Origin of the sequence: Actinocatenispora thailandica, from assembly GCF_016865425.1 — a bacterium.
GTDB lineage: Bacteria > Actinomycetota > Actinomycetes > Mycobacteriales > Micromonosporaceae > Actinocatenispora > Actinocatenispora thailandica.
Genome location: NZ_AP023355.1, coordinates 4,247,805 through 4,363,147, shown reverse-complemented (window position 1 = coordinate 4,363,147; position 115,343 = coordinate 4,247,805). Strand labels below are relative to the sequence as shown.

The following is a 115,343-nucleotide window of genomic DNA, read 5'->3' as shown; positions in this document are numbered from 1 at the left end:
GGCCGGCCAGCGCCTGACCGTGGGCTGGCGGTGGCGGCGGGGGCGCGCCGGCTGCGGGTGGCCCCCCTCGCCGCCCGGGACCGCTGACCCGCGGCGGCCGACCGATGACCCGCCGCGACGGTGTGCCGGGTCGGCGGTTCGGGTGAGCTACGACGCTTGAGTGTCGTAGGCATTGTTACTACACTCCCTGTCGTAGTCGGGAGCGTGGCTGGCCACGCGATGGAACGACGCCTCCGACCGGTAGCCCGGGAACCGGGCACCGGTCGGCCGACGCGCGCCACGCGGCACCAGCTCGGCGGGCCCGCGGCTGCCGACCAACCCCTCGAACCAGCGCGTGCGACCGCGCAACCCCGGCCGCGCGGAAAGGCGTGCCCCCGATGAGCCACGTCGCGATCATCTCGGCCAGCATCGGTGCCGGGCACGACGGCGCCGCCGCCGAACTGGCCCGGCGGCTCGGCGCTGCCGGGTACAAGACCGACCGGTACGACCTGCTCGAACTGCTGCCACGCTCGCTCGCCCTGCTGCTCACCACCGGCTACTACCGTCAGCTGGCCGCCGCGCCGTGGAGCTATCAGGCGACCGTACGGGTCTTCGACCGCGCCGCGCCGACCGGTTTCGCGGCCTGGGCGGTGCACGGCGCCGACCGTCGGATCCTGCGGCTGGTACGCCCCGACACCGTCGCCGTGGTCTCGACCTATCCGCTGGCAAGCCAGGTGTTGGGACGGTTGCGCCGCACCGGATTCCTCCGGGTGCCGGTGATCAGTTACCTGACCGATCCGTCCGTGCACCGTACCTGGATCGCCGCCGGCGTGGACCGCTGCCTGGCCACCTACGACGTGACCGCGATCGAGGCACGGCGGCTCGGGGCGGCGGGCGTGCGGCGGGTCGCCCCGGCCGTGTCGCCGGACTTCCGGCCGGCCGGTACCGACGCCGAGGTCGCGGCGGCTCGCCGGGCGTTCCGGCTGCCGCCGACCGGGAAGCTCGCGCTGGTGGTTGCCGGCTCGCTCGGCCTCGGCCGGCCGGAACGCACCGCCTGCGAGGTCGCCGGCACCGGCCTCGCCACCCCGGTCGTCGTCTGCGGCCGTTACCGGACCCTGTACCAGCGGCTCACCGCGGTACCCGGCCTGGTGCCGCTCAGCTGGGTGGACGACATGCCGACGCTGCTGCGCGCGGTCGACCTGGTGGTGCACAACGGTGGCGGGTTGACCAGCCTGGAGGCGCTCGCGACCGGCCTGCCGGTGCTCACCTACCGGCCGCTGCCCGGGCACGGCCAAGCGAACGCGAGCGTTCTGGACCGGGCCGGCATCATCCCGTGGATCCGGTACCCGGAGCAGCTCTCCACCGTGTTGCGCCGGACCCTCGATCGGTCCGCCTCCGTCCCGGCCGACGTGGCGCCGGACCCTGCCGGGGCGATCATCGACTGCGCGCTGTCGCGCTGAGCCGGTCGGTCCGGGCCGGTCGGCCCGGCGCGGAGATGCGGGGCGCGCCGTCGAAGCCGGCTGGTGGGCACCCGGGCCGGTCGAGCGGCGGCGCCACGGGCTGCCGACCGGGAACCGAGGAAGGACAACCGGCCGGCAGCGACCGTGCGCGTCCCGGGGGACGGGACGCATTCCGTGCAACGCACGACACGCCGCGCCGTCACGCCTTCGGGCGCTGGTGTGACGCAGTACGCAGGGTGGGTGCGGTCAGCGGCGGCGGGCGACGAGCACCGCGTCCCGGGTGTGCGCGGTGCCGGGTGGCGCGGCGCGGACCCGCGGCCGGACCTCGTCGATCAGCACCGTCCAGCCATCGTCCAGGATCGCCGCGATCTCGTCGGGTCGGTAGAAGTCGGCGGGATCGGGGCCGCCGTGGGCGTGTGCCGGCAGCTCCGCGACATCGTGCCCGGCGACCAGCAGCGTGCCCCCGGGCCCGACCGCGGCCAGCAGCCGGCGCAGCGCGGCATGATCCGGCTGCCGGGGCAGCGGGAAGTACTGCGCGGACACCAGCTGGTAGCTGCCCCGCGGCGGTGCCGTGGTGGCGAGATCGAGCTGGGTGAACGTGACGGCAGCATCGTCGGTACTGGCGGCGGCCCGCTCCAGCGCGACCGCCGAGATGTCGATCGCGGTGACCTGCCAGCCGCGCCCGGCGAGCCATCGCGCGTCGGCGCCCTCGCCACAGCCGACGTCCAGCGCCCGGCCGGGCGGCAGCGCCGACGCCTCGTCGACGAGCACGCCGTTCGGCCGACCGCTCCACAGCTGCCCGCGCTCGCGGTACCGCTCGTCCCAGTAATCGCCGTCCATGGTCACTCCCGTTCGGTCCGGCTCGGTCCTGCCCGCAGCGTGCCGGCAGCCGGGCTCGCCGGCGACTTTCCTTGCCGGAATGGCAAACTCAGCTCGCGCCGCCGTGGTACTGCCGGTGCCAGCGGTCGATGAGGGCGGGCAGCTCGGTAGCCATGTAGCGGTAGAAGTCGTGCATCTCGTCGAGCCGCCGGCCGGTGACGCTGTCGGCCCCCGCGATGTCGATGCCGTCCCGGGCGGCGTGCTGCATGACGTGGAACATCGCGTTCTGGCCGCCCATCAGGGTGGCCCAGGCGCCGCTACGGACGCGGAAGTGGTCGCGGCGGCTGCCGGGTGCCGGTACCCGTTCGATCAGGCCGATCGGGGTCAGCTGCTTGATCGCGCCGGACACCGAGCCGGAGCTGAGCTGCAACTGCTCGCCCAGCTCGCCGGCGGTCATGGTCTCGTCGCTGCTGAACAGCAGCGCGGCCAGCACCCGCGCGGTGGCCTTCTGCATCCCGCTCTGCGCCATGGTCAGCGCGAACGACTCGGCCAGTTCGGCCAGTCGTCGGTCGGTCGGCTCGGTCATCGCCGTCTCCTCTTCGTCATCCGTGGTCAGCGTATCGAGAACTCTGTGTGCTTCAAAGTTTCAGAGATCTCTGAAACTTATGCTACGCTGTACCCACACCGGACCGCACGCCGCTCGGCCGAGCAGCAGGTCGGTCCGGTCGGACCCGGCCCGGGCGTACCGGGTGGGCGCAGACGAACGAGGCGGATCATGAGCAAGAAGGCAGTGATCATCGGTGCCGGCATCGCCGGCCTGGCCACCGCACTCCGGTTGCGGCAGGCCGGATGGAGCCCGCTGGTGGTGGAGCGGGCGCCGGTGCGGCGCACCGGCGGCTACACCGTCACGTTCTCCGGCATCGGGTACGACGCGGCCGAACGGATGGGCATCCTCGGCGAGCTGGCCGACCAGCACCTCACCCCGGACCGGATGAACTACCTCAAGCCGTCCGGCGAGCGCCGGTTCACCGTCCCCGGCCCGACGGTACGGGCGATGCTCGGCCGCCGCGCCCTCAACCTGATGCGCGGCGACATCGAGGACGTGCTCTACCGGGCGGTCGCCGCGGACGTGGAGATCCGGTTCGGTACCACCCTCACCGCGGTACAGCAGGACCGCTCGGCGGCGACCGTGCAGCTCAGCGACGGCACCTCGGTCCGGGCCGACCTGGTGGTCGGTGCGGACGGACTGCACTCGGCGACCCGCGCCGACACGTTCGGCCCGGAACGCGACTTCCGGCTCGACCTGGACCACATGGTCGGGGTGTTCACCCTGGACCGGCTCCCCGCCGGCGTCACGCCGGGTGCGACCGAGACGCTGACCGAGGCCGGCCGTACCCTGGCGATCATCGCGACCGGCGATCGCCGCCCCACCGCCTTCTTCGGGTACCGCACCAGCGACGCCGCCGCCGAGCTCGCCGCCGGTCCGCAGCTCGCACTACCGGCCGCGTACGACCGGATGGGCTGGGCGGCACCGGAGGTGCTGGAGCAGCTCGCCGGCACCGACGAGGTGTACTTCGACTCGATCAGCCAGATCGTGCTGCCGTCCTGGCGCCGTGGCCGGGTCGCGCTGATCGGCGACGCGGCCTGGTGCGTCACGCTGTTCGCCGGGTTCGGCGCCTCGCTCGCGGTGGCCGGCGCCGACGCGCTGGGTACCGCGCTGGAACGGCACGGCGCCGACGTCGACGCCGCGCTGGCCGAGTGGGAGACCGGCCTGCGCCCGTACGCCGAGCAGAAGCAGCGGCTCGGCCGGCAGGTCCGGGGCCTGTACGCGCCGGCCGACCGGACCCGGCTGTTCCTGCGCGACCTGCCCCTGCGGCTCGCCGCGCTGCCGCCGGTCGGCCGGCTGCTGCAGCGCCGGTTGCAGCTGACCGAGTAGCAGCGCCGCCGGCCGGTTCCCGCCGGCCGGCGGCGCGCTCGGCACGAGCCGCCAGTGGCTCGGCGGAGCCGGTGGTGCTCGGCCGGCGGGAGCCGGTGGTGGCTCGGCCGGCGCGCGTCGCGGCGGGGGCGCTGGTCGCGGTCGGCTGCGCCGGCCGCCGGCTGCTCAGGCGACAGCGCGCTTGATCAGGGCCACGATGCGCTTCTCGTCCGCGGGCGTCAGCGCGGTCAGCGCGAACGAGGTCGGCCACATCGCCCCGTCGTCCAGCATCGCCTTGTCGTTGAAGCCGAGCGTGGCGTAGCGGGCCTTGAACTTCTGCGCCGGCTGGAAGAAGCAGAGCACGCTGCCGTCCTGGGCGTAGGCGGGCATCCCGTACCAGGTCTTGGGTTCCAGCTCCGGGGCGGTGGCGGTGATCAGGGCGTGCAGCCGTTCGGCGATCTCCCGGTCCGAGCCGGTCATCTCGGCGATCTTGGCCAGCAGGTCGCTCTCCCCGTCCGCCCGGGACTTGCTCTTCTTCAACTCCCGGCTGCGTTCCCGCATCGCGGCGCGCTCCTCCGCGGTGAACTTGGGCGCCGACCTGGCGGCGGCCTTCCGGGCAGCGGGCTTCGCGGGCTTGTTGTCCGCCATGGTGACGTACCTCCGGATGTCGGCGCCTTTCCCGGGTACGCCGGGGCGGCGAGCGGTGCGCGTTCCGGGCTCCGGTGGTGACCACTGCCGGCGCCACCGGATACCCACGATCACGCTAACCAGGGCCCGCCGTCGCCGCTTCTCGATTCCTGATCGTGCCGGGGCCGATCCGTACCCGCCGGGAACCGACCTCGCCGGGCCCGGGCCGGGCCGCTCAGCCGTCCCAGGCGGCGCCGAGAGCGAGCAGCCGCTCGCGGTACTCGATGGCCGCAGTCCACTCGGCCGGCCAGCCGCCGGCACCGTGGTACGCACCGGCGAAGGCGCCGGCGAGCGCGGCGATGGAGTCGGAGTCGCCGGACGAGTACGCCGCCCGGCGAACCACTGCGGGTGGGTCGTCGGTGAACTGGAGAAAGCAGTACAGACCCGTCGCGAGCGCCTCCTCCGCGATCCAACCGGCACCGGTGGCCAGACAGGGGTCGGTGTCCGGATCGGCGACCGCGAGCGCGTCGTCGAGCCGGTCGAGGGCGTCCCGGCACTCGTCCCAGCCGCGGGCGATGAACGACACCGGATCCGGGTCGTGGCCGTGCTCGGCGAGATCACCGAGCCAGTCGGCGCGGTAGTTCGACCGGTGCTGCTCGGCATGACGGCGCAGCAGACCCACCAGTTCGGCGGGTTCGGCGCCATCCACCAGCAGCCGGATGGCGTGCGCGGTCAGGTCACTGGCGGCGAGCGCTGTCGGGTGCCCGTGGGTGAGCGCCGACTGCAACTGCGCCGCACCGGACCGCGTCGCCGGATCGAGCCCGGGTACCAGCGCGACCGGCGCCACCCGCATGTTGGCGCCGCATCCCTTCGACCCGAGCTGGCTCGCGGCCTGCCACCGGCCACCCTGGCCGAGTTCCTGGCAGGCCCGCAGGCACGTGGCACCCGGGGCGCGGTTGTTGTCGGGCGATGCCCACCAGTCCACGAAGTGCGCACGGGTCGGGGGCTCCATCCGCTGCGGTGTCAGCGGCCCGGTTCCGGTCACCTCGCGCAGCGCTTCGCCCAGCGCGAGCGTCAGCTGCGTGTCGTCGCTGACGTACGCGATACCGCCGGACACCGGCAGCGCCAGCTCGCGCCAGGGGCCGCACGTCGCCGCGATCCGCGCGACGTCCTGGAATTCGGTGGGGAAGCCCATCGCGTCGCCGATCGCCAGCCCGAGCAGTACCCCCGTCGCCACCTGCTTCACCATCGGCCCTCGCTCTCCATGCCCAGGGCGACCGGATGCTCCGCGCCCGGCGGGAGCCTAGCCGGTACCCGGGTGGGCCGGAGTGCCGTCACCACGTGGCGGTGAGCAGCGCGATGCCGAAGGTCGCGGTGATCCAGCTCCAGAGCAGGGCGAACCCGACGTGACCCGCGGTACGGACCGGCGAGCCGCGCCAGATCGACGGGCTGAAGGCGGCGAACTGGCAGGCCCAGCGGGCACCCCAGAAGACGCATTCACCCGCGAGGATCGCGGTCGCGAGCCGCCCGCCGGCCAGCAGGTCGCCGGTGAGCAGCAGCGGCGGCAGGCCGCCCAGTACGCAGGCCAGGCCGATGAACCCGGTGTGCAGGTGCATGATCCGGCGGGTCAGCGCGGTCAGCGCGGTGAACTCGCGCAACCAACCCATCCCGTACGGCAGAGCCAGGTGCGCGAGGCCCAGCAGCACGAGGACCGCGCCGACGGCGCGCAGTGCGGGCACCATCACCGCTGGAACGCCCAACCGCGCACGAACGGCGTCATCGACAGCTCGCCGACCAACCGCAGGCGGGCCGGCCCGGCGGGCCGCAGCCAGGCACGGCGCGGGTGGAAGTGCCAGGCGCCCGGGCCGAACGCGGCGATCGTCGCCGCGTTGCGCGGGTGCTCGACCACGACCAGCCGGCCGCCCGGCCGCAGCACCCGGGCCGCCTCGGCGTAGAGGGCGGCGCGTTGGGCCGGCCGGCGCAGCTCGTGTGCGGCCAGCGCGGTGACGACGGCGTCCAGGCTGCCGGTGCCGAGCGGCAGGGCGTCGGGCCGGCAGGGCCAACCGGCGTGGCCCGGCGCTTGACCGCGGTGAGCTCGGCGGATCGAACCGGACACGGTGTCGCGGTAGCAGTCCAGCAGCACGCCGCGCGCGGCCGGGTGCTGCCGGCGCAGCGCCCCGCTCACCTCGTCCAGCCCGGTGGTGACCACGGCGTGCCGGTGCAGCCGCGCGGGCAGCAGCGGTCGTATCCAGCCCCACTCGTACAGCGCGGAACGGTCGTAGACCCACCAGCTGGCGGCCAGGCTCGCCGCGGTACCGGCGGCGGTGAGCGCGGCGCCGGTACGCAGTGCGCGGCGGACCGGCGTGGGCAGCCGGCCGGGGAGCGCGGTGCCGCCCGCGGCGAGCAGGGCGGCGGCGGCGTACTTCGGCCAGTTGAACGCGACGACCCGGCGCACCCCGGTGGTGCTCATCGCGGGCTCCCGTCCGGTGCGTACGCCCGCCCGCGGTGCCAGCCGTAGTCGAGGTCGGCGACGTGAAAGGCGTTGGCCAGCACCGGTCTGGTGCCGGCGAACGGTCCGCGAACCAGAAATCCCGGTCGCGGCACGGTCACCGCCACCGGTCGCGGTCGCCAGGCGGACCGGAACGCCTTCACCACGACGATCGAGCCGGTGCTCGGCTCGTGATCGAAGGTGTACGGCAGCGGGCCGGCGAACCGGCGGGCGTCGCCCATCGTGGCGAACGGTGACCCTTCCGGCAGGCCCGACTCGGCCGAGATGTCGGCCCGCAGCGCCAGCTCCGCGCGGCCATCCACGGTGCTCACGTCGATCCGGACACAGGTGTCGGTGCTGGTGTCGCGGATCCGGGCCTGGTGATAGTGGTACCGGGTGAGGGCGTTGGCGCCGAGCCGCAGCAGCCGGCGGTCGGTGTCGCTGCGCAGCACGTACAAGCCACGCATGGTGCGCCCGGTCGGGGTGCCGAACGCCGTCATGATCCGGTAGCCGACCAGCACCGCATCCAGGCCGATCCGGGACGGCAGGTACGCGGGCCGCAGCCGCCGGGTCGACACCACGCCGATGGCGACGAAGCCGAACCCGCTGTAGGTGTCGAGGCGCAGCCCGGCCGGCAGTAACGGCGCCAGCACGGCGGCCGGCAACGCGTAGCTGAGGACGACGGAATGGCCGAACCGGGTGGCCATCGGCACCGGATGTCGCCGCAGTCGCTCGATCATCGCACCGCCCCCACCGACACGGTGCCCCACAACGGGCAGCGGTCCCGATCGGTCCGGTCCTGCCAGCCGAGGTCGGCGTCGAGCGGCGCCGTGCTGCCGAAACCGCGCAGCACGATCGGTCCACCGGGGCGAAGCCCGTGCCGCAGCACGGTGACGAGCGTCCGTCGGAAGTGGACGGTCGTGCCGTCGGTGACGTTGGACAGCGTGACCGCGTCGTAGCGGCCGGGGTGGCCGGTACCGAGGTGCTCCACCACGTCGGCCAGCACGAACCGCACACTGCCCCGGGCCGGCGTCGGCCCGGCGTCGCTCCGGGCCGGCCGCGGGCCGGCGGGATCCGCCCGGCCCGGACGGGCCGAACCGCCTGGCGCTGCGGTACGGCGGCAGCCGGGTGCGCCGGGACCGACCGATCCGGCGCCGAGCACCAGCCGGCGCAGGAACGGATTCGTCGCGTTCGGGTGCCGGGACAACCCGTCCCGCAACCGATCCCGGAGCACCCTGTCGAACCGGTTCGGCACCGCCGCGGCCAGCTCGGGCCGCACCGCTAGGCCGGCGTACCGCAGCGGGCGCAGCAGCGTCCGCAGCGCGCCCCGGTCCAGCCGTTCGTCCCACCAGGCCATCTGGTCGGCGGGGTCGGTCAGGCGCAGGAACGGTGCCAGCCGGCCCGGCCGCCAGTCCGGTGCCACCGCACGCAGCGCCGCTCGCCCGGCGGCGAGCATCCGCTCGGCCTGACCCGGCCGGATCGGTGCACCGGCGAGCCGGCTCGCCGCGTACCGGAGCTGCACCGGATTGAGATCGAGGGCAGTCACCCGGTGCCCGGCCGCGGCCAGCGCCGCCGCGGTGTCGCCGGCCGACGCGATCGCGAGCACCCGGCTCCCGGGCGGGAACTCCGCCAGCTCCACCTGCGGATCCTCGTACATCTGGCCGAACACCAGCCGGGCACCCCGGCCCGGGGTGAGCCGCCCCGCCCGCCATCCGGTGCCGCCGGTCACGGTCGCCGCCCGGATCGCCCGGCGGACAACGCCACCAGCCAGCAGAGGGCGAGGAACGTCACGTTGCGGGCGAGCATCGCCGCCGGCTGGGTCAGGTACCGGTGGCCGAACGCCAGGCCGCCGGCGTTGAACGCGACCAGCGCGGTGGTCTGCGCGAGGGCGGCGAGCCGGGGCCGCACGCCGGTCAGTACCCACAGGCCGAGCCCGATCTCGGCGATGCCGATCGCCAGGACCGCATCGGACACCAGGCTGGCCGGCAGCCACGGCACCGATGCCACGATCGCCCGCTGGTCGGCGCTGCCGGCCAGGATCTTCTCCCAGCTGCCCTCGTACCACCAGACCAGCGTCACCGTCACCGCGGCCACCCGGTGCACCGTGCCGTGCCACCGCCCGCCGGTCGCGTCGAGCCGCGAACGGGTGCGGCTCATGCCGGCGCACCGGCGCGACGCAGCCGGGAGCGCAGCGCGCGCCGGGCGACCGGGCCGAGATCGTCGACCACCTCGGCGAGCACCGCGAGCCGCTCCAGCGCGGCGAACGCGTCGCCGGCGGCCGGCGCGTCGACTCCCTCGTACAGCTCCAGGCCGATGAACGCGGCGGCGACCGCGCGCGCGATGCCGGTGCTGTCGGCGATGCCGGCGAGCGGGCTGTCGGCGAGCAGCCGGGCCAGCACCGAGTCGAGTTCGGCCACCCAGCGGTCGAGCGCCTCGGCCACCGCCGGCCGCAGCGCCGGGTCGCCCTGCGCGCCGGCGAGCGCCTGGCCGAGCACCGCGACGTTGCCGAGCTGCCGTTCCTGCTCGTGCAGCGACCTGCCGACGGCGAGCAGTTCGGGCAGCGAGCCGACCGTGGCGAACCGTTCCCGGTAGGCGGCCACGCGCGCCTCGCTGCCGTACCGGCAGGCCGCCGCGAGCAGGTCGGTGACGGTGCCGAAATGGTAGAAGACCAGCGCCTGGTTGACCCCGGCCTCGGTGCCGATGACCCGCGCCGAGGCGGCGGCGACACCCCGATCGCGCAGCACCCGCAGCGCCGCGTCCATCAGCTTGGTACGGGTATCCGCCATCGCGCCGCCTCCGCTTCCGCCGGTGGTCGACAGGCACCGTAGCAGGATTTGAGCGATCGCTCAAACCGCGCGCGGATGGCGTGCGGGCGAGCCGCCGGGGCGGGTCGGACGCCGCCGTCGGGGCGGCGGGCCGGCCGGCCCGCCGGCGGCCGGCCCGGTACGGTCAGATGCGCAGGTTGCCGGCGGTCTGGACGCGCTCGCCGTCGGCCGGGAGGTCGCGCTCGACGCCGGACTCGACGTTGCCGGTGTGCAGCAGGTACGAGTCGCCGCCGAACGCCTTGCCCGCCAACGACAGCGTGCCGCCGGTGAACCGCGCGCCGGTCGCGTGGTACTGGTTGGTGCCCGACTTCAGCGCGAGGTGCGCGGTGCCGGCGTTCGCCGCGGTGCTGGAGTAGCTGCCGAGCTCCCACCGGACGGTCGCGGCACCGTCGCCGCGGGACAGCAACGCCTTGGCATGGTTGGTACCGGAGAGCACGGCGCCGCCGCCGATGCGCAGCAGCTGGCCCTTGGCCGCGGTGAGCTGCAGCCCGACGTCGGTCAGCGTACCGCCGTCGATGGTCACCGCCGCGGCGGCGAGCGTGACCGGCAGCGAGTCGTCCGCGCCGGTGAACACGCAGTCGGTGAAGTGCAGCTCGCCGGTGCCGTTGAACGCGTTTCCGTTGACGCCGCGGAACGTGCACCGGTCGAAGTACAGCGGGTTGGTGACGTTGGCCTGCACCACCTCGTTGCCCTGCTGACCCGGGTAGATGACCCCGGCGGTCGGCGTGGCCGGGATGTCGCAGCCGGAGATGATGTTCGCCCGGCCGGACCGGTTCGACGACTGGGAGACGATGAACGTGTCGCTGGCCTGGCAGCCGCGCAGCTGCACGCCGTCGGCGTTCACCCAGATCATCCCGGAGCCGTCCAGCCCCTTCTTGCCGATGACCCGGACGTCCTCCAGCGTCAGGTCGGTGACCTTCACCCGGGCCACGAACCAGGAACAGACGTGCCGGCGTACCGTGATCCGCTTGGCCGAGGAGCCCCACGGCGCGCCACTGTTGGCGAACGTCATCAGCCCGGAGCAGCCGGTGTAGACCAGGTCGTGCTCGTACTGCCCGTGCGTGACGAACGGCCCCTGGTCGTCCCCGTCACCGTGGCAGTTGGTCACGTAGCAGTACGCGGAGGCGGTCCAGTCGTTGAGGTGCCGGGCGTTGGAGGTGTGGCAGTCCTCGACGTGCCCGTACAGGCAGTAGATCTGCTGGGTCAGGTAGCCGGCGCCGCCGTAGTCCACGTCCGGCGGGTTGACCAGCGAGCACTGCGCGGTGTGGAAGAACGTGCACCAGCGCCGCATGATCACCGGCCAGAACGTCGCGGTACCGTGGATGCCGGAGACATCGCAGCGCACCGTGTACTCGTAGGCGAGCGGATGCGAGCCGGACAGCTCGTCGCCGCCCACCCCGACGAACACCATGTTGCGTACCGTCACGTTCACCACCGGCTCGACCCTGGTCCAGGTGAAGGTGCGGCCGGCGGCGAACGGCCAGCCGTTCTGGTAGTTCACCCGCACGTGCGTCTCGTCGACGATCTCGGTGACCTGCACGAGCTTCTGCAGCTCCCGCTCCCAGGTCGTGTTGAGCAGGTTGACCTGCAGCGCGTACCAGTCGCCGACGGTGAACTTCGCGGCGTCGGCGACCTGGAACACGTCGGACAGCTCCGCGATCGCCTCGGTGCTGGTGAACGTGATCGAGTCCTTCGCCACCGTGCCGCGGAAGTAGAGCACCGCGCCGAACGGGTTGTCGTGCGTGTTGGCCTCGATGCCCTTGCTGCCGACGGTGTGGCCGCCGAAGTCGAGCTCGATGTTGCTGCGCGCCAGGGTGTGCCGCCGGACGAAGTTGAGGTCGGTGTGCGCCTCGATCCGCCAGATGCTCGGGTCGCCGACCATCGCCTCCAGTGCCGCGTCCGCGTTGGTCTTCGGTCCGGTGATGCCGAAGCGCCGGAAGTCGAACACGCCGTCGTGCAGGGCGAGCCAGCGGCCCTTCTTCGCCTTGCCGCCGGAGGGATCCAGCACGGTCCCGCCGTCGTGCGCGCGGGCCGAGCCGGCGTCCCAACGGTACTCGCCGCCGCCACCGTCACCGGCGGTGTGGTAGCCGGCGACCAGCGCGACCGCACCGTCGTCGAGCTTCCCGGTGCTCAGGGCGAGCAGGTCGGCGATCCGGGTGAGGCCGTACACCGGGTCCTGGTGGGCGGGGGCGGCCTGCGCCGGGGAGGCGGCGGCGCCGGCGAGCAGCAGGCCGCCGGCCCCGGCGACGGTGGCCAGCAGCGCGCGGCGGCCGCGGGTGGGCGCGCCGGCAGATTCCGATTCCATGAGTTCTCCTGAAGAGTCAGGGAGGGTGACGGCGCTCGCGACGCCGCCGGGACGAGGGCTCAGACGCTCAGGTTGTTGCCGGTGTGCACCCGGTCGCCGGCCGGCGGGTACGCCGTCCGGTTCACGCCGGACTCGACGCAGCCGGTCTGCAGCAGGAAGGAGCCACGGCCGAACGCCTGCGGTGACAGCGACAGCGTCCCGCCGGTGAACCGGGCACCGACCGCGGTGTACCGGTTGGTGCCTGCGGCGAGCGCGACGTGCGCGGTGCCGTCGTCCGCGGAGCTGTCGTAGTCGGCCAGTTCCCAGCTGACGGTCTTGTCGCCGCTGCCCCGGGACAGCAACGCCTTCGCCGCGTTCGTACCGGCGAGGCGGGCGCCGCCGCCCAGATGCAGGCGCTGGTCGCGGGCGGCGGTCAGAACGAACCCGGTGTCGGTGTAGCGGCCGCCGGAGACGACCACGTCGGTGCCCGCGAACGAGATCGGCTTGCCGCCGGGTTTCCCGGTGACGGTGCAGTCGGTCAGGTACACCGGGCCGCTGCCGTGGCACTCGAAACCGCTGGCGTCGGTGAAGGTGCAGCGGTCGAAGTGCACCGGCACGTCGACCGGGGTCTGCACCAGCACGCCGGCGGACGCGACCTCGAACGTGCAGCCGCTGATCACGTTCGGCCGGGACGAGCGGGACGACACCTTCGCCACCGCGAACGTCTTCCCGGAGCAGCCGCGCATCTGCAGCCCGTCGGCGTTGACCAGGAACTTGCCGTCCGGGTCGAACGTGGCGCGCGGGACGACCTCGACGTCCTCCAACGTCAGGTCGCTGATCCTGGTACTGGCCACGAACCAGGACATCACGTGCCGGCGGATGGTGAACCGCTTCGCCGCGGTACCCCAGGCGGAGCCGCTGTTGGCGATGTCCATCAGCCCCGAGCAGCCGGTGAACACGATGTCGTGCTCGTACTGGCCGTGCGTGGTGAACGGGTTACCGCCAGCGTCGTCCCCGTCGCCGTGGCAGTTCGTCACGTAGCAGTACGCGGCGTTGACGAAGTCGGTGAGGTGCCGGGCGTTGCTGCTGTGGCAGTCCTCGACGTGCCCGTACAGGCAGTAGATGTTCTGCGTCAGGTAACCGGCGCCGCCGTAGAAGACGGTCGGCGGGTTGGCGATCGAACAGCGCTCGGTGCGGAAGAACGTGCCCCAGCGGCGCATCACCACCGGCCAGAAGGTGCCGACCGCGTGCACGTCGGCGACGTCGCAGCGCACCGCGTACTCGAACGCGAACGGGTGCGAGCCGTTCCACTCGTCCGGGTCCGGCTTCGGCCAGTCGGACTCCGCGTACGGGGTGCCGCCGGAGCCGACGAACCGCAGGTTGCCGATCCGTACGTCGGTGACCGGCTCGACCTTCGTCCAGCGAAACGTCCGCCCGGCCGCGAACGGCCAGCCGTTCTGGTAGTTCACCCGCACGTGCGTGCCGTCCACGATCTCGGTGACCTGCAGCAGCTTCTGCAGCTCCCGCTCGTACTTGCCGGACAGCGGGTTGACCTCGACCGCGTACCAGCTGCCCACGCCGAACTTCGCGGCGTCGGCGACCTGGAACACGTCGGACAGCTCGGCGATCGCCTCGGTCGTGGTGCACGAGATCGACGAGTCGGACGGCGTGCCGCGGAAGTAGAGCACCGCCTGGAACGGGCTGACGTCCGGGTCGTGGCTGGCCTGCTCGATGCCCTTCGTGGTCACCGTGTGCCCGCCGAAGTCGATCTCGATCCGGCTCCGGGAGAAGGTGTGCCGGCGGACGAAGTTCAGGTCGGTGTGCGCCTCGATCCGGGCGATCGCCGGGTCGGCGACCATCGCCGACAGCGCCGCGTCGGCGGGCGCCTGGGGGCCGGACACGCCGAACCGGCGGAAGTCGAACGTGCCGGCGTGCAGCGCCAGCCACCGGCCGCGCTTCGCCTTGCCGCGAGAGGGATCCAGCACGGTACCGCCGTTGCCGGCGCGGGTCGCCGCGGCATCCCACCGGTAGCCACCGCCACCGCCGTCGCCGGGGAGTGGTAGCCGGCCACGAGCGCCACCGCACCGTCGGCCGGGTGCTTCGCGGCGAGCAACTCGCCGACGGAGCCGAACCGGTACGCCGGCGGCGCCGGGTGCGGCGCTGCCTGCGCCGGGCTGCTGGCCGTGGCGGCGAGCAGCAGGCCGCCGGCGCCGGCGGCACCGGCCAGCAGCGCGCGTCTGCCGCGGCCGTGGGATTCGGGAGCTGGAGCTGCATCGTTCATCAGACGTCTCGCCCTTCGGAGGGGTCGGCAAGCGACCGATCCGTTCGGCAGGGCCGGGACAGTGCGCGACGAAGGCGGAGCGGGCCGAGGGGAGATCCGCGGTCGGGGCTGCGACGCGTGGATGTCGGCCAACCCCCGTGACGGCCTACCGCCGCGAGGTTGCGCCAGCTTAGGTCGGCCGGCCCCGGCCGTCAAGGCAGTCGCCCACCATCCGGCCGGCTGCCCGCGGCTGCCCGCGGCTGTCCGGTCGCCTGCTCGGCGACCCTGGCACTTTGGTCGCCTGCTCGGCGACGCTGGCACTCTGGTCGCCTGCCGGTGACTCTGGCTGTCAGCCGTCGTCGTCGCGGTGGCCGAGGTCGGTGGAGATGTGCCGGGCGGCGTCGCGCACCGCGTGGCCGAACTCCTGCAGCCGCCAGGCGGGGATGTCCAGCTTCATCCCGGTGACGCTGACCGCGCCGACGCACCGGCCCTCGTGGTCGTGCACGGCGCTGCCGATGCAGAAGATGCCCTCGGCGTCCTCCTCGTCGTCCACCGCGTAGCCGAGCTGCCGCACGTCGGCCAGGTGCGCGAGCAGCCGGTCCAGCTCGACGATCGTCTTGCCGGTCCGGCGGGGCATCCCGACCCGCCCGATCAGCTCGGCCACCTGCGCGTCGGTCATCTCGGCGAGCAGCGCCTTGCCCAGGCCGGTGCAGTGCGGCAGCTCGCGCACCCCCATCCGCAGGTCGAACTGGATGCGCTGACCGTTGCTGATCTGGTCGACGACGACCGCGTGGTCGCTCTCGCCGACGGCGAGCCGGGAGCTGAGCCCGGTGCGTTCGGTCAGCCCGGTCAGCACCGGCCGGGCCACGTCGCGCAGCGAGACCTGCGACTGCGCCCGCCAGCCGAGCCGGGCCAGGCTCATGCCCAGCCGGTACCGGCGGCTCATCCCGTCACCGTCGTCGGCGACCAGGCCGAACTGGCACAGCGTGTACAGCGTGCTGAAGGCGGCGCTCTTGGACAGCTGGCAGGCGGCGGCGAGTTCGGTGACGCTCATGCCGCGGCCGGGCTGGGCCGCCGCGAGCGTCTCCAGCACCTCGGCCGCCCGCGCCACGCTGTGCACCCAGTACCGGGATTCCTCGCCGGCCGGCCGCCTACTGTTCGCCATAGCCGAACAGCATACGGATTTTCTGCCCGATCGCCAACCGGACTCTTGACTCGCAGGTCACGGCGGTTCTAGGTTTGCCGCACAGCGTTCGGCATTACCGAACAGCGTGCGGTGGAACAGACGGAGCAGGATCACGCGAGCGCGGTCGGGCTGGACCGCGCCGCGGCGAGAACGAGGAGCACCGACGTGCAGGTCACCCAGGAGGCCCGGGCCGCCCGGGAAGCCCCGGCAACCCGGAAGTCCCAGGCAACCCGGAAGTCCCAGGTAGCCCAGGAAGGCCGGGCCACGCGGTGACGGCGGCACACCCCCACGACACCGAACTGGCCGACCGCGCCCGGCGCGTCATCCCGGGCGGGGTGAACTCCGGCCAGCGCAGCATTCCCGGCCTCGCCGACCTGGTGATCACCGCCGCCGACGGCGCCCGGTTCACCGACAGCACCGGCCGCGAGTACGTCGACTACCACGCGGCCTTCGGGCCGCCGCTGCTCGGCCACAACGACCCGGACGTGACCGCCGCGGTCGCCGCGGCCGGTCGCACCCTCGACCTGTGCGGCGTCGGCGTCACTCCCGGCGAGATCGACCTCGCCGAGCAGCTCTGCGAGCTGGTACCCAGCCTGGAACAGGTGCTGCTCACCTCCACCGGCAGCGAGGCGACGTTCCACGCGCTGCGGGTCGCACGCGCGGCCACCGGCCGCCGGCTGGTCGTCAAGTTCCAGGGCTGCTACCACGGCTGGCACGACTCGGTGAGCCTCAACGTGATCTCCGCGCCGGACCGGGTCGGCCGGCACGACCCGATCTCCACCGGCATCCTGCCCGAGGTGCTGGACGCCACGCTGGTGCTGCCGTTCAACGACATCGAGGCGGTCCGCGCCGCCTTCACCGAGCACGGCGCCGACATCGCCGCGGTCATCGTCGAACCGGTGCCGCACAACGTCGGCTGCCTGCTGCCCGACACCGGGTTCCTGCAGGCGCTGCGGGACGAGACCAGCCGGCACGGCAGCGTCCTGGTCTTCGACGAGGTGATCACCGGATTCCGGCACGCACTCGGCGGCTGGCAGCAGCTGTCCGGCATCACCCCCGACCTGACCACCCTCGGCAAGGCCATCGCCAACGGGTACCCGGTGGGCGCGCTCGGCGGCCGGGCCGACCTGATGCAGCTGTTCAGCACCACCCCCGGCGCCCCGGCGTTCTTCGCCGGTACCTACAACGGGCATCCGGCGGTCGTCGCGGCGGCGCTGGCCACGCTGCGCAAGCTGCGCACCGAACCGGTGCACGAGCACGTCTTCGCGCTCGGTGACCGGATCCGGGCCGGCCTCACCGACGTGTTCGCCGAGCTGAACCTGCCGGCCGTGGTCACCGGGTACGGCTCGGTGTTCGTCAGCTACCTGATGTCCGGCCCGGTTCCGCGCACCTACGCCGACCTGCTGCGCAACGATGTGGGCATGTTCATCGGCTACCGGCGGCGGCTCGCCGAGCACGGCGTGTTCGAGCTGCCGCTCAACCTCAAGCGCAGCCACGTCTCGTACGCGCACACCGCCGACGACGCCGACCGGCTCGTCGAGGCCACCCGCACCGCGGTGCGCGACACCCTGGCCGCCGGCGGCATCGACCAGCTCGCCGGTACCTCCACCATGGGTGGTGCCGATGCTCACCGTTGACACCGAGCGGCCGACCACTACGGCCGGCCGGATCAGCCGGGTCGAGACGCTGATGCTCGGCACCGCCTGGCGCGACTTCGGCTACGTCCGGATCCACACCGACGCCGGGCTGCACGGCGTCGGCGAGATCACCCACCCGTACCGGGGGAGCGAGACCTGCGCGCTGGCCGAGGCGATGGCGCACCGGCACCTGATCGGCGCCGACCCGTTCGACATCGAGGAGCTCTGGCTGCGGCTCTACCAGGGCGACTTCCTGCGCGGCGGCGACATCGGCGGGGTCGTGCTCAGCGGGGTCGACCAGGCGCTGCACGACATCATGGGCAAGGCGCTGGGCGTACCGGCCTACCGGCTGACCGGCGGCGCCTGCCGCGCGGCGGTCCCGGTGTACGCGAACGGCTGGTACACCGGCGAGCGCGAGCCCGGCGCGTTCGCCGCGAAGGCCGTCGAGACGGTGGCGAAGGGGTACGCGGCGCTCAAGTTCGACCCGTTCGGTGCCGGGCTGGGCGAGCTGTCCCGCGCCGAGCTGCGGCGTTCGGTCGAGATCGTCGCCGCGGTACGGGACGCGGTCGGCCCGGACGTGGAGCTGTTCGTCGAGGGGCACGCCCGGTTCGCGATGCCGACCGCGGCGCGACTGGTGGCCGAGCTGGCACCGTTCGACCTCGGCTGGTTCGAGGAACCGCTGCCGTGGACGCACATCGAGCGCTACGCCGAGCTGCGGGCCCGCGCCAGCATGCCGATCTCCGGCGGCGAGCACTTCCACAACCGGTACGAGTACAAGCAGCTGTTCGCCACCAACGCGGTGGACATCATCCAGCCGGACCTGTCGATGGCCGGTGGTTTCACCGAACTGCGCAAGCTGGCGGCGCTGGCCGACATGCACGCGATGCTGGTCGCGCCGCACAACTCGAACTCGCCGCTGTGCACCACGGCGTCGGTGCACGCCGCGCTCGGCATCACCAACCTGAAGATCCTGGAGACGTTCGACTCGCTGCTGGAGGACTACGTCTTCGACGCCGTCACCGGGACGCTGCCCATCGTGGACGGCCGGATCGGGCTGCCGGAGCGACCCGGACTGGGGGTCGAGCTGGTGGACGAGGTGTTCGCCGAACACCCGCCGACGCAACGGTTCTGGAACATGTTCGCCCCCGGCTGGGAGCGGCGGGAGCGCACGTGATCGTCGACGTGCACGCGCACCTGTTCGGCTGCGCGGACGACATCACCGACCCGTTCCGGTCCGAGGCCGCGCGGGCGCACGGCGGCGAGGTCGACCTCGCCGTCTGCTGGGCCGACTACGCGGCGAGCTGCCCGCCCGGTACCCGGACGATCGTGGTCGGCGGCAAGGCGCGGCGCAGCGGCCTGTGGGTCGACGACGCCGACGTCGCTCGCTACGTCGCGGCCCACCCGGAGGCGCTGATCGGCTACCTCGCGATCGACCCGACCCAGCCCGGCTGGGCCGACGAGCTGCGCCACGGGCACCAGCAACTCGGTCTGCGCGGCATCAAGCTGATGCCGATGTACGCCGGTTTCGACCCGGCGGACCCGGCATACGACGAGCTCTACACCTACGCCGAACGGCACGGGCTGCCGCTGCTGGTGCACACCGGTACCACCTTCGTCTCGGCCGCGCCGTTGAAGTACGCGCTGCCGGTGCACCTGGACGAGGTGGCGATCCGGCACCCGCAGCTGCGGATGGTGCTCGCGCACCTGGGCCACCCGTACGAGGGCGAGTGCATCGCGGTGATCCGCAAGCACCGGCACGTGTACGCCGACGTGTCCGCGCTGCACTACCGGCCGTTCCAGCTGTGGCACTCGCTGCGGCTGGTGCAGGACTACGGGGTCTGGGACAAGCTGCTGTTCGGCAGCGACTACCCGTTCACCACGGTGAACGACTCGATCGACGGGTTGCGCGCGGTCGGCGCGGTAGCCGGCATCCCCGGCCTGCCGCCACTGGACACCGACCAGATCGAGAAGCTGATCCACCGTCCCTCGCTGGACCTGCTGGGGCTGTCGTGACCGGCCGGCCCGAACCGCCTGACCGCTCCGGCCGGCCCGACGCGGCGGGCCGGTTCGACCTGACCGGCCGGCGGGCGGTCGTCACCGGCGCCGCGCAGGGGCTCGGTGAGACGCTGGCGCTGGGGCTGGCCGAGGCCGGTGCGGCGATCGTCGCGGTGGACCGGCCCGGCGCACCCGGCCTGGACGCGCTGACCGCCCGGATCGAAGCGGCCGGCGGCAGCTGCCGCCCGGTCGGGTACGACCTGGCCGACACCGAGGGGCTGGCCGGCCTCGCCGACACCATCCGGGCGCAGGCCGGACCGGTCGACGTCCTCGTCAACAACGCCGGTACCGCCCGGCTGGAACACTTCAACCAGATCACCGTGGCCGGCTGGCGCGAGCTGATGCGCATCAACGTCGACGCGGTCTTCTTCCTGTCCCAGCGGATCGCCGAGCACATGATCGCGGACCGCATCGCCGGCCGGATCATCACCATCTCGTCCAAGAACGGGCTGATGGCCGAGGCGGGCCTGGCGCACTACAACGCGTCCAAGGGCGCGGTCGAGCTGCTCACCCAGTCGCTCGCGGCCGAACTCGGCCCGCACTCGATCACCGCGAACACGATCGCGCCGGGGATGCTCGCCACGCCCATCGCGGACGACTTCCCGCTGGACCGGGAGGCGTTCGACGCCGCCTGGCGGGACCGGATCCCGCTCGCCGGCGGGCCCGGCTCGCCCGCGGACTGCGTCGGCGCGATGCTGCTGCTCGCCTCCGACGCCGGCCGCTACATCACCGGTACCCACCTGGTCGTGGATGGCGGGGTGCTCGCCGACCAGCTGCCGCGGTTGCGTTTCATGCCCCCGTACCGCAACACGATCCGGCCCTGACGACCGGCCGGCGCCGCCCCGGGGCCCGCCGGAACGGGATCTCGTCAGCCGTCCCGTAGCTGCAGGACGAGCGCGCCGGCGAGCAGCGCGGCCCCGGTCCAGCCCAGCATTACGTCCAGCCCGCAGCCCCGTGCCGGCGCCGGCCAGCACCACCACCGCGACCTGCCCGAGTTGCCCGCCGGCCAGGCTGGCGGGGCGTCGAGCGGTCCGAACCGGCCCCGCTGGCCGACGTCGCGGCGCGGGTGGCCGGGGACCGCGCCGGCGCAGGGATGCGGTCCGGCTGCGTGCTCCGGACGCCCGCCGTGCCCGGGTGCCGCGGGCGCGGGTGTTTCTCGATCCTGCCGCAGTCGGTCGTCGTGCTGCGGGCCTCCCCGGTCGATGCCGGCGACGGCGGGTGGCGCGGGAACCTCGGAATCGGTCGGGCTTCGTCGCCGCCGGAGGTAGTTTGGCCCCGTTGCCCGGACTACGGCGGGGTGGGGAACCGGCACCCGGTCGGACATGGTGCGCCCGGATCCGGGCGGCGGTCCACGGTGGCGGCGCCGCCCGGCGTACGGCGGCGACGCCGGTACGGGGGAGGGGTTTCCAGTGACGCTCGACGACAATGACATGACCACCACGGCAGGCGGCGGCGCCGAAGGCCCGGCGGATTCGGGTGCGGGCGGTAGGCCGGGGGTGCACGACGGTGGTGCGGACGGCGGTGCCGATTCGGGGGCCGAAGGCCCGGCGGACTCCGGTGCCGGCGGTACCCCGGGCATGCACGACGGTGGTGCGGACGGCGGTGCCGATTCGGGGGCCGAAGGCCCGGCGGACTCCGGTGCCGGCGGTACCCCGGGCATGCACGACGGTGGTGCCGATGGTGGGGCCGACTCCGGTGCCGGCTGATCCGGCCGCCTCGATCGGCAGTGTCGGGCGGCCCACCGTGGACCGTCCGACCGGGCCGGCCGGTCCGACCGACCCGGCCAGTCCGACCGGGCCGCCCGGTCCGACCCGGCCGGCCGGGCCGCTGGCCCGACTGGTCGGCGCCGACGTCGACGGGTTCGCCCGCTCGTACTGGTCGCGTCGGCCGCTGCTGGTCCGCGGCGCGGACCCGGACGCCTTCCGCGACCTGCTCGATCTCGACGGCGTCGACGAACTGCTGTCGTACCGCGGGCTGCGCACCCCGTTCCTGCGGCTGGCGCGGGACGGTGCGGTGCTCGACTCGGCGTCGTTCACCGGCCCCGGCGGGGTCGGCGCGGAGATCGCCGACCAGGTACGCGACGACCGGGTCGCCGCGCTGTTCGCCGACGGCTGCACCGTGGTGCTTCAGGCGCTGCACCGCAACTGGCCGCCGATCGTCGAGTTCGGCACCGCGCTCGCCGCCGAACTCGGACATCCGGTGCAGGTCAACGCCTACGTGACACCGCCGTCCGCGCAGGGGTTCGCCGCGCACTACGACGTGCACGACGTGTTCGTCCTGCAACTCGCCGGTGGCAAGCACTGGCGGGTGCACCCGCCGGTGCATCCCGACCCGCTGCGCGACCAGCCCTGGACCGACCATGCGGCGGCGGTGGCCGACCGGGCCGAGCGCGAGCCACCGGAACTCGACACCGTGCTCGGCCCCGGCGATGCGATGTACCTGCCCCGCGGCTGGCTGCACGCCGCGACCGCGCTCGGCGACGTGTCCGCGCACCTGACCGTCGGCGTGCCCGTACTCACCCGGTTCGCGGTGCTGGAGGCGCTGGTCGCAAGCCTCGCGGCGGAACCGGAGCTGCGCCGCTCGCTGCCGCTGGGCATCGACCCGACCGACCCGGCGCAGCTCGCCCCGCAGCTGGCCGCGGTCCGCGCCGCGCTGGCGAGGGCGGTACCGCAGGCGGCCGACGAGACGGTGGCCCGCCGGCTGCGGTCCCGGGTCTGGTCGGGTGGCCGGCCGGAGCCGGTGCGGCCGGTCGCCGCGGCCCGGTTCGCCGCGAACCTGTCACCCGGCGACACGGTACGCCGACGCGCCGGGCTGCCGCACCGGCTCGTCGAACGCGACGACCACGTCGTGCTGGAGCTGGCGGATCGGCGGATCCGGCTGCCGGCCACGACGACCGCGGCGCTGCGCTGCCTGCTCGCCGGCGGTACCGCACAGGTCGGTGAGCTGCCGGAGCTGCCTGTGGCCGACCAGCTGGTGCTGGTGCGGCGGCTGCTGCGGGAGGGCGTACTGGTCCCGTCGACCGGGCCGTGACGTGCGTGCCTGGCCGCGCTGCTCGTTCCTCGCCGAGGCGGCGGGCGACCCGCGGGAAGGTACCGCGCCACCGGCGGAGGGCTGGCTGCTGATCGAGCATCCCGGCCCGTGGGGCCGCGACGCGCTGGCAACGTCCGGCCTGGGCCCGACCACCGTCGCCGCGCTGTCGCAGTGGGCCGGCGCGCACGGCGCGCGGCTGGGGCTGATCCGCCGACCCGGCCGGCGGGGCCGGTCGGCGCGGGTCCGCCGCTGGTTCCGGGTGGACTCGCGGCAGGGCCACGAGGCGATCCGTACCGGTACGTTCGAGACCGGGCCGGGGCTGGTCGCGGCGCTGGGTGCCGCTGGCGACGGCGTCGCCGGGCCGCTCCAGCTGGTCTGCGCGCACGGCCGGCACGACCCGTGCTGCGCGGTACGCGGCCGGGCCCTGGCGGCGACGCTCGCCGCCGACGATCCCGCCGGTACCTGGGAGTGCAGCCACGTCGGCGGCTGCCGCTTCGCCCCGGTACTGGTGCTGCTGCCGCACGGCTTCACCCTCGGCGGCGTGCCCACCACCGAGGCGGTGCGGATCGTCCGGGCCTACCGGGCCGGCACGATCGATCCGCGCTGGCTGCGCGGCCGCAGCTCGCTGCCGCCCGCGGCGCAGGCCGCCCAGTACCACGCCCGGATCGCGACCGGCGCCACCGGTGTGGCCGCGCTGCGGGTGGTCGCGGTCCACCGGGTCGGTGCGGCGGGCTGGCGGGTGGCGCTCGCCGATCCGGACTGCACGGTGTCGCTGCGCGAGCGGCACCTCCCGGCCGGCCGGCCACTGACCTGCGCCGCGACGTCCGACGGTTGGCTGCGGCAGTTCGATCTGCTCGACCTGCGGTCCGGCTGAACCGCCCGGCCGGCGGCCCGGTGACGGCGTGCCGGGCAGCTCCGGGCCGACCGGTACCGGTCCGCCCGCCGGCTCGTCGGGCTGGATTGGTCCCTGGTACCGGAGTTGGACGTTCGGGGCCGAACGCGCACTAGGCTCGACGCAGACGGCGCCGCCGGCCGCGCCGCGGTGCCGCCGGCCGGCGCGGCGATCGAGCTGTGCGGGGAGAGCGATGAGTGACCAGTCCGAACCGATCGGCGACCGCGAACGCCAGGCCGTCCAGCGCGAGCTGGCCGACCTGCACACCCAGCGGGCGGAGCTGGCCGCCACCCTGCAGGATCCGGAGGGCGACGGCGATGCCGTCGACCACGCCGACCGGGAACGCCGGGCGATGAACCTCGGACCGATCGAGGAACGCATCGCGCTGCTCACCGACCGGCTGCGTACCGCGGACACCGGCGGGCCGTCGGTGGAGGTGATCGGGGTGGGGAGCACCGCCACCGTGCGGTTCGCCGACGGCTCGGTCGCCACGGTGGAGGTCGCCCTGATCGACGACCAGTCCGATCCCGGCCTCGTCACCGCGGACAGCCCGCTGGGCCGTGCCCTCGCCGGCCACCGCGCCGGTGACACGGTCCGCTACGACGCGCCGGCCGGGGCGCAGACCGCGGTGGTGCTGTCGGTGGGCGGCGACTCGGCGGCCGGTTGACCGCGGCGACGGCCGGCGATGCGGCGACAGGGAGGTGCCCGGATGGCCGCCGACGTGGCTACCACGCAGCGGGTGGCGCAGGCGATGCTCACCGCGCCCACCACACACGGCAGCACCACCAGCGTGGCGCAGCTTCGCCGGTACTTCACCGACGACCACGTGCACCTCGCCCTGATCGTCGGGGCGGATGGACGACTGGTCACCGCGATCGAACGCGCCGATCTGACCGCGGTGCCCGATGCCACGCCGGCCCGCGCGCTCGGTACGCTCGCCGGCCGCACCGTCGGCCCCGACGACACGGTGCAGCGGGCGGCCGCCGTTCTCGCGCGGCAACGGCGCCGCCGGCTCGCGGTCGTGGACGGCGCGGGCCGGCTGCTCGGGTTGCTGTGCCTCAAGCGCGATCGCAGCGGCTTCTGCTCGGACGACGACGTCCGAGCCCGCGCCGGGGCCGGCCGCACGCCGCCCGGTCGCGGCTGAGCGCCGCACCCGGATTCCTGGTACCGCTGCCCGGCGCGGGCAAGCCGGGCATGCCGCCCGATGTCCGGGAATCGCGGTCTGTTCGGAGTATTGACGGCCGGATCGGCCGATGCCAGGGTGAGCACGAACCGAACCGGGCCAGCGCAGATCCGGCCGGCAGCACGCCGCGGCCGCGGCCCGCTCCGAGTGATCCGGCACGACGCGAGGAGGACGGCATGGCGATCGGTGGCGGCTCGGGCGACACGGCGCCCGACCAGGGCGCGCTGCCCGGTAGCGACCGGCGGGGGAGCAGCGGCATCGGCAGCCGGGCGGTGAGCCGGCGCGGCGCGCTGGCCGGCGGCGCCGCCCTGGTCGCCGGCGCCGGGTTGCTCGGCGCGACCCGCGCATCCGCCGCCGACCAGGCCGGCGCCTCGCGCTCCGGCCCGCACCACCTGTCACCCCGGCAGCAGGCCGGCCAGCGGGTCATCTGGTCGTACCCGGGGCTGACCCCGCCGCAGGCGCTGTTCGACGCGATCCGGGCCGGGCTGGTCGGCGGCGTCATCTTCTTCGGCGAGAACATCGACCGCAACGACCGCAGCCAGATCCAGGGCGTGACCAGCGCGCTGGCCCAGGCGCAGGCGGACAGCGGCATCCGGTACCCGATGCTGATCATGACCGACCAGGAGGGCGGCATCGTGCAGCGGCTGCCCGGTGCGCCGGGGATCTCGGAGAAGCAGATCGGCGCCTCGGCGGATCCGGTGGCCACCGCGACGTCCGCGGGCACCGGCGCGGCGCAGAACCTGCTCGACGCCGGGATCAACTGCAACCTCGCCCCGGTGCTGGACGTCTACCGCGAGGCCGGGAACTTCGACGACCGGTTCGGCCGCTCGTACAGCATGGATCCGGCCGTCTGCGGTGCCTGCGGTGCCGCGTCGGTCGTCGCCCAGCAGCGGCTCGGCGTCGTCACCACCGCCAAGCACTTCCCCGGCCTCGGCGCCGCGACCCGGGACGAGAACACCGACCTCGGCCCGGTCACGCTCGACGTGTCCCGGTCGGACCTGCGCGGCATCGACGAGCTGCCCTTCCGGTACGCCATCGGTGCCCGGGTGGACATGGTCATGACCTCCTGGGCCACCTACCCGGCGCTGGATCCGCAGCTGCCTGCCGGCCTGTCCGCGCGGATCGTGCAGGGCGAGCTCCGGCACCGGCTGAAGTTCCGCGGCGTGACCATCACCGACGCGATCGAGGCGGGCGCGCTGGACGAGTTCGGCGGTACCGGGGAGCGCGCGGTGCGCGCCGCCGCGGCCGGCATGGACATCGTGCTCTGTTCCGCCCGGGACGTCAGCCAGGGCCAGGACGCGGTGGACGCGCTGCATGCCGCGATCGCCGACCGGCGGCTCGACCGCGGGCACGCCGACCAGGCGCTGCGGCGCGTCATCGGGCTACGCCGGCGCCTGCACTGATCTCAGGCCCCGAACCGGCGGGTGGCCGGGCCTAGTCCGAGCCCGGCCGCCACGGCGAGATCCTCGCTGGTGTCCACGTCGCAGCGCAGTGACGGCAGGCCGGCGCCGACGGGTACCGCGCCGGTGGCCGCGTGCGCCGCGGCCGAACCGACCCCGAACCGGGGTTCCAGCGGCTGCCCGGGCGCGGCCAGCAGCAGCGTGGTACCGGTGCCCGGCCGGTCGGCGCAGAACGCCCGGCGCCCGGCCGCCTCGGCGATCGCGGCGGCCAGCTCGGCGGGGCGCAGTGCCGGCAGGTCCGCCTGCAGCGCGCCGACCGTACCGTTCGGGGTGCGCAGCCGGTCGGCGCCGAACGCCAGCGCCGCGTTGAGCCCGGGCAGGCCGCGCTCGTCGACGCACTCCACCCCGGTACCGGAAAGCGCGTCGGGGACCCGCTTGTCCTCACAGACGACCAGGATCCGACCGACCCCGTCGGCCCGCGCGGCGGCGGTCACCGTGTCCAGCAGCAGCGCGAGTACCAGCCGGGCGTGGTCGTCATCGGCCACCACGCCACGCAGCCGGGTCTTCGCCGCGCCCAGCCGCTTGATCGGGACGACCAGATCCACGCCACGCCTGGTAGGGCTCATCGATCGACGACCTCGCGGGTTCGGTTGTGCAGGCTGCCTGGATCTCGCCGCGGCCGGGGCGCGCTACGGCGCGACGAGTGCGCGCGCCTCGTGCAGCCGGCGCAGGTGCTCGTGGTCGCCCGGGGCGTCGCAGTCGTCGTACGGATCGTAGTGGACCGCCCTGATGCCGGCCGCCTGCGCGCCCCGCACGTCGGCCGGCACCGTGTCCCCGACGTGTACGGCGTGGGCGGCGTCCACGCGGACCCGATCCAGCGCGGCACGAAACAGCCTCGGGTCCGGCTTGTCGAAGCCGACGATGGCGCTGTCGAGCACGGCGTCGACGGGCACCCCGGGGCCGTCGCCCTCCTGGCACATCCGCGCGTCGCGGAGCATCTGCGCGATCCGGCCGTCGGCCTGCGACACGACGGCGACGGGCACGCCGGCGCCGGTGATCTCGGCGAGGGCCTGCTTCGACGCCGGATCCGGGGCGTGCCACATGTTGCGGCTGCGGGAGATCTCCAGGTAGTCGGCGGCGCACGCGAGCCACCGGCCCTCCGGCACCCCGGCGTACCGGGGGAGCAGGTCGTAGTAGTCGCCGCGCGGCTGGCCACGGCTGGGGAACGCCGCGTTGTGCGCCGCGAAGTGCGCTCGGATGAACCCCTCGGGGGTGTCGACGCCGCCGTGGCGGGCGACGACCGGCGTCAACAGCGCGGCGTTCGGGAGCAGCAGCACCCCGCCGACGTCCACGAGCAGGGCCGTGCGGTGGCGGGCCGGCGCTGGGGGTGGTGGCGATTCATGGGTTGGGTTCCGATCTGATTGAAAAATGTGCCAGTAGACTAGCTCAGATTGAAACTATTGACGACGGTCGCCGGGCCATGCAACGATCAGCCGCATGACGCAGGATGGCTCGACGCCGGGAGCCGAGACACCGACCGTGCTGGAGCGGATCGCGGCGGCACGACCGACGTTCTCGGCCGGCCTCGTCCGGGTCGCCGACGCGATCTCGCGCAATCCTGAACTGACCGCGAACATCGGGATCGTCGAACTCGCGCAGACGGCGGGTACCTCGGTCGGTACCGTGACCCGGTTCTGCCGCGTGATCGGCCTCGACGGGTACACCTCGCTGCGGCTGGCGCTCGCCACCGAGCTGGGGCAAGCGGCGGCCGATCTGGACGCCGACCCGACCGGTGAGATCGAACCGTCCGCGAGCGCCCGGGACACCGTCAAGCTGATCGCCGCGTCCAGCGTCAACGCGATCCGACGCACCGCCACGCTGCTGGACACCGAGGCGTTGAGCAGGCTCGCCGTCGCCGTCGACGAGGCCCGCCAGGTGCAGATCTTCGCCTTCGGCGGCAGTGCGCAGATCGCCCGGTACCTGGCCGACCAGCTGGTCGGCATCGGCGTGGTGACTCTCACCTCGCCCGACGTGACGACCGCGACCGCCCACGCGGTGACGCTCGGCGCTGGCGACGTGGCCATCGCGATCAGCCACTCGGGAACCGCGCAGCATGCTCTCGACCTGCTGTCGGTGGCTCGCGAGCGTGGCGCGTTCACCGCCGGGATCACCAGCAGTGCGCAGGCGCCGTTGGTCGCCGAGGCCGACCTGACCCTGGTGACCACGGCACGGAGCGCGACCGCGCGATACCGCGGCACGGCGGGGCGGCACGCTCAGCTGTTCGTCACCGACGCTCTCTACGTGCGGGTGTCGCAGCGCCGCGCGAGTCAGGCGACCCGGCTGCTGGACCTCGCCGGTGCGGCTACCGCGCCGTACCAGACCAGGACGGCCGAGCACCGCGCGCCGCGACCCGGTGGGGCGCGTCGCGCCGTGACGGCGACCCCGGTGGTGGTCACCGAGCAGGCGAGCGGACGGATCCTGGTGCTGGACCCGGAGGCGGACTGGGCGGCGGACTCGGCCGTCCGGTGGTCGTGGCGGCCGGACGCGGATGCCGCCGCCGGCTCGTGGCGGTGGCCGACCGACGCCCGGCTGCGCCGCGACGCGTCGGGCCAGCGGTACCTGCTCGTCGCGGACTCGTACGGGCTGCTGGCCAAGGTGCGCTACCCGCAGGGTGGCGCCCCGCTCTGGTCGGTGCACGCTGGCGCGGCGGCGAACCCGCACGGGGTGGAGCTGCTGCCGGCCGGCAACGTGGCGGCTGCCGCGAGCACCGGCGGCTGGGTCCGGGTGTACACCACCCGGCCCGGCTCGGACGACCACGTCGAGGACCTGCTGCCCGGTGCACACGAGGTGTTGTGGCATCCCGGCGCCGGTGGGTTGTGGGCGCTGGGCGATGACCTGCTCGTGCGGTACGAGGTAAGCGGTTCGGCCGACGCTCCGGCGCTGCGCCGCCGGGACGGGTACGAGCTGCCGACCGAGGGTGGGCACGACCTGCAGCCGGTCGCCGACGATCCGCGGCGCATGTGGGTGACCACCATCCACGGGGTGTACCAGTTCGACGCCCTCGCGGGTGAGTTCGTCCCCGGGGCGCCCCGGGGACCGGTGCTGGACCGAACCGACGTCAAGAGCATCGGCACCGACCGGAGGTCGGGTGCCGTGCTGCAGACCACGCCGAAGCCCGACGACGAGTGCGACTGGTGTACCGACCAGGTCGACCTGTTCGTCGGCGGTGAGCGTCGGGTGTCGAAGACGCTGCCCGGCGCGCGGATCTACCGCGCTCGCTGGTTCGCCACCGACAGCAACTGACCGGTGGCGGGGCCGTTCGCTGAACGGCCGGACAACGCCGAGGGAAACATTGCACGCGATCATGCTCCACATTGAAATAATTTCGGACCAGCGGTAGGAAGGTGCCATGTCCGAGGAAGCAGTTCTCCCCGCCAGCCGGCGGATGGGACGGCGGGCCGCCGCACCGATGACGGTCTCGCAGCGGCGCGAAGGTAGCGCGGGCTACCTGCTCATCGCACCGACCACGGTCCTGCTCGTGCTGTTTTACCTGTACCCGCTCGCGCAGACCGTGTACTACAGCTTCACCAACTGGAACCCGGCCACCGGCCGCTCCGACGCGCTCGTCGGGCTGTCGAACTACACGCATCTCGTGCGCGACCCGGAGTTCCTGCGAGCCTCGGCCAACACCGCGATCTACGTCGCCGTGGTGGTGCCGTGCACCCTGGCCGTGGGGCTGTTCTTCGCCGCGCTGCTGGCCACCCCGTTCCGCGGCCGGGCGGTCTACCGGGCGCTGATCTTCGTCCCGCACATCGCACCCACGGTCGGCACCGCGCTGGTCTTCAGCTACCTGCTGTCACCGCTCGGCGGAGTCGTCAACTACGCGTTGAGCGCCGTCGGAGTGGCCCCGATCGGCTTTCTCACCACCCAGCCGTGGGCGCTGGTCTCGGTCATCGTCTTCTCCATCTGGCAGGGCGTCGGGTACTCGATGATCATCTACTCCGCGGCGCTGGCGAACATCCCGCCGAGCTACCACGAGGCGGCACGTCTCGACGGCGCCGGCCCGGTCCGGCGGTTCTTCTCGATCTCGTTCCCGCTCGTGGCCCCGACCACCGGCTTCCTCGCGATCACCGGGGTCATCTCCTCCCTGCAGGTGTTCACCCAGGTGTACGTGCTGACCGGCGGCGGCCCGCTGCACTCCACACAGACCCTGCTGTACTACGTGTACGAGCAGGGCTTCGTGTACTTCCGCGGCGGTTCGGCCAGCGCCGCCGCGGTCCTCCTGCTGCTGTGCGGGATCGTGGTCTCGGTCCTGCAACTGCGTGTCCTCGCCCGGCGCAACACCGCCGAGCTGGGCTGAGGCGGCGCAGATGAGTCGACCGCTGCGGCTCCGCCGCCTCGCGCCGCACGCGGCGCGGCACGCCATCCTGCTCGTCGGCGTCGTGATCTTCTTCGGGCCGTTCCTCTGGATGCTGCTGACCAGCTTCAAGTCGTCCAGCGAGGCGCTGTCCTTCCCGCCGACGTTCCTGCCGCACGCGTGGCGGTTCGACAGCTACCGGCGCATCTTCACGGTGGCGCCGTTCGGCCTCTACTACCTCAACAGCACGATCGTCACCGTGCTCGCGACGTTCGGTCAGATCGTGACCAGCCTGGCCGCCGGCTACGCGTTCGCCAGGATGCGGTTCCGCGGCCGTACGGTGATCTTCGTCGTGCTGCTCGCCGCCCTGATGGTGCCGTTCGAGGTGGTCTTCACGCCGCTGGTCACCCTGCTGTCCCAACTCGGCTGGTTGAACAGCTACCAGGGTCTGATCATCCCCAACGTTCCGTCGATCCTCGGCGCTTTCCTGTTCCGGCAGTTCTTCCTGTCGTTCCCGACCGAGATCGAGGACGCCAGCCGGATCGACGGTGCCGGTGTCTGGCGCCGGCTGTGGTCGGTGATGGCACCGATGGCCCGGCCGATGATCGGATCGTTCGCCATCCTGTCGTTCGTCTACAACTGGAACAACTTCTTCTTCCAGTTCCTCGTCACCACCAAGTCGAGGTACTACACCGTGCAGGTCGGTCTCGCTCAGTTGCAGGGCGAGAACAACACCACCGACTTCGGCCTGCTGATGGCCGGCTCCACCCTCGCGATCATCCCGGTCATGATCGTCTTCCTCGTCTTCCAACGGCAGCTCGTCTCCGCCATGTCCGGCGGACTCCGGTGACGCTGCCCTCCCGCGACAGATCCCCGTCGACCTTCCAGGAGCAGACATGACCCGACCCCTCCGTACCCGGCGCGCCCGCACCGGGATCGCCGGTGCCACCGCGATCGTCGCCATCCTCGCGATGACCGCCTGCGGCGGCTCGGTGACCGGCAACGACGGCGACTCCGCCGGCCGGACCACCATCACCGTGTGGGCCGGCAGTACCGGCAGCACCGAGCCGCTCAAGCGGCAGCTGATCGACCAGTTCAACTCCTCGCAGCACAAGTACAAGGTCGAGCTGGAGGTGCAGCCGGCCAGTACCGAGGCGCACGCGAAGCTGATCAACGCGGTCAAGAACAAGCAGGGCCCCAACCTGGTACTCGACGACGGCGCACCGCAGGAGCTCGGCCAGGTCATCGCCACCGGCTCGGTCGTGCCGCTCGACCGCTACCTGGACAGCGCAGCCGCCACGCTCAAGAAGAGCGACTTCACGAAGGGCATGGCAGACACCGGTACCTTCGACGGGAAGGTCTACTCGCTGCCGACGCAGGGCGGCGACTACGCCCTGATCTACAACAAGAAGATGTTCAAGGCTGCCGGGATCACCAAGCCGCCGGCCACCTGGGCCGAGCTGGAGCGCGACGCCGCCAAACTGACCCACGGCACCAGGCAGTACGGGATGTACCTGCCCATCGGCACCGGCGGGACCGCGCCGTTCTACTGGCAGTCCATGCTGTGGAGCGCCGGCGGCGAGTTCATGAACGCCGACAACACCAAGGTCGAGTTCAACAGCCCGGCCGGGGTACGGGCGCTGACCGCGTGGACCGAGATGGTCAAGAACGGCACCGCGTACCCGACGAGCCTGCAGACACCGAGCGACAACGGGAACACCGCCGCGATGACCTCGAAGCGGGTCGCGATGGCCATCAACGGCGCCTACAACCTCGGCGTACTCGACGAAGCGCTCGGCAAGGACAACGTCGGGGTCGCGCCGCTGCCGCCGCTGGACAAGCCGGCCATGAACCTGGGCACGAACAACTCGTACATCATGAAGGGCACGGCGGCGCAGGAGGCTGGCGCCTGGGCGTTCCTGGAGTACTGGCTGACGCCGAAGACGCAGGCGAAGTGGGGGAGCGCGAACGGCTTCCTGCCCACCAACACCAGGACAGCCGACGACCCGACCTGGAAGAAGTACCTCGACCGGAACCCGCGCATGAAGGTGTTCGCCGACGAGCTGAGCTACGCCAAGAGCCGGCCGTCGATCGAGGCGTACGCCGGGATCTCCGACGCGCTGTCCGTCGAACTGGAGAAGGCGTTGCTGCAGAAGGAGTCACCGGCCGAAGCGCTGCAGAGGGCCGAGGCGGGCGCCACCGCCGCGCTCAGGTAGCCACCGTCTCGCACCGAAGGGCTCAGCCGTGACCACCACGACCTCCGAGGCCGCCCGAGCGGCACTCCAGCGACTCCTCGGGCCGGACCACGCCAGCCGGTTCGAGCTGCTCGTCGACCCCGCACCCGGCAGCGAGTTCCGGATCGAGGACGCCGGTGGCGCGATCCGGGTCACCGCGTCCCGGGTGCCGGACCTGCTGGCCGGTGTCCGCTGGTACGTCTCGCATCACGCGCACGGGCACCTGAGCCGGCACGGTGACCGGCTACCGGTGGTGCTGCCCGCGCCGGGTGCGCCGGTGCACCGGCGCACCCGGCACACGCATCGCTTCGCGCACAACCACACCGTCTCCGGGTACTCCGCGTCGTACTGGGACTGGCCGGAGTGGGAACGCGAGATCGACTTCCTCGCCTGGTCGGGCACCACGCATCTGCTGGTGCTCACCGGGCAGGAGATCGTCTACCGGGACCTGCTGGTCGAACTCGGCCTGTCCGACGAGGCCGCCCGCGGGTGGTTGAGCATGCCCGCCCACCTGCCCTGGCAGTGGATGGGCAACATGTACGGCTACGCCGGCGGGCAACCCGCCGAGCTGCTCGATCGCCGTGCCGCGCTGGGCGGCCGCATCCTGGACCGGTTGCGGCAGCTCGGGATCACGCCGGTACTGCCAGGGTTCGCGGGTTTCGTGCCACAGCAGCTGGTGGACACCCGCGACGACGTGACCGCGGTACCGCAGGGGACCTGGCTCGGGTTCGACCGGCCCACCTGGATCGACCCGACGTCGCCCGGCTTCCGCGACATCGCGGCGCGGTGGTACCGGTTGCAGGCCGAGCGGTTCGGCGCCACGACCGCGTACTCGATGGACCTGCTGCACGAGGGCGGTACCGCGGGGGAGATGGACGTCTCCGCCGCCGCCGCGAACCTGCAGGGCGCGCTGCTCGACGCGCATCCGGATGCGACCTGGGTGGTGCAGGCCTGGGGGAGCAACCCCACCCGGGAACTGCTCGCCGGGGTCGAGCCGTCGCACCTTCTGGTGCTGGACATCAACGCGGACGACACCCCACGATGGCGATCCCGGCGGGCCTTCGACGGCGCTCCCTGGGTGTTCGGCACGATCTCGACCTGGGGCGGCCGCCAGTACATGTTCGGCAAGTTGCCGGAGATCTGCCAGCTGCCGGCCCTGCCGGGCACCGGGCGGTTGTGCGGCACCGTCCAGGCGGCGGAGAGCCTGGAGAGCAACCCGGTGGTCGACGACCTGCTCGCCGACGTGATCTGGCACGACGCCGAGATCGACCTGGACGAGTGGATCGCCGGCTACGTGCGACGTCGCTACGGCACCGACGGCGGTCCGGCGCTGGCCGCCTGGCACGCCTTCGCACGCACCGCGTACGGCCAGTACATCGGCGACGACATCGACGGTACCAACGCCGGCCCCGACTCGCTGTTCGTCGCCCGCCCCGCGCTCGAAGCGGAACGCGCGATCGAATGGCGTCCCCGGATCGTGCCGTACGACGTCGCGCAGTTCGAGGCTGGGTGGCGAGCACTGGTCCGGGCCGCGCCGCAGGCCGGCGGGGCCGACCCGTACCGACACGACCTCGTCGACGCGACCGTCCAGGTCCTGTCGAATCGCAGTCGCTGGCTGCTGCCGCAACTCCGCGTGGCCGTCGACGCCGGTGACGCCGCCGCCGTCGACCAGCTCTCGTCGTGGTTTCTCCGGATGATCGGGCAGTGCGAGGAGATCCTCGGCACCCGAGCCGAGTTCCTGCTCGGTAGCTGGCTGGCCCGGGCCCGCGCGATCGCCGGTCCTGCTGGCGTCGACGACATCATCACGCTCGTGACGACCTGGGGCGACACCCTGGTACGCGACGAGTTGCACGACTACGCCGCCCGGCACGCGGCCGGTCTGATGTCCGGCTACTACGCCAAACGCTGGCGCCGGTTCTTCGCCGACCTGCGTGCGGGCCACGAGACGACCGACTGGTTCGAGCAGGAACGCAGCTGGGCGCGGGAACTGGCGCAGGCGCCCGCCACTCCTCGCGGCGACACGATCGCGGTCGCGGAGTCGATCGAGCGTTCGCTGCCACCGGCGGACCCGCCGCCGGTCACCGTAGTCCTGACCGTCGAGTCCACGCCCGACGCTACGGTGATCCGTGCAGTGCTGACCAACGAGGGAAACGCCGCCGTCCGGCTGGACCGCGCCCGGTTGATCCGGCCGCGCGCCGACCCGCTGCTCGACCTCGGCCAAGTCCTCTCACCCGGCGACGAGCACGAGTTGACCTGGAACCTGCGCGGTGCGTCGATCGGAGCCGTCGAGGTTGCCGTGTACCTCGATCCGTCCGCCCGCACCACCGCGGTGGCCCGGGCCAGCGCCGTCCCGGCGCCGGTAGCTGGACGGAACGGGTGACGGTCGCAGGGACCTCACGGCACGCGCCGGTTCGGAACGCGGCCGTGGCGAGGTGGGTACCGGCCGATCGCCTGGCGCGGCCCTGCTCACCCGGCCGCGTGCCCATCCCGGCGGCACCGCCGCTCCGCGACCTGCGGGGCGCATTGCTGCCTGCCCGGCTCAGACCCTGCTGCGGGTCCGGGTGGCGGCGACGCGGGGCCAGCCGCAGGTGATGAGGATCGCGAGGGCCGGTACGACGGACAGGATGGCGAGTGGTTCGGCGCCGAAGACGACGAACCCGCCCCAGAAGACCGCCGGCCCCGGCCCGTCGTGCTGGGTGTCGGCCGCCAGCGAGCCGGTCGCGGTCGGGAGGTTCGCCAGACATGCCGGGGCGAGCAGCAGCAAGGTGGCCACGCACAGTGCCACGTAGCTGCGGCGCCGCGCGCGGCTGCACCGCCGGATCCGCGTCGCGGTGAACAGGCCGAACAGGGCGCCGAACAACGCGCCGACCACCCCACCGGCGATCGTGGCCGGGATCTGGCTGGCCGGTTCGTCCCAGCGGATCCCGACCCGCAACTGGGTGGGGTCGGCCTCGTCGCTGGCCCAGACCGACACCGCGGCGAGGTACCCGTCCCGGGTGCCGGACACCGTGGCCGTACCGGGCGGCGATGCGTTCGGTTCGGGCCGGTCGACCTGCACCCGCACGTTTCGCCAGCCGTGCGAGCGCATCCGCTGGGCGACGGCGTGGGCGAGAGCACGGTAGTCGGCGTGCGGGGGTACGGCGCCGGTGAAGTCGGCGCTGCCGACCCGTACGCCGGTGCCACCGTGCAGGGTGTGCTCGCTGTACGGGTTCCAGAAGGTGTGCCGCCCGAAATACCCGTCGTCGTGCGATGGAACCGGAAGCACGGTACGCGCCAGCCGGGTCGCGGTCGCCTTGTCCGGCGCCATCGGGTCGACCTGCTGCCAGGAGATCCAGGAACCCAGCGCGATGCCGCACAGCCCGCCGAGCACCGCGGCCACGGTGGCGACGACGGACCCCCGTATCCCGGCGTCGGCCATCCGCCGGCCGAGCCCGTACCGGAGCAGCCGCATCGCCTCCCGGCCGGACGGTCGGGTGCGACCGGGTTCGGCGGCGTCCAGCAGCGTGCCGAGGATCTCCGCGCCGCGCTCGCGCCGGTACACCCGGGGATAGGCGAGCAGCCAGCGGCGGTACCGGCGGGCGAGGGTGTCGGCGGGGTTCTCGTCGGTCATCGGGATCCCTTCGGCGATGGGTGGCCGGTGGCCGCGCGGCGCGGACGGTGGGTCCCGGCGTGCGGCCGGTGGACCCGGCGGCGCGGACGGTCGGTGCGGCGGCGTGCGTCAGGCCGGGTGGGCGATTCCGGCGGGACCGGCCTCGCGCAGCCGGCGGGTGGCCCGCGCGGCGTCCCGGCGCATCCGGGTCGCCTCGGCGGCGAGTGCTGCGGCGCCGTGTTCGGTGAGCCGGTAGTAGCGGCGGAGCCGGCCGTCGACCGTCTCCTCCCGGTCGACCTCGACCAGGCCCTCGCCGCCGAGCCGGTCCAGCGCCGCGTAGAGGGTGCCGGCGGCGAGGCGCACCCGGTCCTCGGACAGCCGGGACACCTCCTGGATCACCGCGTACCCGTGCAGCGGGCGTGGGGCGAGCGCGGACAGGATCAGAAAGCTCGGTCGGCGCATGCTTGCCATGCCGGCCAATATACAGTTGATCGTACTATGATCAAGCCGCCTGACCAGCCGCCCGGCGGGTTACGGCGGCGTTCAGGAACGCGCCGGGGCAGGCTGCCGGAGCCCGCCCGGCACCCGCGGTGACCGGCGCCGACGCAGCCGCCGGTGCGCCGTGGCGGCGAGCAGCAGCGCGCTGGCGACGGCGAGCACGGCGAAGCTGGGCGGCAGCACCGGCACCAGGTAGGCGACGGTCAACCCGGCCCACACCGACAGCACGGCGAGCGCACCGGACAGCGGCATCGCCCGGTACGGGTTGCCGACCAGCTGGGCCGCCGCCCCGGCCGGTGCGGCGACCAACCCCAGGATCAGCAGCGATCCGACGACCTGGGTGGCTTCGGCGGCGGCGACGCCGGTCAGCGCGAGGAAGCCGAACCCGAGGAGCCGTACCGGTACCCCGCGAACGGCGGCCACCGTCTCGTCCAGGCTGGCGAAGATCAGCGGTCGGGCGATGGCCGCCATGGCCAGGCAGACGCCGAGACCGATCGCGGCGGCCAGGAGCGCCCGGCTGTGGCTGAGACCGAACACCGAACCGAACAGTACGGTCACCGACGCCGCGCCGCCGGCCGCGCTGCGGCTGGTGGTGTAGAGCGAGAGCAGCAGCACGCCCAGCCCGAGCAGCCAGGCGAACGCGCCGCCGATCACCACGTCGTCCGGCTTCGCGCGCCGGCCCGCGGCGGCCATGCTCAGCGCGACCAGGATCGTCGTGGCGAACAGCCCGACCCGCAGATCCAGGCCGAGCACGAGGGCGGCGAACGCGCCGGTGAACGAGACGTGGCTGAGCGCGTCGGCGGTGAACACCTGCGCCCGCAGTACCAGCAGGTAGCCGACGAGGCCGGCGGCGAGAGCGACGAACGTACCGGCGAGGAACGCCTCCCGCAGGTAGCCGTGCGAGAACATGGTCACGATCGCGGTCACCAGGCGAACCGCCGAACGGCGCGGTGCCGGCGGTCGTGCCCGGCGCGGATGCCGCCGGCCGCGACGAAGCCGGCGAACGCGATGCTGGTCAGCCAGAAACCCAGCGGATATGGCGAGAAGTACGCGGCGGTCAGCGAGGTCCAGACCGCGACGAGCCCGAACAGCACCGACAGTGCGAGGCTGCGGGCGGGGCGGGCGGTGATGCGGTGTGCGGTGGCGGCCGGCAGTACCAGCAGCGCGAACACCAGCAGGGCGCCGGTGATGGAGCTGATCGCGGCGACGGTGGCACCCAACAGCAGCAGGAAGCCGAGATCGAGCGCGCGGACCGGGACGCCGGCGACCCGGGCGGTCTCGGCGTCGGTGGAGGCGAACAGCAACGGCCGGCCGGCCGCGGCGAGCGACGCCAGCACCGGTACCGCGAGCGCGGCGAGCACGGCGACCTGGCCGCCGGTGACACCCAGGAAGCTGCCGAACAGCAGCGCGTTGGTCCCGGTGAGGAATCCCCGGTAGAGCGCGACGAACACGAACCCGCACGCCAGCAGGAAGCCCTGGAGCGTACCGACCAGCGCCGACTCGTGGCCGTGCCGGCCGGCACCGCGGCCACCGAGCGCGGCGATGACCGCGGCGGCGACCAGGCAGAACGCGAAGTACCCGGTCAGCGCGCCGAGGCCGAGCCAGGTGGCGCCGGCGGCACCGGGGAACCCGACGGCGGACAGGGTGTGCCCGACGAACGTCTGCCGGCGCAGCACGACGAACCAGCCGATCAGTGCGCTGAGCACGGCCACGATCGTGCCGGCCCGGAACGCGTTGACCATGAACGGCTGGGACCACATCTGCAGCACGTCGGCGACCAGGTTGATCGAGAAGTGCACGTCGTCCATGTCAGCCTCCCACCAGCCGGTGCTGGTGCGCGGTGCGGGAGTCGGGCTGGCCGACCACCACCATCCGGCCGTCGGAGGTGCGCAGCACCTCGACCGGCGTGCCGTACAGCGCGGTGAGCGAGGCACTGCTCAGGACCTGCTCCGGTGCGCCGGTCACCGATCCGCCGGGACCCAGGTACACCACCCGGTCCAGGTGGCGCAGGATCGGGTTGACGTCGTGCGCCACCATCACCACCGCGACTCCCCGATCGCGGCAGATCCGGTCGAGCAGCGCCGCGACGGCCGCCTGGTTGGGCAGATCCAGGCTGTCCAGCGGCTCGTCGAGCAGTAGTACCGGCGGCCGGTGCGCCAGCGCCTGCGCGATGAGGATCCGCTGCTGCTCGCCGCCGGACAGCGAACCGAGCGGCCGGTGCGCGTACCGGCCGGCGCCGACCAGCTCGACCAGCTCGTCGACGCGCTGGCGTCGTTGCCGGCCGCGGCGGCCCGGCAGGGGCAGGCCCCAACGCGGCCCGTCGATACCGAGCCGGATCAGGTCCACGCCGCGGATCCGGGTACTCGCGTCGAAGCTGCGCCGCTGCGGCAGGTATCCGATCGAGCGGCGGGCTCGGGCCGGCGCCGCGCCCAGGACCGCTATCCGGCCGGCCGCCAGCGGTTGCAGGCCGAGTATCGCCTTCAACAGGGTGGACTTGCCGACCCCGTTCGGGCCCAGGACGGCGACGAACTCGCCGGCCGCCACCTCGACGTCGACGTCCTGCCAGACCCGGCGCCCGCCCACCTCGACGGCGCCGGCACGCACCTCGATCACCGTTCCGGACGGCGCGGCCAACTGCCCGGGCGCCTCGCCGGGGCCGGCCAGCGGGCCGGCGGTCACTTGCCGGTCCCCTGGTGCAGCGCCGAGAGCAGCGACCTGAGCTGCGCCACCTGCCACTGCTGGAACGAGGCGCCCGCCGGGGTGAGCGTCTCGGTCACGGTGGCGACCGGGATGCCGTTCGCCTTCGCCGCCCGCACCTGCGCCCGCACGTCCGGGGTGGCGTTCTGCGCGTTGTACACGTACACCTTGATCTGCCTGCCGCTGATCTGCCGGTCGATGGTCTGCTTGTCCGCGGCCGTCGGATCGCTGCCCTCGCTGATCGCGTTGAGGAACGACGCGGGTGTCCGGAGATCCAGCCCGGTCGCTTCGGCCAGCGGCGTGAAGATCGACTCCGACGCACCGACCGGCGTACCGCCGTAGGCCGCCTTGATCTGGCCCACCAGAGCGAAGTACTGCTTGAGGTTGGTGTCGACGACCTTGTCGTGCTGGCGGGTGTAGAAGCCCGCGTGCGTCGGGTCGATCTGCTGGTAGTCGGCGGTGATGCGGTCGACGACGGCTCGCACGTCGCCCGGCGAGTACCACCGGTGCGGGTTGCCGCCCGGCTGGACGCCCACCACGTCCCCGACGGTCAGGACGGTGCGGCGCTCGCTCGGGTTGGCGGACACCAGCTTGCCGGCCCACGCGTCGTACCCGATGCCGTTGACGATGGCCAGCTGGGCGCCGGCCATCGCCCGGGCGTCGGCCGCCGTGGGCTCGTAGTCGTGCGGGTCGGCGCTGGGGCTGTCGATGATGTTCCGGACCGTGACGCGGTCGCCGCCGAGCTGGCCGGCGAGGCTGCCCCAGAAGTTCTCCGCCGCGACGACCCGGACGCGGGTGCCGCTGGCCGCGGCCGACCCGGCGGGGGTGGCGCTGGTGGTGCAGCCGGCGGCGAGGGCCGCGGCGGCGACGCCGGCCAGCGCCAGCAGCAGCGTCCGGGCGCGGTTCGGTCGACGACTGCGGCGGGATCGTGACTGGTGGTTCACCGAAGCTCCTTCGTGACGAGGGGTGCTCCGGATGCTAATGACAATGATTTTCAATAACAAATGGACGCATGCCGATATGGCGATGACTGCATCGGCCCCGCCCTCCGGTACCGGCCGTGGCGAGCCCTGGCGGCCAGGCACCCACGGGGGATCCCTCGCCGTCGCGGTGACGCCGGCCTGGGCGTGACGACCGGGTCTAGTTCAGCAGGAACGTGAGCACGGCCGTGACGAACGCGAGGATCACGCCGGTGATCAGGGTCCCGCTGACGATGCTGCGAAGCTGACGCAGCAGCGGCTCGCGCGGCGATCGGGTACGGAACCGGGCGGCCGGAGCGAAGTGGAACTCCGGCAGCGCCGCCCCCGCGCACAGCGCCGCGATCAGCTCGACGAGGTAGGCGCTGACCGTGGGCCGGCGACGCGGGTCACGCGGGTTGTCTGCGAACCACAACAGCAATTCGCCGAGGCTGGAGCCGGCGCTCACCGGTTGCCCGGTCAGCTTCGCGGTGTCGCGCGTCAACGCCCAGGCGACGCCAGCGACCCGTCGGCGTCGGTATGCCGGGTCATCCAACCGGGCCAGGAACGACCGCGGGTAGTACGAGGTTGCCGGCTCCCGGTCGTCGAGCATGAGCAGCAGCCGTGCGCACCGAGCGGCCGCGACCAGCAACCGGATGCGTGGCGTGCCGCTCGGCCAGGCCAGCCAACCCGTCGTGATCGCGACAGCGACGGTCACCACGAAGGCGCCCGCCAACGACCCCCTGTTGGTCCCGACCGGTGGACCGACGGCGATCGCGACCGTGAGGTAGATGCAGAGGGCGGTGCCGGCCAGCATTCCCACCGCCAGCGCCTGGCGCCCGGCAGCGGACCAGATCCGGCGAAGGTGGGTGTCGGACACCCCGATGTCGCGCAGGTAGTCGGGTTCGGGCCACATGGGCAACGCGAACAGGAACATCAGCAGATAGGGCGGCCGGGTGAGGCCGTTCCGCTGCCACACGATGACGAAGAGCAGGGCCCGAAGCGGACCGGAGACCTCTCGGCGCGGCGTCGACTGGCGATCGGATCCCCGCTTCTCGGCGGAGGGCGCGTCCCGGTTGTCCACCACGCAGAAACGATACGAGCCGACCGGCCGCCGAGGCGACCCGCAACGTCCTACCGCCGCCGCTGCCCCGAGCAACAGCCCAGGACAGCGGCGACGTGGGTTGTCAGAAGTCGTCGTCGAAGCTGACCGACCCGGTGACGCCGACCTGGTAGGCCGACACCCGCCGCTCGAAGAAGTTCGACAGTTCCTGAACGTCCTGCAGTTCCATGAACGCGAACGGGTTGCCGCTGCCGTACATCGGCTCGATGCCGAGCATGGCCAGCCGCCGGTCCGCGACGTGCTGGAGGTACTCGCGCATCTGGGCCAGCGACATCCCCGACACGCCCTGGTCGAGCAGATCGGCGGCGAACTGGACCTCGCACTCCACGGCTTCCGCGAGCATGTCCTTGACCTGCTGTTCCATCTCCGCGTCGAACAGGTCGGGCTCCTCGGCCCGTACCGTGTCGACCACGTCGAAGGCGAACGCCATGTGCATCGACTCGTCGCGGAACACCCAGTTGGTGCCCGACGCCAGGCCGTGCAGCAGGCCGCGGGAGCGCAGGAAGTACACGTAGGCGAAGGCGCCGTAGAAGAACAGGCCCTCGATGCAGGCGGCGAAGCAGATCAGGTTGAGCAGGAACGCGCGCCGGTCGTCGCGGGTCCGCAGCTCCCGCAGCTCGAAGACCGAGTCGATCCACCGGAAGCAGAACTCGGCCTTGCGGGCGATCGACGGGATGTTCTCCACCGCGGCGAACGCCTCGAACCGCTCCTTCTCGTCGGGTACGTAGGTGTCCAGCAGGTTCAGGTAGAACTGGACGTGCACGGCCTCCTCGAACAGCTGCCGGGACAGGTACAGCCGTCCCTCCGGCGAGTTCACGTGCTGGTACAGGTTGAGCACCAGGTTGTTCGCCACGATCGTGTCGCCGGTGGCGAAGAACGCCACCAGCCGCGACACCAGGTGCTGCTCGGCCGGCGAGAGCTTGGCCAGGTCGGCGAGGTCGGAGTGCAGGTCGACCTCCTCGACGCTCCAGGTGTTCTTGATCGCGTCCTTGAACCGGTCGAAGAACCGCGGGTAGCGCATCGGCCGCAGGGTCAGGTCCATGCCGGGGTCGAGCAGCAGGTGCCGCTCACCGGCGCCGGTCCGGATGCCGGCGGGGGACTCGGGGCTGGTCGTCACTGGCACGCCTCGCAGCTCTCGGGGTTCTCCAGGGAACACGCCAACGCCTCGGCGTCGCGCGCCGCGGCGGGGGCGACGGGGACGGTCGCCTGCTGGATCCGCGTCGCGGGTCGGGAACGCAGGTAGTAGGTGGTCTTGAGCCCGGACTTCCAGGCGTGCAGGTACATCGAGGACAGCTTGCCGATGGTCGGGGCGCTCAGGAACAGGTTCAGCGACTGCGACTGGTCCACGTACGGGGCGCGGGCGGCCGCCAGGTCGATCAGCGCCCGCTGCGGCAGCTCCCACGCGGTACGAAACAGCGCGCGCAGCTCCGCCGGCAGCTCGGTGATCGACTGTACCGAGCCCTCGGCGCGCCTGATCCGCTCCCGGATCGGCGCCGTCCACAGCCCCAGCCTCTTCAGCTCGCGCACCAGGTAGGTGTTGATCTGCAGGAACTCCCCGGACATCGTCTCGCGCTTGAACAGGTTGGAGACCTGCGGTTCGATGCACTCGTAGCAGCCGGCGATGGAGGCGATCGTGGCGGTCGGCGCGATCGCCACGAGCAGCGAGTTGCGCAGGCCGTGCGCGGCGATCGCCGCCCGCACCGCGGACCACCGTTCGGCCTGCGCGGGTTCGCAGTCCCAGAGATCGGGGTGCAGGGTGCCGCCCGCCGCCCGGGTCTGCTCGTACGCGGGGTGCGGGCCGAAACGCTCGGCCAGCCCGGCCGACGTTTCCAGCGCCGTCAGCAGGATCTCCTCCTGTACCCGGGTCGACAGGGCCCGCGCCTCCGGCGAGTCGAACGGCAGCCGCAGGAGGAAGAACGCGTCCTGCAGGCCCATCAACCCGAGCCCGACCGGACGCCACCGGGGGTTCGACGCCCCGGCCTGCTCGGCGGGGTAGTAGTTGAGGTCGATGACCCGGTCCAGGAAGACCACCGCGGTCCGCACCGTCGCCCGCAACTTCTGCCAGTCCACGCCGTCGGCGCCGACGTGCGCACCCAGGTTGATCGAACCGAGGTTGCACACCGCGGTCTCGGAGTCGCTGTTGACCTCCAGGATCTCGGTGCACAGGTTGGACAGGTGGATCGTGTTGCCGGGCAGGCCCGTCTGGTTGCCCAGCCGGTTCGCGGTGTCCTTGAACGTCATCCACCCGTTGCCGGTCTGCGCCAGGGTGCGCATCATCCGGCCGTACAGGTCCCGGGCCCGCACCGTGCGGACCGCCTTCTTCTCCGCCGCCCGGTACGCCGCGTCGAACGCCTCGCCGTACAGGTCGGGGAGTTCGGGCGCGTCCGACGGGTCGACCAGCGACCAGTCGCCGTCCGCCTCGACCCGGCGCATGAACTCGTCGGGGATCCAGTTGGCGAGGTTCAGGTTGTGCGTGCGGCGGGAGTCCTCACCGGTGTTGTCCCGCAGTTCGAGGAACTCCTCGACGTCCGGGTGCCACGGCTCCAGGTAGACGCACGCCGCACCCTTGCGCCGGCCGCCCTGGTTCACCGCCGCGACGCCGGCGTCGAGTGTCTTCAGGAACGGCACGATCCCGTTCGACCTGCCGTTCGTACCGCGGATCAGCGCACCGCGGCCCCGCACCCGCGACCACGAGATGCCGATGCCGCCGGAGAACTTCGACAGCCGGGCCACCTGGTGGTACCGCTCGTAGATCGAGTCCAGCTCGTCGCGCGGCGAGTCCACCAGGAAACACGACGACAGCTGCGTGTGCCGGGTCCCGGAGTTGAACAGCGTCGGTGAACTCGGCAGGTACGCCAGGCTCGACATCAGCCGGTAGAAGTCCACCGCCTCGCCGGGGCTCTGCGACAGCCCGCACGCGACCCGAAGCAGCCAGTACTGCGGCGTCTCCACCACCAGCCGGGAGTCCGGATGCCGCAACAGGTACCGGTCCGCGACGGTGCGCAGGCCGAAGTACTCGAACCGCCGGTCGCCGTCCGGGTCCACCGCGTCGTCGAGCTTGCGCGCGTTGCGCGCCACGAACCCGGCCGTGCCGTCGCCGATCAGACCCAGCCCGTGCGCGTACCGGATGGACTGGCTGAAGCTCGCCACCCCCTGCCCGCGGACCTCCTTGTCCACGAAGGCCGCCAGCAGCCGTGCCGCGAGCCGCGAGTACTGCGGCTCCGCACCGATCAGTTCGGCCGCGGTCTGGATCGACAACCGGTCCAACTCGGCGGTGGTGGCCCCGTCGTACAGCCCGCTGATGGTCTTGGTCGCCACCCGCAGCGGATCGACCTCGTCGAGGTCGGACACCCAGCGTTCCACCGCCCGGACGATCTTGTTGACGTCCACCTGCTCGGTGACGCCGTCCCGCTTGCGCACCCGCATCACGGGTCGTCGCTGTTCCGACGCCGCGCGATCCGACGTCTGCTGCTCTTGCAGCACCGGCACATCCCCCTCGTCCCACGCCCGAAGGTCGTCGGTGCGCAGGTGAAGGACGCCGCCGGTCGGCCGCGGCGGAGCCGCCGTTCCGGCTGAGGGCGTCGGCCGTCCCGCGCGGCCTTCGACCGCCGCACGCGACGCGTGCGGCGCTGCTGGCAGGTCTTCGGACTCGTGGGCGTCGTGCTGTCCTACTGGCCGTCGCTTCCCAGACCGATCCGGTCCAGTGCCGTGTGACGGCGGTCGTTCCCACTCACCGCTGCGGGGCAGTCCCGGACTCACACCGGGTTCCCTCTTGCCTCGGCCGCCGCGGATGCGACAGCCGAACCAGCTGCACGACCCACTATATATGGCCGCCCTATCGACGTCATGCACCACATGCTGTGTCGGAGTGTCGCGGCCGGAACACCCGCACCTCCCCCCCTCGCCGACGACCGAGCCGGAGATGTTGCTCAGCCGATGCGCCCGCGCGCGGCGGCTCCAACGACGCCGAGCCGGCGGCTCCAACGACGCCGAGCCGGCGGCGCCGTTCGCCGCCCGAGGGGACGGCCGGATCGTGCCCGGGCGCCGTCCAGCAGCAGCCACGGCGGAGCCGCGGCGCCGCACGTGCGACACCCCGGTCCCGGCCGGCCAACCGGCCGGTATCCGGCTCGCCGCCCGCGTTCGTGGTCTTTCCGCGCGACGACCCTCAGGTGCCCAGCTGTTGGAAGGCACCGGGGAGCGGGAGTACTCGGCTGATGCGAGCAGCGCCCGCCAGGTGAGCGCCACGGCCCGAGGGACCCTGCACGGCGGCGGCCGTGATCGTGGCGCGACTGCCCAGGGAGTCGCCCATGTCCACGGCGATCTCCGTGCACCCCCGGTCGGCCAGGTGGACCGCGAGGCAGGCAGTGCTGTTGGCGTTGGCGATGTCCTCGGGAACACCGATCGACGGAGCGAACATGCGCGCCGCCACCCGACCTGAGGGCCCCGGAGCGGAGTACACGTAGCAGCCCAGCAAACCCAGCCTGTCGCAGGCCGCGTGGAGCCGGTTCAGGTCCGGGGTCAGAGCGGCCAGGGCAGACCGGGTCGTGACGGGGACCAGCAACCGTGGTCGTCCGACGGCGGCCACGCGGATGCCAGGCGCGAGCACGTCCGCCGTGATGCCGACGGCGGCGAGGACGAGATCGCGCTCGGCCCTCGTCGGCTCGCGCAGCTCGACCGGACCGGCATCGAACGACGCCGTGACCCATCCATCCGTCCGTACGGCCCGGCCGCTGAGGACGTGCCCCGGCGTACGGAGCGTCGTTCGATAGTCCCCGCTGGCAGCATGGTGGGCGAGGAAGGCCAGCGCCGCGATCGTGCCGTGACCGCACGCCGGCAGTTCCTCCTCCGCGGTGAAGAACCGCAAAGCGTGGGCCGCTGCGCCGGTCATCTCGTGCGGCGAGACGAAGACCGCGTGGGAGGAACCCATCAGCTGTGGTACCCGTCGGCGTTCGGCATCGGTCATCGGCGCGTCCAGCAACACCGCGGTGGGACTACCGCCGTGGCCGTCGCGCAGGCACGCGTCGACGATCGCCACCCGCCGGGCACTCCCCGTCATCGGCTGCACGGTGTGTGCCCTTGGTCGAGTCGAGCCGTCACTCCGGCCGGGCCCGGGGCTCGGCGGGGAACGTCGGGCGAGGTGCACGACTCGTACGGCATGCCTGGCGCCATCCGACGTCCGAGCGCCGGGCTGGTGGGGGAGCGATGCCGTCGCCGCGGCAACCCGCTACCTGGCATGTGAGCATCTTAGTTCGATTTTCGAACCACTCCATGCATCGGTGCAGGAGACATGGAGGTATTCGTCACGCGCTGTCGCCGCAGCCTCCGTGCGGCAACGTGGAGGGGATCGGGACCGCGGGCGTGAGGTGCTGACCTGCTGCCGTCAGCGGCGGCGTGGTTGCGGCCGACCGCAACACAAACACCTCGCGTCATCGCGAACGCCACCCGGGGACGCACGTCCAACGAGCAGATCGATTCGGCCCCGCTTCCATCATCGACGCTGGGTCAACCCGCCACGGGTCGGCACTGAGCACAGTTGCCCCGACGGGTCCAAGCATGAGGCGTGAGAGGCCCTGTAGCTGCCGGAGCAAGCTCGTCGTAGGTCGCAGCCGTCGACACTCGCTTCGGTGGCACGACCGACCCGCCCGACACCAGCGTGGCGTTGCCGTGCGCGAACCGGTGGGCCACGGTCATGGCGGCCCGTCACGATGACCGCTCACCCGGGGCGCGAGCAGGCCCAAGTGTTCGCCGAGTTGGTCACGGCGACGGCGGCCTGTGCCGCCCATCGCGAGCGCTGCGCGGTGCACGCTGGTGGCAGCCTGCCACTACCACGGGCATCACCGACTCGCCCGACGCCGGACGACAACGGCGGCCAGGGTGGTGAAGAAGCTGTTGATGCCGAGCAGGTGGCCGAGTCGTTGGCTGGTGGCCCAGGCAAGGCGTTGGTCGGTGCGGTGGCGTCGGTGGTCACGGTCGTCGATGTCGTGTTCGAGCAGGAACGCGTCACCGCTGTCGAGGACGTGGTGCCACGGATGAGAGCCGAGATCGCGGCGTGGGCGGAACCGCGCAAGGACCCGCATGCTGGTCAGCGCGCTCAGTCGGGTGCGGGCGGTGGTTTCGGAGCCGAAGCACAGGTGGGTGATCTGTCGGCTGGTCAGTACGCGGTGGGTGTCGACCATGGAGGCGATGAACCGGTCGCGATTGCCGACACGGTTGAGGATCTGTAGCAGACGGTCGTTGCCTCGTTCCGGAGCAGATCCGCTTGGCTGGGTCACCGCGACGGTTGCTCCGGAACAGTTCCGGAACCGACGGGCGGGCTCGGTCGAGCCAGCGATGTCCAGTGGGGCGGGATGGCGACTGTGGGCGGCGCGCCGGGTGAAGCGGGCCTGTGTCGAGGTGTTGGCCCGATGCTGTTGTAACTGCCCTACTTGCGACGGCCTGGATACCCGTCAAGGGCCCGCCAGGCGGTCCTCGAAGGGGATGAAAGAACTGTTGGCGCACGGCGGTACGCGCCACGCCATTCGGCGCGTACCGCCGTGCGCCACGGGATGCAAAGCGCACGGTCCGGAACCCGCATTGCGCGGTGTACAGGTCGATAGGCGCAGCTCGGCCGCTCTTGCCTGGGTGGCAAGAACGGCCGAGGCCAGCTCGGATTAGCGCGGATCTGGTGTGCCGCATTCCGCGTTCGGATCTTTAGGTACCTGCCGGCCACGGCGGCGCACCTGGTGGGTGCGGCACGGATGGTTCGCTATACGCCGTCCGGCCCTCCGGGCGATGGTCTGGTGACGCTCGGGTGTGCGGGCCGGTCAGTGGCACGATCCGGGCCAGTGCCGCGGTGCCGGTGACCAGCTGGGCACGCGTCCCAATGGGTGTGACGGTGTCTTGGTTCGCCTCCCGGACGTGCCGGGTCGGTTAGTCGGTGTTCGGGAAGTTGATCAGTTCGGTGTTGCCGGGTGGTCCGACGAGGTTGTTGCCGGGGCCTTCTCGGAGGCCCTTGTCGTGCCAGCGTTGCAGCGGTGTGGCGTGCCCGTTTGCGGGTGTCACGGCGTCGAGTTCGTGGTTGTGGTGGCTGCTGGTCACGACCAGCGCGACGTGGTGCCCGGACACGATGCCCGGCCCGACGACCCGGCCGTGCCGGAGGTGGGCCGGGATCGTGGCGATGGGTGTGCCGCCGGGGAAGGTGAAGGCGGCGTATCGGGTGATGCTCTTCCCTGATTGGCTGTTCGGCTTGTCGGTGTAGGTCTCCAGCAGCAGCTCGGAGCCGAGCAGCCAGCCGTCCCATTCGCTCAGCGGCCGGGCGGCGTTTCGGGGTGCGTCGCTGCCGAAGCTGTCCGCGGGGTCGGCTGGGGCGCTGGACCATTGGATGACGCCGGGAAGCGCGATCTGGTGGCGGATCGTGTTCGTGGCCGGGTCGACCACGAACACGTCGGCCGGGCCGGGTGTCAGGCCGTGTGCGCTCACGTGCGCCGGCTGGTCGCCGGCACGTACCAGGATCAGATCTCCGTGCGCGTCGATCCCGGCGACGGACGGGAAGTCGTTGACGAACGTGTGCCCGCCCTGGTGCGGCGCAGGAAGCCGGTCTGGGTCGAACGTGGCGACGGCACCGGTGTGGGTGTCGACCCGGGTGAAGTCGCCGGCGGTGTTGTCGATGCCGCGGCCGACCACCCAGCGGGAGTCGGCCGACCAGGCGAACACCAGGCCGACCGTGACGTTGCGCCGGTGCCCGGTGGTCAGGTCCCACAGGTACTGGCGGGTGATGTCGCCGCCGTCGTCCGGGGCGTCGCCGGTCAGCAGGTACCGGCCGTCGGGGGACAGGCTCGACTGTTCGTTGTAGTTGTATCCGGCCCAGTACCAGCGGGTGCCGACCAGCACGACGTAGCCGTCGTAACAGTCGTGCTTCGGGCGGCAGACTCTGGTCCCCGCCATTGTCGTGGCATGACCGCGAGCGCGTGCCGGTGACGGCGGCGTGGTGGTGAAACGCACGGCCGGCAGCCGGAAGCTGGGCACCGCTGCGGCCGCCGGGGGCGGGGTCGAACCTCCGCGCGGCCACACCAGCACCGCTACTCCCACCGCCGCGAGCACCGCGGCACCGGCTGCCGCGAGCGCGACCCATCGTTGTGCTGGGCGTATCGGCAAGCCCACTTCTGTCTCCGTTCGAAGAATCCGAGCACAACGTCGCAGCGCAGGCTGGTCAGGAGATTTGTTGGTACAGGGCGGTGATTTGGTAGGGGGTGAGCGCGTAGTTGAACGTTTCGGTGGTGCTGATGGCGCCGGGGAGGTAGTCGCTGGGGGCTGCGTTGTACTGGCCGCGGCCGAGGGTGAACGGGCCGGTGGCGTTGATGGTGGTCACCCCGGTGGCAGTGTCGGCAAGAGTGCCGTTGACGTAGAGGCTGGCGGTGTGGGCGGTGGCGTTGTAGACGCCGACGAGGTGGGTCCAGCCGGTGGTGGCGCCGTCGGTGTAGGCGGTGTGCCAGGTGGGGCTGGCGGTGTCGGTGTCGGGGATGTTGAAGGCCCAGCCGGGGTTGCCGGTGTGGGTGTGGTTGTACTGGAGGTAGAAGCCGGAGACGGTGGTGCCGTCTTGGGCGGCGATGGTGGCGTTGGCGGCCGGTGTGTTAGCCAGGTTGACCCAGGTGGAGATCGAGAAGCTGCCGGTGGTGTCGATGACGGGGCCGGTGGTGGCGGCATAGCCAGTGGCGCCGTCGAGGGTCAGCGCAGTGCCGCGGGTGGTGTCGCTGGTCCAGGTGGCGCTGCCGGCCAGGGTGGCGGGATTGGTACCGGCGGTGGGGTCGTTGGAGAGATAGGGGTTGGTGAAGCTGCTGGCGGTGTCGCTGGCGTTGGTGCCGGCGCCGTCGTTGAGTGGCCAGGTGTCGTGGGCGGCGAGGTAGGCGGTGGTGAGGGCGCCGTAGCCGGGGTTGGTGAGGTTGACGTGGTCGCTGTTGTCGGCGTGGGCGTCGAGCGACACGGCGCCGCTGGTGGGGTCGGTGACGCCGACGGCTGCGTCGGAGTCGATGTAGTAGAGGGCGGGGCTGGTCCAGGGGCTGAGGTTGAGCGGGTTGTTGGCCAGCCAGTTGTTGACCGCGATGCGGGCGGTGTCCACCGCCGTGGTGCAGGGGTCGTTGGTGCTGTTGCCGGTGGCGCCGTCACCGGCGTAGCCGGTGCACGGGGTCAGACCGACGGCGATGACGTTGATGTTGTTGGCTTGCAGATATTGCAGCAGTTGCATGTAGCTGTTTTTGGTGAGGTCATCGGCGCTGTGGCCGTTGAGGATGTCTTCGAGTCCTTCGTCGAGCACGACGGTGGTGAGGCCGGGTTGGTCGAGAACATCGCGGTCGATGCGGGCCAACGCCGAGGGGCCGCCGACATCCAGGCCGCTGGCGGAGGATTCGGGGTAGTCGGTGGCGATCTGGTTGGCTTCGATGCCCTCGGAGATGGTGCCGTAGCCGGCCGGTGTGGTGGGGGCTGCGGCGGCGAGGTCGTCGGCCAGGCCGGTGGAGCCGTCGACGACGCTGTTGGGTTGCCAGGCGTCGATGAGTCCGTCGCCGAGGACGGCTTGGGTTCCGGTGCCGGTCGTGGCGACGTCGACGTCGGTGAGCAGGTCGGTGAAGTCGCCGTTGAAGCTGCCGGTGGCGGTAAAGGCGGTGTCGGTGGTGTCGGTGGTGTGGTCGCCGGATCCGGTGGCGGTGACGAACTGGTGGGCGTCTTGGGTGATGGTCCAGGAGTGCTGCACCAGATACGGCACCGAGTTGGCCAGTTGGTAGGAGACCAGCAGGTATTTGGAGGGGTCGACGGTGAACGGCAGTGGATCGCTGTAGACCATTGCCCCTTCGGGGATGGTGACCGATGCGCTGCCGCCGAACGTCAACGCCGTAGGCGTGCCGTCGGGTACGGCCCAGCTGGGGCCGGGGGAGGTAGCGATGGTGGCGTGCCCAATGGACAGCTTGCTGGTGCCGAGGGCGTTGTCGAGCTTGATCCGCACCGTGTCGCCGCCGGTGGAGGGCCGCAGGTCGATGCGGAAGGTTTGGTTTGAGAAGTTGCCGCCCTGGTAGTTGTAGTTGCCTTCGGTGGGGCTTCCCCAGGTTCCGGTCCAGGACTTGCCGGCGGGGGCGGCGGTGGTGGTGCCGGTGGGGGTGACGGTGGCGGTGGTGGTGTTGCGGGGGCCATGCCGAAGATGTGCAGGGCCTGGGTGGAGTTGCCGGCGTTGTTGCCGACATCGGGCAGCGTCACCGAGGCGACGGTTTTCCCGGCGGTCAGGGGGATGGAGAATGGGTACATCTTGAGGCTGGTGTTGGTCTGCCCGGTCGGCTTGTTCTGGTGGGGGAGCACGACCGCGGCGAGGGAGGCGGGGCCGGTGGCCCAGTCCGGGACGGTCAGGTAGTAGGGCTGGGTGGTGCCGTCGGTGTAGGAGATGGTGCCGGCGGCGGGGCAGTAGGCGGACGGGTCGGTGGCGTCGAAGCAGTAGGTGCCCGACACGGCGATCCCGGCCGGCACGTAGGGAGCGGTGGTGTCGCCTTCGATGGCGCCGGGGTCGGCGACGGTGGCGTGGGTGGAGGAGGCGAGCATCACCAGCGCGGTAGGCCCGCCGGTGGGTACCGGGTAGTTGTAGGTGATGGTCTGGTTGGCCGCCAGCACGTTGTCGGCCTGCCCGGACCCGAAGCTGGGCAGGTGGAAGGGGGCGCCGTCGATGGTGACGGTGCTCCCGGAGGTCCAGCCCGCATTGGCCAGGTCCGTGGCCGAGTACGAGGAGGACCCGTCGGCGGCGGCCTTGGTGGGGTCGGAGTCGGGGCTGATCGCGGTGTTGTTGTAGCAGGAGGACAGGCTCGCGCAGCTGGCGGCCGGGTCGTGGTCGGCCAGGAGGCGGTAGGCGGTCATCCCGGACGCATCCCCGGCGGCGTCCAGGGCGCCGACCCACAGGGTGTGTGGCCCGGGCGCGTAGGGCTTGATGGTGAGGCTCGCGGCGTTGTTGTTGGCGGTCACCTTCTCGTACGACGGGGTGTTAACCGTGGCGGGTGGGGTGTCGAGGTGGTAGATGAACGCGGTGGCGGTGGTGCCCGCCTGCGTGTTCGCCACATCGAAGGTGGCTGGGGTGCCGGCCGCGGCGCCGGTGCCGCCGCCGTTGTCGGTGTCCGGGTACGGGACGGTGCCGTCGCTGCCGGTTTCTGCCGTGATGCTGGGTGCTCCGGGTGCGTCGGGTTCGACGGTGAAGTAGCAGCTGGGTGACCAGCTGGAGGTGGCTTGCCCGTCGGTGACCTGCACGTGCCAGCCGACGGTGTCGCCGTTGCTGAGGGTGTCGATGAAGCTGGACGGGATGCTGAACTTGGCCGTCGACCCGGAGGCGAGGTTGTCGCCGGAGGTGCCGGAGTGCACGGTGGTGCCGGATACCTTGAGCCAGTAGTGGAACGTGGCCTGCAGCGGGTCGCCGTCGGGGTCGGAGATCTTCGCCGACAGCACCGGGGTGTTCGTCGCGATCGTTTTACCGATGTACGGGAACGGTGCCGAGGAGTCGCAGGCGGCCTTGTCGGCGCCGACCGTGGCCAGCGACGTGCTGGCGGCCACGGTGTGTGGGGTGCGGTTGTAGAAGATCTGCAGGGTCGGATTGTCGGAGAAGCGTTTGAACCCGGTCGAGGAGCGCGAGGACTCGGCGGAGTCCTCGGCGAGGGCAGCGGTGAAGTGGGCCCAGTGCCCGGCGGCGGCCTTGACGATCGCGTCGTGCACGTTGAAGCCGTGTGAGACGGAGCCGTTGTTCGGGCAGTAGTTGGGGTTGTAGGTCGGGCCGAACGAGACGCCGGTCTTGAACTTCCAGTAGCCGGGGCGGTTGTTCCAGTCGGTTTTCGACCCGATCGCGCCGGTGGCGTGCAGGGTGACGGTGGCGGTGGCGTCGCAGTAGGCGGAGTAGATCTCGGTGGCCTCGACGGTGGCGGTGTTGATGTGCGCGCCCCAGATGACCTTGGGGATCGTCCACTGGTAGTAGGCGCGCATGATGCCCAGACAGCCGTCCCACGCATTGACCCCGACCCCGAGATGCCCGTAGTCGCCGGTGGCCGACGTGCTGTCGTACAGCGACACCCCGTTGCACGGTGAGCCCTGCTTCAACTCGTCGAACGCAGGCTTGTTGGCCGAGGTGGGATGCCAGTTGAAGGTGGGGTCGATGTAGACCGGCCAGACGGTGTGCTTGCCGCCCAACATGTTTGTCGACGGCGTCAAGGTGACCATCGAGGTGGTCACCGACGACCGGATCGCAGCGACGTGGGCAGCGGCTCCCGCGTGCGCGGCGTCGGAGGCATCCGGCCCGCCCTTGCCGTGATGCTTGACGGCATGGGTCGGGGCGGTGTTGGAGTCCCACATCAACGGCACGCTGGAGGCCAACGTCAACCCGCCGCGGGCGCTGCGGAGTTCAAGCGTGCCGCCGGATGCCTTGGCGTGCTGGCCGTGGCTGGTGGTGGCGTGCAGCCGCAGCCGACGCAGCGCCGGGTTGCGGGCGGCCTTCGCCGAGTGCACGACCAGCACCTCGGAGAATCCGCCACTGACCGTGGCGGACACGACCAGGTCCACCCCGGCAAACACCCCGCGGTAGGTGGCGCTGCCTGCCTTGATGCTGGGTGTCGGCAGCGTGTGCGGCCACGAGAGCGTGTAGCGGGTGCCGCCGGCGGTCGAGGTCGCCAACCATGTTGTCTTGCCGCCGGAGATCCGTACCGTGCCGTAGGCGGTCGCGGCCGGCGACAGGCTCCCGTCAGTATTGCGGTGCAGGGTGGTGTCGACCGGGATCCAGTGCCCGCGCCGCCTGGTACGCACCGGCTTGGTGTTCTGCGTCAGCCGCATCCCACCATCCGGCATCGCCACGACCTGCTGCGTCGGGGTCGTCATAGTCGACACCACGGCCGGCTGGCCGGTGGCGCTGGCCGTTGTGGCCGCCGACTGCTCGGCGGCAGCCTGCGCCTGGGTGTCGTCGTAGCCGTTGGACATCGGGTTCAGGCCATCCGGCTGGTCCGGAGTCGACGGCGCGTCCGCACTGTGAGATTCTTTGGCCTTCCTTAAGACTCTGGCCTGCTGCTAGCGTTCGCGCGGTTTGTGACCGCTCCTGCCCCCTCCGGGAGATCGCATGACGTTTCGGCTGCCCAAAAACGGTTCCCGCATCGTATGGCAACGCCTGTCCCGGCCCGTCTCGGCGCGGCTGGCCGCTGCCCGAGCAGGGATCGGCTCGCGGCCGATGGTGTGGCTGGCGGTGGTGGTGATGACCGCGGCCACCCTGGTCGCGCCCGCCGCCGACCACGCCCTGACCGCCCCGTCCGCGCCGCAGGCGCACGACGTCCCCTCGGTGCACACCAAGCCGGTCACCTTCCACCCGGTCAAGCAGAAACACCTCCCGGCCTGGCATGCCACCACGACGAAGTGGCCGTCGGGTACCGCCGTGGTCCCGGTCTCGCTGCACGCCGGCGCTGCCGCCCGCCGCGCCGGTCACCTGCCGGTATGGGTCGGCCCACCGGCCAGTCGCCGGGCGAAGACCGCTTCGCATCAGCAGGCGCCGTCGAAGGTGCGGGTGCACGTCGCGCCACGGCACACCGCGACCGCCGCCGGCGTAACCGGTGCGCTGGCCACCGTCTCCCGCGACGACGGGAAGTCGTCCGCGGGCCAGGTGCAGGTGTCGATCGGCTACGCCGGCTTCCAAGACGCCTACGGCGCCGACTGGGCATCACGCCTGCGGCTGGTGGCCCTGCCCGGATGTGCCGCCACAACCCCGAACACCGCGTCGTGCCAGCACCAGACCCCGGTTCCGTTCACCGTCGACACAAAGACCAAGCGGCTGACCGCGACCGTCACCCTGTCTACGGGCGGCGACTCCTCCCACACAGGGCCGGCGGGGTCTAGCTCGGTCGAGGGGGTTGCGGCGGCGCCGATGGCGGTGGTGGCGGCGACCTCGACGACCAGCGGTGGCGGAGGGGACTACAGCGCCACCTCGCTCAAACCGTCCGGATCGTGGCAGGCCGGCGGATCCACCGACGCGTTCTCCTGGTCGTATCCCATCGACGTACCCGACGTGCCGGGCGGGCTGTCGCCGAGCGTGAGCCTCACCTACGATTCGCAGTCGCAGGACGGGCTGACCTCCTCGACCAACAACCAGGCATCCTGGATCGGTGACGGCTGGACCTACAGCCCCGGTTTCGTCGAACGCTCCTACGCCTCCTGCCACGACAACCCAGCCGGTGCGACGAAGACGTTCGACAAGTGCTGGCCTGACGACAAGAGGATCACTCTGTCGTTGAACGGATCCAGCACGCAGCTGGTGCGGGATGACGCCACCGGCGACTGGCATGCGGCCTCGGATGGCAACGAGAAGATCGAGCACTTGACCGGCGCCACCAACGGCGCGCACGGCGGGGAGTACTGGCGGATCACCACCGACGACGGCACCCAGTACTACTTCGGCAAAAACCAGCTGCCCGGCTACGCCTCCGGCGACACCGCCACCGACTCGGTGTTCACCGAACCCGTCTACGCCACCAAGTCCGGGCAGCCGTGTTACAACGCGACGTTCTCCTCCTCGTGGTGCCAGCAGGCCTACCGGTGGAACCTCGACTACGTCGTGGACACCCACCACGACACGATCGCCTACTTCTACAACACGCACACCAACTACTACGCCCGCGACTTGGGCTCGACCGCCAACACCAGCTACATCCGCTCCGGGCAGCTGACGAAAATCTGGTACGGGCAGCGCGACGGCGCCGTCTACTCCACCTCGCCGGCCGCCGAGGTGCTGTTTTCGACCAACGGACGGTGCAACACCTCCGCCGACGGCTGCGACCCGTCAACCCTGACCAGCTCGACCGCGTCGGACTGGCCGGATGTTCCCTACGACCTGCACTGCACCAACGGCAGTTCCTGCTCGTCGCAGGCGCCGTCGTTCTGGTCCGAGCGGATGCTCACCGGCATCACAACCAAGGTGCTCGTCGGAAGTACGGAGACCACCGTCGACTCCTGGAGTCTCAAGCACAGTTTCCCGACTACCGGCGACAAGACCACACCATCGGTGTGGTTGGACTCGATCACCCACACCGGTCATGACACCTCGGCCGGCGGGTCGAGCTCGTCGATCAGCCTGCCGACGGTGACCTTCGCCGGTACGGCACTGTCCAACCGGGTCGACGTGACCGACGGGTACCCGCCCATCACCCGGCACCGGATGGCCTCGATCGTCACCGAAACCGGCGAGAAGATCTCGGTCAACTACTCCACCGCCCTGACCCCCGCCGACGAGCCCAGCGACCCGGCCCACAACACCACCCTGGCCTACCCCGACTACTGGACCCGGCCCGGACAGACCAGCCCGACCATCGACTGGTTCAACAAGTACATCGTCACCCACGTCACCGAACACGACCCCTACGGCGGATCAGCCAACGACGACATCGTCACCACCTACACCCCCGTGGGCGGCGGCGCCTGGCACTACAACGACAACCCGATCACCCCGTCGTCGCGGCGCACCTGGGACCAGTGGCGCGGATACGGCGGAATGACCGTGTCGACCGGCACCGCCCCCGACCCGATCACGAAAACCACCACCACCTACCTGCGCGGGATGGACGGCGACACCCTCCCCAACAGTGGCACCCGCTCCGTCACGGTGACGGACAGCCGCGGTGATACCTACACCGACCACAACCAGTACGCCGGGTCGAGCCTGGAAACCCGCGTGTTCAACGGTTCGGACCTGGTCACCGACACCATCACCAACCCCTGGACCTCGGCCGCGACCGCCACCCACGTGCTGTCCGGGCTGCCGGACCTGCACGCCTACCACGTCGGATCCGCAGGCAAGCGCGTCTACACGCCGCTGGCCTCCGGCTCCACCCGGGAGACCAAGACCGTCGACGGCCACGATTCCTACGGCCGTATCACCACCGTCGACGACCACGGCGACACCTCCACCACCGCCGACGACCTGTGCACCACCACCAGCTACGCCGACAACACCACCGCCTGGATTTTGGACGCGGCCAAGGAAGTCTCCACCGTCTCGGTCGCCTGCGGGACGACACCGACCCTGCCAGACGACGCCGTCTCCGACGTGCGCAGCTTCTACGACGGGGCCACCACTTACGGCACCGCCCCCACCATCGGTGATGTGACCCAGACCCAACAGGTCACTGGCTACGCCGACACCGCACCGACCTGGACCACCATCGCCAGCACCACCGTCGACGAGTACGGGCGAGCGCTGACCGCCAGCGACGCCGACAACCGCACCACCAAGAGCACCTACACGCCGGCCACCGGTGCGGCGCCAACATCGACGACCGTCACCGACCCGAAGGGGTTTGCCACCACCACCAGCTACGACCCGCTTCGTGGGCTGCCGCTGTCACGTACCGACCCCGCCGGCTATCTGACGAAGAAGCAATACGACGCTTTGGGTCGGCTGACCGGGGTGTGGCTGCCTGGCCGCACGACCACTCCAAACACCAAGTACAGCTACACGGTGACCAACACGGGCCCGTCGGCCGTGGACACCTACACCATCAACCAGGACGGCACCTACCGGCGGTCGGAAACCCTCTACGACAGCCTGTTGCGCGCCCGGGAGACCCAGACGCAGACCCCGGACAACGGCGCCGACATCACCGACACCATCTACAACACCGACGGGTGGGTGTCCGAGACCGCCGGGCCGTACTACAGCCCGGACGCCGTGAGCCCGACGATGGTGCAGGCCCAGCCCGGCGACATCGCCTCCGAAACCGGCTACACCTACGACGGCGCCGGTCGCACAACCGCCGCGATCGCCTACAGCCACGCCACCGAAACCTGGCGCACCACCTACACCTACGGCGGCAACTTCATCACCACCGTGCCGCCTCCCGGCGCGACCGCCACCACCACGGTCACTGACGCCCGCGGTAACACCACCAACCTGATCGAGTACCACGCCGGTGCCGCCGCCGACTACCTCAACGACACGCCGGCCGACTATGACGACACCCGCTACACCTACACCCCGGCCGGGCAGCTCGCCTCGCTGACCAACCCGGCCGGTAACAGCTGGACCTGGAAGTACAACCTGCTCGGGCAGCAGACCGACGCCACCGACCCGGACACCGGCCACAGCGTCCGTGCCTACGACACCGCCGGGCAGCTGCTGTCCACCACAGATGCCCGCGGCAAGCAGACCACCTTCACCTACGACCTGGACGGCCGCAAGACCGGCGAGTACGACACGACCAGCACCCAGACGCTGTCGACGTCCAACCAGCTGGCCGGCTGGACCTACGACACGGTCAAGAAGGGCCTGCCCACCTCGGTCACCTCCTACTCCGGCGGCGACACCCTGACCAGCACGGTGCGCACCTACAACCAGTTCGGAAAGATCGGCGCGCAAACCATCTCCGTTACCGGCGAGGGCACCAGCCTCATACCGTCGGGCGGGCTGACCTTTTCCTACGGCTACTCCACCACCGGGCTACCCACCGGCCACTACGACCCCGCCGGCGGCGGGCTCCCGGCTGAGAACATCACCATCGGCTACGACAATCTCGACCAGCCCGACGCGCTCACCGGCACCATCGGCAACATCGCCACCCACTACGTCATGGCCGTGGGCTATAACGAGCTCGGTCAGCCCCTGCAATACACCATGGACGGCGGCACCAACAGCACCGTGTGGGCCACCCTGGCCTACGACAACCAGACCCACGCCCTGACCGGAGTGCGCACCACCGACTCCACCTTCTCCGGCGACGTCGACAACCTCACCTACACGTACGGCAACAGCACCGTGTCGAAGGGCGCCGGGCTGGTCACCAAGATCGTCGACAAGCAGGACGCCGCCACCAGCGTCGACACCCAATGCTTCACCTACGACTACGCTCAGCGGCTCTCGGCGGCTTGGACCGCCACCGACGATTGTGCCGCAGCCCCCAGCGCAAGCGACTGGGACTGCCCCGAGTTTGTTTGACACTCGGGGTTGGCGGGTGTCAGGCCGCGTGTGTGGTGGTGTAGATGGTCTCAAACTCGATCGGGGTCAGTCGTCCGAGGCGGGTTTGACGGCGACGCCGGTGATAGGTGGCTTCGATCCAGGTGACGATCGCGAGCTTCAGCTGGTGGCGGGTGGTCCAGCGGCGGCGGTTGAGGACGTTCTTTTGCAGCAGGGCGAAGAACGATTCCATGGCGGCGTTGTCGCCGCAGGCACCGACCCGTCCCATCGATCCGGTCAGCCCGGCCTGGTGCAGTGTGGTGACGTATTTCCGGGACCGGAATTGGCTGCCCCGGTCGGAATGTACGATCGTGCCACCTGGTTCGCGCACCGCGACGGCGTGCTGCAGCGCGGCGACGGCCAGGTCAGAGGTCATCCGGGAGTCGATGGAGTAGCCGACGATCCGGTTGGACCACAGGTCCTTGATCGCGCACAGATACAGCTTGCCTTCGGCGGTGGGGTGTTCGGTGATGTCGGTCAACCACACCCTGTTCGGTGCCGAGGCGGTGAAGTTCCGGCCACCTCCAGGACGCTTGAGCAGATCGTCATGCACCGGTGGCCCCGGCCTACGGCCCAGCTCCCGCTTGCGGGAGTGAGTCGAGAAGATCCGCTGGTCGCGGCACAGCCGCCAGACCCGGTTGTCGGAGGCGTGGTGGCCGGCGGCACGTAGTTCGTCGGCAACCAGCCGGTATCCGAACTCCGGATCGTCGGCATGGGCATCGATCGCGGCGTTGGTCAGATACGCATCCTGCACGTCGCGCTGGGACACCGGCTCGGCCAGCCACTGGTAGTAGGCCTGCCGGGAGAAGCCCAGCACCCGACACGTCACCGCGACCGGCACCCGGACAGGGGCGTCGGCCGCGGCCAGGTCACGGACGAGCGGGTAGGTCATTTTGGGTTGATGTCCCGGGCCAGATAGGCAGCGGCCCGGCGCAGGACCTCGTTTTCCTGCTCCAACAGCCGGATCCGCTTCTTCGCCTCACGCAGCTGTTCGGACTCCTCGCGGGTCACTCCCGGACGTTGGCCGTCTTCCACGTCCGCGGCACGCAGCCAGTTGGACAAGCACGACTCGGAGATCCCGAAGTCTTTCGCGATCTGCGTCAACGGCGCGCCGCCGGCACGGGCGACGGCGACCACATTGTCCCGAAACTCACGGGGATAGGGCTTGGGCACAGCAAACATCCTTCCAGCAAGGCCAGCAGCCTCACAGATCAGGTGTCAACCAAACCCTGGGCAGTCCCACTCGACGATGGTGGGCGGTCCGGAGCCCTACTGGCAGTCCTGGAGTTTCAACGCCGCCGGGAACCGCGCTACACAGACCGACCACGACACCACCGGCCAGACGACCGGCGACACGACCACCAGTTACACCTACCCCACCCAGGGCTCGGCCGCCGATCAGCCCGACACACTGGCATCCACCTCGGCCACCGGCCCCGACGCGAGCACCCAGACCGGCTCCTACGCCTACGATGCGGCCGGCAACACCACCTCGGTCATCGGTGGCGCCCACGGCGACCAGACACTGACCTGGAACAGCCTTGACCAACTCGCCACCGACACCACCGGCGCCGGGCAAACCAGCTACGTCTACGACGCCGACGGCAACCTTGCCGTACGACGGGACCCCGGCACCACCACCCTGTTCATCGGGGACGAACAACTCACCCTCAACACCACCACCGGCGCTGTGACCGGCAGCCGCTACTACAGCATCAACGACACCACCGTCGCCGTCCGCACCTCGGCCAGCACCTGGTACGAACTGATCCCCGATCGGCAAGGCACCGACCAACTCGCCATCAACGACAACGGCCAAGCCGTCACCCGCCGCCAATACAAGCCGTTCGGCGAGGCTCGCGGTGTCACGCCCGGCGCCTGGCCCGGCGACAATGGCTACGTCGCCGGCACTCCCGACGCCACCACCGGCCTGGACAACCTCGGCGCCCGCCAATACGACCCCACCACCGGCCGATTCCTCTCCCCAGACCCGCTCCTAGAAGCCGGCGACCCCACCCAGCTCGGCGGCTACGACTACGCCGGCAACAACCCCACCACCCACAGCGACCCCAGCGGCCTCGAAATACTCAACGAAGGCGGCGGAGGTGGTGGCGACTACATCGACAAGAGCGGCGACGACTTCGGCAGAGACGACTCCGACGAACGCAGCCGCGACGACGCTGGTGAACGCGCCGGCGAAGATCCGCCCGAAAGCTGGGAAGCAGAACAAGGCCGTTACTACGACAGTGCGACCGAAGATTTCAAGGAACGACAACTCTGGGAAAACGATCCAAGCAACCAGACCAGCGAGCACGGCGGCGGCGACACCAGAAAACCCAGGTACCCCACTAGCGACGACGGCGCGCACGCCGACACCGGAAGCGAGTCCACCGACACGTACGACGCCAGGGCCGCCGAGCACGCCCAAGAAGTCCGAGAAGCCCAAGAACTAAATGAACACCTCAGTGATCTCGATGCAAACGACGCCAACGAGGCGAGCGCTGAGGACGGGCAGCAGCCCGGAACTGAAGCGGACAGCCCTCCAGCGAGCAATCCCAGACAAGCGCGGGATAGCAATGGCCGATTCAAGACCAATCCCGAAAAGGTCAATGGAGCTAATCGGTATGGGCGTGTTAAACTCAGGGCAGACACGAAGGGTAAAATTCAGGCGAAAGCTCCCAAAGATAGCTCCGGAAACTACATCGATCCCAACACTGGGCAATCTGTCCCTAAGACGGGTCCATTTCATTACGGACACAAGCCGGGATATGAGTTCTGGCGAAACAGGGAAATGGCCGAGAGTGACAATTGGACTCGGGATGAATTCATTGAGTATGAGAACGATCCCGAACATTATCAGATTGAGGATCCCGCGAATAATATGAGCCACAAATATGAGCAGCCATAGCGACAAGCTGGGCCGAGGGGCGCTGCATTACGCAAGTCTCGAGGGAGCGACCAGCGAACTGCGGTCCCTCCTCGCATCGCACGTCGACCCTGACAGCCCAGATCGAGACGGATTTACACCGCTGCATCTTGCCGCACAAGAGCATCAAGTGGAGGCGGCGCGACTGCTCCTCGATGCTGGCGCGGACGTAAATTTGACGAACAAGTACGGCAACGGCCCTCTATTTGTGGCAGTATTCAATTCGAAAGGCCGAGGTGAGCTTATTTCACTTCTTCGATCACGTGGTGCAGATCCATTCCTTGTTAACAGATCAGGTCAGACGCCCGTGGGGCTGGCCAGACTTATAGCCAACTATGATGTCGCGCGGTATTTTGAGGATCTCCCTTGAATTTTCTCGCGGGATCGTTCCGAGCCGTTCCGGAGTCTGTTGGTAATTGAACAAGATCGGCCTCGTGTGCGATTATGTAGATCGCCGAGGCGGCTCCAGGTTCTCCCGCTCCAGTTGCGCGTTCCGATCCGCATCAACGCTCGTGGTGCCCGCACGGTCTCCGGCGTCGATCTCCGCGCGTTTATATGACAGGCCCGGTGGCGGTCTCGAGGAGGGCGACGGCGGCGGCCCGGGCGGCCCGGGACGCGCCGGCGGCGTCGTGGTCCATCCGGGCCGACACGCTCGTACCGTCGTAGATGACGTGCAGCTGGTGCGCGACCGCCTCCGGGTCGGCCACACCGGCCTTCGCCGCCAGCTCGGCGAACACGCCGCGCAGCCACGCCCGGTACCGGTCGGTCTCCCGCTCGACCACGCCGCCGCGCGGCGACTCGGCGCTGGCCGCCACGAACGGGCAGCCGTTGAAGCCGGGTGCGGCGTAGGTCTCGGCCTGCGAGTCGAAGATCGCCAGGATCTGGTCGCGCGGTGTGTCGTGCCGGGCGACCGCGGCGCCGACGCGGTCGACGATGCGCGCGTGCCGGCCGGCCAGGTACGACCGGACCAGCTCGTCCTTGCTGCCGAACGTGCTGTACAGCGAGGCCTTGGCGACGCCGGCCCGCTCGATGATCCGGTCGATACCGACGGTGTGCACGCCCTCGGCGTAGAACAGCTCGTTCGCCGCGGCGAGCAGCCGCTCCCGCGGCGGCGTCGGTCGACGGCGGCGCTACGGGGAGTGTTGTCGGGGGCCATGCCTTCTATTGCCAGCGGCCCCTCGAGAAGGGGACTGCGATGTTGCTCAAGCCGCAGGAGGAACGCCCGGCGGCGGGAGACGTAGCAACGGTCCTGAAGCGCGCCAGGCGCGGAGCACACCGGAGCACGCGGCTGGCTGAGCGCCGGGTCCATGGGACGTCGGGGGCGGTGTTGCGGCCGGTCACGGCGACGGGGCCGGGCAGTCGACTTCATTGGCGGTTGGGCCGGCGTGGTGCTCCGTTGATGCTCCGACCGCGTGACTCCACCATGCATCAACCGCCGCCAAGTGACTCCAGCGATCGCTAGGGGCACCGAGCCGGCCGGCTGGAACCGGCGACCGGCACACACGGCGTCGGTGCTGGTCGGGGACGGTTTGGGGGCTCATCCCAATCGGGGGTGTAGTTGGGGTCTGAACCCGCCGGTCTCGAGTAGTGATCGTGCGATGTAGTTGGTCAGGTTGCGGAAGCCGAGGGCGGAGCCGCGGAGGTGTTCGAGTCTGCCGTTGAGCGCTTCGGTCGGTCCGTTGCTGGTTCGGGGATGGTTGAAGTAGGCCAGCACGTCGTCGGCGCGCTTCTTGAGGGTTCGGCCGAGCGTGATCAGCTCGGTCAGTGCCTTCGGGACGCCGGTGGACAGGTCGGTGATCAGCGTGGCCATCAGCTCGTGGCCACGGCGGCGGTCTTCGTGCCGGTAGGCGGCGATCATGCGCTGGTAGATGCCCCAGGTCGCCTCGACCTGGACATGGTGGTCGTCGGCGAACAGGTCGCTCAGCCTGGTGACCTGCTTGTCGGTGAGCAGTCCGGGGGACTGCCCAGGGTTTGGTTGACGCCTGACCTGTGAGGCTGTTGGCCTTGCTGGAAGGATGTTTGCTGTGCCCAAGCCCTATCCCCGCGAGTTTCGGGACAACGTGGTCGCGGTCGCCCGTGCCGGCGGCGCGCCGCTGACGCAGATCGCGAAGGACTTCGGGATCTCGGAGTCGTGTCTGTCCAACTGGCTGAAAGCGGCCGATGTTGCCGACGGCAACCGGCCCGGCGTGACCCGCGAGGAGTCGCAGGAGCTGCGGGAGCTCAAGCGCCGCAACCGGCTGCTGGAGCAGGAGAACGAGGTCCTGCGGCGTGCGGCTGCCTATCTGGCCCGGGACATCAACCCAAAATGATCTACCCGCTCGTCCGAGAGTTGGCCGCGGCCGGCGCCCCTGTTCGGGTGCCGGTCGCGGTGACGTGTCGGGTGCTGGGCTTCTCCCGGCAGGGCTACTACCAGTGGGTGCGTGAGCCGGTCTCGCAGCGTGACTACCAGGATGCGTGGCTGACCAACGCCGCACTCGATGCGCACGCCGATGACCCGGAGTTCGGCTACCGGCTGGTCGCCGACCAGCTCCGCGCCGCCGGCCACCACGCCAGCGACAACCGGGTATGGCGGCTGTGCCGCGACCAGCGGATCATCTGCGCCCACTCGGTCAAACGCGGTCTGGGCCGCAGGCCCGGTCCGCCGGTGCATGACGACCTGATCAAACGGCCAGGCGGCGGCAGGGACTTCACCGCTGCGGCACCCAACAGGGTGTGGCTGACCGATATCACCGAGCATCCCACCGCCGAGGGCAAGCTGTATCTGTGCGCGATCAAGGACCTGTGGTCCAACCGGATCGTGGCTACTCCATCGACTCTCGGATGACCTCTGAGCTGGCGGTCGCCGCGCTGCGGCACGCCATCGGGCTGCGTTGCCCGGACCACACGATTGTGCATTCCGATCGCGGCAGCCAGTTCCGGTCCCGGAAATACGTCACCACGCTGCACCAGGCCGGGCTGACCGGGTCGATGGGACGGGTCGGTGCCTGCGGCGACAACGCCGCGATGGAGTCGTTCTTCGCGCTGCTGCAGAAGAACGTGCTCAACCGCCGCCGCTGGGCCACCCGTCACCAGCTGAGGCTGGCGATCGTGACCTGGATCGAAGCCACCTACCACCGCCGGCGTCGTCAAGCCCGCCTCGGCCGGCTGACCCCGATCGAGTTTGAGACCATCTACACCACCGCACACGCGGCCTGACACCCATCAACCCCGAGTGTCAACCAAACTCGGGGCAGTCCCCTGCGCAGCTGTGCCCTTCGGTGAAGGGACAATCTGCGTGCCTGCCACGTTCAGTAATTCTGCCCGAGGGCGGCGAGAGTGGTTTCGGCTCGCGGCCGTGTGGTACTGGGCCGCAACAATGGCGGTCATGACGAGTCACTCATCCTGCACGGTGGTCGCCTACCACTGCCCCGCCCCGGAGTTGGCTGCGGTACACGTTGTCCTGGTGGCTGACCCGTCCACATCGTCCTTGGCTCTGCGCTACGGGCTGCCTGGTGGGGCTGTGACCACGGACGACGTGACGCCCGGCGACGCGGCCGGGCTTCTGTGCGATCAGACCGGGTTGCGGGTGGTGTCAGAGCGGCTACATGCGTGTCGTCTACGGCCCGGGGGGACGGGGCCAACTCATCTCTACGGGGTGGAGATGACCGATCAGGAGATGTTGTACCTGTTGCATCATGACGATGCCGCGGGACCAATGACCGCGGTCGCGGTCCGGCGGTTCGACATCCTGGCCGGCGGCGCTGACACCGACTTGCTGACCTTCGGGATCATCGCCGATGTCGTATTCTCACAGTTCGGCGCTGAGAGTCGCTCGGTACACGACCCGGAGGCGGGTCACCGCGACGCGGGCAACGACATGCGCCTGCTGCAGCGTCAGCAGGAGCTCACCCAGTTCGGCTGGCCGCGCCGGTTCGACATGATCATGATCCCACTGCTGGATGAGGATGAAGGAGACTCTCGCGTGGTGCTGGAGGCCACCTCCGTCCAGAACCGCTACGCGGTTGAACAGTTCGCCCACCAGTTCCGACGAGAAACCCGCTATGACTTTGCGCCCTTCAACGCCACCGATGAGGACGCGCATGGCGTGTTGCTCCTGGCTCGACGCTTCCGCGCTACCTTCCCTATCGCCGCCGGGGCGGCCGGGTTCACGGTGGATGACGACGGCGAGTGGTGCATGAACTGGATATGGGTGCATCCCTACGAACGCGGTGACGAGCTGATCGACCGAGCATGGGATGAACTGGAAGTACGCTACGGGCAGTTCCGGATCGAACCACCCTACTCGCCAGCCATGGAGTCGTTCCTGAGGCGCCGGGCCATCACCCCAGACCGCGCCCCGCACCTACCGGAGATGTCCCGCCAAGGCGGCCAGCAGACGACGCTGTAAGGGAGTGCCCGGAACTTTGTGGGTTGGGCGGGTGACGCCTTCTATTTCAATTATGCGGTCGCCGTAGTTGGTTGAGTGCGGTCTTCCAGCCGCTGGCTCTACCAGTCACGTTGACCCGGTCGGATTTCCAGTCGCGGATGAACCAGATACAGCACCCTCAACGCGGCCTGTTCGTGGCCGAAGCGCCGGCGCCGGCGGGGTGGCCTGCCGCAGGCAAGCCGATCGTCCGGCCACTTGCCTGGTAAGGATCAGATCACCGCTGTGCATGATGTCCGGCAGGTTGCGGGACGTGCAAGATGCACCTCAGGCGGCCCGAGCGTGCTGTGGCTTCGTCGCCGGGTCAGCTGCAGGCTTCGCCGGGTAATCCAAGGTCGCGAGCGTCGCGGTCTCTCCCTGGTGAGAGTTCAGAATGGCTGCGAGGACGGCCCGGCGCCCAGAGGTCAAGAAAAGGGCGCCGGAAACCTGCTGCTGCAAGCAAATTACGCTGCATGGAGTTGGTTGTCACTGGTGTCGTTTGCTGCCATCTTGATGACTTGCGCGATGTTCTCCATCAGCGATTCCGCCTCGTTTAAGGTGAGATGGAAACCTCTCATCTCGCCCTCGCCAAGATGCAACCGTGCATCACGCTCTCGCTCGTGCTGCATGAGATGGATCCTGATCTCGGTCGGATCGCTTTCTCTCATGTCTTCAGTCCGAAGTGTTACTGACAAGTTGTTGCTGTAGTGGTAACGATCTTCGGGGCGATCGCCGTCCTGGTGGATGGTCGTGCACCACGCACGACAGGGTCCGGCCTGCCAAAAGGCCCGGTCAGCTTCCCCTGTACGGCGTTCACGACTACCACGCTGGATCCCCGCCAACCATCCCTCTGTCCAACGGTCGGTCTGCTGATCGCTCATTCTGTCCCTCCTGAAGTGATCCGTACTTACAGAAAAGACAACGAGCAAGATGCTTGATCGTTGAAATGGGAGGATGTCGGAAATCTGACATCGCCACGACATTATGATAGGCGCGCGACTTCGAATGCAATCAATTGTGGAGCTCGGTGATCGACGAGATCTACTGTTTGATCGATTTTGCTGCACTGTGAGCAATTGGTTCATGTGCGGCAGAACGGGGTCGAGGCGCGGTTTCGCGGAGCACAGAAGCCAGTTCATCCTCGAGCGCGGTGGTCACAGTTGCCCAGGTGTGTTGGGCGCCGCCGGTGAGGGACCAGTAGCTGTGCCAGTGGCGGACGACCCGGCTGAGGCCGAGATCGGCGACGCCGCTTGGGACGGTGCGGAGGAGGCGGCGGATGGCGTTGCCGGGGCCGTGGGAGGCGGGGTGGATGCCGTTCGCGAGGGCGAGGGTGGCGGTGCGGAGGGCGTCGAGCGTGGCCGGGTCGTGGTGGTGGGCGAAGGGGCCGTGGAGCAGGTCGGTCCAGGGTTGTCGGGTGATGGTCCAGCGGAGGCGTTCAAGGCCGGAGCCCAGGTCGGTGGCGAGGTGGTCGGGGTTGGCGGTGTTCCAAAGCAGTACGGTGTCGCCGATCGGGATGGTGGCGTGGCTGATGTGCAGGGTGATGCCGCTGACGGGTCCGCGGGTCCAGGTGCTGGTGCGGCCGGTGATGTCGATGTGGCGGGCGTGGATGCCGAGACTGGACAGGATGCTGAGCCAGCCGTCGATGATCTCGGCGTGTTCGGTGACGTCGTGGATGGGTTGGACGCGGGAGACGTTGACGAACGAGGTGGCGAACCCGTCGAACAGCTGGCCCTGCTGGTCACGTTTGCCGGTGAAGCGGATGACCGGCTGCGGGAGGTAGCCCTGCCCGTAGGTGTAGGGCTTGGCGTGCTTGAGGTAGGGGTCGAGGGCCTGGACGGCGGAGATGGTGAAGTCGGTGTCGCGGCCCCAGCGCAGCGGCAACGGCGGAACCCGGGGTACACCTTGACGCGCGAACCCCGCTTCGAGGCGTTCCAGCAGCTCGGGCCAGTCCGGTGGGCGGCGGGGCGGCCGGTAGGGCGAGCCCGCATCCTGGTGGTGGATGTGGAAGCGATCGCCGTCGGTGTCGATGTTCCAGCGCGGCCCGAAGGTCTTGCGGAGGGCGGGTAGCAGCTCGCCGGCGAAGTCGGGGGTCATGGCCGCGAGGCGAGCGCCTGGAAGTGTCGGTCCGGGTCGAAGCGTGCCTGACCGGTGTCCTGGACGGTGCGAGGATCCAAGGGGATGGCGTCCTCGATCGCGTCGGCGAGGGCGTGTGCTGCTTCGGCGTCGGTGGTTTCCGGGGTGACGGTGGCGATGCGGCCGGTTTTGGGGCACAGGGCGGCGTCGGCGCAGGTACCGGGTCGCCAGGTCAGCGCGGCGACCGGGGTCCCGGCGCGCAGCGCTTCGCCGAAGACCGCGGCGCCGGCTTCGACGTAGTCGCGGGCACACGTGTACACGAACACGGAACCGTGCGCGAACGCGGCGGTCTTCGCTGCCCCGCCGAGTTCCCCGACCATCTCGACATGGTCGGCCGCGAACACGTCGCGATGCTCGTCGACGTACCCGGGGTCGAAGATCGGTCCGACGATGCGGATCCGGCGGCCCAACAGCCCGGCTGCCTGGGCGGCGAGGTGCGGCGCCTTCTGCCGGTCGATGCGGCCCAGCCACACCAGGTCGGTGCCGGTGACGGCGGCGGGTTCCTGCTCGCCGTGGCCCAGGTGCACCGCGAGCTCGGGCGCGGGGTGATGCGCGACGTAGCGGGCGGACATCTCCGGGCTGTAGCAGTACAGCCGCCGCTGGCGCCCGTTGAAGGCGTCGGCGGCGTGCTGGAATCGCGGGTCGTGTTGGAAGGTGGCCACGTCGCAGCCGAGCCGGTCGGCGACCTCGCGCCAGCGCGGCAGCGACGGGTACTCGTGTCCGACGATCAGTAGGTCGTAGCGGTCGGCGCGCAGCCCGGCCACTGTGGCGCCGTGCGGGTCGAGGTCTTCCAGCCGGTACGGGCGGACGGTCCAGCCGTGGAGGTCGGTGCGCCACTGGGGGCCGAGCAGGTGCACGTCGGCGCCGGAGCGTCGGGCTCCGATCGCGACCGCCCACAGCCATCGTTCGATGCCGCCGTATCCGGCGGGCGGGAAGTCGTAGGCGGAGGGGAAGTCGCAGACGCCGACGAGCATGAGCTACTCCTGGGGTGTCCCATCGGGTTGGATGACCCGGAAACCGGTGTGGTGGGCGAGTGTTTCGGGCAGCACGACCGAGCCGTCCTGGCGCTGGTGCTGTTCGAGTACGGCGGCCAGGGTGCGGCCGATCGGCAGGCCGGAGCCGTTGAGGGTGGCGACGAAGCGGCGCTTGCCGTCGGCGTCGCGGGTGCGGATGTTCGCGCGGCGGCCCTGGAAGGTGCCGCAGTCGGAGACCGAGGAGATCTCCCGGTAGCGGCTCTGGCCGGGCAGCCAGACCTCCAGGTCGTAGGTGAGCTGCGCGGAGAAGCCCATGTCCCCGGCCGGCAGCAGCACCACCCGGTAGGCGAGGTCGAGGGCGGCCAGGCAGGCTTCGGCGTGTTCGACCATCGCCGCCAGCTGCACCTGGGAGTCCTCGGGCTGGCACAGCCGCACCATCTCGACCTTGGCGAACTGGTGCAGCCGGATCAGGCCGCGGGTGTCGCGGCCGTACGAGCCGGCTTCGGAGCGGTAGCAGGGGGTCTGCGCGGTGAAGGCGAGCGGGAGCTTCGCGGGGTCGATGATCTCGCCGGCGTGCAGGTTGGTCAGCGGTACCTCGGCGGTGGGTACGAGGTAGAGGTCGCGGTCGCCGGTACGGGTCTTGAACAGGTCCTCTTCGAACTTCGGTAGCTGCCCGGTGCCGGTCATCGTCTCGCGGGTGACCAGGGTGGGCACCGAGTACTCGGTGTAGCCGTGCTGGCGGGTGTGCAGGTCGAGGAACAGGGTCGCCAGCGCGCGTTCCAACGCGGCGCCGGCGCCGCGGGCGACGCTGAACCGGGGGCCAGACAGCTTGGTGGCGCGGCCGAAGTCCAGGATGCCCATCGCCTCACCAAGCGAGACGTGGTCCTTGGGCTCGAACGGGAACGCCGGGGGAGTGCCGTGCCGGCGGACCTCGACGGCGAACTCGTCGGAGTCGCCGTCGGGCGCCTTGTCCAGCGGCAGGTTCGGTACCGACAGCAGCAGCTCGCGCAGCTCGGCGTTGAGGCGCTCCTGTTCCTCTTCCCGGTCGCGGATCTCTTCCTTCAGCTGCCGCGCCCGGTCCTTGAGCTCGGTGGCGTCGCCGCCGGCGCGGGCGACCTGGGGGACCTGTTTGGCGACCTGGTTGGATTCCGCGCGCATCTCGTCGACCGACTGGATGGTCTTGTTGCGCCGAGACAGCAGATCCTCCAGCGCGGACACGTCGAGGGTGTAGCCGCGGCGGGCGAGCCGGCGCACGGCGTCGGTCTCGGCGTCCAGCAGCGCGCGTGGATCATGCATGAGCGTCCTCTTCCTCCGGATGCGCGGATGTCGGGCCGAAGGTATCAAGCTGGCCCGGCTCTCTCACCGGCAGTAACGAGGAGTCGGCCGGGCAGGCTGCGAGTTCGCCGAGGAGGCGGTCGAGTACCTGGGTCAGGTCATGGTCGGAATAGAGGCGCGGGGTCGCATAGAGCGCTTCGGGGAAGCACACGTGGCCGTCCAGGCGCCTGGCGGCGAGCACGGACAACAGCAGGCCATGGGTAACCACCAGCCGGGGGCCGGGTAGCTGGAGGCAACGCCGTAGCCCCCGCAGCATCCGGGTGAGCGCTTCGTGTTGCGACTCTCCGGCGCCGGCCGGCCTGGCGTGTGGGCCATGGCTGGTCAGCCAGCGGGCGTAGGCGGTGAACGGTCCGCCTTCGAACTCGCCGTAGTCGATCTCGCCGAGGCTGGGGTCGACCTGGATGTCGGGCGGCCGGTCCGCAGTCAGCAGCCGTGCCGTTTGGATGGCGCGGGGGAAGGGGCTGCTTACGCACGAGGCGAGGGTCTGGGGCGGCAGCGTGTCGCGCGCCTCGCGGCACTGGACACGGCCCGTACGGTCGAGATAAACCGGGATCTGCGGATCGCCGTTGACGCGGTAGCTGGCGCTGTAGGCGGTGCGGCCGTGGCGCAGCACGTAGGTCACCATGACGCGCCCTGCCGGTCGTAGTCGGCCACCTCGTGCATGACCGCGGCCATCACCGGCGCGCGACGATCGCCGCTGTCGCGGTAGTAGAGCAGCCCGTCGACGCACAGCAGCAGACACCACGGAACGAGTTCGGCAAGCGGGAGCCGGCTTGCGTCCGCCGCCAGATGCAGTCGGGAGACGGTGTGCCGGCCCAGCCGGTAGTAGACGGTCCAGAACGCCCAGTCGAACGCCGGCGTGCCGACCATCGGCAGCGGATCGAGGAACACCGGCTGCCCGGATGCGGAGAACGGCACGTTGTCCTGGTACAGGTCGCCATGCAGCAGCACCGGCGACGAACCAGTGGAGGCGGTGCGATCAATCGTGGTCAGGTACTGCGGCGGGATGTCGGCGCCGAGGCTGCGGCGCCGATGGATGCGGGGCCGTACCGTGTCGTCGATGTATTGGCGCAGTCGCGGCAGATGCTCTGGGACCGGGCTATCGTGATGCAGGGCGGCCAGTGACGCGGCCACCGCCTGCTCCTCCTGTGCTGGGCGGAGTGCGCCGCCCGGCCGGCCACCAACCAGTGCCATCGCCGCTATGTGCAGGTCCGGCGCGGTAGCGAACAAGCGTGGCGCGGCCGGCGCCCAAGCGCGTAACGCGGCGAGCTCACGGACGTAGCGTTGCGGGCTGTACCACGCCTTGACGATCACGGGCTGGCCGCGCAGCGAACCGACCGCCAGCACCGACGCGCAGCCGGCATCGTGATAGCGAGACAACTGCACACCCCAGCGCCGCACCGCCTCGGCCAGCATGCCGGGCACGGCTCCCAGCCACGGCCGCACCGCCATGCCGTAGTGGTCCAGGAGCCGGCGGCGGCACCCGGCCGGCACCGACCCCAGGGTGGCGGCGTCCATCAGCTCAGCACCAGATCGGTGGTGAGGATGCGGCGGGTCAGCGCCGGGAAGTCGTCCAGCACGTCGAACACCTCGGCGTGCACCTTCTCCGCCAGCACCTCGGCGGCGGTCAGCCGTACCAGGATCCGCCACGGCCGGGCCAGCCGCAGCCCGGTCGCGCTGACCAGATGCACCTCGGCGTACCCGCCGGTGGCCTCGTGCAGTCGTTGCGCGATCTGCCGCGCGGCCAGGTTGTACAGTTTCCCGACGTGGTAGACGGGGTTCTTGCCGTTGGCGCCCTCCACGTTCATCGGCCGCAGCGGCGTGATCAAACCGTTGACCCGGTTACCGCGCCCAACCACACCCTCGTCGCCGGACTCGATCGAGCTGCCGGTATGCGTCAGATACAGCTCGTCTCGGTCCGGCACGTCGCGCACGTTGAGCCGGAACCGCGCCTCCAGCTGCGGCCACCGGGACGAGGCCCAGCGCCGGCACTCGGCCAGGATCCTCTGCTTGTTGGCCAGGTACTGGCCGAGATCAGCAACGTGCGCGGACAGCTGCGGCACGCACAGCACGATGTCGAGCACATCGCGCGCCGCGTACCCCATCAACTTGACGTCCGAGCCACACCACGGGTGGTCCTGCCGGAACCCGTTCGGCCCGGACAGGTGGTCGACCAGGTCACGGATGAACGTCTCGTACGGGCTCTCCGGCGCCCAGCCGGTGCCCAGCGACGTGTCGTTGGCCAGCAGCACCCGCCGCTCCCGCAGGTCCTCCAGGGATCGGGGCGCGAACCAGGACGAGCGCTCCGGCGCGACTCCGCCGTCGGTGACCACGGCGCCCGGGCTGGGATTGTTCGTGATGTTCAGTTCGATGCGCAGGTTGGCGTCCAGCATTGGCAGCCGCTCGTGGAAGAATGCCTTCGTCGCCGCGACGACCATCTCGTCCACCGGGATCAGCTCGCCGCCGCAGATTCCGGTGGCGCGGCCGTTCACCAGCACGCGGACCGGCTGGAGCATCCGCCCCGACCCGTACCGAACCTCGGAACGGCCGCCGAGCAGGGCAAGCTTGTCGAAGTTGTGGTGCAGCACCCCACCGAAGTGCTCCATCGTGTAGGTGCTGTACTCCCGCGACAGGCGCTCGGCCAGATGATCGGCCAGCGTGTCCGGATGTCCCCAGCCCTTACGTTCCACGATCGTGAGATCGGTCGGCTCCGGGATACCGGACTCGACGACCACACAACTGCCACCCACGTCGTCCTGCGAACGGATCATGGTCCCGCCTCATCTCGTCGGCTGAAACTGAAACCATTGACCCATCGGCAATGCCACCCACACCAGACGACCGATGCGGACGACCCGGTTGTCCGCATCCCGGCACGCATCAGATACGGCTTGGCCTGCAATGGAAGTCAGCAGCAGAGACAGTGGTTGGGCGGAGCAAGCCGGGCCACCATGACGGCCATATTTGACCCTGAGAGCCGGCTCGTCACTGCTTGACGATCACTGGGCGTAGGTTTCCCTCTTATCTGGCTCTTCCCAGATGGGGGTGTAGGGATCACGGCGTGGCGGTCCTCGGATAGGCGTCGAGGTCTCCCGAGGATGGAAGTTCTCACGCTCGCCATCTGGAAGACCTCGACGTGTCTGACGCTACTCGCGGGGTGGGCTTTGCCTGTCCCGACCTGACCACGTTCTGCCGACTCGACGAACTCGGCCTTGTCGTGACCGGGCAACGCCTGGAACCTGATCGTGCGGTGCTTGCGTGCCGAGTCGTGGCTGCCGATCAGGGGTGCCGCCGCTGTGGCGGTGAAGGGATTGGGCGTGACACCGTGATCCGCCGTCTCGCGCACGAACCGCTCGGCTGGCGCCCCACGGTCCTTGAGGTCGCCGTGCGCCGCTACCGCTGCGCCGGCTGCGGGCACGTGTGGCGACAAGACACCACCCGGGCCGCGAAGCCGCGGGCGAAGCTGTCACGGCGTGGGCTGCGGTGGGCGCTGGAGGGCATCGTGGTGCAGCACCTGACCGTCGCCCGCATCGCTGAAGCGTTGGACGTTGCCTGGGACACTGCCAACGACGCCGTCCTGGCCGAGGGCAAGCGCGTGCTGATCGACGACCCGGCCCGCTTCGAGGGCGTGAAGGTCATTGGCGTCGATGAACACGTGTGGCGACACCACACCAGGCGCGGCGACAAGTACGTGACCGTGATCATCGATCTCACCCCGATCCGTGACGGCACCGGCACGGCGAGGCTGCTGGACATGGTCGCCGGCCGCTCCAAACAGGTGTTCGCCTCCTGGCTCGCCGAGCGTGAACAGACCTGGCGCGACGCCGTGGAGGTTGTCGCGATGGACGGCTTCACCCGGCTTTTTTCAAGACCGCGACCACAGAACAGCTTCCCGACGCCGCTGCGGTCATGGACCCGTTCCACGTCGTGCGCCTGGCCGGAGACGCCATGGACCAGTGCCGCCGCCGCGTCCAGCAGAGCATCCACGGCCACCGCGGCCGCACAGGCGACCCGCATCGCGCCGGTCGAGGTCGCTGGATCCCGACGCGCCTTCACCGCCATCCGCGTCGCCCGCTCACGCAACTCGTCCGGATACTTCTTCGGTGCAGCCATGCTGATGAACCCTCCCAGGCTTCGATGTCTACAACTACACCCTCAAACCGGATGAGCCTCCTCTTATCTGTCGGGCAGCAGCTGGCAGCTGGCGAGCGCCGTCTGCGGCAGGAGGATAAGGAGGGTCGGCCCTGCGGCCGCCCTCGCCTCCGCTCGACGCGTCCTGACTATGTGCCGCGCTCGGGAGTGAAGCCGGCGGCGCGGTGGCACGACTACCTGGTGGCAAGTGAGTGGACACGTACGTAGCTCCGAAATCGGGGCCGGGCTCGGGGAGCGTGGGTGGTCGCACCGGTATGTCGGGAGCTCTCTCCTAGCGTAGCCTCGCAGGGAAGTGACGAAAGGTGGGGGCGTGGCAGCGGATGGCAATAAGTTCGGCTCCATCGGCATTTTCAATCCGCGTCTGAGCGATGTCTTTGGCCTCGTAATCAGGCAAGACGAAGTGGACTTCGTCGTCCCCCATCTTCGCGAGGACCTCCCGCTCTACCTAGACCCGTTCCTGCTCTGGAAGTCTGATGACCAGGAGTACCGACGGCTTCACGCCGCCCTGCTCAGCTTTGTAGACGAGGTCCGCAAGCACGCCGTCGAAGGACGGGGAACGCGAGCGAGCATGCTCTTGTCAGAGGTCAGTGAGCCGGTCGAGCTCGGGCTGGGCTATGCCTCCGGGACCAAGCGGGGTTCAGCGCTCGGCTCCGGCACTATCGAAGGCATTGTCCGTACGTTCCAGCAGGTTCCGCAGCTCCAAGCCGCTGGTCTAGATCACCTAGAGGTCCTCGCTCTGCTCGTGCCCGGCATCGCCGAGGACCGCATCAGCGACCTGACCGCCTCGGTCATCAAGCGCTGGCTCTCCAAGTTCACGGAGCGCCGCTGCGAGGACTGGGGCATCCCAATGGCCCGCCACACGCTTCTGACCTGGGACGCCGCAGTGCTCGACTGGCGACCGTTCGACGCGCGTCTTCCGTACAACCCCTCCGACGGTTCGCCGGTCCTGCTCGCGCCACTGAACCTGCTCCGCAGGCTGCCTTGGATCAACTACGGCGACTACTATCGCACCGCCTATGCGCCGCTCGTGCTTCCGCCGGCCCGCGCAGGCAAGATCATCGCCAAGCCAGACGTGCTCGCCTACAACCGCGCGCACTTCGACACGGTCCGCAGCTACGTCGCGGAGCGGGAGGCCGCAGCGGGTGTGTGCGGCCCCGACCCGCTCTTCACGCCGCTCAAACTCGCGACCGTCAAGAAGAAGGTTTCGGACATCAAGGCGCTGCCGACTGGCCGTGAGAACGGAGCCGACAAGAAGTTCGAGGAGCTCGCGTTCGATGTCCTGTCCTCTGTGCTCTACCCCGAGCTCGACCTCGCGGGCCAGCAGGAACGAACGATCAGTGGTGCTCACATTCGAGACATCATCTTCCATAATGACGGCAAGACACCGTTCTTGACTGATCTCCGGGACCAGTACGGCGCGCGCCAGCTCGTCTTTGAGCTCAAGAACGTTGCAGCGATCGATACGGAGCACGTCAACCAGCTCTACCGCTACCTAGATGATGAGGACATGGGCCGCCTCGGGGCCCTTGTCGCGCGCAACCCGCCGAAGACCAGCGTCCAGCGCAACATCGTCGATCTGCACTCGTCCAAGCGCTGCGCGGTCCTGTGCCTGGACGACTCTGACCTCGATCTCATGGTCGCTCTGCTCGAATCCGGACGGCGCCCCATCGAGGTTCTGCGCAAGAAGCACGTCGAGTTCACCCGCCGGCTCCCGAAGTAGGAGAAAACCATGCCCCGCCGCAACAAGGCGAATGACGGCTCCTCGCCGTCGCCAACTGACGAGCAGGCAGCGACCTATGACCGGCTTGTTCCGATGCTGGAGGCCGCTCACCGCGAGATGACCGAGCTGTCCAAAAAGAAGCAGGATGGCGTCGTCAACGCTCTCAAGATCAAGATGCTCAACCGTCTCCTCGGGGAACTCAGCAAGGTCATTGAGAAGGACCCCAGCTATGCCTTCGTCGATATCCTCGACGAGGAGACCCTTCCGCAGAACAGCGACGCCGTCCTCATCCTCAGTCAATGGCAGGCAGCGCTTAAGCAGTACAAGGACCGCCACTACGGCCACGACTCGTCAACGTACGGGAACCGGTGGTTCACGGTGGAGAACCCCAGACCCAACTAAGCTGAAGTCCGCCGCGCCCTCCAACTCTCGACTTCTTCCTTTCTGACAAGGTCCCTCCGAGATGGGGACCGCTATTGGCTGGATCTCTGCCTGCACCAGCCCGGCGACGCCCATGGTCCAGCTGGCTGCATCCCTACGCTCACATCTCGCGTCCGCCGGCCGTGCGGCAGGTCGACCGTCATCTGGGGCTGGGCTCCGGGATCAGCGCCGCCGGCCCTCGCCATCAATCTGAAACCCTGCTGGGTGTGCCTGGGCGCTGTGATGGCGATGGGCATCCCCACCGTCGGGCTGGAAGCACCCAGCGACGGTGGTACCGGAGTCGCCGCCGTCTGGCGGCCCGAACGGCTCGACATGCCCTTCTCGCAGGTACCGCGGTTGATCGGTGGCGTACGCCGTTGCGACTGTCGGACCCAGTTCGTCCACTGTGCCGCGACCGCAACAGGAGCCGGCCCTCGCCGCTGGGAGCAAGGACTGGCCGATCTTGCCGACTGATCCAGGTGCCGATCATTCAGCGCCGCTGCTCATCGCGTTGGTGTGGGGTGCAGACCCGTGCAAGTGCCCCGTTGTAGCGGCAGGTAACCGTTCTTCTGGAGGAGTTGTCCGGGCCGCGCTTGCGCACAAGCTACGGCCCGAGCATCTCCAGATGTGTCGAGAAGCTGTCGACGAGGTTGTCGAGTACGGCCCCGCCCTTCTCGACGGTTCCCAGTGATGGGCGTCCAATGACGCCGCTCGTGGTGTAGCTACGCATGCCGAGGGTTGTCAGGTATGGGCGATCGTTGGCGATGTGATCGACGTCGTCGGGGCCGCTGCGGATGAGCTCAGGGAAGGCGTGTAGCAGCAGCGGGGGTTCGATCTCGCGGGCGTGCATGTCTTCATGCATGCTGCTCTCCAGGTGGGCCGCCGCACGTGCCTGCTCCCAGTCATGCCGGGCGGGGAACAGCGACATCTTCGGGCTCTCGACGTTGTTTCAGCACGATGTTGTCGAGTACGTGGTTGCCGCCGTGCCCGTTGACGATCACGAGCTTCTGAATGGCCGATCGGGAGAGAGTCGAAGATGTCGTCGATGACCAGGCTCAGCGGTACGGGCCCGGATGCTGACCGTCCCGGGCCAGCCGACATGCTCATTGGAGCACGCGATGGTGACCGGCGGCAGGAGTAGGACGTCGTATGTCTCGGCCACCGCTTGGGCTGATGGCACAGGCCGCCACGGTGTCGGTGATCAGCGGCAGCCGCGACCCGTGCTGTTCGAAACTCCCCACCGGCAGTACACGGTCACGGTCGCCACCCGCGCGGCCTCATCGGTGGTGGCCGTGGTCATCAGATTCATCCAGCACTCCTCCTCGTGCTTGTGGGCCGCGTTCGCCGGGACTGCGTGCCATCCAGGGGCCACCGTGGACACTGACGGTGAGGATGTAGGTCAGCGCCTCGCGCGGAATGAACCGCCAGCTTGTCGGCTACGTCGTGTCAGCGCCTGGTTGGAAGGCGGTCCAAGGCGTGGGGTCGCCGGCGCGGATCGCGTCGAAACGCTGACGCAGCATGCGGCGATGGCGTTCACTGGTCGCCGCGCGGCGAAGCGGGCCGGTGAGCTGGACCAGGTCGCGCATGTGGAGCAGGGACGCGAACCCGGGCCAGTTCGACAGGTCGTAGCCGTACTCCGTAGCGAAGGCGGCGGACCAGGCGGCGCCTCGTCCGTAGCGGGTCGCGGCGTGCCAGGTGGGGATCAGGTCGATCTCTCGTGGGCCCCAGGCCAGCCAGTCCCAGTCGCCCAGCAGGTAGCCGTCGTGGCCGCGCAGCAGGTTGCCGGCCCAGGCGTCGCCGTGGATCAGCCCCTGATCGAGGGGATAGTCCAGGTTGTAGCAGTCGTCGCGGACGCGGTTGACCTCGTCGAGGAGCCAGCGTCGTTCGTCGGAGGTCAGCGGGGCATTGATGGTGCGGTCGTGAAGTGCGGTGTCCAGGGACGCGAGCGGTACCCAGGTATCCAGGGTCGCCGGCGGCGCCTGGTTGATGTGATGCAGCCGGCGCAGCAGCCCGGCGAGGTCTGCCGAGCTGGGATCCGGGGCCGGGCTGGGCTGCGGGTAGTACCGCCAGAAGGTGACCGTAGCGGCCTTGTCTTCAACGGGACCGATGTCTGCTGGCCTGGTGGCGGGGAAACCCTGCTCGGTCGCCAGCCAGCGGGTGATGCACTGCGTCGCGCGGAGCCGGTCGCCGACATCGTCGCCGGGGGTGAGCCGGGCGACGAGGTCGGCCGCCGGCAGGTGGAACACCGCGTTGCTGGAATGGTGGAGCAGCCGCGCGCCGTCGGCCGAGACACCACGGAGGGCGCAAGCGTTGCGGAGCGTCGTGTCGAGGTCGACGGCGGCTGGCGCTATGGCCTGGTCAGGATGCGGCACCGAGCACGCTCTCCATCTCGCTGTCGAGTTGCTCGACGGCGGGTCGGGAACGGTGGGCGCGAAGCTGAGCCCGGACCGCGTGCAGGATGTTGACCGTCCGCGGGCTCGCGAGCGTCGCAGCCACCGGAACGGCCGCGCGCAGGACCTCGCACGCTTGGTCGATGTCCGCGGTGTGGTTGCCGGCGCCGCCACCCGGCAGGTATGAGGAGGCGAGGGTGGCGGTCGCCAGGGCCAGGCGCCGTTGCATGCCCGCCGAGGACGCGAGGACGGCGGGCGCGAACCGCTGCACGTCAGCGTGTCGTCCCAACTCGCCCGCGGCGTACATGAACTCCGCGGCGAGTTGTTCGGAGGTGAAGAACGTGACCCAGGACGGTTCCTCGTCGGTGGCCGCGGTCAGGGCCCGTTCCGCGCGGGTCATGGCCTGGCCGCACGAGCCGCCGTCGCCGAGCAGCGCGTGTGCGCGGGCTTCCAGGGCGCAGCAGCGGGCCATCGACAGCGACGATCCGCAGTCGCGTGCGGTGCGTTGGCCGGCTCGGGCCAGCGCCAGCGCTTCGCGTCCGTCGCCCATGTACTGGGCCTGCATGGACATGTCGGCCAGGATGTGCGCGCCGATGCTGCGGTCGCCGCTGTCTCTCGCCAGCCGCAGCGCCTGGATGTAGTAGCGCTGCGCCAGTCCGGGTCGGCGGCAGTCGAAGGCCATGAACCCGCCGATGTCGCACAGCCGCGCGGTAGCCGCCAGAAGCTGGGTGCCGATGCGTTGGCTGTAGCTGCCCTTGAGCATCGGCAGTACCGCGGTGTTCAGGTAGTGCGCGAGCGTCGTGCGGGCATGGCCGCCGCCGAGCTGGTGATCGAGGTTGGCGAAGGTGCCGCACATCGACCAGACGACGTCCACCTCGGCCGCGCCCACCCGCCGGCCGTCGGCGCGCGTCGGGTTCGGTTCGGTCCAGGCGGCGAGCCAGTCGCGGGCGGGTGCGGCGAACGCGGCGGCCGACCAGGCCGCGCCGATCACCACTTTGCGCCGTTCCACGTCCGCCCTCCACAGTTGACCAGCGACCTCCACCGTATCGGCCAGATCGGATGACCACGCAAGGCCAACCTCGGACAGTACGACGGAGACTGCGTTGCGATCATGCTGGGCGTCGACGCTGGCCCGCGGGTCCAGGCGCTGCAGCGCACCGCCGGTCTGCAGGACGTCGTCGCATCGGCGGGCCAGGTCCGGCGGCGGTGTGCGTTCGGCCTTCTCGACCTTGCCGATCAGCGAGCCGCTGTGCAACGTCAAGCGGCCGAGCTGCTGCTGGGACAGCCCGCGCAGTTGTCGCCAGTGCCGAAGCTGCGCGCCGAAGTAGTCCGCCGCCGAACGCGACGGAACCAGGTGGCGGGGCGCTTGACCCATCGGCGCGCTCCTCAGCTCACCCGGGCACGACGCCGGGCGCGGTCTGACACGACTTCTGCTCCTCGGGCTCGGGACGGCTGGTTGAACCTGGACAGACAGCTTTCGAGCTTACCGGTTGCGTACATCTTTCCGAAGCGGACATAGGCCGGGCGATGCGGACAGCGCCGTTGTCCGTGCCGAGTCCCTCGACCGCAGCGTGCGTCTGGGCGATCGTCTAGACAGGAGCCGCCGAGAGCGTTGCCCGGCAACGCTTCCACGCTCCCCACGGTGCTGTCCGGTGAAGGTCAGCACCCCACGAACTGGCCCGGGGCGGGCGCGGCGAGCCCGGTAGCTCCCCGCGACGGGTGATCGAACAACCCGCCCGCCCCGGCGCCATCCACGACGACAACCCGCATTGCGGGTCCTCGATCGGAAGGAACTGTCAGTGGCTCCGAAACGCAGCTGGCCCGCCTGCGCGGCTCGCGAGCGTTCGAGCAACCCACGGGCGTGGTGCTGGAGCGCGGCCCCGGCGCTCGTTCGTGGTCCGGGCGAGTCAGACGGCGGAAAGCGGTGAGTGAGCTTGAGGAGGCGTACGAGCGGGAGCGGCGGCTGCTGGATGAGCTGGCGGCCAGCATCGCGTCGTACCGGAGTGGCTCGCGCCGGATCTACGGGCAGTGGGGTGTGGCCGGGGAGCTGCTGCGGATCTTGACCAACCCGTTCGATGGCCGGCACGAGGCGCGGTCGCAGACGTTGCGGAGGGCGCTGGTGGCGGGTGTCCTCGCCGAGCTGGTGCTGGCCGGCCGGGCGAGCTGTATGGACGCCAGCGTCGCCGATCTGGTTCGGTCTGGGCGCCGCCGGCAGCGGCGGGTGCCGGGCGCGGTGTTCGTGGACACGCGTCGCGACACCGACGGGGTGTTGGCGGTGACGCGTCGATCCGATGCCGCGCATCGCTGGGTGGCAGAAAGCGTGCTGCGCCAGCGCCAGCCGCGCACGGCCCGAGACTGGATCGTGGATCTCGCCGAACGCAAGAGCCCGCGCCGCGAATACAGCGAGCCGCGGCTGGGCTTCGAGATCGAGGACCTGGTTGCCGACCGCCTCGTCCGGGCCGGCGTGGCGCGCCGCTCACGCGGTCCCCGCGGCCAGATCCGACTGTTGCCGGCCGACGGGCACCTGACCGGAGCGCTCAACGCAACCGTCCGGATCCCGCGGATGATTTCGCGTGGCGCCAAGCTGTCGACCGAAGATGCCGTGATCGCCGCGCTGATGGACCGGGTCGGGCTCTCGCGCCGGATCCGCCGCGACACTACGTACAGGGACGTCAGCCTCGCATCGACGCTGCCGCTGCTGCCGGCAGATCTGCGGCGGCTCGTGCAGCACGCGTACGCGGCGTTTGCCCGCGACGCCGCTACCGCAATATAACCCTTTCATCCATTCTTATTATCGAATGTCTCTTTGTGAAGGAGCGGCAATGGCGCATCCGGCTGTACTGAGACCCAACCAGCTGTCCACCGTGCATACGACCGTGTTCATCATGAGCTCGCAGGCGCCGTTGACGGTGCTGTGCGGCGTGGTCACCACCATGTACGCCGCGACGCAGGTCACCGCGGTCCCGTGGGCGTTCGTCGTGGTGGCCGGCGTGATCGGCCTGTTCCTGCCCGGCTATCTGGCGATGAGCAAACGCACCGCCAACCCCGGCGCCTTCTACTCGATCATCGCCCATGGACTGTCCCGGTCGGTGGCGCTGGCCGCCGGCCCCATCGCCTACCTCGCCTACGTCGCATTGCAAGTCGGCCTGTACGGGCTGATCGGCCCGTTCGTGTCTGGCGTGCTGTCGGGCTGGACCGGTCTGCACATCACGACCCTGCAGGTGCAACTCGCCGCCTGGGCGCTGGTGCTGATCTCCGGGCTGTTCCGGATCAAGATCACCGGCTGGTTCGTCTCGACGCTGATGCTCTGCGAGGTTGCCCTCGTGGTCGTGCTGGACGCCTTCCTCGCCCCGCACCCGTACCAGGGCACCCCGCAGTGGGGCACGCTCAACCCGGCGCACCTGCTCGGCGGCACGGCCGGCGGGGTCGCGACCACGGTGTGCATCGCGTTCCTCGCGTTCGTCGGGGTCGAGCTGGGTGTGGTGATGCAGTCCGAGACCCGCAACCGCAAGCGGGCCATCGTGCGCGGCACCGTGACCGCGATGCTTCTCATCACCGCGCTCTATTCGCTGACGTCCTGGCTGATGGGCTGGGTCGCCGGCGACCACAACCTGGTGCACCGCGCGCAGGCCGAAGCGCAGAGCCTGCTGTTCGACCTGGCCCGCCCCTACGTCGGACCAGTGATCATCGACGTCGCGAACGCACTGTTCGGCACGTCGGTGCTGATCGCGCTGATCACGTTCGCGATGACCTGCAACCGGTACGCGTTCTCCCTGGCGCGAGAAGGGTTCTGGTTCCCCGCCGCGGTCGGCCGCCCCAGCATCCGGCAGGGCGTACCGGCCACCGCGGCCCTCCTGCAGGCAGGGATCGGGCTGGCGGCCATCGGCGTCTGGTACGTGGCCGGCTGGGACCCGCTGGTGACCCTGTTCTACTACGGCGGCACCCTCGGCGGGTTCATGGTCATGGTGCTGTTCGCGCTGGTGAGCCTGTCGGTGTTCGTCTACTTCCGCCGCCGCATTCGTGGCGGGGAGCGCGATGCCGAGTGGTCTGCGGTTCGTGCGGTGCTGCCGTTGACCGCGTTCGTGCTGCTGAGCGTGATGGTCGTGCTGTCGGTGATCAACTACGACGTCCTGCTCGGCGTGGCCCCCGGCAGTCTGTTGCGCTGGATCCTGCCCGCGATCCCCTTCGCCCTGCTCGTCGTGCTGGGAGCGCTGGGCTTGGTGCTGCGGCGAGTACGGCCGCAGCAGTGGCGGCGCATCGGACTCGGAACCGACGCAGACCTCGCCGACGACGCCCAGACCGAAGGAGCCCTGGCATGACGATCGTGCGCGTCGCCCGCGAACAGGACCGCGACCGGATCGTCGAGCTCATCGACACCAGCTTCTTCCACCTCGACGCCAACCGCTGGCTGGTCCCGGAAGTCGGGCAGCGTTCGGCGATCATGCGCGGCTACTTCGCCATCCACGTCGCCCACGCCCTGTCCCACGGCGCCTCCGCGCAGGTCGCCCTCGATGACACATCCAGCGCGATCGTCGGCGTCGCGCTCTGGTACGCCAGCGACGATCCCGGACCGGCCGACTACGACCGCCGCGTCGCCTCGGTCGTCGGCGAACCGAGGCTGCAGCGGTTCCTGGAATTCGACGAACTGCTGCACCACCACACACCCGCCACCGCCCACGACTACCTCGGATTCCTGGCCGTTGCCCCCGAATACCAAGCACGAGGAATCGGCGGCCGGCTCCTGCGCGAGCACCACCGCCGGCTCGACCACCAGGCACGGCCCGCCTACCTCGTCGCCTCCAATCAGCACAGCGCACGCCTCTACGCCCGACACGGCTACCAGCCGCTGCCCGGCGCGCGCTACGAGCTACGGCTGCCGGCGGGTGGGTCGATGTACCGCATGTGGCGCACCCCGCCATCCACCAACTGATCCCGTGCGCGGCGCCTCCGACCGGTTGCCACACGGCTGCGCCGCACCATCCCCTATGGAAGGGCTGGACTGTTCATGCACACGACGGCACCAGCATCCACCACCGGAGCGGCGTGCGGCCGGATCGGAGCACCCGTCGTCTGGTCACAGCCGTGGGAACGGCTGCGGCTCGATGACCGGAGCGGATACATCGGCATCGCCCGCGCCGCCGACACCGCCCAACCCGACCGGTTCTGGTGCGGCGACGCCGACCCCGCCGGATTCTGCACCGCCCTGCAGTCCTGGTGGCTCAACGAAACCACCAACCCCTCCTGCGTCGCCGTCTACCCGACGTCCACCGCGGTGACAGCTGCATGGCTCACCACCCAGCAGGACCGACTGGCCGCAGGCTTGCCGGCGCACCCGTACAGGATCGAACCGATGCCGCTGGGCGCGCTCCGCGACTGGACAGCCGTGCCGGACCGGGTCCTTCTGGCGTCCGCCCGATGAGCCAGTGACCTGCCGCCCTACCAGGCGCTCTGCCGAGCTGACGGAAGCTGAGGCAGGCGCTGCCGGTGGCAGTGATGCGGTTCAGGCTGCCCCAGCATGCCGGCCCCCTGCCGGCCATCGAGCAGCGGTTGTGTCCTCTACGCGACTTGGACGCAGACGCCAGCTCACGGTGGCCGGGGGATACGGCGATGGCCGGTGCCCTGCTCGTCAGTTGTCTGGTGGAGGTTCGTCGGCGCCCTCGGGGAGGTAGCCGCAGAGCTGTGGTCCGCAGTTGGTCTTGTGGGCTCGGCTCCAGAGGTATGTGTCGCGTACTGTGGCGCGAGCGCGGTGAGCGAGTCGCAGCTGTTCTCGTCGCGGCAGGGTCGAGCGCAACGCTGTGAAGGTTGCCGGGAGTACGGCGATCATGGCGCTGACTTGCTCACCGTCGTACATCCGTAACAGTGCGGTGCACTTGCCACCAGCGGATCGTGCCGCCTTTGCCGTCGGTGTTGCCTGGCCAGTAGTAGTTGGCGGGGTCCGTCACGAGGTAGTGGACCCCGTCGGGGTCCAGGTGGGCTCGCCATGGTCCGCCGTGACCGATGCCGAGTCGCAGCCGTCCGGCTTCTGCGTACAGGGCGCAGACCGCGTCGGTGTCGAGGGCTTTGAGGACGTGCGCTTCCGCGGGCAACGGCAGGCGCCCGGCCGGGGCCCGAACCGGCCAGCGCCCCAGCAGAACGGTGATCTGCTGCCGCAGCGTCATCGGTGACGGGCCTGTGTGGTGCGCCGGCAATGGCGGTGGTGGTGTCCAGCGGCGCCCGTCTTGCTCGATGTGGCGCAGCATCCAGGCGCGTCCTTCCGGGCCGGTGGTGTGCCAGGTCCAGCCCATCGGCCGCTCGGCCATCGCCTGCTCACGGCTGCCGCCGGGGGCTCCCCGGCGGGACGGCCGCCACGGGCGCGGCCGGGCGATCGGTGGCAGGTTGTGACACAGATCTGCCAGGAACCTGATGCGCTCCAGGTCTTCCTCGGCGGAAGTGTTCTGCGGGCTGCGTCGAGCGTCGCCGGCCAGGTACCGAATCTCGGTGAACGCCTTGGCCGCCAGCATCGCGGCGATGTCCCGATCGAGCCGGGTCTCGCGCCGGCTCATGCCACGAGGTAGGCGCGGCCGGCAGCGGTGCCGCGGGTGGGTGCCGGTGGGGTCACAGCAGGGCCTCCAGCGCTTGCCGGATTCTGGAAAGTGTTTTCGGGAACGATGCCGCGACCTGTAGCAGCGATGCTGGGGAGCTTCCGCGTCGCTGTAGCCAGCGGCGTAGGGCCGTGTAGGCGAGGTCTGGGCCTTCGTGGTGGGCGAGGCGGAAGCTGTCGATGATGGTGCGTTCGGCTGAATACGTGGCCAGATGCAGCCCGTCCGCTGCGTCGAAGGTCTCGCGGCCGATGGTGAATGTGGTGGGGTCGAAGCTGTGCCAGGTGACGTGTTCGAATCCGGCGGGGTGGCGCTGGCCGCGTGGCAGGGCGATGTCGGTGCCGAACGGGATCTGGTCGGTCAGGTCGTGGTGTATCAGTGCGCTGGTCAGGCAGAGGGTGGCGGTGTTGCGCAGTGCGGTAGCGGCGGCCAGCGGCGCAAGGGTGGGGTCGATTGTCCCGGTGCGCACGTACACGGAGCGCCCGAGCCGTGCGATCCGGCCGGCGGTGAGCAACGCGTAGACCTGGTCCTTGCGGAGACCTGCTGCACGTGCATCGTCGAGGGTGAATGCGGGCGTTAGGGTCGAAACAGGCACGTTTTCACCTCCTGACTGTCTACACGTCCACGGTGTCTGTATACGGCTGGGAGTCACGTTGTCTGGGCAGGTCGCCGCGGTGGTCGAGCTGTCTGGGTTGCGTCGCGCTGAACCTGTGTGCACGTGCCGAGGTTTCATTCGTCGGAGGGGCAGGTGAGTTCTGCTCGTTCCGCCGGTGGCTCTGCCGAGTCGGTGGGTGATGGTGGGTCGAGCTTCCCGGCGCGGCCGGCGGCGAGGATGGTGCGGGCTTGGCGGGCGGTGATGCCGTGTCGTTGGGCGAGTGTGCTGGCGGTGTCGCCGGTGGCGAGGTGGTCGTTCCAGATGGTGTTCCAGTCCTGTTGGGCGCGTGGGGTTCTGGGCAGTCGCAGTGTGCTCGCGGTGTTCTCCCGGGTGGTGGTGTCGGGTTCTGATGCTGGGTGGGCCGGGTCGAGCAGGGTTGTGAGCAGTTTGATGGCGGTGGCGAAGGCGGCGGCGGGCCAGGCGGCGATGGTGCGGGCGATGGGGTCGGGTGGCGCGGCGGCGATGTTGGCGCCGATGGAGGCGAGGGTGCTGACGATCAGCGCGGCCCAGGCGAGCCTGTTACCGGCTCGGTTGTGGTGTCGGGGGGCGAGCACGGCGAGTGTGGCGACGACTTCGATGCCGTCGACGGTGAGGGGGATGGCGATGGCGGTCCATCCTGTTTCGGCGTGGGTTTGGGCGAGGTGGCGGATGTGGTCGTAGGAGATGGCGGCGGCCAGGAGGCCGAGCACGGCGACGGTGGCTTGCGCGAGGCGTTGCCGATGTTTCATTGGCCGCCCCGGTTGTCTCCGCTGTCGCGGTTCTGGTTGTCGGGTCGAGGGATCCAGCGGTCGATGGGCCGGGGGTCGGTGGTGAGGCTGATGGGTGCGGTGGGCAGTGTTGGCCAGCTGGGCGCCAGGTGCAGGTCGCCTGGGGCGGTGGGGATGTGGTTGGCCGGCTGTTGGGGGTGGTCGGCGAGGCGGCCGAGGTCTGCGAGGGTGTGGCGGCGCGGTTGGTGGTCGGGGTGGGTCGGCAGGGGCAGCCAGCAGCAGCCGGCGGGGTCGGCAGCGGTCGGGTAGGCGGCGGTGGCGATCAGCGGCAGGTTCTTGCCGTGCGCGGCGTGGGTAAGGGCTTGGCGGGCGTGGGTTTCGCGGCCGGGGCTGCCGAACACGAATAGGGCGCAGGGTGTGGGGGGTCCCGGGGCTCCGGTAACGCCGTTGGCCAGGCGTTGGTATTGGGTGAGTTTCTTGGTCAGTTGGGCGAGGTGTTCGGTGCCGGTGTCGTACTCGAGGAAGAAGTCGACCAGCTGCTGGTCCTGAACCCAGGTCCCGAAGCCGTCCGGCGCGAGTTTGATCAGCGACAGCCACTTCTCACACCAGTGACCGGGGGCCCACGTCGGTAGACAGGCGTCGGGGTGGTGGCGGGCAGTGGCGGCCAGGGTGGTGAAGAAGCTACTGGTGCCGGTCAGGTGGGGAAGGCGTTGGCTGGTGGCCCAGGCGAGGCGTTTGTCGACGCGGTGGCGGCGGTGGTCACGGTCGGGGACGTCGTGTTCGAGCAGGAACGCGCCGCCGGCGTCCAGCACGTAGTGGCAGGGGTGGGAGCCGGTGTCTCGGCGCGGCCGGAACCGGGCCAGGACGCGCAGGGTGGTGAGGGTGTGGAGGCGGGTGCGGGCGGTGGCTTCGGACCCGAAGCACAGCTGGGCGATCTGCGGGGTGGTCAGGACGCGGTGGGTGTCGACGAGGCTGGCGATGAGGCGGTCGCGGGCGCCGGCGCGGGTGGTGATGTCGAGGAGCCGGTCGTGGGTGAGCGGCGGTGTTTTTCGTTGAGGGGAAGTCATAGTTGAGTCCGGGTCCTTTCTGGGTCGGTGGACACGGCGGCTGTGCTGGGCGTTTGCGGCTGGTGGACCCGAGCGGTCAAAGCGCTTGCGGGATCGCGGGATGGACTGCTCGCTGGACTGCTTGCTGTACCGGTCGTGAGGGTTGGCGCAGCTACCGGTGCGGGGCACTGTCTGGCGCTGTGGTGATGGGACATGGTGGTCTCCTGTCACAGGGTTCGGCCTCGACGGGCCGTGGGAAAGTCGGGTTCCGGGCGCAAGTCGGCGCTCTGCTGGGGTGGTGATGTCGCAGCAGCGGGCTGCGGTGGCGTGGCTCGCCGCCGCGTCCGGGTGGACGGGCGGGGTCTGTTCCGCGGAATGATCCGGAATGGTTCCGGGTACCGCACAGCGAGGGTGGATCGTTCCGGAGCCGGCCGGCATCTGTTCCAGAACGCCGCCGTTCCTGTCGGCCGGTGACGCGGCAGGACGCGACCGTCGGAGCAGTGTGGTGCCAGACTCGCTACCTTCTATTGCCAGCGGGAGACCCAGATCGGACAGGCGCCCGGCTGGATTCACCCGCACGCGCCGATCGATCCCTCCGAACGGGCGACGAGCTCCCGCGTCAGGCCGGCCCGGCATCACCGCCGTAAGGCGGTGTTGCCCCAGGCTTGAACGGCGCCGGCGTGCGCGCTGCAGTCGAGATCGGGGTATTGGGCGCCTACCGCGCGATCTGAGCTCGGCGCCGGCGGATGCGCTGGGGCAAGCGCGGTGGCACGATCGGGCAGGTGCTGCGAAAGATCGACTGCGTGATGCTGCGGGTCCCGGATCTCGACGGTGCCGTCGACTACTACGGGCGGGTGTTCGGGCATGGGCAGTTGTGGCGTGATGAGGTGTCGGTGGGTATGGGCATGCCGGAGACTGACGCGGAAATCGTGCTGCACACTCTGGACCTGCCGCCCGGCCAGGGTGCACTACCTGGTCGACGATGTGCAAGCCGCGGTCGAACAGTGCCGCAGCCACGGGTGTGTGGTGCGCCGCGAGCCGTTCGCGATCGCGATCGGCTGGTGCGCGGTGCTCGAGGACCGTTCGGAAACACCATCTCGATCCTGGACACCAGCACAGGGCTCCGCAGGTAGCGGTGGATCGTTCCGGACCAGTCCGGAGCGTTCCGCGCGTGTTCCACACGATCTGCCCGCGGCATGGCCCAGATCTCGCGATCCGCAGAGGCGCTGGGTGTCTCGTGGCTCCGGGGCGGGGCTGTCCGAGACGACGATCGCGTTCCCAAGACGGTGTCAAGACCGTGTCATCTCTGATGCTCCCACGCGGATGCTCATCCTGGGATGGCCGCGACTCGGCGCCGTACCACCGGACCGCGAGACGTGATCTGCGACAGCTTGGCGTGGCGCGCTGGGCGACCGGGCCTCGCCGACATCGTTGACTCGTTGTCCTTCTTGCGGCCGGTCATGACCGGCTACTGGAGTTGGCGCGGGGGATGGTGGCGGCGGTGGCGTTGGCGGCGTCTTTGGCGAGTTGGGGGAGGACGCTGCTGTAGGTGTCGGCGGTCAGGGTGATGGTGGAGTGGCGGAGCATGGCTTGGACGACTTTGAGGTCGACGCCGGCGGCGAGGGCGAGGGTCGCGGCCCCGTGGCGCAGGTCGTGCAGCCGGATCGGTGGTAGTCCGGCGCGGGTGATCAGTCGGTCGAAGTGTGCGGTGACCCAGCCGGGTTGGAGTGGTTGGCCGTCGGGGTCGGTGAACAGCAGCCCGTGGGTGGGCCAATGTTCCGCGGATGCCAGGCGGCGTTTGGCTTGTTCCGTGCGGTGACGGCGCAGCACGGCGATCGTGTCGTCGTCGAGGGCGATGGTGGCGTCGGAGGATTCGGTTTTGGTACGTGCCAGGGTGGGGGTCTTGTGCTCTCCCAGCAGCTGCCAGCGGATGGTGATCTGTCCGGCGGCCAGGTCGAGGTCGTCGTCGTGCAGGCCGCAGGCTTCGCCGCGGCGTAGCCCGCGGTAGGCGACCAGATGAAACAGCGGGTAGAGCGGATCGTCGAGGATCGCGTCAAGGAACTGGCCGGTCTGTTCGGCGGTCCACACCATCACCTTGCCGGCAACGGTGGCGTCTTGTTCCCAGCGGCGGACCCGTTCGGGGGTCCAGACGAGGGGCCGGGGCCGGCGTGGTGAGGGTAGTTCGATGTGGGTGGCGGGGTTGGCGGCGATCAGGTCTTCGCGGATCGCGGCGTTGAGCGCGGCGCGGAGGGTGGCGCGGATGCGGTGCAGGGTGGTGGCGCCGGTGACCTTCTCCCCGCGCAGGGCGAGACAGGCCGCCTTGTCACCGGAGTCGCGGATGGCCTGCACGTAGTCGGCGCGGTCGATGATCGCCTGGATCATCGACGTGATGTGTTGACGCCGCAGCCGGTCGAGCCGCAGATGCCCCAGGTGCGGGATCAGGTGCCGGCGGATGTGCTCGGCGTACTTGCTGCGGGTCGAGTCGGCGATGTTGCGTTTCCCCGCCAGCCACTGGTCGAGCCACTCGCCGACGGTGGGTTGCCCGATCAACCTTGTGCCGGTCTGGAGAGCGCGGCGGACGGTGTCGATGTCAGGCAGCCGGCCGTCGGTGGCGACGGTGTGCTCGATCAGGTCGCCCAACTCGATGAGGCTGACGGTGTCGCTGCGGTCCGGGATGGCCAGCAGCGTGTTGAGCTGCAGCAGGTCGGTGGTGGCGTCGTCCTGGCTCAGATAGCCGGGATGACGCAGGGTGCGGCGCCTGCCGTCGGCGCGGCGCGGCAGGTCGCATTGGATGTGCCAATCGCCGTGCCGCGGGTTCCAGGACCCGTTAGCCCGCTTGAGCTGCGGGCAGCCCCGGCCGAGAAGGCGGCCGCTGTGAGAGTCTCGGCAGTTGCAGCGTTTGTAGACCGAACCTTTCACCAGACGCTGTCCCTTCCTGGTCGGTGTGGAGCCGTCGCGGCCAGTCGGGAGCGTCGTGGTGCCGCTGGCGGCGGGACGGCGGGAGCCATGACCGCTCGACTCCGCGGTGGTGTCAAGTCGAGTAGCCGGCGCTGCGGGCGCGCGCGACGGGCCGTGACGGGGGGCTGGGAGATGCCGTGTGGGAGGCCCGGTGGACCGGGCGAGCGGCTTGCTGTGGGTGGTCATGCTTTCTATTGCCAGCGACCCCCGCGAAATGGGACGGCGATGTTGCCCAGCTCACGGCGCGATCACCCGGTCGCGGGAAGCATGTCGGAGCGCCGGGGAGGCGCCGGAGGGCGGACCACCGGGTCGGCCGTGACGTTGTCGTCCTCGCGCACATGAGCGTCGTGACGCAAGCTGGGCCGGCTGCCATGGGCGCTGCGGGTTGGTCGCATGGGATGCGCCAGGCGGGTGAGGGACGCGCGGCCGGAGACAACGATGCGCCAGCGGTGGGTGAACGGCTCGTCTGCCACGGGCGCGGGAGCGGCGCCATAGGCAGCCGGCATCGCGCCTGGGTCGCGGGGCTGGGGTGAGACGGTGCCGGTGCTGGCGAGGCGCTGTGTGCGGTCGGTGCCCAGCGCCGGCACCGCGGTGGTCAGGTCGGTAGTCAGGCGGACGCGGCCGATCCGGACTCGGGCAGGTGCCCAGACCGTCACTGACGCCGGACAGGATGGGCCCGTCGGATGGCGGCAGCACCGGCCGGTTGGCGGGATCGGCGACAGGCATGTAGGCGTGCTGGTGGTGTCCATGCTTTCAATCGCCACCGACCCCCGCAGAATCTGACAGCGGTGTTGCCTGGCTCACAGCCGGATCACCCGGGACACGTATCAGAAGGCCGTGGCACCGACCCGGGCATGGAGCACACCGGAGCACACGGCCCACTTCAAGGCCGGCCGACAGGCCGGCGGGCATGGCGTTGCGGCCGGTCACGGCGCCGGGATTGGACAGTCGACTGCGTCGGCGATCCGGGCCGCGTGGTGCTCCGTTGATGCTCCGACCGCGTGACTCCAACATGCATCAACCGGCGCCAGACGACGCCAGTGATCGCTCCGGCTCCGAGCCGGCGGGTCGGAACCGGCGACCGGCACACACGGCGTCGCTGCAGGTCGGGGGCGGTTTGGGGGCTACCGGGGGGTTCGGCTTGCGGGGCGTCGGATAGGGTGACCGTCGCCGGGGCGGTAGCTCAGCCGGTTAGAGCAGGGGACTCATAATCCTTTGGCCGCGGGTTCGAGTCCCGCCCGCCCCACCACCAGGCACTGCAAGCGATCGGCGTCAGCGGCCGGTCGGGGTGCAAATGCAGGAGCGGTTGCCGTCCGCATCTTCGACCACCCAGTACGCCGGGGCCGCGGCGTCGCTGACCAGGCGGCCACCGGCGTTCAGGACGGCGCTGAGCCGGCGCTCGCCTTCGTCGTGGCCGACCCAGACGTCGAAGTGCCAGCGCTGCTCGAACGGTTGCGCCGGCAGCGCCGGGCCATCGTTGTCCTCGCTCGGGTCCTGCCACCACACTGTCGGTACCTGCCCGCTGCGGTCGACCGGTTCACCGTCGGTGACCTCGCCGCCGAGCAGCGCCGCATAGTACGGGCCGAGCCGGGTGCCGGCCGCGGTGTCCAGGCCGAGTTCGAGCTGGGTCAGCCCGCCGGCGTCCGGCGTGGCGCCGAGTCGGGCGGCGAGCCGGCTGATCTCGCCGGCCAGATCGGCGTCGCGCCGGGTGATGCCGGGCCCGTCGGGGCTCGACACCGTCACCACCACGTCCGCGCCGGTGAGGGTGAGGTCCGGGTAGTGGTTCGCGGCCGCGGCAGCCTGCCCGATCGCGTTCGCCAGCGCGAATCCGGTGGCGGGGTCGCCGGTCCGGAACCGCGCCTTGAGCCGGCCGAGGATCTGTCGCCAGTCGTCGAGTCCCGCCTCGGCGAGTTGGGCCGCGCTCAGCTGCTGCTCGTCCATCGTTCGCTCCGTTCCCTGGTGCGCCGTGGTGGCCCACGCTAGGCGAGGTACCGGACGAATCGCGTCCGGTACGCCGCGGCCCTGGTGATGAAGCCCGGTCGGCAGCGGTATCTGACGAGCCTGGCCCGGTATGCCGTTGCGTCGCTGAGGCCGGCGACAGGCCCGGGCATGCCGTGGCCGGACCCGCCAGGGCCGGGCATGCCGAGGCCGGAAGCGCCAGGCCCGGGCATGCCGGGCCGCAAGCGTCGGGGCGGGAAGCGCCGGGCCCGAGCATGCCCGGGCCGCAAGCGTCGGGGCGGGAAGCGCCGGGGCCAGGGAAGCCGTGGCGGGATGTGCCGGGCCGGGGCACGCCGGCCCGGGTACGCCGAGCCGGATGGGTCGGCGCCGGGCGTGCCGGGGCCATGCGTGCCGGGGCCACGGGTGCCGGGGCCGGGGCAGGCTGGCGCCGAGCGGGCCGTGGCTGGGCGGGCCGGGACGGTGGGTGGCCGCCGAGGGCGCCGGACTGCGGTACCAGAGCGCGGGGCAGCTGGCGCCAGAGCACCGTCAGAGGGTGACCGGGGTACCGCCGACCCGGACCTCGGTGGCCCCGATGGGCAGTACGGCGGCGTCGTGCCCGGCGTCGTGCCAGCTGCCGCTGCCGGTGCGGTACGCGAGGGTCTTGCCCTTGGCGGCGACCACCCAGGCGTCCGGCAGCTTCCACTTGACCGGTAGTACCGCCTTCCGGGAGGCCACGCCGACGTAGTGCACGGTCGTGCCGTTGACCACGACGTACACGTGGCTCGGCTCGCTGTCGTACTGGACCTCGCCGAGCACGAACCGCTGCGTCGAGGTCTGTCCGTAGACGACCCACGGGGTCAGCGTCGACACCGCCGGCCACGGTTGCAGGGGATCGGCGTAGCGGCTGGCGTTGAACTCCTTCTGGAACAGCTTCGCCGCGCCGCCGCGCCGTGCCCAGTCGAGCTGCGCGGCGTTGGCGGTGGCCGGGATCGCGGTCGGTGCGGGCGCGTTGCCCAGCGGTTCCGGCCGGGCACCCCAGTCGAGGGTGTTGTCCCGGACCGTCGGTGGCGTCATCGGCGTCGGGGAGCCGACGATCTGGTTCGCGGTCGGATGGGTGCTGGCGGCCACCAGCATCGTGTCGCCGCGCGCCACCGGCAGTACCGCGGCGCCGCCGGAGAAGTGCACGCGGTGCCAGATTCGGCTGGTTGCCTTGGGGCCGAAGGAATGCCGGGTCGAGTAGTAGGCGGGGGCGCCGACGTCGATCGCGATCATCAGCCGGTTGCCGAACGCCGGTTCGGCGAGCCCCCGGGTGCCCGGGTCGAGTACCACGGCGTCCGCGGCCTTGAACGCGCCGGCACCGGTACGGGTGAGCAGGCTGACGGCGACCTGGCGCACCGTGGACTTGTCGCGCCCGGTGCCGGCCACCCGGTGCCCGACGATCGCGGCGTCGCCGTACCGGGTGCGGCCGATCCAGATGACGTGGCCCTGCGCCAGGCCGTGGGTTTCCCCGGAGTAGCCGCGCTGGGCGGCGGCGACCGCGGCTTCGTCGTGCGCGAGGTTTCCCCGGGCCGGGCGATCGAGCAACCCGCTGACGCTCTTGGCGGCGGCGTCCACCCGGTCCGGGTGGGTCGCGGCGCGGTACCCGGCGACCGTGGCGAGCAGCGCGAACACCAGCACGGCGGCGGTGATGCCGCCGGTGGTGGCGCGGCGGCGGCGCTGCCGTCGCTGGCCACCGTGGCGGGCCCGGGCGACGATGTCGTCGGCCGGTACGAGGTGTGCGGTGGCGTCCTGCAGCGCCCGGTGCAGCTGGTCGGTACTCATCGTTCGCTCCTTGTGCCGGTGTCGGACGAGGGGACGAACACGTCCGGCAGGGTGCTGCGAAGATGCGCGAGGGCACGCGAGGTGTGGCTCTTGACGGTGCCGACCGAGCAGCCCATGATTCGGGCGGTGTCGGCCTCGGACAGGTCGTCCAGGTAGCGCAGCACGACGGCGGCGCGTTGCCGCATCGGCAGGTCACGCAGCGCGTGCAGCACCGCGCCGCGGACGGCCAGCTGGTCGGCGTGGTCGTCGACCGCCTCGTCGGCGTGCTCGTACAGTGGCGCTTCCCGCACCCGCCGGGATCGCCGGCGCCAGCGGTTGATCGCCTGGTTGGTCAGGATCCGCCGCGCGTACGCCTCGGGTGCCCCGTCGATCCGCCGCCACTTGACGTAGAGCCGCTCCAGTACCTCCTGGAGCAGGTCCTCCGCCTCCTGCCGGTCGGTGGTCAACAGGTACGCCGAACGCAGCAGCGCCGCCGACCGGGCTCGGACGAACTCGTCGAACCCCGTCCGTGCATCGCCCATCGCACCTCCCGTCCTCACCAGGTACGACACCGGCGGCCGTACCGAGGTTTACCGAATCCCGGTACCGAGGGTGGTCGAACGCGGCAAATCGGGGCGGTGCGGGCGCTCCGGCGGTCAGGTCCAGCTGTACCGGCTGCGCAGCACGGTGGCGACGCCGGTGAAGCGGGAGCGGTCCAGGATGGCGCCCTCGCGGCGGATGCCGTCCTCGCGCATGGTCAGCACCCGGTCGAGCCGCAGCCAGCTGGGCCGGTGCTGCCGGTCCCAGTCGCCGGGCCCGAGCGGGTACCAGTTGTGCTGGCCGTCCCGGCGGGCGTTGCTGGACAGCATCAGCCCGTACAGGGTGCGCCGGCCGGAGCGGCCGACGACCAGTACCGGCCGGTCCTTGCCCTGGTGGGGGTCCTCCTCGTACGGCACCCAGGTCCAGACGATCTCGCCGGGGTCGGCGCGCCCGTCCAGCTCCGGGGCGTACGCGAGGGTGCGGCGCCGGAGCGAGGCGACCTGGCGGGGTCGGGCCGGCCGGGCCGGAGCGGGTGCGCCGGGGCGGCGTCGGCGCAGGCGGGCGGCCACGGAGGCGAGCAGGTTCGGCACCCGCGCACCCTACCCGGCCCGGTCCTTCGAGGTGGAACGCCCCGGTTCGTCCCACGCGGGAATTGAGTCGCCTCGACTCAAGTTGTACGGGGTGACGCCCGGCGCGGTGACCCCGATGCCGGGCCGGTGATGGACCTGCTGAAGGAGAAACCTGATGAACAGTGTGTCGTTGTGGTCCCGGACCAGCCCGTTCGCCGAGTTCGACGCGCTGATGCGCAGCGCCTTCGGTGACGTCGCGGGCCGGCCGGCGCAGCGGGCCGGGTTCACCCCGGCCGCCGACGTGGTGTCCGACGGCGAGGACGCGGTGATCCGTATCGAGCTGCCCGGCGTGCGCGTCGAGCAGGACGTGACCGTGGAGGTCGACGGCGACCGCCTGGTGGTCCGCGGCGAGCGCCGCGACGAGACCAGCGACGGCGAGCGCGGCCGGCGGGAGGTGCGCTACGGCGCGTTCCGGCGCACCTTCGGGCTGCCCCGGCACGTCGGCCCGGACGCGGTGACCGCCAGCTACGACGCGGGCGTGCTCACCGTGCGGGTGGCCGGCGCGTACGCGGCCCCGGCGACGCACCGCATCGCCGTCACGACGTCGCGGCCGGCGGCGGTGGCCCCGGCCGAGACCCCGGCCGAGCCGGCCGACGGTACGGCGACCCGGGAGTAACGGCCCCACCGGTGATGGCCTGGCCGATCGGCCAGGCCATCACCGTGCCGGCCTGCGCACCGTCCCGGGCGCCGCGTCAGCCGCCCCGCCCATCGCGTACCGGTCCGGCGCCGCGCCCGCGCCCGCACGCGGCCGGGCCGGGCCGCCGTCCGCACGGCGACGCACGGCGCGGCCGGGCGAGGACAGTGAGGCTCGGTGCGGCCGGGCGAGTGCGGCGATGCTCAGTGCGGCCGGGCGAGGAGAGGGAGGCTCAGCGCAGCCGGGCGAGGACGGTGACTTCCTTGCGGTTGTGGTAGAGCTGCCGGGCGAACAGCACCTGGTAGCGCTCCCGCAGCAGCCGCAGGCAGTCGCGGACGGTGTCCAGCGGCCGGCGGCTACCGGTCTTGAGGGTGAGCACGATGTGCGCGCCGGGCCGCAGCGTCGCGGCCGCGTCCAGCATCACCCGGGTGCTCAGGTGCGGCTCCATCCGTAGGTCGTTGACCGCCAGGTCGAACCGGGTTCGGTTGGACCGGAGGAACTCCCCGACGGTGGTCGCGACGTGATGCACCCGCGGGTCGGCGGCCAGCGATCCGGCGAGCGCGCCGGGGTCGACCGCCCACACGTCCATGCCGCGGTCGCGCAGGATGCGGGTCCAGCCGCCGGGTGCGGCGCCGAGGTCGACGGCCCGGCCGCGCTCCGGCAACGGCACCGGGTACGCCTGGAACAGCTCCTCCAGCTTGAACTCGGCGCGGGAGACCTGGTCGGGTCCGCGGGAGAGCCGCACCCGGCCGCCGGGCCAGTCGCTGAGGCTGTCCGCGCCCCGGTTGAGCCCGATCAGCACGCCGTCGTGGACCACCGCGCAGGAGAGCACGGCGGCCGCGCCGGCGCGGCGTACCGTCCGGCCGGACTCCCGCAGCGTCGCCGCGACGGCCTCGAACAGTTGCCGCGAGCCGTACTCGACGGTGTCCGGGTCGCTGATCCAGGCCTGCACGGCGACCTCGTCGGCGCCGGCCAGCTCGGCCAGCTCGGCCGGTAGCGGGCCGTCGAGCAGCGCCGGTATCCGGGCCGCGACGCGCTCGGGGTCGTCGGCGTCCGGCCGTGGGATCCGCGCCAGCTGCACGGTCAGGTGCCGAACGAACACCACCGGCCGGTCCCGGCAGGCCGCCGCCACCTCGGCGGCGGTGGGGCCGGCCGGCAGTACGCCCAGGTCCGGGCCGAGGCGCTCGACGGTGACGGAGGAGCGTGCCGCGCCGTGCCGCATCGGGGCGCCGTGCTGGTCCGGGGTGGCCTGCGGCTTCGGGGTGTTGCGCCGCGGCAGGGCGCTCTGCAGCTCGCGGACCGCGGCACCGAAGCTCTCCTCGGCGGCCGAGAACACGACCCGCCCGGTGTCGTCGTTCACGCCGTGCTCACACCTCTCCACGCTCGCTCGCCACTGCTGCATCCGGCCGTGCGTGGCGACGACGGGCGGTGCAGCGGGTCGCCGGGACGGAAACACCGGGGGGTCGCCGGGACGAAAACAGTGGCCCCGCGGTGGCGAAGATCGACTTCACCGTCCGGCGGGGCCACTGCGATGGCTCGAATCGGCCCGGACGCAGGAGGACCGGGCCGGCGCTGCCGCTATGCGCGGCGCAGCACCTTGCCCTTCTTCAGGCAGGAGGTGCACACCTTCAGCCGCTTCGGGGTGCCGTTCACCACGGTGCGCACCGGCTGGATGTTCGGGTTGAAGCGGCGGGACGTGCGTGACTTCACCCGGCGCACCAGCGCGTTGCGGCCGAGCCGTTGAACGCTCTTGCCGTAGCCGGGCTCTTTGCCGCAGACGTCGCAACGCATAGACACGGTCATTCTCCTGCGTATGGTGGGGTGCTCTCAGGCGCCACTAGGGCACAGAATCTTCAACAGTCTAGCCGAGGGCCATTCCGGACGACCAGGTGGGCCCAGCGGGCGCCACGGCAGCGCCGAGTAACCGACAAAACGTGACAGGCCAGGCCGAAAGTCCGCACTGGCTGGCGCCTGGTCACCAGCCTACCCGCAGCAGCCACCCGCCTCCCGGCGGTACCGGCAGCGACTCGCCCGGCTCGCAACTCCGCGCCGGCTGGAACCCGTCGATCGGGGCGGCGCGCACCGGGCCGGCCGGGAGTACCGCCGGGTCGAGCGACAGGGCGACCTCGACCGGCTCCGGTGCCCAGCTGGCCACCGCGACCAGCGCGGTGCCGGCCCCGGCACCCGGGCCGGCGCGCAGGTACGTGGTGGCGAGCACGTCGTCGCGTCCGGTGCGGGCCGGGTTCGCCGGCGACCAGTGCCCGAGCATCCGGGCCCGGTCGATGCCGAACGCGTCCCACTCGCTCCACAGTGGACGCGGATCGGCGCCGTGCCCGAGCCGGCCGGTCATGCCGAAGATCATGCCGCGCCACGGGTTGCCACCGTCCTGCAACATCTCCCCGGTCAACCCGTACGGCAGGCCGGACATCTCGACCAGCCAGCGGTCCGGCGGTGCGTCGTGGTCGAAGTACTCGCCGAACCACAGCCGGTCGGTGTACGGCAGGTGCTCCAGGTACAGGTTGGCGCTGGAGGCGAAGCCGTCCCGCTCGTTGTACTGGTTGGCCGAGTGCACGTCGATCAACGGCTCCGGACGTCCCCGGTCGAGGATCCGGCGCAGCCGCAGCATGATGCGCCGGTCGAAGGCGATGTCGTCCAGGTAGATCCCGTCGATGCCGGCGCTGCGCACCAGCTTGTCCAGCCCGGCCAGGTAGTAGTTGAGGAACCGGCCGCCGCCGTCGACGATCAGCGAGCTGTCCTCGGTGGGAGTGGCGTACCAGGCGGGCAGCCGGTCGTCGTCCACGTGCTCGCGCAGCCAGGAGCAGCCACCGCCGGGCCCGCGGGCGAACACCTCGTCGCCCAGCGACAGCAGGGCGAACAGCTCCGGCGCCCGGGTGCTCAGCTCCCGCACGGTGTAGTAGAGCTTGACCGCCAGCCCGGCCGCGTGCGCATCGTCCACGTAGGACTCCAGCGTCCCCGGTGTCAGGAACGGGTAGTTCAGGTACGGGTTGACCGGCGTGGCGTGATGGATGTTGACCACCGTCGCGCCGGTCGCCGCCGCCTCGCCGACCGGCCGGCAGTCGTGCAGGTACCGCTGGGCGAAGTGCCGGTCGGTGCGCAGCGGTTTGAACGGGGTGAGCAGCAGCCGCGCGTCGAACCGCAGCCGCTGCCCGGCGCCCAGTCGCCGCGGGCCGCCGTAGCAGCACAGCCGGAGCACCGGCCCGTCGGCGACGGTACGGATGCCGCCGCGACCGTCGTTGTGCCAGGACTCCGGCAGCACCAGTGGGCGCTGGTGATAGAAGTTCGTGTTCAGCGGTCGCACGTAGTGCTCGTCGGACAGTTGCACCTGCACGCCGGCGGCCACGTCGCCGAGCCACACCGCGTCCTGGTTGCGGGCCACGTCCCAGTGCCAGTCCACCGTGGACGGCCGGGTGCCGCCGGACACGCCGAGGCCCATCAGGTAGGGCACCGCGTCGGACCGCAGCGGCAGCTCCAGCGCGACGTCGGACAGCTCGACGTCGTCGGCCGCGACCAGCTCGATCCGCAGCGACAGTGCCCCGTCGAACTCCAGCCGGCCGCTCAGTTCCACCGTCACCCCGGCGGCGTTTCCGTGCGCCGACCAGTCCGCGTGGGCACCGGTGGCGGCGCCGGGGCGCCGGGCGGCGAGCGGTTCGTGCGGCACCCCGTCGGCGTCTCGTACGGTCAGCGTCACCGGCGCGGCGAGCAGCTCGGTCGGCGCCGTACCGAGCTGCCCGTCCGGGGTGTAGAAGCTGGTCAGTTGCGCCGGGAGTCCGCTGCCGGCCAGGGCGACCGACCGGCCCAGCACCCGCAGCGTCTCCCCGTCGACCCGGACCGGGTGGTACGGCCGCACCACGCTGTCGTCCGACCCGATCCGGGAGTTCAGCCACCGCAGCCGGCACAACGCCACCGGATCGTCCCGCTCGGGCCCGGCCGGTTCGCGGGTCGGCGCGCGGGTGGCGGGTGGCGGGGCCGCCGCGGGGTCGGCGATGGTGAGGGTGACCGCGACCGTGGCGCTGCGGCTCCCGGCGGTGACGGTGAACCTGCCCCGGTAGTCACCGGCGGGTGCATCGGGCGGGATCGTAGCGCCGCACCAGAGCGCGGCGACCGTGTGGTCCGGCACGTCCAGCCGGCGGCGGATCGGTGCCCCGGTCTCGTCGAAGCCGCCGAGCGTGAGGCACTCGAAGACGCCGGCGCCGAGTTCACCATCCGATGTGGACAGTGCGGCGAACTCGACGGCGACGTCGGTCAGCTCGGTGCCGTAGACGCCGAGCTGGAAGGCGTGGTACTCACCGGGTTCGGCGCAGAGGTGCAACCGTCCACAGTGGTCGTTCTGCAGCCAGCGGGCGGGCAGCTGTCGCATCCGGATCGGATGGTCGCGATCCTCGCCGAACACCAGCAAGCCCGGATCGGCCGGCGCGGTGACGGCCGGGCGCTCCATCTCGGTGTATCGGTGGTGCTCGTCGATCGCCTGGTAGTGCACCGATTCCGCGGTTGCGGCGGCCCGGTCGGCGGTGGGCGCCCAGGCCGGATCCGGTGCGGTCGGGGCGAGGTACTCGTGCTCCGGGTACGAGGCGCTGCCGGTCGCCGCGTACGGGAGGTAGTAGACCAGGTAGTCGCCGGGGCCTCGGTCGGGTTCGAAGACACACCGGCCGGCCGCGACGAAGGCGTTCGGGACGGGGTCGCCGTCGGGTGCGTGGACGATGACGCCGCCGCGGTGGCGGCTCGGCAGCCGCCACGGGAGGGGTACCGCCACCGCGGTGGCTTGACTGCGGACGGTGACGACGGCGCGGTGATTGCCGTACGTACTGGTGTCCCATGATTCGGGAGATATCGCTTCGGTGGCTGGCATGCTGCGCAATCTAGCTCGAAGAACCGGGAATTCGAGCGCTCTTGACATTCGTAACGTCTTTTCTCCAGGATGTGTCAAAACTCGAACCGAGGAGGCGAGGTGGCCGCACCGTGACGGCATCCGCTCGGGCCGACGAGGCCACCCCCGCCGCAGCGACCCGAACGGCCACCCGGCGCCGTCGCGGCGCGGCACGCGGCCGGCGGGTACCGCTGCGGGCCCGGCTGCGCAAGGACCGGACGCTGCTGTTCCTGTGCCTGCCCGGCCTGCTGTACTTCGTGCTCTTCTACTACCTGCCGCTCGCCGGCAACGTGATCGCGTTCCAGGACTACCAACCGTTCCTGGGCTTCGGCGGCAGCCAGTTCGTCGGGCTGGCCAACTTCACCGAACTGCTGTCGGACGCCGACTTCTGGTCCGCGGTACGCAACACGCTGGAGATCACCGTGTTGCAGCTGGTGCTGTACTTCCCGGCACCGATCGGGCTGGCGCTGCTGCTCAACTCGATGCTCGGCAGCCGGATCAAGCGGTTCGTGCAGACCGTGGTGTACCTGCCACACTTCCTGTCCTGGGTGGTGGTCGTCGCGATGTTCGGCCAGGTGCTCGGCGGCGCCGGCTCGATCACCACGCTGTTGCGCGACCACGGCGTCGACATCGGCAACGTGATGGCCAACCCGGACACCTTCAAGCTGCTGGTCACCTCGCAGGTGATCTGGAAGGACACCGGCTGGGCGACGATCATCTTCCTGGCCGCGATGACCGCCATCGACCTCGACCTGTACGAGTCGGCCGCCTGCGACGGGGCCGGCCGCTGGCGCCGGATGTGGCACATCACGCTGCCGGGCATTCGCGCGGTGACGCTGATGCTGCTGATCCTGCGGCTGGGCGACATCCTGTCGGTCGGCTTCGAACAGCTGATCCTGCAACGCGACGCGGTCGGTGCCGGGACTTCCGAGGTCATCGACACGTTCGTCTACTACCACGGCGTGATCGGTGGCGACTGGGGGATGAGTACCGCGGCCGGGTTGATGAAGGGCGTCATCGGGGTGGCGCTGATCGTCGCGGCGAACAAGCTCGCGCACCACCTCGGCGAGCAGGGGGTGTACCAGAAATGACCGGTACCGGGCTGGCCAGCCGCGCGCTCGCGCGCATCTTCCGGGCCGACGTACCGCCGTGGTTGGAGGAACCGACCAGGCTCGGCCGGATCCTCAAGGGCGTCGCGCTGATCGTGATCTGCGCGCTGGTGATCTATCCGTTCCTGATCGTGCTCGGCACCAGCCTGGCGCCGCGGCAGGAGATCATCGACGGCGGCGGGTTCGTGCTCGTCCCGCACCACCCGACGCTGGAGGCGTACCGGGTGGTGCTGTCCGGCGGGGTGGTGGCGCGTTCGGCCGCGGTCTCGATCGGCATCACCCTGGTCGGCACCGCGGCGAGCCTGGCCTGCACCGTGATGCTGGCCTACGGGCTGTCCCGGCCCAACACCACCGGCACCCGGCCGATCCTGCTGCTGATGCTCGGTACGTTCCTGTTCGCGCCCGGCATCATCCCGAACTACCTGGTGGTCAAGCAGCTCGGCCTGCTCGACTCGTACGCCGCGCTGGTCGTGCCGGTACTGCTCAACGCGTTCAACGTGGTCGTGGTCCGGGCGTTCTTCCAGGCGATCCCGGACGAGCTGATCGACGCGGCGCGCATCGACGGTGCCGGCGAGGTACGGATCCTGACCCGGATCGTGCTGCCGCTGTCGCGCGCGGTGCTCGCCGTCGTCGCGCTCTACTACGCGGTGTCCTACTGGAACACGTTCTTCAACGCGATCCTGTACCTGTCGGACTCGTCCCGGTGGCCGTTGCAGGTGATCCTGCGCAAGTACGTGATCCAGGGCGACTCGATGACGGCGACCGCGCTCGGCGTGCAGACGCTGCCGCCGTCCCAGTCGCTGCAGATGGCGGTGCTGGTGATCGCGATCGTGCCGATCGCCGCGGTCTACCCGTTCCTGCAGAAGTACTTCGTCCGCGGCGTGCTGACCGGCGCCGTCAAGGGCTGAGAACCCCTCCCGGTGTCCACGAAGGAGTGTCAACGATGACCAGTGACGGTGTTTCCCGGCGGACGCTGCTGGGTGCGGCCGGTGCCGCCGGCCTCGCCGCGCTCGCCGGCCCGGCGCTCGCGGGCTGCTCGACGAAGGCCGGCGGCGGCGGCGCGACCGCGTCGGCGAAGGTGAAGCTACCCACCTACCGGCCGTTCGCCGGCGGCGAACCGGACCTGCCCGGCTCGGCGCAGGGCCTCGACCCGGGGTACCTGAGCTTCCCGAAGGACGCGAAGCGGTCGGTGTCGACCGCGCCGGGCAAGGGCGGTACCGTCACCTCGCTGACCTACGGGGAGACCCAGCTGCCGCCGGCGGAGGGCAGCAACACCTACTGGCAGCAGTTGAACTCGCGGCTCGGGGTCGAGCACCTGAAGGTGCGCATCGGCAGCGACGACTACCCGACCGTGTTCAACAGCATGGTGGCCGGCGACAACCTGCCGGACCTGGTGTGGGTCGCCCCGAACCAGGGGCTGCAGCACATCGCCGAGCTGGCCCAGGCGAAGTTCGTCGACCTGACCCCGCACCTGTCCGGGGACAAGGTGTTGAAGTATCCCAACCTGGCCAACATCCAGCAGTACGCCTGGAAGACCGCGGTGATCAACGGGAAGATCTGGGGCGTCGCCGTGCCGTACGGCACGTTCGGCCAGGTGTACAAGGTGAACACGAAGCTGTGGGAGCCGGTCGGCGGTGCGGTGTTCCACGACGCCACCGAGTTCCTCGACAAGTGCAAGCAGATCACGCACGCCAAGTCGAACCGGTACGCGCTGGAGAACGGCCAGTACACGCTGCAGAACTGCCTGCACATGGTGGGGGAGTGGCACGGCGTACCGAACGGGTGGCGCGAGTCCGGCGGGAAGCTGACGTACTACATCGAGACCGACGAGTACGAGGCCGCGCTGGAGTTCGTCGTCAAGCTGTACAAGGCGGGGGTGTTCTTCCCGGACCCGAAGATGAGCAACGCGGACGACAAGATGGCGCAGGGTGCGGTCGCCGCCAGCGTCGCGTCGTTCCCCGGCTACCTCGGTTCACCTCGGACGGTCAAGTACCCGGTCGGCGCGATCGTGCCCTTCGGCTTCGACGGCAAGGCCACCCCCACCTTCGACCTCGGGTACGGGTCGGTCGGGTTCACCGCGATCCGCGCCAGCGGCAACGACAAGCGCGTCGAGCAACTGCTCGGCATCCTCGACTACCTGGCCGCGCCGTTCGGGTCGGCCGAGCGCAACTTCCTGCTGTACGGCACCGAGGGCACCCACTACCGGCTCGACGCGCACGGCAACCCGCAGCTGACCACCAAGGGGCAGACCGAGACGCTGCTGTCCGGCCCGCTGCAGTTCCTCGCCAACTGCCCGGAGTACCTGTACACGCCGAGCAACGCGCAGTTCACCAAGGACACCTACGCGCTGGAGCAGAAGCTGCTCAAGATCGCGCAGCCGAACCCGACCAGCGGGCACTACTCGGACACCAACACCTCCAAGGGGCCCACGCTGGCCCAGCTGTACAGCGATTTCGTCGCCGATGTGGTACAAGGTCGCAAGCCGATCTCGGCGCTCAAGCAGCTGCGCAGCGACTGGCGCTCCGGCGGCGGCGACAAGATCCGGCACGAGTTCGAGCAGTCCATCGCGAAGGACTCCTGAGGACAGCCGGCACCGGGCGGCCCGACCCGCCCGGTGCCGGGAACGGTTGCGGCAGAACGGAGCGGCGATGAGTGGCAGGCGCGGGCCGAACGTGGTGCTGATCGTCTCCGACGACCACGGGTACGCCGACCGCGGGCGGCTGGGGCGCAGCCCGGACGCGGTGACGCCGGCGCTGGACCGGCTCGCCGCCGAGGGCGTCGGCTGCACCGACGCGTACGTCACGGCCCCGATCTGCAGCCCGTCCCGAGCCGGTCTGATCGCCGGCCGCTACCAGCAGCGCTGGGGAGCCCGCTGGTTCGACTCGTCGGCGTTCGCGCCGGACGGTGCGAGCCTGGCCGAACGGTTCGCCGAGCTGGGCTACGCCACCGGCTACTTCGGCAAGGTCCACTACGGGCAGGAAGGCCCCGGCGACCGGGCCTGCCCGCCGCGCCACGGCTTCGCCGAGTCCTACTACGGGCTCGCCGGCCGGCAGATGGGTCGGCTCAACTACCTGCGCCACTCCCGCGCCGCGGTCGACGAGTACGGCCCGGAGGCGTCCTGGCGGATGGCGGTGCAGCCGATGTTCGACGGCGACGAGGAGGTGGAACTGGAGGGCTTCCTCACCGCCGAGCTCGGCGACCGGGCCCGCGACTTCGTGGCCCGGCACGCCGACGAGCCGTTCTTCTGCATGGTGGCGTTCAACGCGGTGCACAACTTCTGCTGGCAGCTGCCGCCGGCCGAACTCGCCCGCCGCGGGCTGCCGACCCGGCCCGACTGGGACGAGGCCGGCGAGCCCTACGCCGACTGGTACGACGGGGTGATCAGCCCCAACCTGCCGGACGGCCGCGCCTACTACGCCGCGCAGCTGGAGCTGATGGACGCCGAGATCGGCCGGCTGCTCGACGAGCTGGACGCGCGCGGCCTCGCCGACGACACGATCGTCGTCTACCTGACCGACAACGGCGGATCCACCTGCAACTACGGTGACAACGCGCCGCTGGCCGGCACCAAGTACACGCTGTGGGAGGGCGGCATCCGGGTACCGCTGCTGGTCCGGTGGCCGGGCGGCGGCATCACCGGCGGGCACGACCGGGCCGGCCTCGTCTCCTCGCTCGACCTGTACCCGACGCTGCTCGCCGCGGCCGGCGCCGACCCGGCCGGGTACGCGGACTCCGACGGCGTCGACCAGGCCGCGCTGCTGCGTGGCGAGCGTGCCGGCGGGCACGACGCGCTGCACTGGGACTGCGGCTGGCAGTGGGCGATCCGGCGCGGCGACTGGAAGCTGCGCTACGTCGAGCCGGGTGCGCCGCAGGTCGAGGGCATCCGTACCGTCGAGCACGCCGATCCCGGCGCCGGCCTGGGTCTCTACCACCTCGGTGACGACATCGGCGAGACGACCAACCTGGCCGATCGCCACCCGGGCCTGGTCGCCGAGCTCACCGCCGCGCACCAGGCCTGGCTCGACAGCCTGACTGCCTGATCGACACCGGCTGGCCGGGAGTCGGCCGGGGTGGTGCCTCAGTCGGCGCGGGGCAGCAGCCGGCCGCCCTGGAACAGGTCGTACCGGCCGTCGGGACGCGGCAGGAAGTGCCACCCCGACGGCGACTGCTCGGTGTCGACGAACATGGCGTCGCGCAGCGCAACGAGCGTCACGGTCTGCTCGCTCGGCGCCGACAGCTCGCTCGCGTACCGGCTGTGCACCCGCAGGCCGCCGGCCGCTTCGTCGACCCGGACGGTCCGCACCAGGTTCCGGTAGGTCCCGGTGTAGCGCGCCGCGTCGACCGGCCGCGGTGACGCCGGTGCGGCGAGCCGGGGCGGGGCCACGCCGGCCAGCTCACCGAGCAGCTCGCCGAACAGCGTCTGGTAGAGCGGGTTCGGCTCGCCGCCGTTGGTCAGCAGCACCGCCGCCACCCCGCGGTCCGGCACCACCCGCAGGTACGCGTACTGGCCGAGCGTCTCACCGTCGTGCCCGAACACCGTCCGGCCGGACCAGTCGTACAGCTGCCAGCCGAGCCCGCGGCGCTGCACCGCCCAGCCGGTCGGCACCTCGGCCTGCGGCTCGCGCATCGGCGCGAGCGCATCGTCGCGCAGGTGCTCCGCGACGAAGGCCAGCACGTCCGCGGCGGTCGCCAGTACGCCGCCGGCCGGGCCGGTGGAGCGCGGAAACCCCCACTGCGGCACCGGTTGCCCGTCCTCGTGCCCGATCGCGGTCGCGTACCGCAGGGCCTGCTCCGGCAGCGTGACGGTGTGCCGCAGCCCGAGCGGCGCCAGCACCACCGACGACAGCGCGGCGTCCCAGCTGGTACCGGTGAGCGCCTCGATCACCCGGCCGGCGATGCTGAACGCGGCGTTGGAGTACGAGCTGGTCGCGCCGACCGGGTGCACCAGCGGGAGGTCGGCGCAGGCCGCGACGTAGCGGGCCAGGCAGTCGTCGCCGCGGCCGGTGTCGTGGAAGTAGTCGCCGTCGATGCCGCTGGTGTGGGTGAGCAGGTGCCGGAGGGTCACCGCGTCGGTGGCCGCGGCGTCGGACAGCCGGAACTCGGGCAGGATCGCGCGAACCGGGGTGTCCAGCGTGACCCGGCCGGCGTCCACCAGCCGCTGGACGATCGTCGCGGTGTACACCTTGCTCAGCGAGCCGAGCTGGAACAGCGAGCCGGTCGAGACCGGCGCGCCGGTGCCGACGTGCAGCACCCCGGTCGCCACCTCGTGCACCGTACCGTCGACCAGCACACCCAGCACCGCACCGGGAACCCCGGCGGTGGAACTCAACCGGGCCAACCGATCCCGCCACCGCGCCGCGTCGAAGTCCATACCGGCGAACCTACCGAACCGGCCCGCCCGGGTTCGCTTCGGCTCGGCGGCGCCGCCTCCGCGGCCGGTCAGATCGTGCGCAGGCCGGACAGCGCGCGGGTCAGTATCGCCGGGGTCGGCGGCGGGCCGTCCGGGCCGGTCACCGCGACGAGCCGGCGACCGACCAGCTCGTCCAGCAGTACCCGTACCGCGACCACCGGCACGTTCATCAGCCCGGCGATCTCGGCGACGGCGCTGGGCCGGGCGTTGACGATGTCCAGCACCCGCAGGTGCGCCGGGTCCAGCCCGTAGACGGCGGCCGTGTCGCCGGGCCGCCCGTACACGGTCGCGGTCCGGTTGTACGGCGTCGCCGCGACCCGGCCGCGGGTGACCATGTACGCGGCGACGATCGGCAGCTCGTCCTCCTCCCGGTCGTTCGGGGTGCTCGTCGGCGTGGTTCCGGCAGGGTCGATGCGCCAGCCTCCCGCGCCGGCCGGTTCGCCACGCCAGCCGCCTCCGGCCGGTTCACCATGCCAGCGGCCTGCGGCCGGTTCGCCACGCCAGCCGCCTCCGGTACCCCAGGTGCCGGCGGGCGTCGCTGCCCCGTCCTGCCCGGTGGTCCAGTCCGCACGGTGCCGGTGGGTTGCCGGTTCCCCCGCGGCCATCACACGCCGCCCCGGGAGGGCAGCAGCGCCTCGGCATCCACGTCGTGCAGCAGGGCCGGCGGGATCAGCACGATCGCGGTCGTTCCGCCGTACGGGCTGGGGCGCAGCGTGACGGTGATCCCGCGAGCCGCGGCGAGCCGACCCACCACCGTCAGGCCCAGCCGTGCCGCGTGCAACACCGGCGGATCCGGGTCGCGGGCGATCGCGGTCAGCTCGGCCAGCGCCGCCGGCCCCGGCCCGTCGCCGCGGTCCTCGATCTCCACGCAGTACCCGTGCGAGCCGAGGCTGCCGGCCACCGTCACCGGCGTACCGGGCGGGGAGAACCGGGTCGCGTTCTCCACCAGCTCGGCCAGCACGTGGATGAGCTCGGCGACCGTGTCCGCGGCGACCTGGCACTCCTGTACCGGCAGGAACGACACCCGGACGTGGTCGGTGGTCTCCTGCACGGCGGCCTGCAGCACGTCGACCATCCGCTGCGGCCGCCGGTGCGGCGCGAGCGGCCGCTCACCCATCGCGATGACGATGTTGTCCACCGCCCGCTGGATGCGCTGGGCGTGCGCCTCCAGCGCGTACAGCCGGGTGGTGTCCTCCGGGGTCAGCTCGGTGCGCCGCAGCCACTCGACGATCGTGGTCCGCAGCGCCCTGGTCGGCTCGGCGAAACGGCGTGCCAGGCCGAGCGCGAGACTCAGGTCGTTCTCCCGCCGCGCCTCTTCCAGCGTGGCGGCCACCACGTCGGTCGCCAGCGACTGCTGCGCCCGGGCCACCGCACCGAACTCGTCGGTACCGATCTGGATCGGCCGCAGGACCGACTTCGGGTCGACGTGCTCGCCGTGCCGCAGCCGGCGGACGAACCGGCTCAGATCGTCGGACAGCTGGTGCGCGTTGTCGGCGAGCCGGCGCAGCTGGGTCAGGACGTGCGCGGGGGCCAGCCGGACCCAGACCACCGCGACGGCAGCGGCGAGCGCCGCACCGATCGCGGCGACCAGCCAGGTCGCGGTGTGCAGCGGCGCGTCGTGCAGGCGGGTCGCGGCGTACCAGGTGATCGCCGTCGCGTACGACACGAGCAGGGCGAGCACGACCAGTACGCCGACGATCGCCCACCTCAACCGGGTCTTCAACGGTGCCGATCGCAGAGTTGCCACGTCATGTCCGTTCGGGGGTGGGGACATTCTCGGCCGAGGTCGCCGCGCCGTGCAGCCACCCGGCGGGCGAGTTGCGCGATGCGGGTTCCCTCGATCGGTGCAACGACGGGCCGCGCACCAGGACACGCCGCCGGTTCGGGTCGCTACGGTGACGATGCACGCGGATTCCGCGTTTCGCCTGTCCGGCGCGCCGGTTCGGCCCGATCGCAATCGGGGGGCGGGGGCGACTGCTCAGTCCGCGGTGCCGAGGCCGATGTCGGCGGAGACCCAGTGCCGCGGGGTGAGCGTGATCGCGACGGACGCGCCGGGGTCGGCGACGATCTCCGCGACGTAGTCGTCCAGCGCGGCGCCGGTCAGGTAGCGGCCGGCGATCTCCCGCACCACGCTCGCGTCCGCCGAACTGAGACCGGCGGTGCCCTCGACACCGACGTACCGGTAGGTCGGTCGGTCCCGCTGCACCAGCAGCGAGCAGCGGCCGGCGAGCCGGATCGCGGCGGCCTTGCGGGACCCGGCACCGGTGAACATGACGAAGTCGCCGCCCGGCCGGTACGCGTACCAGATCGGCGCCACCAGCGGCCCGCGATGCGTACCGTCCTCCACGGCCAGCGTCGCCACCAGCGGTGTCGCCAGCAGCTCGGCGCGCTGCGCCTGGTCGAGTGCCATCGCACGGACCTCCCGTCGGCCGGCCGGGCCACCTCGCCGGGCCCGTTCCGGCACCACGGCAGGCGACGCGCCCACGGACCCTCCTCCGGCACGCTAACCCGCGGCCGAGCGCCACCGGCCCCGAAACCGCCGATTCCACGCCTGGCGAGCCGGCCGCATCGCCGCGCGCGAGCCGACCTGACCGGGCTGGCGCGGGTCGCGCCTGGGGTGCCAGGTCCGGGCCACGGGTCGGCGCGCCGGGCGTGCCCGGCGCGGTGGGCGGGCCCGGGGCCCGGAGCGGCGGCTCGGCGCGGCGCGCGCCGGGGGCCGCCGGCCGGTGCGGCAAGGGCAGCGGGTCGATGCGGCACGAGTGGTGGGTACCGCGCCGGGCCGGCACCGGTGGTCGGGGGCGGCGGGTCAGCGTGGCGCGGGCGTGGCGCGCGCCTCGCGGATCCGCTTGGCCGCCTCGATCACCCCGATGCCGAGAACGACCAGGGCGGTGACCGAGTAGAACGAGTCGGGCGTGGTCCAGCCGCCGTTGACGTCGGCCAGGAACCTCGGGTCGAAGATCGCGTGCCGCTGCACGGTCCACGCCAGCGGCAGGGTGCACAGCGCCTCGGCGAGCACGTACCCGGCGGCGAGGCGGACGCCCGAGCCGCGGCCGGTCGCCCGGACGACGTCCAGGCCGGTCAGCGCGACCAGCCCGAGCAGGATCGGCCAGGCCAGGCCGGACCACAGCGCCGGGTCGAGCACCGGCAGCCGCTCGCCGCCGCCGGCACGGTAGGGCAGCGCGACCTGCTGCCAGATCAGCAGCCCGGCGAGCGCGGCGTGCCAGGCCGCGGAGGCGATCGGCGCGGCGGTGGGTCGATCCGCGGCGCGCCGCCGCGGCAGCGCGTCCGGGGTCCAGGCCGCGGCCCGCGCCTTCGCCGCCCGCCCCGGGTACCGGGAGAGGAGGAAGAACCCCAGCGTCAACCAGGCGAAGACCTGCGCGCCGACGGTGACCAGGGTACCGACCGCGGCACCGACCGCCGAACCGAACTCGTCGTGCTCCAGCACGTCGGCGACGGTGCTGATCACCGTGACCAGTGGCACGACCGTGGCGAGCAGCAGCGTCAGCAGCCGCACGTACGTCGGGTAGAGGTCGGGGCCGATCAGCGCGAGCGGCCGGTCGGCGTACCGCGCGGCGAGGCGGATCGGATCGCCCATCTCGGTCAGCACGGCCCGCTCGGCGGCGTCGCGGTCGGGTTCGGCGCGCGCCTCCAGGGTGTCGGTGATCGTCGCGTGCAGCTCCCGGCCGACGTCGTCCCGGTTCGCGGCGGGGATCCGGCGGACCACCTCGTGCACGTACCGCTCGGTGAGCGTATCCATCAGGTCTCCTTGGTCAGGCGGTCGATCGTGTCGACCAGGTCGTGCCACTCACCGATCAGCCCGTCGCGGACCGCCGCGCCCTCGGCGCTGGTCCGGTAGAACTTGCGCGGCCGGGACTCGTCGGTGTTCCACTCGCTGGTCAGCAGCCCCTGCTTCTCCAGCCGGCGCAGCAGCGGGTAGAGCGTGTTGCCGTCGACCGCGACGCCGGCGGCGTCGAGCGTCTCCAGCAGCGCGTACCCGTACTGCGGGGTGGCGAGCAGCGCCAGGCAGGCCAGCACGACGGTGCCCCGGCGCAGCTCCTGCGCCTGGCTCGCGATCGACTCGGCGATATCCACGTGCCACACGATACTGTGTGCCACACACTAATGTCCATCGCGCATCCTCCGGGGCGACCGGCACCCGGGCAGCCGGTACCCGGGCCGGCCCGGTGTCCGCGCCGGCACCTCGGCCCGGTGTCCGCGCCGGCACCCCGGCCGGTACCGGGCAAGCGGGCGGTACCGGCCTCGACGGGCGAGTCAGCGGGCCAGGCCGGCGTCGGCCACCAAGTCGGCGGCGAGCGCGTCGACCTCGTCCGCCGGCAGCCCGCGCGCGACGAACCAGCTGCCCACGTTGCGCACGTCGCGGGACAGCAGCTCCCGCCCGCGCGGATGGCCGATCACCTCGACGATCTGCGGCACGTCGATGAACACCAGCCGACCCCGGTGCACCAGCAGGTTGTAGGCCGACAGGTCGCCGTGCGCGTACCCGTCGCGCGCCAGCACGGTGAGCCCCGCGCGCAGCTGCCGCCACAGGTCGTGCAGCTCGTCGGCGGCCGGCCGCAGCTGGGCCAGCCGAGGCGCGGCGGTACCGTCCGGTTCGCCGATGAACTCCATCAGCAGCTCGGTCTCGACGATCTGCACCGGGTAGGGCACCGCCATGCCGTCGCGCCACATCCGGCACAGCGCATCGAACTCGGCCGCCGCCCAGGTGCCGGCGATCGCCTCCATCCCGAACGAGGTGCGCTTCGCGATCGCCCGGTTCACCCGGGACTCGCGCACCTTGCGGCCCTCCAGGTACCCGGCGTCGCGGTGGAACATCCGGTGCTGGGAGTCGCGGTACCGCTTGGCCGCGAGCAGCACCGACCGGTCGGTGTCCGGGACCGCGCGCTCGATCAGGAAGACGTCCGCCTCCTTGCCGGTCTTGAGGATGCCGAGCTCGGTGTCGACCGCGCCGAGGTCGGTGATCACCCAGTCCGGGTGCGGTTTCGGGCCGCGTTGCAGCGGCTGCGACTGGTCCCAGGTGGTCCACCGGTCGCCGAACGGTGGCGCGTCCGGCGCCGGGCCGTCCTCGGCGGCACCGAACCTGGCCGCGAAGTCGGCGAACGCCGCGTCGAGGTCGTAGCTGGCGTCGTCCAGGCGTCGTTTGCCGCCGCGGCGGCGGATCGGGGTGAAACTGTCCTGCTCGTCCACTGTGGTGGGTCTCCTTGACGGCGCCCACCGCGGCGTGTGCTCAGCCGGTGGGCGAGGCGATGGGAAGGGCGTCGTGGGCGCCCCGCGGGGCGCACGGCAGCACAAAGACGGCCATCGGTCACCCCTCCCTTCGTTCGTCGTCGGGCCACTGCCCGACACCCCGGCGGCGCCGCCCGACGGGCAGGCGCTCGACCGAGCGGGACGTTAGCCGATGCCGCTCCCCACCCGCAACCGAATTTCTCTCCCGCTGCGAGACCGGTCACGGGTACGTCGACGAGGTGGCGATCCGCCCCGTCGTCGACCTCACCTGACCGGATCGGTCGCCGGACCCACCGTCCGCTGCGGACTGCTCGGCCCGGCGCTCCGGGTGCGCCAGCGGCGGCGGACCCGGCGCCGCGCGGCGGGCGGCGGCCCCGGGTGCGTACCGGCGAGCGAGTCGGTCGCCCGCTGCACCCGGCGGGTCAGCGCCGGCAGCCCGGACAGCTGGCCGGCGGCGACCCGCTGCAGCGCCGGTACCAGCCGGATCAGCGCGGCCGCCGAGCGGGCGGCGGGCGAGGTCGCGGCGGGCCGGCCGCGGGCCGCCGTGGCGCAGGCCGGGCCGCAGTACCGTGGCGCCCGACCCCGCGCGGGTGGCTGGATCCGTGCCGTGCAACCGGGCCCCTGGCAGTCGACGGCGGTGCGCCGCCGCGGGTGCGCGGCGCGGAACGCGGCGACCTGGTCGGCGAGGGCGGCCAGTTCGGCGGCCTGCTCGGCGGTCAGGGTGCCGTTCGCGGCGCGCCGGTGTTGCCGGGTCAGCCAGCCCTGCGCCGACTCGTCCGGGTGCCGGCCGGCGGCGAGCAGGCCGCGCAGCTGCTCGACCCGCTGGTACCAGCGTTGCTCCTGGCGGCCGCGGATGCGCCCGAACAGGGCCCGGTGCGGTTCCGGCATGGTGCCGGCACGCAGCGCCGCCCGCTGTCGGCTCATCCATTCCACGGTGGACTTTCCGGTGTCGCCGGCGGCGGCCAACCGGTAGCGACGCAGCCACGTGTCGGGTACCGCGGCTCGCCGGATGGCGGCCAGTTCGCCGGCGATACCGGCGTGCGAGCGGCGGGCCCAGCCGGCGAGTACCCGTTCCGCCGGGTCGGCGGCGTCGAGCTGGGGCAGGTGGTGGTGGGTGGTGACGAAGGTGCGCAGCGCGTCGAGCCGGTCGGTCCGGTCCTTTCGGCGGGCCGCGGAGATGTCCCAGCGCCAGCCCGGTAGGGCGAGCAACGCGTCGCGCTGCTCGGGCCTGAGCCGGTCCCGGTGCTGGCGGCAGTTGCGGGCGAACCGGCCGACCCGGTAGCCGTCCGCGTCGAGCGC

96 protein-coding genes, 1 tRNA gene, 3 pseudogenes and 1 riboswitch (2 of these 101 cut by a window edge) are annotated in these 115,343 nt (G+C 71.0%); of the genes and pseudogenes, 37 read left to right on the top strand and 63 right to left on the bottom strand.

What is annotated here, in order from left to right:
• Together Athai_RS19400 and Athai_RS19395 are read left to right on the top strand one after the other, a co-directional pair.
• A protein-coding gene (locus tag Athai_RS19400) for a hypothetical protein (protein ID WP_203962806.1) crosses the window boundary here: on the top strand, positions 1 to 17 show its 3' end. 160 nt of this gene lie to the left of the window's left edge; only the last 17 of its 177 coding nucleotides appear in the window; its start codon lies beyond the left edge, outside the window; its stop codon occupies positions 15 to 17.
• A 360-nt stretch (positions 18 to 377) separates the two neighbouring features.
• Positions 378 to 1,439 carry an MGDG synthase family glycosyltransferase gene (locus Athai_RS19395; RefSeq protein WP_203962805.1) on the top strand — a complete coding sequence of 354 codons (1,062 nt, stop codon included), beginning with the start codon at positions 378 to 380 and terminating at the stop codon, positions 1,437 to 1,439.
• A gap of 246 nt (positions 1,440 to 1,685) precedes the next feature.
• Here Athai_RS19395 and Athai_RS19390 read toward each other — a convergent pair whose 3' ends face one another.
• On the bottom strand, positions 1,686 to 2,279 hold the full coding sequence (locus Athai_RS19390) for a class I SAM-dependent methyltransferase (protein ID WP_203962804.1): 594 nt from the start codon (positions 2,277 to 2,279) through the stop codon (positions 1,686 to 1,688).
• A gap of 88 nt (positions 2,280 to 2,367) precedes the next feature.
• Complete coding sequence (locus Athai_RS19385) at positions 2,368 to 2,844, bottom strand: GbsR/MarR family transcriptional regulator (protein ID WP_203962803.1); 477 nt, start codon at positions 2,842 to 2,844, stop codon at positions 2,368 to 2,370.
• A gap of 189 nt (positions 2,845 to 3,033) precedes the next feature.
• On the opposite strand from Athai_RS19385, the gene Athai_RS19380 reads away from it, so the two are divergent.
• A complete protein-coding gene (locus Athai_RS19380) occupies positions 3,034 to 4,194 on the top strand; it encodes an FAD-dependent oxidoreductase (protein WP_203962802.1) in 1,161 nt (386 codons plus the stop codon).
• 165 nt (positions 4,195 to 4,359) lie between these two features.
• Here Athai_RS19380 and Athai_RS19375 read toward each other — a convergent pair whose 3' ends face one another.
• The 11 genes from Athai_RS19375 to Athai_RS19325 form a co-directional block, all read right to left on the bottom strand.
• Positions 4,360 to 4,821, bottom strand: a complete 462-nt coding sequence (locus Athai_RS19375; protein WP_203962801.1) for an iron chaperone — start codon at positions 4,819 to 4,821, stop codon at positions 4,360 to 4,362.
• A gap of 214 nt (positions 4,822 to 5,035) precedes the next feature.
• Entirely contained in the window at positions 5,036 to 6,049 is a 1,014-nt protein-coding gene (locus Athai_RS19370; RefSeq protein ID WP_203962800.1) for an ADP-ribosylglycohydrolase family protein, read from the bottom strand.
• Positions 6,050 to 6,134: 85 nt separating this feature from the next.
• The gene (locus tag Athai_RS19365; protein ID WP_203962799.1) at positions 6,135 to 6,545 is read right to left on the bottom strand and encodes a hypothetical protein; all 411 of its coding nucleotides are present in this window, start codon (positions 6,543 to 6,545) and stop codon (positions 6,135 to 6,137) included.
• Positions 6,542 to 7,270 carry a class I SAM-dependent methyltransferase gene (locus Athai_RS19360; RefSeq protein WP_203962798.1) on the bottom strand — a complete coding sequence of 243 codons (729 nt, stop codon included), beginning with the start codon at positions 7,268 to 7,270 and terminating at the stop codon, positions 6,542 to 6,544. Before Athai_RS19360 ends, Athai_RS19365 begins: the two co-directional genes overlap by 4 nt.
• Positions 7,267 to 8,028: a DUF2071 domain-containing protein gene (locus Athai_RS19355; protein ID WP_203962797.1), complete on the bottom strand. Its 762-nt coding sequence runs from the start codon at positions 8,026 to 8,028 to the stop codon at positions 7,267 to 7,269. Before Athai_RS19355 ends, Athai_RS19360 begins: the two co-directional genes overlap by 4 nt.
• Positions 8,025 to 9,017: a DUF3419 family protein gene (locus tag Athai_RS19350; protein WP_203962796.1), complete on the bottom strand. Its 993-nt coding sequence runs from the start codon at positions 9,015 to 9,017 to the stop codon at positions 8,025 to 8,027. The genes Athai_RS19355 and Athai_RS19350 overlap by 4 nt, the downstream gene beginning before the upstream one ends.
• Complete coding sequence (locus Athai_RS19345) at positions 9,014 to 9,445, bottom strand: DoxX-like family protein (RefSeq protein ID WP_203962795.1); 432 nt, start codon at positions 9,443 to 9,445, stop codon at positions 9,014 to 9,016. The genes Athai_RS19350 and Athai_RS19345 overlap by 4 nt, the downstream gene beginning before the upstream one ends.
• Positions 9,442 to 10,074, bottom strand: coding sequence for a TetR/AcrR family transcriptional regulator (locus Athai_RS19340; protein ID WP_203962794.1), 633 nt, complete (start codon positions 10,072 to 10,074; stop codon positions 9,442 to 9,444). The genes Athai_RS19345 and Athai_RS19340 overlap by 4 nt, the downstream gene beginning before the upstream one ends.
• A gap of 163 nt (positions 10,075 to 10,237) precedes the next feature.
• On the bottom strand, positions 10,238 to 12,418 hold the full coding sequence (locus tag Athai_RS19335; protein ID WP_203962793.1) for a hypothetical protein: 2,181 nt from the start codon (positions 12,416 to 12,418) through the stop codon (positions 10,238 to 10,240).
• A gap of 59 nt (positions 12,419 to 12,477) precedes the next feature.
• Positions 12,478 to 14,382, bottom strand: coding sequence for a hypothetical protein (locus tag Athai_RS19330; RefSeq protein ID WP_203962792.1), 1,905 nt, complete (start codon positions 14,380 to 14,382; stop codon positions 12,478 to 12,480).
• Between the two features lie 624 nt (positions 14,383 to 15,006).
• The gene (locus tag Athai_RS19325; RefSeq protein ID WP_203962791.1) at positions 15,007 to 15,822 is read right to left on the bottom strand and encodes an IclR family transcriptional regulator; all 816 of its coding nucleotides are present in this window, start codon (positions 15,820 to 15,822) and stop codon (positions 15,007 to 15,009) included.
• Positions 15,823 to 16,112: 290 nt separating this feature from the next.
• On the opposite strand from Athai_RS19325, the gene Athai_RS19320 reads away from it, so the two are divergent.
• The 10 genes from Athai_RS19320 (at position 16,113) to Athai_RS19280 (ending at position 26,043) form a co-directional block, all read left to right on the top strand.
• Entirely contained in the window at positions 16,113 to 17,480 is a 1,368-nt protein-coding gene (locus tag Athai_RS19320) for an aspartate aminotransferase family protein (RefSeq protein ID WP_203962790.1), read from the top strand.
• A complete protein-coding gene (locus Athai_RS19315; protein ID WP_203962789.1) occupies positions 17,467 to 18,654 on the top strand; it encodes a mandelate racemase/muconate lactonizing enzyme family protein in 1,188 nt (395 codons plus the stop codon). Before Athai_RS19320 ends, Athai_RS19315 begins: the two co-directional genes overlap by 14 nt.
• On the top strand, positions 18,651 to 19,493 hold the full coding sequence (locus Athai_RS19310; RefSeq protein WP_203962788.1) for an amidohydrolase family protein: 843 nt from the start codon (positions 18,651 to 18,653) through the stop codon (positions 19,491 to 19,493). Before Athai_RS19315 ends, Athai_RS19310 begins: the two co-directional genes overlap by 4 nt.
• Positions 19,490 to 20,359 carry an SDR family NAD(P)-dependent oxidoreductase gene (locus Athai_RS19305; protein ID WP_203962787.1) on the top strand — a complete coding sequence of 290 codons (870 nt, stop codon included), beginning with the start codon at positions 19,490 to 19,492 and terminating at the stop codon, positions 20,357 to 20,359. Before Athai_RS19310 ends, Athai_RS19305 begins: the two co-directional genes overlap by 4 nt.
• Before the next feature lie 585 nt (positions 20,360 to 20,944).
• A complete protein-coding gene (locus Athai_RS34255; protein ID WP_239157036.1) occupies positions 20,945 to 21,241 on the top strand; it encodes a hypothetical protein in 297 nt (98 codons plus the stop codon).
• A complete protein-coding gene (locus tag Athai_RS19300) occupies positions 21,213 to 22,565 on the top strand; it encodes a cupin domain-containing protein (RefSeq protein WP_203962786.1) in 1,353 nt (450 codons plus the stop codon). The genes Athai_RS34255 and Athai_RS19300 overlap by 29 nt, the downstream gene beginning before the upstream one ends.
• 1 nt (position 22,566) lies before the next feature.
• Positions 22,567 to 23,439: a sucrase ferredoxin gene (locus Athai_RS19295; RefSeq protein WP_203962785.1), complete on the top strand. Its 873-nt coding sequence runs from the start codon at positions 22,567 to 22,569 to the stop codon at positions 23,437 to 23,439.
• A 211-nt stretch (positions 23,440 to 23,650) separates the two neighbouring features.
• A complete protein-coding gene (locus Athai_RS19290; protein ID WP_203962784.1) occupies positions 23,651 to 24,124 on the top strand; it encodes a GreA/GreB family elongation factor in 474 nt (157 codons plus the stop codon).
• A gap of 42 nt (positions 24,125 to 24,166) precedes the next feature.
• Positions 24,167 to 24,601: a CBS domain-containing protein gene (locus Athai_RS19285; protein ID WP_203962783.1), complete on the top strand. Its 435-nt coding sequence runs from the start codon at positions 24,167 to 24,169 to the stop codon at positions 24,599 to 24,601.
• Positions 24,602 to 24,816: 215 nt separating this feature from the next.
• Positions 24,817 to 26,043, top strand: a complete 1,227-nt coding sequence (locus tag Athai_RS19280) for a glycoside hydrolase family 3 N-terminal domain-containing protein (protein WP_203962782.1) — start codon at positions 24,817 to 24,819, stop codon at positions 26,041 to 26,043.
• A 2-nt stretch (positions 26,044 to 26,045) separates the two neighbouring features.
• On the opposite strand, the gene cofC is transcribed toward Athai_RS19280, so the two are convergent.
• Both cofC and Athai_RS19270 read right to left on the bottom strand, forming a co-directional pair.
• A complete protein-coding gene (gene cofC / locus Athai_RS19275; RefSeq protein ID WP_203962781.1) occupies positions 26,046 to 26,666 on the bottom strand; it encodes a 2-phospho-L-lactate guanylyltransferase in 621 nt (206 codons plus the stop codon).
• Positions 26,667 to 26,729: 63 nt separating this feature from the next.
• Positions 26,730 to 27,392: an HAD family hydrolase gene (locus tag Athai_RS19270; protein ID WP_203962780.1), complete on the bottom strand. Its 663-nt coding sequence runs from the start codon at positions 27,390 to 27,392 to the stop codon at positions 26,730 to 26,732.
• 145 nt (positions 27,393 to 27,537) lie between these two features.
• On the opposite strand from Athai_RS19270, the gene Athai_RS19265 reads away from it, so the two are divergent.
• The 5 genes from Athai_RS19265 to Athai_RS19245 all read left to right on the top strand — a co-directional run bounded on the left by Athai_RS19265 (position 27,538) and on the right by Athai_RS19245 (position 35,011).
• A complete protein-coding gene (locus Athai_RS19265) occupies positions 27,538 to 29,343 on the top strand; it encodes a DUF6528 family protein (protein WP_203962779.1) in 1,806 nt (601 codons plus the stop codon).
• Positions 29,344 to 29,449: 106 nt separating this feature from the next.
• On the top strand, positions 29,450 to 30,400 hold the full coding sequence (locus Athai_RS19260) for a carbohydrate ABC transporter permease (RefSeq protein WP_203962778.1): 951 nt from the start codon (positions 29,450 to 29,452) through the stop codon (positions 30,398 to 30,400).
• Positions 30,401 to 30,410: 10 nt separating this feature from the next.
• A complete protein-coding gene (locus Athai_RS19255; RefSeq protein WP_203962777.1) occupies positions 30,411 to 31,247 on the top strand; it encodes a carbohydrate ABC transporter permease in 837 nt (278 codons plus the stop codon).
• Between the two features lie 46 nt (positions 31,248 to 31,293).
• Positions 31,294 to 32,613 (top strand): ABC transporter substrate-binding protein, encoded by a 1,320-nt coding sequence (locus tag Athai_RS19250; RefSeq protein WP_203962776.1) that lies wholly within the window; start codon positions 31,294 to 31,296, stop codon positions 32,611 to 32,613.
• A gap of 28 nt (positions 32,614 to 32,641) precedes the next feature.
• Entirely contained in the window at positions 32,642 to 35,011 is a 2,370-nt protein-coding gene (locus tag Athai_RS19245; protein ID WP_203962775.1) for an alpha-N-acetylglucosaminidase, read from the top strand.
• 159 nt (positions 35,012 to 35,170) lie between these two features.
• On the opposite strand, the gene Athai_RS19240 is transcribed toward Athai_RS19245, so the two are convergent.
• The 14 genes from Athai_RS19240 to Athai_RS19175 all read right to left on the bottom strand — a co-directional run bounded on the left by Athai_RS19240 (position 35,171) and on the right by Athai_RS19175 (position 54,451).
• Positions 35,171 to 36,241 (bottom strand): hypothetical protein, encoded by a 1,071-nt coding sequence (locus Athai_RS19240; protein ID WP_203962774.1) that lies wholly within the window; start codon positions 36,239 to 36,241, stop codon positions 35,171 to 35,173.
• A 108-nt stretch (positions 36,242 to 36,349) separates the two neighbouring features.
• On the bottom strand, positions 36,350 to 36,691 hold the full coding sequence (locus Athai_RS19235) for a PadR family transcriptional regulator (protein ID WP_239157035.1): 342 nt from the start codon (positions 36,689 to 36,691) through the stop codon (positions 36,350 to 36,352).
• A 72-nt stretch (positions 36,692 to 36,763) separates the two neighbouring features.
• The gene (locus tag Athai_RS19230) at positions 36,764 to 37,645 is read right to left on the bottom strand and encodes a metal ABC transporter permease (RefSeq protein ID WP_203962773.1); all 882 of its coding nucleotides are present in this window, start codon (positions 37,643 to 37,645) and stop codon (positions 36,764 to 36,766) included.
• A complete protein-coding gene (locus Athai_RS19225) occupies positions 37,642 to 38,526 on the bottom strand; it encodes a metal ABC transporter permease (protein ID WP_203962772.1) in 885 nt (294 codons plus the stop codon). Before Athai_RS19225 ends, Athai_RS19230 begins: the two co-directional genes overlap by 4 nt.
• Before the next feature lies 1 nt (position 38,527).
• Positions 38,528 to 39,397 (bottom strand): metal ABC transporter ATP-binding protein, encoded by an 870-nt coding sequence (locus Athai_RS19220; protein ID WP_203962771.1) that lies wholly within the window; start codon positions 39,395 to 39,397, stop codon positions 38,528 to 38,530.
• On the bottom strand, positions 39,394 to 40,359 hold the full coding sequence (locus tag Athai_RS19215) for a metal ABC transporter solute-binding protein, Zn/Mn family (protein ID WP_203962770.1): 966 nt from the start codon (positions 40,357 to 40,359) through the stop codon (positions 39,394 to 39,396). Before Athai_RS19215 ends, Athai_RS19220 begins: the two co-directional genes overlap by 4 nt.
• Positions 40,360 to 40,555: 196 nt before the next feature.
• Positions 40,556 to 41,458, bottom strand: a complete 903-nt coding sequence (locus Athai_RS19210) for a hypothetical protein (protein ID WP_203962769.1) — start codon at positions 41,456 to 41,458, stop codon at positions 40,556 to 40,558.
• Between the two features lie 100 nt (positions 41,459 to 41,558).
• The gene (locus Athai_RS19205) at positions 41,559 to 42,536 is read right to left on the bottom strand and encodes a ribonucleotide-diphosphate reductase subunit beta (protein ID WP_239157433.1); all 978 of its coding nucleotides are present in this window, start codon (positions 42,534 to 42,536) and stop codon (positions 41,559 to 41,561) included.
• Between the two features lie 71 nt (positions 42,537 to 42,607).
• Positions 42,608 to 44,920, bottom strand: a complete 2,313-nt coding sequence (locus Athai_RS19200) for a ribonucleoside-diphosphate reductase subunit alpha (RefSeq protein ID WP_239157034.1) — start codon at positions 44,918 to 44,920, stop codon at positions 42,608 to 42,610.
• 191 nt (positions 44,921 to 45,111) lie between these two features.
• Positions 45,112 to 45,318, bottom strand: a riboswitch (cobalamin riboswitch).
• A gap of 341 nt (positions 45,319 to 45,659) precedes the next feature.
• Positions 45,660 to 46,529, bottom strand: a complete 870-nt coding sequence (locus Athai_RS19195; RefSeq protein WP_239157033.1) for a PhzF family phenazine biosynthesis protein — start codon at positions 46,527 to 46,529, stop codon at positions 45,660 to 45,662.
• A gap of 799 nt (positions 46,530 to 47,328) precedes the next feature.
• Positions 47,329 to 47,670 (bottom strand): replication-relaxation family protein, encoded by a 342-nt coding sequence (locus tag Athai_RS35320; RefSeq protein WP_203962766.1) that lies wholly within the window; start codon positions 47,668 to 47,670, stop codon positions 47,329 to 47,331.
• A gap of 733 nt (positions 47,671 to 48,403) precedes the next feature.
• Entirely contained in the window at positions 48,404 to 49,417 is a 1,014-nt protein-coding gene (locus Athai_RS19185; protein ID WP_203962765.1) for a TolB-like translocation protein, read from the bottom strand.
• Positions 49,418 to 49,682: 265 nt separating this feature from the next.
• Complete coding sequence (locus Athai_RS34830; protein WP_203962764.1) at positions 49,683 to 51,467, bottom strand: LamG-like jellyroll fold domain-containing protein; 1,785 nt, start codon at positions 51,465 to 51,467, stop codon at positions 49,683 to 49,685.
• Positions 51,350 to 54,451: a hypothetical protein gene (locus tag Athai_RS19175; RefSeq protein ID WP_203966763.1), complete on the bottom strand. Its 3,102-nt coding sequence runs from the start codon at positions 54,449 to 54,451 to the stop codon at positions 51,350 to 51,352. The genes Athai_RS34830 and Athai_RS19175 overlap by 118 nt, the downstream gene beginning before the upstream one ends.
• Positions 54,452 to 54,695: 244 nt before the next feature.
• Here Athai_RS19175 and Athai_RS19170 point away from each other — a divergent pair, with 244 nt between their 5' ends.
• Entirely contained in the window at positions 54,696 to 59,441 is a 4,746-nt protein-coding gene (locus tag Athai_RS19170; protein WP_203962763.1) for an RHS repeat domain-containing protein, read from the top strand.
• 19 nt (positions 59,442 to 59,460) lie between these two features.
• On the opposite strand, the gene Athai_RS19165 is transcribed toward Athai_RS19170, so the two are convergent.
• Positions 59,461 to 60,632, bottom strand: a protein-coding gene (locus Athai_RS19165) for an IS3 family transposase (protein ID WP_239156759.1) whose coding sequence is annotated in 2 segments (ribosomal slippage) — positions 59,461 to 60,362 and positions 60,362 to 60,632 — 1,173 coding nt in all. Because the reading frame shifts where the segments join, the coding sequence is not laid out codon by codon here.
• 76 nt (positions 60,633 to 60,708) lie between these two features.
• Between Athai_RS19165 and Athai_RS19160 the strand changes: the two genes are divergently transcribed.
• Positions 60,709 to 62,367, top strand: a complete 1,659-nt coding sequence (locus Athai_RS19160) for a GH-E family nuclease (RefSeq protein WP_203962762.1) — start codon at positions 60,709 to 60,711, stop codon at positions 62,365 to 62,367.
• Positions 62,354 to 62,755, top strand: coding sequence for an ankyrin repeat domain-containing protein (locus tag Athai_RS35315; protein ID WP_203962761.1), 402 nt, complete (start codon positions 62,354 to 62,356; stop codon positions 62,753 to 62,755). Before Athai_RS19160 ends, Athai_RS35315 begins: the two co-directional genes overlap by 14 nt.
• Positions 62,756 to 62,936: 181 nt before the next feature.
• Here Athai_RS35315 and Athai_RS19150 read toward each other — a convergent pair whose 3' ends face one another.
• Both Athai_RS19150 and Athai_RS19145 read right to left on the bottom strand, forming a co-directional pair.
• Entirely contained in the window at positions 62,937 to 63,482 is a 546-nt protein-coding gene (locus tag Athai_RS19150) for a TetR/AcrR family transcriptional regulator (RefSeq protein WP_203965922.1), read from the bottom strand.
• Positions 63,483 to 63,922: 440 nt separating this feature from the next.
• A pseudogene (locus tag Athai_RS19145) lies at positions 63,923 to 64,336 on the bottom strand (transposase); the annotation flags it as partial.
• Between the two features lie 73 nt (positions 64,337 to 64,409).
• Here Athai_RS19145 and Athai_RS19140 point away from each other — a divergent pair.
• Positions 64,410 to 65,580: pseudogene (locus Athai_RS19140) on the top strand (IS3 family transposase).
• Between the two features lie 445 nt (positions 65,581 to 66,025).
• A complete protein-coding gene (locus Athai_RS19135) occupies positions 66,026 to 66,772 on the top strand; it encodes a hypothetical protein (RefSeq protein ID WP_203962760.1) in 747 nt (248 codons plus the stop codon).
• A 479-nt stretch (positions 66,773 to 67,251) separates the two neighbouring features.
• Here the strand turns inward: Athai_RS19135 and Athai_RS19130 are convergent, their stop codons facing one another.
• From Athai_RS19130 to Athai_RS19100, 7 genes are all read right to left on the bottom strand, one after another.
• Positions 67,252 to 67,668 carry a DUF6907 domain-containing protein gene (locus tag Athai_RS19130; RefSeq protein ID WP_203962759.1) on the bottom strand — a complete coding sequence of 139 codons (417 nt, stop codon included), beginning with the start codon at positions 67,666 to 67,668 and terminating at the stop codon, positions 67,252 to 67,254.
• 160 nt (positions 67,669 to 67,828) lie between these two features.
• Positions 67,829 to 68,881, bottom strand: a complete 1,053-nt coding sequence (locus Athai_RS19125; RefSeq protein WP_203962758.1) for a hypothetical protein — start codon at positions 68,879 to 68,881, stop codon at positions 67,829 to 67,831.
• The gene (locus Athai_RS19120; protein WP_203962757.1) at positions 68,878 to 69,894 is read right to left on the bottom strand and encodes a glycosyltransferase family protein; all 1,017 of its coding nucleotides are present in this window, start codon (positions 69,892 to 69,894) and stop codon (positions 68,878 to 68,880) included. The genes Athai_RS19125 and Athai_RS19120 overlap by 4 nt, the downstream gene beginning before the upstream one ends.
• Before the next feature lie 3 nt (positions 69,895 to 69,897).
• Positions 69,898 to 71,190, bottom strand: a complete 1,293-nt coding sequence (gene serS / locus Athai_RS19115; RefSeq protein ID WP_203962756.1) for a serine--tRNA ligase — start codon at positions 71,188 to 71,190, stop codon at positions 69,898 to 69,900.
• Complete coding sequence (locus Athai_RS19110) at positions 71,183 to 71,854, bottom strand: histidine phosphatase family protein (protein ID WP_203962755.1); 672 nt, start codon at positions 71,852 to 71,854, stop codon at positions 71,183 to 71,185. The genes serS and Athai_RS19110 overlap by 8 nt, the downstream gene beginning before the upstream one ends.
• Positions 71,848 to 72,747 carry a fructosamine kinase family protein gene (locus Athai_RS19105; protein ID WP_203962754.1) on the bottom strand — a complete coding sequence of 300 codons (900 nt, stop codon included), beginning with the start codon at positions 72,745 to 72,747 and terminating at the stop codon, positions 71,848 to 71,850. The genes Athai_RS19110 and Athai_RS19105 overlap by 7 nt, the downstream gene beginning before the upstream one ends.
• Positions 72,747 to 74,000, bottom strand: coding sequence for a methionine adenosyltransferase (locus Athai_RS19100; protein ID WP_203962753.1), 1,254 nt, complete (start codon positions 73,998 to 74,000; stop codon positions 72,747 to 72,749). Before Athai_RS19100 ends, Athai_RS19105 begins: the two co-directional genes overlap by 1 nt.
• Before the next feature lie 365 nt (positions 74,001 to 74,365).
• Here Athai_RS19100 and Athai_RS19095 point away from each other — a divergent pair.
• From Athai_RS19095 to Athai_RS19085, 3 genes and pseudogenes are all read left to right on the top strand, one after another.
• A pseudogene (locus Athai_RS19095) lies at positions 74,366 to 75,243 on the top strand (ISL3 family transposase); the annotation flags it as partial.
• Positions 75,244 to 75,691: 448 nt separating this feature from the next.
• Positions 75,692 to 77,101 carry a hypothetical protein gene (locus tag Athai_RS19090; protein WP_203962752.1) on the top strand — a complete coding sequence of 470 codons (1,410 nt, stop codon included), beginning with the start codon at positions 75,692 to 75,694 and terminating at the stop codon, positions 77,099 to 77,101.
• 9 nt (positions 77,102 to 77,110) lie between these two features.
• Entirely contained in the window at positions 77,111 to 77,503 is a 393-nt protein-coding gene (locus Athai_RS19085; protein WP_203962751.1) for a hypothetical protein, read from the top strand.
• 622 nt (positions 77,504 to 78,125) lie between these two features.
• On the opposite strand, the gene Athai_RS34240 is transcribed toward Athai_RS19085, so the two are convergent.
• The 4 genes from Athai_RS34240 to Athai_RS19070 all read right to left on the bottom strand — a co-directional run bounded on the left by Athai_RS34240 (position 78,126) and on the right by Athai_RS19070 (position 81,286).
• Complete coding sequence (locus Athai_RS34240) at positions 78,126 to 78,449, bottom strand: creatininase family protein (RefSeq protein WP_239157030.1); 324 nt, start codon at positions 78,447 to 78,449, stop codon at positions 78,126 to 78,128.
• Positions 78,450 to 78,624: 175 nt separating this feature from the next.
• Positions 78,625 to 78,762: a creatininase family protein gene (locus Athai_RS34235; protein WP_239157029.1), complete on the bottom strand. Its 138-nt coding sequence runs from the start codon at positions 78,760 to 78,762 to the stop codon at positions 78,625 to 78,627.
• Positions 78,763 to 78,957: 195 nt separating this feature from the next.
• The gene (locus tag Athai_RS19075; RefSeq protein ID WP_203962750.1) at positions 78,958 to 79,893 is read right to left on the bottom strand and encodes an aminoglycoside phosphotransferase family protein; all 936 of its coding nucleotides are present in this window, start codon (positions 79,891 to 79,893) and stop codon (positions 78,958 to 78,960) included.
• Positions 79,880 to 81,286: a helix-turn-helix domain-containing protein gene (locus Athai_RS19070; protein WP_203962749.1), complete on the bottom strand. Its 1,407-nt coding sequence runs from the start codon at positions 81,284 to 81,286 to the stop codon at positions 79,880 to 79,882. Before Athai_RS19070 ends, Athai_RS19075 begins: the two co-directional genes overlap by 14 nt.
• Positions 81,287 to 81,772: 486 nt before the next feature.
• Here Athai_RS19070 and Athai_RS19065 point away from each other — a divergent pair, with 486 nt between their 5' ends.
• The 4 genes from Athai_RS19065 to Athai_RS19050 all read left to right on the top strand — a co-directional run bounded on the left by Athai_RS19065 (position 81,773) and on the right by Athai_RS19050 (position 85,330).
• A complete protein-coding gene (locus Athai_RS19065; RefSeq protein ID WP_203962748.1) occupies positions 81,773 to 82,684 on the top strand; it encodes a GPP34 family phosphoprotein in 912 nt (303 codons plus the stop codon).
• A 49-nt stretch (positions 82,685 to 82,733) separates the two neighbouring features.
• Positions 82,734 to 84,230 (top strand): APC family permease, encoded by a 1,497-nt coding sequence (locus Athai_RS19060; RefSeq protein WP_203962747.1) that lies wholly within the window; start codon positions 82,734 to 82,736, stop codon positions 84,228 to 84,230.
• Positions 84,227 to 84,841: a GNAT family N-acetyltransferase gene (locus Athai_RS19055; RefSeq protein WP_203962746.1), complete on the top strand. Its 615-nt coding sequence runs from the start codon at positions 84,227 to 84,229 to the stop codon at positions 84,839 to 84,841. The genes Athai_RS19060 and Athai_RS19055 overlap by 4 nt, the downstream gene beginning before the upstream one ends.
• Before the next feature lie 75 nt (positions 84,842 to 84,916).
• A complete protein-coding gene (locus Athai_RS19050) occupies positions 84,917 to 85,330 on the top strand; it encodes a hypothetical protein (RefSeq protein WP_203962745.1) in 414 nt (137 codons plus the stop codon).
• 418 nt (positions 85,331 to 85,748) lie between these two features.
• On the opposite strand, the gene Athai_RS19045 is transcribed toward Athai_RS19050, so the two are convergent.
• The 4 genes from Athai_RS19045 to Athai_RS19030 all read right to left on the bottom strand — a co-directional run bounded on the left by Athai_RS19045 (position 85,749) and on the right by Athai_RS19030 (position 88,918).
• On the bottom strand, positions 85,749 to 86,453 hold the full coding sequence (locus Athai_RS19045; RefSeq protein WP_203962744.1) for a hypothetical protein: 705 nt from the start codon (positions 86,451 to 86,453) through the stop codon (positions 85,749 to 85,751).
• A 52-nt stretch (positions 86,454 to 86,505) separates the two neighbouring features.
• On the bottom strand, positions 86,506 to 87,084 hold the full coding sequence (locus tag Athai_RS19040; RefSeq protein WP_203962743.1) for a type IV toxin-antitoxin system AbiEi family antitoxin domain-containing protein: 579 nt from the start codon (positions 87,082 to 87,084) through the stop codon (positions 86,506 to 86,508).
• A gap of 134 nt (positions 87,085 to 87,218) precedes the next feature.
• Complete coding sequence (locus Athai_RS19035) at positions 87,219 to 87,872, bottom strand: DUF2637 domain-containing protein (protein WP_203962742.1); 654 nt, start codon at positions 87,870 to 87,872, stop codon at positions 87,219 to 87,221.
• The gene (locus Athai_RS19030; protein WP_203962741.1) at positions 87,869 to 88,918 is read right to left on the bottom strand and encodes a replication-relaxation family protein; all 1,050 of its coding nucleotides are present in this window, start codon (positions 88,916 to 88,918) and stop codon (positions 87,869 to 87,871) included. The genes Athai_RS19035 and Athai_RS19030 overlap by 4 nt, the downstream gene beginning before the upstream one ends.
• Positions 88,919 to 89,679: 761 nt before the next feature.
• On the opposite strand from Athai_RS19030, the gene Athai_RS19025 reads away from it, so the two are divergent.
• Positions 89,680 to 90,030: a VOC family protein gene (locus tag Athai_RS19025; protein WP_203962740.1), complete on the top strand. Its 351-nt coding sequence runs from the start codon at positions 89,680 to 89,682 to the stop codon at positions 90,028 to 90,030.
• A gap of 325 nt (positions 90,031 to 90,355) precedes the next feature.
• On the opposite strand, the gene Athai_RS19020 is transcribed toward Athai_RS19025, so the two are convergent.
• Positions 90,356 to 91,816, bottom strand: coding sequence for a site-specific integrase (locus tag Athai_RS19020; protein WP_203962739.1), 1,461 nt, complete (start codon positions 91,814 to 91,816; stop codon positions 90,356 to 90,358).
• 1,211 nt (positions 91,817 to 93,027) lie between these two features.
• On the opposite strand from Athai_RS19020, the gene Athai_RS19015 reads away from it, so the two are divergent.
• Positions 93,028 to 93,104 (top strand) — tRNA-Ile (locus Athai_RS19015).
• 23 nt (positions 93,105 to 93,127) lie between these two features.
• Here Athai_RS19015 and Athai_RS19010 read toward each other — a convergent pair.
• The 4 genes from Athai_RS19010 to Athai_RS18995 all read right to left on the bottom strand — a co-directional run bounded on the left by Athai_RS19010 (position 93,128) and on the right by Athai_RS18995 (position 96,723).
• Positions 93,128 to 93,796: a 4a-hydroxytetrahydrobiopterin dehydratase gene (locus tag Athai_RS19010; RefSeq protein WP_203962738.1), complete on the bottom strand. Its 669-nt coding sequence runs from the start codon at positions 93,794 to 93,796 to the stop codon at positions 93,128 to 93,130.
• 543 nt (positions 93,797 to 94,339) lie between these two features.
• Positions 94,340 to 95,614 carry a hypothetical protein gene (locus Athai_RS19005; RefSeq protein ID WP_203962737.1) on the bottom strand — a complete coding sequence of 425 codons (1,275 nt, stop codon included), beginning with the start codon at positions 95,612 to 95,614 and terminating at the stop codon, positions 94,340 to 94,342.
• Positions 95,611 to 96,135, bottom strand: a complete 525-nt coding sequence (locus tag Athai_RS19000) for a SigE family RNA polymerase sigma factor (protein WP_203962736.1) — start codon at positions 96,133 to 96,135, stop codon at positions 95,611 to 95,613. Before Athai_RS19000 ends, Athai_RS19005 begins: the two co-directional genes overlap by 4 nt.
• A gap of 114 nt (positions 96,136 to 96,249) precedes the next feature.
• Positions 96,250 to 96,723, bottom strand: a complete 474-nt coding sequence (locus tag Athai_RS18995; protein ID WP_420829791.1) for a type II toxin-antitoxin system PemK/MazF family toxin — start codon at positions 96,721 to 96,723, stop codon at positions 96,250 to 96,252.
• Between the two features lie 154 nt (positions 96,724 to 96,877).
• Between Athai_RS18995 and Athai_RS18990 the strand changes: the two genes are divergently transcribed.
• A complete protein-coding gene (locus Athai_RS18990; RefSeq protein ID WP_203962735.1) occupies positions 96,878 to 97,378 on the top strand; it encodes an Hsp20/alpha crystallin family protein in 501 nt (166 codons plus the stop codon).
• Positions 97,379 to 97,628: 250 nt separating this feature from the next.
• Here the strand turns inward: Athai_RS18990 and Athai_RS18985 are convergent, their stop codons facing one another.
• The 3 genes from Athai_RS18985 to Athai_RS18975 all read right to left on the bottom strand — a co-directional run bounded on the left by Athai_RS18985 (position 97,629) and on the right by Athai_RS18975 (position 102,263).
• Positions 97,629 to 98,756, bottom strand: a complete 1,128-nt coding sequence (locus tag Athai_RS18985) for an SAM-dependent methyltransferase (RefSeq protein ID WP_203962734.1) — start codon at positions 98,754 to 98,756, stop codon at positions 97,629 to 97,631.
• 218 nt (positions 98,757 to 98,974) lie between these two features.
• Complete coding sequence (gene rpmB, locus Athai_RS18980) at positions 98,975 to 99,199, bottom strand: 50S ribosomal protein L28 (RefSeq protein ID WP_084132173.1); 225 nt, start codon at positions 99,197 to 99,199, stop codon at positions 98,975 to 98,977.
• Positions 99,200 to 99,371: 172 nt separating this feature from the next.
• A complete protein-coding gene (locus Athai_RS18975) occupies positions 99,372 to 102,263 on the bottom strand; it encodes a glycoside hydrolase domain-containing protein (RefSeq protein ID WP_203962733.1) in 2,892 nt (963 codons plus the stop codon).
• Positions 102,264 to 102,373: 110 nt separating this feature from the next.
• On the opposite strand from Athai_RS18975, the gene Athai_RS18970 reads away from it, so the two are divergent.
• The 4 genes from Athai_RS18970 (at position 102,374) to Athai_RS18955 (ending at position 107,430) form a co-directional block, all read left to right on the top strand.
• Positions 102,374 to 103,372: an ABC transporter permease gene (locus Athai_RS18970; protein ID WP_239157028.1), complete on the top strand. Its 999-nt coding sequence runs from the start codon at positions 102,374 to 102,376 to the stop codon at positions 103,370 to 103,372.
• On the top strand, positions 103,369 to 104,298 hold the full coding sequence (locus Athai_RS18965) for a carbohydrate ABC transporter permease (RefSeq protein WP_203962732.1): 930 nt from the start codon (positions 103,369 to 103,371) through the stop codon (positions 104,296 to 104,298). Before Athai_RS18970 ends, Athai_RS18965 begins: the two co-directional genes overlap by 4 nt.
• Positions 104,299 to 104,333: 35 nt before the next feature.
• Positions 104,334 to 105,971, top strand: a complete 1,638-nt coding sequence (locus Athai_RS18960) for a type 2 periplasmic-binding domain-containing protein (RefSeq protein WP_203962731.1) — start codon at positions 104,334 to 104,336, stop codon at positions 105,969 to 105,971.
• Between the two features lie 67 nt (positions 105,972 to 106,038).
• A complete protein-coding gene (locus tag Athai_RS18955; protein ID WP_203962730.1) occupies positions 106,039 to 107,430 on the top strand; it encodes a sulfatase family protein in 1,392 nt (463 codons plus the stop codon).
• Positions 107,431 to 107,468: 38 nt separating this feature from the next.
• On the opposite strand, the gene Athai_RS18950 is transcribed toward Athai_RS18955, so the two are convergent.
• The 8 genes from Athai_RS18950 to Athai_RS18915 form a co-directional block, all read right to left on the bottom strand.
• Complete coding sequence (locus Athai_RS18950) at positions 107,469 to 108,761, bottom strand: serine hydrolase domain-containing protein (protein ID WP_203962729.1); 1,293 nt, start codon at positions 108,759 to 108,761, stop codon at positions 107,469 to 107,471.
• 68 nt (positions 108,762 to 108,829) lie between these two features.
• Positions 108,830 to 109,405, bottom strand: a complete 576-nt coding sequence (locus Athai_RS18945; protein WP_203962728.1) for a DUF742 domain-containing protein — start codon at positions 109,403 to 109,405, stop codon at positions 108,830 to 108,832.
• On the bottom strand, positions 109,405 to 110,547 hold the full coding sequence (locus tag Athai_RS18940) for a sensor histidine kinase (protein ID WP_203962727.1): 1,143 nt from the start codon (positions 110,545 to 110,547) through the stop codon (positions 109,405 to 109,407). Before Athai_RS18940 ends, Athai_RS18945 begins: the two co-directional genes overlap by 1 nt.
• 231 nt (positions 110,548 to 110,778) lie before the next feature.
• A complete protein-coding gene (locus Athai_RS18935; RefSeq protein WP_203962726.1) occupies positions 110,779 to 111,210 on the bottom strand; it encodes a pyridoxamine 5'-phosphate oxidase family protein in 432 nt (143 codons plus the stop codon).
• A gap of 396 nt (positions 111,211 to 111,606) precedes the next feature.
• Positions 111,607 to 112,557 carry a hypothetical protein gene (locus Athai_RS18930; protein ID WP_203962725.1) on the bottom strand — a complete coding sequence of 317 codons (951 nt, stop codon included), beginning with the start codon at positions 112,555 to 112,557 and terminating at the stop codon, positions 111,607 to 111,609.
• A complete protein-coding gene (locus tag Athai_RS18925) occupies positions 112,557 to 112,892 on the bottom strand; it encodes a PadR family transcriptional regulator (protein ID WP_203962724.1) in 336 nt (111 codons plus the stop codon). Before Athai_RS18925 ends, Athai_RS18930 begins: the two co-directional genes overlap by 1 nt.
• 180 nt (positions 112,893 to 113,072) lie before the next feature.
• Positions 113,073 to 114,005 carry a serine protein kinase RIO gene (locus Athai_RS18920; protein WP_203962723.1) on the bottom strand — a complete coding sequence of 311 codons (933 nt, stop codon included), beginning with the start codon at positions 114,003 to 114,005 and terminating at the stop codon, positions 113,073 to 113,075.
• 303 nt (positions 114,006 to 114,308) lie between these two features.
• Positions 114,309 to 115,343, bottom strand: partial view of a Helicase associated domain protein gene (locus tag Athai_RS18915; protein ID WP_203962722.1) — the 3' portion only. It continues 405 nt past the right edge of the window; the window shows 1,035 of its 1,440 coding nt (coding positions 406-1,440); the start codon falls outside the window, past its right edge — the gene reads right to left on this strand; the stop codon is at positions 114,309 to 114,311.

Bases quoted from the DNA above. Each gene is read 5' to 3' on its own strand.
- Athai_RS19395 (WP_203962805.1), top strand. From the start codon at position 378: ATGAGCCACGTCGCGATCATCTCGGCCAGCATCGGTGCCGGGCACGAC.
- Athai_RS19390 (WP_203962804.1), bottom strand. From the start codon at position 2,279: ATGGACGGCGATTACTGGGACGAGCGGTACCGCGAGCGCGGGCAGCTG.
- Athai_RS19385 (WP_203962803.1), bottom strand. From the start codon at position 2,844: ATGACCGAGCCGACCGACCGACGACTGGCCGAACTGGCCGAGTCGTTC.
- Athai_RS19380 (WP_203962802.1), top strand. From the start codon at position 3,034: ATGAGCAAGAAGGCAGTGATCATCGGTGCCGGCATCGCCGGCCTGGCC.
- Athai_RS19375 (WP_203962801.1), bottom strand. From the start codon at position 4,821: ATGGCGGACAACAAGCCCGCGAAGCCCGCTGCCCGGAAGGCCGCCGCC.
- Athai_RS19370 (WP_203962800.1), bottom strand. From the start codon at position 6,049: ATGGTGAAGCAGGTGGCGACGGGGGTACTGCTCGGGCTGGCGATCGGC.
- Athai_RS19360 (WP_203962798.1), bottom strand. From the start codon at position 7,270: ATGAGCACCACCGGGGTGCGCCGGGTCGTCGCGTTCAACTGGCCGAAG.
- Athai_RS19355 (WP_203962797.1), bottom strand. From the start codon at position 8,028: ATGATCGAGCGACTGCGGCGACATCCGGTGCCGATGGCCACCCGGTTC.
- Athai_RS19345 (WP_203962795.1), bottom strand. From the start codon at position 9,445: ATGAGCCGCACCCGTTCGCGGCTCGACGCGACCGGCGGGCGGTGGCAC.
- Athai_RS19340 (WP_203962794.1), bottom strand. From the start codon at position 10,074: ATGGCGGATACCCGTACCAAGCTGATGGACGCGGCGCTGCGGGTGCTG.
- Athai_RS19335 (WP_203962793.1), bottom strand. From the start codon at position 12,418: ATGGAATCGGAATCTGCCGGCGCGCCCACCCGCGGCCGCCGCGCGCTG.
- Athai_RS19325 (WP_203962791.1), bottom strand. From the start codon at position 15,822: ATGGCGAACAGTAGGCGGCCGGCCGGCGAGGAATCCCGGTACTGGGTG.
- Athai_RS19315 (WP_203962789.1), top strand. From the start codon at position 17,467: ATGCTCACCGTTGACACCGAGCGGCCGACCACTACGGCCGGCCGGATC.
- Athai_RS19300 (WP_203962786.1), top strand. From the start codon at position 21,213: ATGGTGGGGCCGACTCCGGTGCCGGCTGATCCGGCCGCCTCGATCGGC.
- Athai_RS19290 (WP_203962784.1), top strand. From the start codon at position 23,651: ATGAGTGACCAGTCCGAACCGATCGGCGACCGCGAACGCCAGGCCGTC.
- Athai_RS19285 (WP_203962783.1), top strand. From the start codon at position 24,167: ATGGCCGCCGACGTGGCTACCACGCAGCGGGTGGCGCAGGCGATGCTC.
- Athai_RS19280 (WP_203962782.1), top strand. From the start codon at position 24,817: ATGGCGATCGGTGGCGGCTCGGGCGACACGGCGCCCGACCAGGGCGCG.
- cofC (WP_203962781.1), bottom strand. From the start codon at position 26,666: ATGAGCCCTACCAGGCGTGGCGTGGATCTGGTCGTCCCGATCAAGCGG.
- Athai_RS19265 (WP_203962779.1), top strand. From the start codon at position 27,538: ATGACGCAGGATGGCTCGACGCCGGGAGCCGAGACACCGACCGTGCTG.
- Athai_RS19260 (WP_203962778.1), top strand. From the start codon at position 29,450: ATGTCCGAGGAAGCAGTTCTCCCCGCCAGCCGGCGGATGGGACGGCGG.
- Athai_RS19255 (WP_203962777.1), top strand. From the start codon at position 30,411: ATGAGTCGACCGCTGCGGCTCCGCCGCCTCGCGCCGCACGCGGCGCGG.
- Athai_RS19250 (WP_203962776.1), top strand. From the start codon at position 31,294: ATGACCCGACCCCTCCGTACCCGGCGCGCCCGCACCGGGATCGCCGGT.
- Athai_RS19240 (WP_203962774.1), bottom strand. From the start codon at position 36,241: ATGACCGACGAGAACCCCGCCGACACCCTCGCCCGCCGGTACCGCCGC.
- Athai_RS19235 (WP_239157035.1), bottom strand. From the start codon at position 36,691: ATGGCAAGCATGCGCCGACCGAGCTTTCTGATCCTGTCCGCGCTCGCC.
- Athai_RS19225 (WP_203962772.1), bottom strand. From the start codon at position 38,526: ATGGACGACGTGCACTTCTCGATCAACCTGGTCGCCGACGTGCTGCAG.
- Athai_RS19205 (WP_239157433.1), bottom strand. From the start codon at position 42,536: ATGGACCTGACCCTGCGGCCGATGCGCTACCCGCGGTTCTTCGACCGG.
- Athai_RS19200 (WP_239157034.1), bottom strand. From the start codon at position 44,920: ATGCGGGTGCGCAAGCGGGACGGCGTCACCGAGCAGGTGGACGTCAAC.
- Athai_RS35320 (WP_203962766.1), bottom strand. From the start codon at position 47,670: ATGGTCGACACCCACCGCGTACTGACCAGCCGACAGATCACCCACCTG.
- Athai_RS19185 (WP_203962765.1), bottom strand. From the start codon at position 49,417: ATGGCGGGGACCAGAGTCTGCCGCCCGAAGCACGACTGTTACGACGGC.
- Athai_RS19175 (WP_203966763.1), bottom strand. From the start codon at position 54,451: ATGTCCAACGGCTACGACGACACCCAGGCGCAGGCTGCCGCCGAGCAG.
- Athai_RS19170 (WP_203962763.1), top strand. From the start codon at position 54,696: ATGGTGTGGCTGGCGGTGGTGGTGATGACCGCGGCCACCCTGGTCGCG.
- Athai_RS19160 (WP_203962762.1), top strand. From the start codon at position 60,709: ATGGTGGGCGGTCCGGAGCCCTACTGGCAGTCCTGGAGTTTCAACGCC.
- Athai_RS35315 (WP_203962761.1), top strand. From the start codon at position 62,354: ATGAGCAGCCATAGCGACAAGCTGGGCCGAGGGGCGCTGCATTACGCA.
- Athai_RS19135 (WP_203962760.1), top strand. From the start codon at position 66,026: ATGACCGATCAGGAGATGTTGTACCTGTTGCATCATGACGATGCCGCG.
- Athai_RS19130 (WP_203962759.1), bottom strand. From the start codon at position 67,668: ATGAGCGATCAGCAGACCGACCGTTGGACAGAGGGATGGTTGGCGGGG.
- Athai_RS19125 (WP_203962758.1), bottom strand. From the start codon at position 68,881: ATGACCCCCGACTTCGCCGGCGAGCTGCTACCCGCCCTCCGCAAGACC.
- Athai_RS19120 (WP_203962757.1), bottom strand. From the start codon at position 69,894: ATGCTCGTCGGCGTCTGCGACTTCCCCTCCGCCTACGACTTCCCGCCC.
- serS (WP_203962756.1), bottom strand. From the start codon at position 71,190: ATGCATGATCCACGCGCGCTGCTGGACGCCGAGACCGACGCCGTGCGC.
- Athai_RS19110 (WP_203962755.1), bottom strand. From the start codon at position 71,854: ATGGTGACCTACGTGCTGCGCCACGGCCGCACCGCCTACAGCGCCAGC.
- Athai_RS19105 (WP_203962754.1), bottom strand. From the start codon at position 72,747: ATGGACGCCGCCACCCTGGGGTCGGTGCCGGCCGGGTGCCGCCGCCGG.
- Athai_RS19100 (WP_203962753.1), bottom strand. From the start codon at position 74,000: ATGATCCGTTCGCAGGACGACGTGGGTGGCAGTTGTGTGGTCGTCGAG.
- Athai_RS19085 (WP_203962751.1), top strand. From the start codon at position 77,111: ATGCCCCGCCGCAACAAGGCGAATGACGGCTCCTCGCCGTCGCCAACT.
- Athai_RS34240 (WP_239157030.1), bottom strand. From the start codon at position 78,449: ATGTCGCTGTTCCCCGCCCGGCATGACTGGGAGCAGGCACGTGCGGCG.
- Athai_RS19070 (WP_203962749.1), bottom strand. From the start codon at position 81,286: ATGGGTCAAGCGCCCCGCCACCTGGTTCCGTCGCGTTCGGCGGCGGAC.
- Athai_RS19060 (WP_203962747.1), top strand. From the start codon at position 82,734: ATGGCGCATCCGGCTGTACTGAGACCCAACCAGCTGTCCACCGTGCAT.
- Athai_RS19055 (WP_203962746.1), top strand. From the start codon at position 84,227: ATGACGATCGTGCGCGTCGCCCGCGAACAGGACCGCGACCGGATCGTC.
- Athai_RS19050 (WP_203962745.1), top strand. From the start codon at position 84,917: ATGCACACGACGGCACCAGCATCCACCACCGGAGCGGCGTGCGGCCGG.
- Athai_RS19045 (WP_203962744.1), bottom strand. From the start codon at position 86,453: ATGAGCCGGCGCGAGACCCGGCTCGATCGGGACATCGCCGCGATGCTG.
- Athai_RS19035 (WP_203962742.1), bottom strand. From the start codon at position 87,872: ATGAAACATCGGCAACGCCTCGCGCAAGCCACCGTCGCCGTGCTCGGC.
- Athai_RS19030 (WP_203962741.1), bottom strand. From the start codon at position 88,918: ATGACTTCCCCTCAACGAAAAACACCGCCGCTCACCCACGACCGGCTC.
- Athai_RS19010 (WP_203962738.1), bottom strand. From the start codon at position 93,796: ATGGACGAGCAGCAGCTGAGCGCGGCCCAACTCGCCGAGGCGGGACTC.
- Athai_RS19005 (WP_203962737.1), bottom strand. From the start codon at position 95,614: ATGAGTACCGACCAGCTGCACCGGGCGCTGCAGGACGCCACCGCACAC.
- Athai_RS19000 (WP_203962736.1), bottom strand. From the start codon at position 96,135: ATGGGCGATGCACGGACGGGGTTCGACGAGTTCGTCCGAGCCCGGTCG.
- Athai_RS18990 (WP_203962735.1), top strand. From the start codon at position 96,878: ATGAACAGTGTGTCGTTGTGGTCCCGGACCAGCCCGTTCGCCGAGTTC.
- rpmB (WP_084132173.1), bottom strand. From the start codon at position 99,199: ATGACCGTGTCTATGCGTTGCGACGTCTGCGGCAAAGAGCCCGGCTAC.
- Athai_RS18975 (WP_203962733.1), bottom strand. From the start codon at position 102,263: ATGCCAGCCACCGAAGCGATATCTCCCGAATCATGGGACACCAGTACG.
- Athai_RS18965 (WP_203962732.1), top strand. From the start codon at position 103,369: ATGACCGGTACCGGGCTGGCCAGCCGCGCGCTCGCGCGCATCTTCCGG.
- Athai_RS18960 (WP_203962731.1), top strand. From the start codon at position 104,334: ATGACCAGTGACGGTGTTTCCCGGCGGACGCTGCTGGGTGCGGCCGGT.
- Athai_RS18955 (WP_203962730.1), top strand. From the start codon at position 106,039: ATGAGTGGCAGGCGCGGGCCGAACGTGGTGCTGATCGTCTCCGACGAC.
- Athai_RS18950 (WP_203962729.1), bottom strand. From the start codon at position 108,761: ATGGACTTCGACGCGGCGCGGTGGCGGGATCGGTTGGCCCGGTTGAGT.
- Athai_RS18945 (WP_203962728.1), bottom strand. From the start codon at position 109,405: ATGGCCGCGGGGGAACCGGCAACCCACCGGCACCGTGCGGACTGGACC.
- Athai_RS18935 (WP_203962726.1), bottom strand. From the start codon at position 111,210: ATGGCACTCGACCAGGCGCAGCGCGCCGAGCTGCTGGCGACACCGCTG.
- Athai_RS18930 (WP_203962725.1), bottom strand. From the start codon at position 112,557: ATGGATACGCTCACCGAGCGGTACGTGCACGAGGTGGTCCGCCGGATC.